97 protein-coding genes and 2 pseudogenes (2 of these 99 only partly in view) are annotated in these 115,343 nt (G+C 45.5%); 53 read left to right on the top strand and 46 right to left on the bottom strand.

Going from position 1 to position 115,343, the window contains the following annotated elements; translation table 11 throughout:
* Positions 1–1,707 carry the 5' portion of an efflux RND transporter permease subunit gene (locus tag DLM76_RS04055; RefSeq protein ID WP_241548171.1) on the bottom strand. Its footprint begins 1,524 nt before the window's first position, so 1,707 of the gene's 3,231 nt are visible here — the first part of the coding sequence; its start codon is at positions 1,705–1,707; its stop codon lies off the left edge, out of view.
* A gap of 460 nt (positions 1,708–2,167) precedes the next feature.
* Here DLM76_RS04055 and DLM76_RS04060 point away from each other — a divergent pair, with 460 nt between their 5' ends.
* Positions 2,168–4,540: an ATP-binding protein gene (locus DLM76_RS04060; RefSeq protein WP_118964412.1), complete on the top strand. Its 2,373-nt coding sequence runs from the start codon at positions 2,168–2,170 to the stop codon at positions 4,538–4,540.
* Between the two features lie 138 nt (positions 4,541–4,678).
* On the opposite strand, the gene DLM76_RS04065 is transcribed toward DLM76_RS04060, so the two are convergent.
* From DLM76_RS04065 to DLM76_RS04080, 4 genes are all read right to left on the bottom strand, one after another.
* Positions 4,679–4,882 (bottom strand): cysteine-rich CWC family protein, encoded by a 204-nt coding sequence (locus DLM76_RS04065; protein WP_118964413.1) that lies wholly within the window; start codon positions 4,880–4,882, stop codon positions 4,679–4,681.
* Between the two features lie 22 nt (positions 4,883–4,904).
* Entirely contained in the window at positions 4,905–5,345 is a 441-nt protein-coding gene (locus DLM76_RS04070; protein ID WP_118964414.1) for a GNAT family N-acetyltransferase, read from the bottom strand.
* 77 nt (positions 5,346–5,422) lie between these two features.
* A complete protein-coding gene (locus DLM76_RS04075) occupies positions 5,423–6,715 on the bottom strand; it encodes an alanine racemase (RefSeq protein ID WP_118964415.1) in 1,293 nt (430 codons plus the stop codon).
* 4 nt (positions 6,716–6,719) lie between these two features.
* Positions 6,720–7,373, bottom strand: coding sequence for a TetR/AcrR family transcriptional regulator (locus DLM76_RS04080; RefSeq protein ID WP_118964416.1), 654 nt, complete (start codon positions 7,371–7,373; stop codon positions 6,720–6,722).
* Between the two features lie 105 nt (positions 7,374–7,478).
* Here DLM76_RS04080 and DLM76_RS04085 point away from each other — a divergent pair, with 105 nt between their 5' ends.
* Both DLM76_RS04085 and DLM76_RS04090 read left to right on the top strand, forming a co-directional pair.
* Positions 7,479–8,426, top strand: a complete 948-nt coding sequence (locus DLM76_RS04085; protein WP_118954829.1) for a hypothetical protein — start codon at positions 7,479–7,481, stop codon at positions 8,424–8,426.
* A 1-nt stretch (position 8,427) separates the two neighbouring features.
* Positions 8,428–8,868, top strand: coding sequence for an ABA4-like family protein (locus tag DLM76_RS04090; protein WP_118954828.1), 441 nt, complete (start codon positions 8,428–8,430; stop codon positions 8,866–8,868).
* A 195-nt stretch (positions 8,869–9,063) separates the two neighbouring features.
* On the opposite strand, the gene DLM76_RS04095 is transcribed toward DLM76_RS04090, so the two are convergent.
* Entirely contained in the window at positions 9,064–10,326 is a 1,263-nt protein-coding gene (locus DLM76_RS04095; RefSeq protein ID WP_118954827.1) for an esterase/lipase family protein, read from the bottom strand.
* 134 nt (positions 10,327–10,460) lie between these two features.
* Between DLM76_RS04095 and DLM76_RS04100 the strand changes: the two genes are divergently transcribed.
* On the top strand, positions 10,461–12,164 hold the full coding sequence (locus tag DLM76_RS04100; RefSeq protein WP_118964417.1) for a B12-binding domain-containing radical SAM protein: 1,704 nt from the start codon (positions 10,461–10,463) through the stop codon (positions 12,162–12,164).
* 68 nt (positions 12,165–12,232) lie between these two features.
* Complete coding sequence (locus tag DLM76_RS04105; RefSeq protein ID WP_118964418.1) at positions 12,233–13,273, top strand: fatty acid desaturase; 1,041 nt, start codon at positions 12,233–12,235, stop codon at positions 13,271–13,273.
* Here the strand turns inward: DLM76_RS04105 and DLM76_RS04110 are convergent.
* The 4 genes from DLM76_RS04110 to rsgA all read right to left on the bottom strand — a co-directional run bounded on the left by DLM76_RS04110 (position 13,258) and on the right by rsgA (position 18,221).
* Positions 13,258–15,726 (bottom strand): hybrid sensor histidine kinase/response regulator, encoded by a 2,469-nt coding sequence (locus DLM76_RS04110; protein WP_118964419.1) that lies wholly within the window; start codon positions 15,724–15,726, stop codon positions 13,258–13,260. The genes DLM76_RS04105 and DLM76_RS04110 overlap by 16 nt on opposite strands.
* Positions 15,727–15,857: 131 nt before the next feature.
* Entirely contained in the window at positions 15,858–16,418 is a 561-nt protein-coding gene (locus tag DLM76_RS04115) for a ClpP family protease (protein ID WP_118964420.1), read from the bottom strand.
* Positions 16,419–16,427: 9 nt separating this feature from the next.
* Positions 16,428–17,006, bottom strand: coding sequence for an RNA polymerase sigma factor (locus tag DLM76_RS04120; protein ID WP_118964421.1), 579 nt, complete (start codon positions 17,004–17,006; stop codon positions 16,428–16,430).
* A gap of 135 nt (positions 17,007–17,141) precedes the next feature.
* Positions 17,142–18,221, bottom strand: a complete 1,080-nt coding sequence (gene rsgA, locus DLM76_RS04125) for a ribosome small subunit-dependent GTPase A (protein ID WP_118954821.1) — start codon at positions 18,219–18,221, stop codon at positions 17,142–17,144.
* A 254-nt stretch (positions 18,222–18,475) separates the two neighbouring features.
* On the opposite strand from rsgA, the gene DLM76_RS04130 reads away from it, so the two are divergent.
* The 4 genes from DLM76_RS04130 to DLM76_RS04145 all read left to right on the top strand — a co-directional run bounded on the left by DLM76_RS04130 (position 18,476) and on the right by DLM76_RS04145 (position 25,109).
* Positions 18,476–21,889, top strand: a complete 3,414-nt coding sequence (locus DLM76_RS04130; RefSeq protein WP_118964422.1) for an alpha/beta fold hydrolase — start codon at positions 18,476–18,478, stop codon at positions 21,887–21,889.
* A 48-nt stretch (positions 21,890–21,937) separates the two neighbouring features.
* Complete coding sequence (locus DLM76_RS04135; protein WP_118954819.1) at positions 21,938–23,506, top strand: GMC oxidoreductase; 1,569 nt, start codon at positions 21,938–21,940, stop codon at positions 23,504–23,506.
* A gap of 158 nt (positions 23,507–23,664) precedes the next feature.
* A complete protein-coding gene (locus tag DLM76_RS04140; protein WP_118954818.1) occupies positions 23,665–24,375 on the top strand; it encodes a class I SAM-dependent methyltransferase in 711 nt (236 codons plus the stop codon).
* A gap of 86 nt (positions 24,376–24,461) precedes the next feature.
* Positions 24,462–25,109: a hypothetical protein gene (locus DLM76_RS04145; protein ID WP_118964423.1), complete on the top strand. Its 648-nt coding sequence runs from the start codon at positions 24,462–24,464 to the stop codon at positions 25,107–25,109.
* A gap of 153 nt (positions 25,110–25,262) precedes the next feature.
* Here the strand turns inward: DLM76_RS04145 and DLM76_RS04150 are convergent, their stop codons facing one another.
* The 4 genes from DLM76_RS04150 to DLM76_RS04165 all read right to left on the bottom strand — a co-directional run bounded on the left by DLM76_RS04150 (position 25,263) and on the right by DLM76_RS04165 (position 32,761).
* Complete coding sequence (locus DLM76_RS04150) at positions 25,263–29,453, bottom strand: adenylate/guanylate cyclase domain-containing protein (protein WP_118964424.1); 4,191 nt, start codon at positions 29,451–29,453, stop codon at positions 25,263–25,265.
* 119 nt (positions 29,454–29,572) lie between these two features.
* Positions 29,573–31,300 (bottom strand): GMC oxidoreductase, encoded by a 1,728-nt coding sequence (locus DLM76_RS04155; protein WP_118964425.1) that lies wholly within the window; start codon positions 31,298–31,300, stop codon positions 29,573–29,575.
* A 31-nt stretch (positions 31,301–31,331) separates the two neighbouring features.
* Positions 31,332–31,766, bottom strand: coding sequence for a hypothetical protein (locus tag DLM76_RS04160; protein WP_118954814.1), 435 nt, complete (start codon positions 31,764–31,766; stop codon positions 31,332–31,334).
* Positions 31,751–32,761: a hypothetical protein gene (locus DLM76_RS04165; protein ID WP_118954813.1), complete on the bottom strand. Its 1,011-nt coding sequence runs from the start codon at positions 32,759–32,761 to the stop codon at positions 31,751–31,753. The genes DLM76_RS04160 and DLM76_RS04165 overlap by 16 nt, the downstream gene beginning before the upstream one ends.
* A gap of 299 nt (positions 32,762–33,060) precedes the next feature.
* Here DLM76_RS04165 and DLM76_RS04170 point away from each other — a divergent pair, with 299 nt between their 5' ends.
* Both DLM76_RS04170 and DLM76_RS04175 read left to right on the top strand, forming a co-directional pair.
* Positions 33,061–35,580, top strand: coding sequence for a SpoIIE family protein phosphatase (locus tag DLM76_RS04170; RefSeq protein WP_118964426.1), 2,520 nt, complete (start codon positions 33,061–33,063; stop codon positions 35,578–35,580).
* Between the two features lie 172 nt (positions 35,581–35,752).
* Positions 35,753–36,700: a cation diffusion facilitator family transporter gene (locus DLM76_RS04175; protein ID WP_118954811.1), complete on the top strand. Its 948-nt coding sequence runs from the start codon at positions 35,753–35,755 to the stop codon at positions 36,698–36,700.
* A gap of 15 nt (positions 36,701–36,715) precedes the next feature.
* Here DLM76_RS04175 and DLM76_RS04180 read toward each other — a convergent pair whose 3' ends face one another.
* The gene (locus DLM76_RS04180; protein ID WP_118954810.1) at positions 36,716–37,222 is read right to left on the bottom strand and encodes a PaaI family thioesterase; all 507 of its coding nucleotides are present in this window, start codon (positions 37,220–37,222) and stop codon (positions 36,716–36,718) included.
* Positions 37,209–37,802, bottom strand: coding sequence for a TetR/AcrR family transcriptional regulator (locus DLM76_RS04185; RefSeq protein WP_118954809.1), 594 nt, complete (start codon positions 37,800–37,802; stop codon positions 37,209–37,211). Before DLM76_RS04185 ends, DLM76_RS04180 begins: the two co-directional genes overlap by 14 nt.
* Before the next feature lie 455 nt (positions 37,803–38,257).
* On the opposite strand from DLM76_RS04185, the gene DLM76_RS04195 reads away from it, so the two are divergent.
* From DLM76_RS04195 to amt, 3 genes are all read left to right on the top strand, one after another.
* Positions 38,258–39,874 (top strand): 7TM diverse intracellular signaling domain-containing protein, encoded by a 1,617-nt coding sequence (locus DLM76_RS04195; protein WP_118964428.1) that lies wholly within the window; start codon positions 38,258–38,260, stop codon positions 39,872–39,874.
* 2 nt (positions 39,875–39,876) lie between these two features.
* Positions 39,877–40,971, top strand: coding sequence for an MltA domain-containing protein (locus DLM76_RS04200; protein ID WP_118954806.1), 1,095 nt, complete (start codon positions 39,877–39,879; stop codon positions 40,969–40,971).
* Between the two features lie 278 nt (positions 40,972–41,249).
* Positions 41,250–43,349 (top strand): ammonium transporter, encoded by a 2,100-nt coding sequence (amt, locus tag DLM76_RS04205; RefSeq protein WP_118964429.1) that lies wholly within the window; start codon positions 41,250–41,252, stop codon positions 43,347–43,349.
* 19 nt (positions 43,350–43,368) lie between these two features.
* Here amt and DLM76_RS04210 read toward each other — a convergent pair whose 3' ends face one another.
* The gene (locus tag DLM76_RS04210) at positions 43,369–44,391 is read right to left on the bottom strand and encodes a cyclic nucleotide-binding domain-containing protein (protein ID WP_118964430.1); all 1,023 of its coding nucleotides are present in this window, start codon (positions 44,389–44,391) and stop codon (positions 43,369–43,371) included.
* A 220-nt stretch (positions 44,392–44,611) separates the two neighbouring features.
* Between DLM76_RS04210 and map the strand changes: the two genes are divergently transcribed.
* Positions 44,612–45,370 (top strand): type I methionyl aminopeptidase, encoded by a 759-nt coding sequence (gene map / locus DLM76_RS04215; protein WP_118954803.1) that lies wholly within the window; start codon positions 44,612–44,614, stop codon positions 45,368–45,370.
* Between the two features lie 17 nt (positions 45,371–45,387).
* Here the strand turns inward: map and DLM76_RS04220 are convergent, their stop codons facing one another.
* Positions 45,388–46,182 (bottom strand): SDR family NAD(P)-dependent oxidoreductase, encoded by a 795-nt coding sequence (locus DLM76_RS04220; RefSeq protein WP_118964431.1) that lies wholly within the window; start codon positions 46,180–46,182, stop codon positions 45,388–45,390.
* 254 nt (positions 46,183–46,436) lie between these two features.
* On the opposite strand from DLM76_RS04220, the gene DLM76_RS21655 reads away from it, so the two are divergent.
* Positions 46,437–46,793: a hypothetical protein gene (locus DLM76_RS21655; RefSeq protein WP_167450706.1), complete on the top strand. Its 357-nt coding sequence runs from the start codon at positions 46,437–46,439 to the stop codon at positions 46,791–46,793.
* Positions 46,794–46,893: 100 nt separating this feature from the next.
* Here the strand turns inward: DLM76_RS21655 and DLM76_RS04230 are convergent, their stop codons facing one another.
* From DLM76_RS04230 to DLM76_RS04245, 3 genes are all read right to left on the bottom strand, one after another.
* Complete coding sequence (locus DLM76_RS04230; protein WP_118955173.1) at positions 46,894–47,550, bottom strand: CatB-related O-acetyltransferase; 657 nt, start codon at positions 47,548–47,550, stop codon at positions 46,894–46,896.
* A gap of 311 nt (positions 47,551–47,861) precedes the next feature.
* A complete protein-coding gene (locus DLM76_RS04235; protein WP_118964432.1) occupies positions 47,862–49,574 on the bottom strand; it encodes an acyl-CoA dehydrogenase family protein in 1,713 nt (570 codons plus the stop codon).
* Positions 49,575–49,941: 367 nt separating this feature from the next.
* Entirely contained in the window at positions 49,942–53,388 is a 3,447-nt protein-coding gene (locus DLM76_RS04245) for a hypothetical protein (protein WP_118964433.1), read from the bottom strand.
* A gap of 122 nt (positions 53,389–53,510) precedes the next feature.
* Between DLM76_RS04245 and DLM76_RS04250 the strand changes: the two genes are divergently transcribed.
* The 7 genes from DLM76_RS04250 (at position 53,511) to DLM76_RS04280 (ending at position 60,288) form a co-directional block, all read left to right on the top strand.
* On the top strand, positions 53,511–53,924 hold the full coding sequence (locus tag DLM76_RS04250; RefSeq protein WP_118954797.1) for a MerR family transcriptional regulator: 414 nt from the start codon (positions 53,511–53,513) through the stop codon (positions 53,922–53,924).
* A gap of 1 nt (position 53,925) precedes the next feature.
* The gene (locus DLM76_RS04255; RefSeq protein ID WP_118964434.1) at positions 53,926–54,852 is read left to right on the top strand and encodes a DMT family transporter; all 927 of its coding nucleotides are present in this window, start codon (positions 53,926–53,928) and stop codon (positions 54,850–54,852) included.
* Between the two features lie 12 nt (positions 54,853–54,864).
* Entirely contained in the window at positions 54,865–56,013 is a 1,149-nt protein-coding gene (locus DLM76_RS04260) for a hypothetical protein (RefSeq protein WP_118964435.1), read from the top strand.
* Positions 56,014–56,187: 174 nt separating this feature from the next.
* Positions 56,188–57,561 (top strand): porin, encoded by a 1,374-nt coding sequence (locus tag DLM76_RS04265; protein WP_118964436.1) that lies wholly within the window; start codon positions 56,188–56,190, stop codon positions 57,559–57,561.
* Between the two features lie 46 nt (positions 57,562–57,607).
* Complete coding sequence (msrA, locus tag DLM76_RS04270; RefSeq protein WP_118964437.1) at positions 57,608–58,138, top strand: peptide-methionine (S)-S-oxide reductase MsrA; 531 nt, start codon at positions 57,608–57,610, stop codon at positions 58,136–58,138.
* A 93-nt stretch (positions 58,139–58,231) separates the two neighbouring features.
* Positions 58,232–59,305 (top strand): alpha/beta fold hydrolase, encoded by a 1,074-nt coding sequence (locus DLM76_RS04275; RefSeq protein WP_118964438.1) that lies wholly within the window; start codon positions 58,232–58,234, stop codon positions 59,303–59,305.
* A 17-nt stretch (positions 59,306–59,322) separates the two neighbouring features.
* On the top strand, positions 59,323–60,288 hold the full coding sequence (locus tag DLM76_RS04280; RefSeq protein ID WP_241548172.1) for an alpha/beta hydrolase family protein: 966 nt from the start codon (positions 59,323–59,325) through the stop codon (positions 60,286–60,288).
* On the opposite strand, the gene DLM76_RS04285 is transcribed toward DLM76_RS04280, so the two are convergent.
* Complete coding sequence (locus DLM76_RS04285) at positions 60,254–60,865, bottom strand: uracil-DNA glycosylase (protein WP_118964439.1); 612 nt, start codon at positions 60,863–60,865, stop codon at positions 60,254–60,256. The two genes, DLM76_RS04280 and DLM76_RS04285, sit on opposite strands and share 35 nt — an antisense overlap.
* A gap of 52 nt (positions 60,866–60,917) precedes the next feature.
* On the opposite strand from DLM76_RS04285, the gene DLM76_RS04290 reads away from it, so the two are divergent.
* Positions 60,918–61,916, top strand: a complete 999-nt coding sequence (locus DLM76_RS04290) for a ligase-associated DNA damage response exonuclease (protein WP_158586368.1) — start codon at positions 60,918–60,920, stop codon at positions 61,914–61,916.
* Between the two features lie 276 nt (positions 61,917–62,192).
* Positions 62,193–63,497 carry an ankyrin repeat domain-containing protein gene (locus DLM76_RS04295; protein WP_118964441.1) on the top strand — a complete coding sequence of 435 codons (1,305 nt, stop codon included), beginning with the start codon at positions 62,193–62,195 and terminating at the stop codon, positions 63,495–63,497.
* Between the two features lie 54 nt (positions 63,498–63,551).
* Here DLM76_RS04295 and DLM76_RS04300 read toward each other — a convergent pair whose 3' ends face one another.
* Complete coding sequence (locus DLM76_RS04300; protein WP_118964442.1) at positions 63,552–66,071, bottom strand: penicillin acylase family protein; 2,520 nt, start codon at positions 66,069–66,071, stop codon at positions 63,552–63,554.
* Positions 66,072–66,240: 169 nt separating this feature from the next.
* On the opposite strand from DLM76_RS04300, the gene DLM76_RS04305 reads away from it, so the two are divergent.
* The 12 genes and pseudogenes from DLM76_RS04305 (at position 66,241) to DLM76_RS04360 (ending at position 76,286) form a co-directional block, all read left to right on the top strand.
* Complete coding sequence (locus DLM76_RS04305; RefSeq protein ID WP_118964443.1) at positions 66,241–68,040, top strand: hypothetical protein; 1,800 nt, start codon at positions 66,241–66,243, stop codon at positions 68,038–68,040.
* A 378-nt stretch (positions 68,041–68,418) separates the two neighbouring features.
* A complete protein-coding gene (locus DLM76_RS21660) occupies positions 68,419–68,565 on the top strand; it encodes a hypothetical protein (RefSeq protein ID WP_046690929.1) in 147 nt (48 codons plus the stop codon).
* A gap of 86 nt (positions 68,566–68,651) precedes the next feature.
* Positions 68,652–69,032, top strand: a complete 381-nt coding sequence (queD, locus tag DLM76_RS04315; protein ID WP_118954785.1) for a 6-carboxytetrahydropterin synthase QueD — start codon at positions 68,652–68,654, stop codon at positions 69,030–69,032.
* A 15-nt stretch (positions 69,033–69,047) separates the two neighbouring features.
* A complete protein-coding gene (queC, locus tag DLM76_RS04320) occupies positions 69,048–69,767 on the top strand; it encodes a 7-cyano-7-deazaguanine synthase QueC (protein WP_118954784.1) in 720 nt (239 codons plus the stop codon).
* Positions 69,768–69,834: 67 nt separating this feature from the next.
* Entirely contained in the window at positions 69,835–70,119 is a 285-nt protein-coding gene (locus DLM76_RS04325; protein WP_000434762.1) for an NAD(P) transhydrogenase subunit alpha part 2, read from the top strand.
* A gap of 4 nt (positions 70,120–70,123) precedes the next feature.
* Positions 70,124–71,524: an NAD(P)(+) transhydrogenase (Re/Si-specific) subunit beta gene (locus tag DLM76_RS04330; RefSeq protein ID WP_118954783.1), complete on the top strand. Its 1,401-nt coding sequence runs from the start codon at positions 70,124–70,126 to the stop codon at positions 71,522–71,524.
* 545 nt (positions 71,525–72,069) lie between these two features.
* On the top strand, positions 72,070–72,522 hold the full coding sequence (locus DLM76_RS04335) for a hypothetical protein (RefSeq protein WP_118954782.1): 453 nt from the start codon (positions 72,070–72,072) through the stop codon (positions 72,520–72,522).
* A 335-nt stretch (positions 72,523–72,857) separates the two neighbouring features.
* Positions 72,858–73,094 (top strand): annotated as a pseudogene (locus DLM76_RS21440) (hypothetical protein); the annotation flags it as partial.
* Positions 73,095–73,100: 6 nt separating this feature from the next.
* Entirely contained in the window at positions 73,101–74,138 is a 1,038-nt protein-coding gene (locus DLM76_RS04345; protein ID WP_118954780.1) for a dienelactone hydrolase family protein, read from the top strand.
* 96 nt (positions 74,139–74,234) lie between these two features.
* A complete protein-coding gene (locus tag DLM76_RS04350; protein WP_118954779.1) occupies positions 74,235–75,125 on the top strand; it encodes a WGR domain-containing protein in 891 nt (296 codons plus the stop codon).
* 41 nt (positions 75,126–75,166) lie between these two features.
* Complete coding sequence (locus tag DLM76_RS04355) at positions 75,167–75,775, top strand: hypothetical protein (protein WP_118954778.1); 609 nt, start codon at positions 75,167–75,169, stop codon at positions 75,773–75,775.
* 94 nt (positions 75,776–75,869) lie between these two features.
* Positions 75,870–76,286 carry a YbaN family protein gene (locus tag DLM76_RS04360; RefSeq protein WP_118955171.1) on the top strand — a complete coding sequence of 139 codons (417 nt, stop codon included), beginning with the start codon at positions 75,870–75,872 and terminating at the stop codon, positions 76,284–76,286.
* A gap of 177 nt (positions 76,287–76,463) precedes the next feature.
* On the opposite strand, the gene DLM76_RS04365 is transcribed toward DLM76_RS04360, so the two are convergent.
* The 3 genes from DLM76_RS04365 to DLM76_RS04375 all read right to left on the bottom strand — a co-directional run bounded on the left by DLM76_RS04365 (position 76,464) and on the right by DLM76_RS04375 (position 78,385).
* A complete protein-coding gene (locus DLM76_RS04365) occupies positions 76,464–77,525 on the bottom strand; it encodes a tetratricopeptide repeat protein (RefSeq protein WP_118954777.1) in 1,062 nt (353 codons plus the stop codon).
* A gap of 29 nt (positions 77,526–77,554) precedes the next feature.
* On the bottom strand, positions 77,555–77,902 hold the full coding sequence (locus DLM76_RS04370; RefSeq protein ID WP_118954776.1) for an LIC10301 family lipoprotein: 348 nt from the start codon (positions 77,900–77,902) through the stop codon (positions 77,555–77,557).
* Between the two features lie 192 nt (positions 77,903–78,094).
* Complete coding sequence (locus DLM76_RS04375; RefSeq protein WP_118954775.1) at positions 78,095–78,385, bottom strand: STAS domain-containing protein; 291 nt, start codon at positions 78,383–78,385, stop codon at positions 78,095–78,097.
* A 123-nt stretch (positions 78,386–78,508) separates the two neighbouring features.
* Here DLM76_RS04375 and flgB point away from each other — a divergent pair, with 123 nt between their 5' ends.
* From flgB to fliE, 3 genes are all read left to right on the top strand, one after another.
* On the top strand, positions 78,509–78,940 hold the full coding sequence (flgB, locus tag DLM76_RS04380) for a flagellar basal body rod protein FlgB (RefSeq protein WP_118954774.1): 432 nt from the start codon (positions 78,509–78,511) through the stop codon (positions 78,938–78,940).
* Between the two features lie 66 nt (positions 78,941–79,006).
* Positions 79,007–79,468: a flagellar basal body rod protein FlgC gene (gene flgC / locus DLM76_RS04385; protein WP_003001718.1), complete on the top strand. Its 462-nt coding sequence runs from the start codon at positions 79,007–79,009 to the stop codon at positions 79,466–79,468.
* A gap of 2 nt (positions 79,469–79,470) precedes the next feature.
* Entirely contained in the window at positions 79,471–79,854 is a 384-nt protein-coding gene (gene fliE / locus DLM76_RS04390; protein WP_118954773.1) for a flagellar hook-basal body complex protein FliE, read from the top strand.
* 204 nt (positions 79,855–80,058) lie between these two features.
* Here the strand turns inward: fliE and DLM76_RS04395 are convergent, their stop codons facing one another.
* A complete protein-coding gene (locus DLM76_RS04395) occupies positions 80,059–81,732 on the bottom strand; it encodes a P83/100 family protein (protein ID WP_118954772.1) in 1,674 nt (557 codons plus the stop codon).
* 125 nt (positions 81,733–81,857) lie between these two features.
* Between DLM76_RS04395 and serC the strand changes: the two are divergent.
* The 4 genes and pseudogenes from serC (at position 81,858) to DLM76_RS04415 (ending at position 86,068) form a co-directional block, all read left to right on the top strand.
* Positions 81,858–82,984, top strand: a pseudogene (gene serC, locus DLM76_RS04400) (3-phosphoserine/phosphohydroxythreonine transaminase).
* A complete protein-coding gene (locus DLM76_RS04405; protein ID WP_429946402.1) occupies positions 82,984–83,652 on the top strand; it encodes a hypothetical protein in 669 nt (222 codons plus the stop codon). The pseudogene serC and the gene DLM76_RS04405 overlap by 1 nt, the downstream one beginning before the upstream one ends.
* A gap of 138 nt (positions 83,653–83,790) precedes the next feature.
* Positions 83,791–84,228 carry a ribose 5-phosphate isomerase B gene (rpiB, locus tag DLM76_RS04410; RefSeq protein ID WP_118954770.1) on the top strand — a complete coding sequence of 146 codons (438 nt, stop codon included), beginning with the start codon at positions 83,791–83,793 and terminating at the stop codon, positions 84,226–84,228.
* Positions 84,229–84,355: 127 nt separating this feature from the next.
* On the top strand, positions 84,356–86,068 hold the full coding sequence (locus DLM76_RS04415) for a glucanase (protein WP_241548173.1): 1,713 nt from the start codon (positions 84,356–84,358) through the stop codon (positions 86,066–86,068).
* Here the strand turns inward: DLM76_RS04415 and DLM76_RS04420 are convergent.
* The 5 genes from DLM76_RS04420 to DLM76_RS04440 are packed head-to-tail and all read right to left on the bottom strand — an operon-like array spanning position 86,030 to position 90,318.
* Positions 86,030–86,446: a hypothetical protein gene (locus DLM76_RS04420; RefSeq protein WP_118964444.1), complete on the bottom strand. Its 417-nt coding sequence runs from the start codon at positions 86,444–86,446 to the stop codon at positions 86,030–86,032. The genes DLM76_RS04415 and DLM76_RS04420 overlap by 39 nt on opposite strands.
* The gene (locus DLM76_RS04425) at positions 86,443–86,637 is read right to left on the bottom strand and encodes a CopG family transcriptional regulator (protein WP_118954768.1); all 195 of its coding nucleotides are present in this window, start codon (positions 86,635–86,637) and stop codon (positions 86,443–86,445) included. Before DLM76_RS04425 ends, DLM76_RS04420 begins: the two co-directional genes overlap by 4 nt.
* A complete protein-coding gene (locus DLM76_RS04430; RefSeq protein ID WP_118964445.1) occupies positions 86,637–87,242 on the bottom strand; it encodes a tetratricopeptide repeat protein in 606 nt (201 codons plus the stop codon). Before DLM76_RS04430 ends, DLM76_RS04425 begins: the two co-directional genes overlap by 1 nt.
* A gap of 14 nt (positions 87,243–87,256) precedes the next feature.
* Positions 87,257–89,389 (bottom strand): hypothetical protein, encoded by a 2,133-nt coding sequence (locus DLM76_RS04435; protein ID WP_118964446.1) that lies wholly within the window; start codon positions 89,387–89,389, stop codon positions 87,257–87,259.
* Entirely contained in the window at positions 89,386–90,318 is a 933-nt protein-coding gene (locus DLM76_RS04440; protein ID WP_118954766.1) for a hypothetical protein, read from the bottom strand. The genes DLM76_RS04435 and DLM76_RS04440 overlap by 4 nt, the downstream gene beginning before the upstream one ends.
* A 63-nt stretch (positions 90,319–90,381) precedes the next feature.
* On the opposite strand from DLM76_RS04440, the gene DLM76_RS04445 reads away from it, so the two are divergent.
* Positions 90,382–91,350 carry an alkaline phosphatase family protein gene (locus DLM76_RS04445; RefSeq protein WP_118964447.1) on the top strand — a complete coding sequence of 323 codons (969 nt, stop codon included), beginning with the start codon at positions 90,382–90,384 and terminating at the stop codon, positions 91,348–91,350.
* A 25-nt stretch (positions 91,351–91,375) separates the two neighbouring features.
* On the opposite strand, the gene DLM76_RS04450 is transcribed toward DLM76_RS04445, so the two are convergent.
* Entirely contained in the window at positions 91,376–92,512 is a 1,137-nt protein-coding gene (locus DLM76_RS04450) for a tetratricopeptide repeat protein (RefSeq protein ID WP_118954764.1), read from the bottom strand.
* The gene (locus DLM76_RS04455; RefSeq protein WP_118954763.1) at positions 92,509–94,056 is read right to left on the bottom strand and encodes a tetratricopeptide repeat protein; all 1,548 of its coding nucleotides are present in this window, start codon (positions 94,054–94,056) and stop codon (positions 92,509–92,511) included. Before DLM76_RS04455 ends, DLM76_RS04450 begins: the two co-directional genes overlap by 4 nt.
* Positions 94,057–94,165: 109 nt before the next feature.
* Here DLM76_RS04455 and DLM76_RS04460 point away from each other — a divergent pair, with 109 nt between their 5' ends.
* Positions 94,166–94,828 (top strand): class I SAM-dependent methyltransferase, encoded by a 663-nt coding sequence (locus tag DLM76_RS04460; RefSeq protein WP_118954762.1) that lies wholly within the window; start codon positions 94,166–94,168, stop codon positions 94,826–94,828.
* 19 nt (positions 94,829–94,847) lie between these two features.
* Positions 94,848–95,186 carry a hypothetical protein gene (locus DLM76_RS04465; RefSeq protein WP_118954761.1) on the top strand — a complete coding sequence of 113 codons (339 nt, stop codon included), beginning with the start codon at positions 94,848–94,850 and terminating at the stop codon, positions 95,184–95,186.
* Here DLM76_RS04465 and DLM76_RS04470 read toward each other — a convergent pair.
* Positions 95,156–96,493 carry a sugar transferase gene (locus tag DLM76_RS04470; protein WP_118964448.1) on the bottom strand — a complete coding sequence of 446 codons (1,338 nt, stop codon included), beginning with the start codon at positions 96,491–96,493 and terminating at the stop codon, positions 95,156–95,158. The two genes, DLM76_RS04465 and DLM76_RS04470, sit on opposite strands and share 31 nt — an antisense overlap.
* A 78-nt stretch (positions 96,494–96,571) precedes the next feature.
* Between DLM76_RS04470 and DLM76_RS04475 the strand changes: the two genes are divergently transcribed.
* Together DLM76_RS04475 and DLM76_RS04480 are read left to right on the top strand one after the other, a co-directional pair.
* A complete protein-coding gene (locus DLM76_RS04475) occupies positions 96,572–97,321 on the top strand; it encodes a response regulator transcription factor (RefSeq protein WP_118954759.1) in 750 nt (249 codons plus the stop codon).
* Complete coding sequence (locus DLM76_RS04480) at positions 97,318–99,387, top strand: sensor histidine kinase (protein WP_118964565.1); 2,070 nt, start codon at positions 97,318–97,320, stop codon at positions 99,385–99,387. Before DLM76_RS04475 ends, DLM76_RS04480 begins: the two co-directional genes overlap by 4 nt.
* A gap of 105 nt (positions 99,388–99,492) precedes the next feature.
* On the opposite strand, the gene mtaB is transcribed toward DLM76_RS04480, so the two are convergent.
* From mtaB to DLM76_RS04515, 7 genes are all read right to left on the bottom strand, one after another.
* Positions 99,493–100,806 carry a tRNA (N(6)-L-threonylcarbamoyladenosine(37)-C(2))-methylthiotransferase MtaB gene (gene mtaB, locus DLM76_RS04485; protein ID WP_118964449.1) on the bottom strand — a complete coding sequence of 438 codons (1,314 nt, stop codon included), beginning with the start codon at positions 100,804–100,806 and terminating at the stop codon, positions 99,493–99,495.
* On the bottom strand, positions 100,787–101,572 hold the full coding sequence (locus DLM76_RS04490) for a tetratricopeptide repeat protein (protein ID WP_118964450.1): 786 nt from the start codon (positions 101,570–101,572) through the stop codon (positions 100,787–100,789). Before DLM76_RS04490 ends, mtaB begins: the two co-directional genes overlap by 20 nt.
* 32 nt (positions 101,573–101,604) lie before the next feature.
* On the bottom strand, positions 101,605–102,030 hold the full coding sequence (locus DLM76_RS04495; protein ID WP_118954756.1) for a hypothetical protein: 426 nt from the start codon (positions 102,028–102,030) through the stop codon (positions 101,605–101,607).
* A gap of 2 nt (positions 102,031–102,032) precedes the next feature.
* Complete coding sequence (locus DLM76_RS04500; RefSeq protein ID WP_118954755.1) at positions 102,033–104,579, bottom strand: ATP-dependent Clp protease ATP-binding subunit; 2,547 nt, start codon at positions 104,577–104,579, stop codon at positions 102,033–102,035.
* A gap of 139 nt (positions 104,580–104,718) precedes the next feature.
* A complete protein-coding gene (locus DLM76_RS04505; protein WP_118955166.1) occupies positions 104,719–105,519 on the bottom strand; it encodes an ATP--guanido phosphotransferase in 801 nt (266 codons plus the stop codon).
* Positions 105,520–105,701: 182 nt separating this feature from the next.
* Positions 105,702–106,379, bottom strand: a complete 678-nt coding sequence (locus tag DLM76_RS04510) for an ABC transporter ATP-binding protein (protein WP_118954754.1) — start codon at positions 106,377–106,379, stop codon at positions 105,702–105,704.
* Position 106,380: 1 nt separating this feature from the next.
* Positions 106,381–107,754 carry an ABC transporter permease gene (locus DLM76_RS04515; RefSeq protein ID WP_118954753.1) on the bottom strand — a complete coding sequence of 458 codons (1,374 nt, stop codon included), beginning with the start codon at positions 107,752–107,754 and terminating at the stop codon, positions 106,381–106,383.
* A 124-nt stretch (positions 107,755–107,878) separates the two neighbouring features.
* Here DLM76_RS04515 and DLM76_RS04520 point away from each other — a divergent pair, with 124 nt between their 5' ends.
* The 3 genes from DLM76_RS04520 to DLM76_RS04530 are packed head-to-tail and all read left to right on the top strand — an operon-like array spanning position 107,879 to position 111,065.
* The gene (locus DLM76_RS04520; protein WP_118954752.1) at positions 107,879–108,895 is read left to right on the top strand and encodes a hypothetical protein; all 1,017 of its coding nucleotides are present in this window, start codon (positions 107,879–107,881) and stop codon (positions 108,893–108,895) included.
* 7 nt (positions 108,896–108,902) lie between these two features.
* Positions 108,903–109,907: an LIC_10230 family protein gene (locus tag DLM76_RS04525; RefSeq protein ID WP_118964451.1), complete on the top strand. Its 1,005-nt coding sequence runs from the start codon at positions 108,903–108,905 to the stop codon at positions 109,905–109,907.
* A gap of 24 nt (positions 109,908–109,931) precedes the next feature.
* Positions 109,932–111,065 (top strand): tetratricopeptide repeat protein, encoded by a 1,134-nt coding sequence (locus tag DLM76_RS04530; protein WP_118954750.1) that lies wholly within the window; start codon positions 109,932–109,934, stop codon positions 111,063–111,065.
* Between the two features lie 20 nt (positions 111,066–111,085).
* On the opposite strand, the gene DLM76_RS04535 is transcribed toward DLM76_RS04530, so the two are convergent.
* Genes DLM76_RS04535 through DLM76_RS04550 form a run of 4 tightly spaced genes read right to left on the bottom strand, consistent with a single transcriptional unit; the run spans position 111,086 to position 113,772 of the window.
* On the bottom strand, positions 111,086–111,316 hold the full coding sequence (locus DLM76_RS04535; RefSeq protein ID WP_118954749.1) for a hypothetical protein: 231 nt from the start codon (positions 111,314–111,316) through the stop codon (positions 111,086–111,088).
* A 4-nt stretch (positions 111,317–111,320) separates the two neighbouring features.
* The gene (locus DLM76_RS04540; protein ID WP_118964452.1) at positions 111,321–112,109 is read right to left on the bottom strand and encodes a toxin-antitoxin system YwqK family antitoxin; all 789 of its coding nucleotides are present in this window, start codon (positions 112,107–112,109) and stop codon (positions 111,321–111,323) included.
* Positions 112,110–112,142: 33 nt separating this feature from the next.
* Positions 112,143–113,003, bottom strand: coding sequence for a hypothetical protein (locus DLM76_RS04545; protein ID WP_118964453.1), 861 nt, complete (start codon positions 113,001–113,003; stop codon positions 112,143–112,145).
* Positions 112,996–113,772 carry a ParA family protein gene (locus DLM76_RS04550; protein WP_118954747.1) on the bottom strand — a complete coding sequence of 259 codons (777 nt, stop codon included), beginning with the start codon at positions 113,770–113,772 and terminating at the stop codon, positions 112,996–112,998. Before DLM76_RS04550 ends, DLM76_RS04545 begins: the two co-directional genes overlap by 8 nt.
* A gap of 119 nt (positions 113,773–113,891) precedes the next feature.
* Between DLM76_RS04550 and gatB the strand changes: the two genes are divergently transcribed.
* Positions 113,892–115,343, top strand: the 5' portion of a protein-coding gene (gene gatB / locus DLM76_RS04555; RefSeq protein WP_118964454.1) for an Asp-tRNA(Asn)/Glu-tRNA(Gln) amidotransferase subunit GatB. 9 nt of this gene lie beyond the right edge of the window; the window shows 1,452 of its 1,461 coding nt (coding positions 1–1,452); it begins with the start codon at positions 113,892–113,894; its stop codon lies beyond the right edge, outside the window.

Genomic DNA, 115,343 nt, shown 5'->3' on the forward strand with positions numbered 1-115,343 from the left:
CGATACGAGAAACAACGCGGTCGTTCCGTACAAAATCGATTTAGGATATTTTAATACGAAATCGATCGAACGGGCGTATAAGTCCGTGCTGTAGTCGAGAAAGCGTTCGATCGTCGGGTCCATTCTTTTGAAAATCGAAACCCTTGAAATCCAACGATTCCAAGATTCGCGCGCGTCTGCGGAAAACACGGAGGAAAGATAGGATTTCCTTCCATTCTCCCGTTTGCCTTCGCTGTACAACGAGGCGCGCATCGGAGTAAAACTCAACGCTTCGAAAAGGGAAAGAAGCACCGCGACGGAAATCGTAACGCCGAATTCCAAAAAGTATCTTCCGATGATTCCCTTCATAAACGCGACGGGAAGAAAGATCGCAACGACGGCTAACGTGGCGGCCAACGCGGCGAAACGGATTTCGGAGGCGCCGTCCAATGCCGAGTCGAACCAGGACTTGCCCATCTCCCGATGTCGCGTAATATTTTCGAGAACCATGATCGCATCGTCGACAACGATCCCGGTTGCGAGGGACAAACCCAACATCGTGAACGTGTTGATCGTAAAACCCGCAAAGTATAAAAACAAAAACGTTCCGATCACCGAAGTCGGAATCGCAAGAAGCACGTTGCCCGTGCTTTTCCAATTTCCCAAAAACAAACGGCAGACGAATCCGGTAAGAATCGCGGAAAAGATCAGAGTGAATTCGAGTTCGTTTACGCTGTCTCGGATATAGCCCGTGTTATCGTTGGAAACGGTGAGATCGTATCCTTTCGGAAGTTTCGGTTTTAATTCCTTTACCTTCGCCTTAACAAGATCTCCGACTTGAACCGCGTTCGCGCCTTTGAGTTTTTTAATTCCGATCGCGACGGCTGAAATTCCGTTAAAGCGGGAAATTCTCCGAACTTCGCCTAACCCGTCTTCTACGATCGCGATGTCCTTCAGACGAATCGATCGGAATAAGGGAGAACCGCTTCTCGAATTCAAAAAGATATTTCCGAGCTGCTCCGCGGTCGGTACCTCTCCCACGGCGCGAAGACTGATCTCGCTCGTTTTATTTTCCAATCGACCGGAAGGAACTTCGAGATTCTGTTCCTTCAACGTGTTGACGATATCGTCGACGGCGATTTCGCTTCTTGAAAGTTTGATCGGATCCAGATAGACGTTGATCGTCCGATCCACGTAACCGCCGAGAATGATCTCGCCCACTCCGGAAATCTTCTGAAACTTATCCTTCAGAAAATCCTTCACAAAGAGCATCTTTTCTTTTTCCGTTTTATCGACCGCAGTCACCGAAACCCAGATGATCGGGGTGTCATCCGGATTGGATTTCGTAATCACGGCCGGATCCATTTCTTCGGGAAGTTTGTTGGAAACCTGCGCGAGTTTGGTTTGAATCTCCTGCACCGCGACGTCAACGTCACGGCTGAGTTCCAACTCGACGGTTACGGTCGCCGATCCGTCCGAAGAAGTAGAACGAACCTCGGTGACTCCTTCTACAGCCATCAGAACCTCTTCGATCGGGTCCACGACGTCGGTTTCCATCACCTGCGCGTTGGCTCCGACCAAGGTAAGAGAAACGTTGACCACGGGAAAGTCCACGTCGGGCATCTGAGAAACGCCCATTCTTGAGAATCCGACCGAGCCGAACAGAATGATCGCGGCCATCATCATCCAAGAAAAAATAGGATTGCGTATCGATACTGAGGAAAGCAAGAAAAACCCCTTAGATGAAATCAAACGAAGAAAGGAACGACCTTGAATACGCATTCGACCTGTTTTTCCGGTCGCAGGTCCGATTTTTTGCGGATCATTCCACTCTCATCCTATAATCTTGGACAATTTTCTAATTATTTCACAGGTTCGAAAATTATAATACACATTTGTGCTAAAAATGAGAAAACAACGCATTCGAAATTTTCCTTTTGTTTGAGAGCGCTCCGAGAATCGGAGAAGTTATGCGTCCTCATAGACTAAACGCCGTTAGCAAATCGAAACGCAACGTTAGGTTAATAATTTATAGAAAAGCTTCTTAGGGAGAAGGACCCGAAGTTTCTTCGTAAAAAAATCGAAATTTATTTTAAATCAAACGGGAAATTTCTTTCAATTTCGATCTTTTCGTCCAATACTTTGCAGCCGGCTTCTTCACTTAGATAGAAACACGACGCGCATCGTTATGAAAAAGAACGACATTCCTTCCACGAACCACGAAACGAACGGAAGCAACGAAGATTCCCGTCCAGGTTCCTTAAAAAAGAACCTGATCGGTAAAAAACGAAAACTCGGCATTCGCGCCCGTATCTCCATCATCCTCACCGCGTTATTGACCGTGGGCGCGCTTTTAGTGACGACGATCAATTCCATTGTCGCTTATCAAAGACTCAAACAGGAAGCCGAATCGGGAGCGAGACTCGCTTCCGAAAAATACACGAGAGAAATATCACAATTCTTGAATGTAGGACTCGGGGCCGTACGGAGTTTCAAGGCCGTTCTGGAAAAAACGAGGCCGAACCGCCCGATGTTCGTCGACGCCTTGGGACAATTTCTGCACATTCAACCCGACTACTTCGGAGTCTGGGCCGTGTTCGAACCGAACGCGTACGACCGATCTGATAACGCGTATAAAAACGCGAAAGGACACGACTCGTCCGGAAGATTCGTTCCTTATATCAACCGAGCCCTCGACGAAAACAAACTCGTATATGAGAATTGCGTAAACTACGAAGATCCCGGACCGAAAGGACTTTATTATTCCGTACCAAGACAGACACAAAAAGAATTTCTCACCGAACCCACGAGTTATCTCGTATCCGGAAAATCGATCCTCATGGTTTCCATCGTAGCCCCCGTATTCCGTGATTCGAAATTCGCGGGCGTGGTCGGAATGGACGTAACGATCGAAAGAATGCAGACGAGAATCGGATCGATCCGTCCTTTCCGCAACCAAGGGTATCTCGCTTTTTTATCACCGGACGGCTCTTTTGTCGCAAACGGAAAAAACCCGGAGACGGTGGGCAAGTTGATCGAGGATGAAAGCGAACGAAAAAGAATCACGAACGGAATCGCTTCCGGACAACCTTTTATAGAAGCCAAAGAAGGTTTCACGCACTATTATTATCCGGTTCTTTTGGGAGATTCCCCTCGCCCTTGGGCCGTAAGAGTATCCATTCCGGATTCATTATATTCAGGAGATCTAATTTATATTTGGGCAATCTCCCTGATTTCCACGTTTGCGATACTCGGATTGATTCTGATCACTCTTCGATTCTCCTTCGATCGATACGTTCTCAAAGGACTATCCAAAGCCATCGCATATTCCGAACAAATCGCAAAGGGAAATCTTTCCGCGAGAGCGCATTATCCGAGAGAGGACGAAATCGGCGAATTGTTGTCCGCGATGGATAAAATGCGGGAGGATCTTTCCATGTATCTCGAGGAAAGAATCGTAACGCAGGCCGCGTTGAGAGAAAGCGAGGAAATCCGCAAAAGAAACGAATTGATCGAAGCGCAGAAAAAACATCTGGAAGAAGCTCTTGAAAATTTACGTAAGGCGCAGAATCAATTGCTTCATTCCGTGCGAATGGCGACTCTCGGCCAACTCTCCGCGGGGATCAGTCACGAACTCAACAATCCTCTCGGCGCGATCAAGGCTTCCAATCAGACGCTTCTCGCGTCCGTTCCGAAAATGCGTTCGATGTTGCCCGAAGTTCATTCGATCTTATCGCTCGCTTCTCCGGAAGAAAGACAACTCTATATCGAATTTATCGACACTTGCAGAAAGGGCGATTCCGGAATCGCCGGTCTGGAAGTGAGAAAAAGAAGAAAGGATATCAGCGACACTCTCAAAAATTGGAATATTCCCAATCACGAAGCGTTAGCCGATACGATCGCCGACATGGGAATCGAAAGCATTCCCGAAACGTATAAACCTTTTTTTCAAATGTCCAATCGCGAAACGCTTTTGGAATACATTTATCTGGAGGAAATCTATTTCAGAAATTCGGATACGATCCGAGTTTCGGTGGATCGAGCTTCCAAGATTTTATTCGAGCTGAGAAATTATTCCGAAGCGGGCAACGAAAGTTCTACGAGAAACGTTCACCTCGAAGAAACTCTAGAAACCGTGTTTACCGTTTATCAACATTACATTCGCCGCGGAGTGAATCTGGTCCGATCCATCGAAGAAGTTCCTCCGGTTCACTGCGTTCGGGAAGAAATCGTTCAGATCTGGACGCATTTGATCTTTAACGCGTTGCAGGCGATGCAGTTCAAAGGAAACCTCACGGTCCGTTTGTATCAGCAAAACGGAGAGGCGGTCGTGGAAATCGAAGACGACGGCCCCGGAATTCCGGAAGAGATCGGCGAGAAAATTTTCGAACCGTTCTTCACCACCAAGGACGTGGGAGAAGGAAGCGGCTTAGGTTTGGATCTTGTCCGTAAACTTCTACTCAAAAACGAAGGAAGAATCGAATGGTTCAGCCAACCCGGACAAACGGTCTTCCGCGTTTTTTTACCGCTGGATTTGAACCCGCCGGAAGATTCCGCGTGAGCGGGCCGCAAGGCGCGAAGCGTCGTCGCAGACGACGAGCGGGACTCCGCGAGCCTGAAGGCGCGCGACTCGAAGCCGATTACGAAACTACATTCGTTTTTTTGAATATTCTGGCGAGAGGCACGCCCGAAAAGAACTTCAAGTCGTTCGATTGAGTTCTTCGAGACAGGCGATGCAAAGACAATCTTCGTATTCTTTCTTGAGCCGCGCCCGGACTTCCGGTGAAAGTTTCACGGAAAAACACTCGCAGAAGTTCGCTGCGGCGCCGCATCCAAAAACCTTGCCGCAGCGCTGACAAGGTTTTTGAACGATTCCGGTTTTTGAGAATTCAACTTCGGACATAAACTAAGTCGTTTCGAAACGATCAAACGTCCCAGGAATAATGAAAGAAGGTTTCGTCTTTCACGAATCCGATCGACTCGTATAATTTTTGCGCCTTGTGATTGTCGAACGCGGTGGAAAGCTGAAGATATTTCGCGTCCGTTCCTCTCGCGAGAACCGCGCTTTGTTCGATGAGCGCTCTTGCTCCGCCCTTCTTTCTATATTCGGGCCGAACGAAAAGATCGTTTAAAATCCAAGCGCGTTTCATGGACAAGGAAGTAAAGATCGGATACAACTGGGTAAATCCGCAGTATCGATCGTCCTCCGTATAAACGTAGATTTTGGATTCTTGGTTGCGGATTCTTTCTTCGATGAACTTTGTCGCTCCGGCGAGATCCGATTCCTTCTGATAGAACTGACGGTATTCGTCGAACAATTTCGCGAGTTCGGGCAGATCCTGTAGGGAAGCTTCTCTGATTTTCATTTTCAATTTTCCTAATATACCTATTTTTTACGGATCGAGGACTCTACAAGTTTAAAACGAAATCGAGTCGCTTCGCATTAATTTACGAAAGTTTTCCATTTACCGGAAAGTTTACCCTTGCGTATCAAATGAATCTCTCCCAGTTCGGCCATTACCTTCTCGCTTTGAGTCGGTCTGTAAAATACGAAATCGTTCGGGAACAGGGAAGTTTTCAGAGAACCGTTGAGAATTCCCTGATTCGTGCTCGCTCCATAAAGCGAATTGTCCTGAAGACCGGACGGAGATTCTTTCTTTGCGGAAAACGCGCCTCCGTACGTAAAATACGTCAGTTGTTGATTCGGATCCCAGAGCGAAAACAAAAACGAAATCGATTCCAAAAACGGAATGTTGGTTCCCTCCAAACGTTTCAAGATCGGAGCCGCTATAAAGACGGCGGGAGAATGTTCTTCCAAACTCACCGTATCGAAGTCCGTAGGTTTGACGAGCGCCGAACCGACCGATACGTCGTTGACGATTCCGTTTCCGAATTCCTGATAAAAACGATACGTCTTACTTCCGCCTCCGTTGAATACGAGTTCTCCCTGAAATTGTTCCGGAAACTTTTCTTTCGAATAGTTTATAAATTCCGAATATACTTGCAGGGACTTTTTCAAAGAATCCTCGATCGCACGGATTTTATCCCCGAAGATCACCGGAACCGAAGCGACATGCGGTTCGTATCCCATAAATCCGGAAAAGCGCAGATGTTGTTTGTTTTGACGAAGGAGCGTAAAGGAAGAATCCAGTTCTTCTTTTTTTCGAAAACCGCCTCTGTGCAACCCGATGTCGATCTCCAAGCATACGGACAACCTGAGATTTTCCTTTTGAGCGAAGGCAAGATACTCTTTGAGCCTTTCTTCGGTATCGACGAGCCACAGAACGTTTTGAAAGAATTTTGCGTCCGTTTTGGTATAAACGTACGCTACTGCGTTGATCGGCATGGGTTTTCCCAAAAGAATATTAAATTTTCTGAATTCTCCGTCCGACAAAAGCATCGCGACGTCTCCCGAATGAAACACCATCAAACGATCGCTACCCGTGGCGCGCACGATATATCGCAAAAGATCCAAGGAAGGAAGCGACTTTACGACGACGCGATATTGCAATGGGGACTTTAGTTTTTCCTTAAGAACCTTGAGATTCTCATCCAGACGATCCAGATCCAAAAGAACGATCGGTTTGCCGGGACCGTTCGTTTTCAATTCTTCGTTGAGGTTTTTAAAATAGGGAGAATACGGTTTTCCGTTATCGCCGGGTTTGATCGCGAAGATCAGAAGGAAAAGCAGGATCGGAATTCCGACCAAGATCGTCTTCTTGCGGATGAGCTTCATTCGTTTACTCCTTAGTTACACCGGTAAGAATGGAGTTCAAAGTCGAGTTCAAGATTTTTTCCAAAGTTCGTTCCTCTAAAATCGCCGGAGGAATTTGTCTTCCGTTGACAAGAACCGCAAAGCCGTGAACGAGACTCCAAAGCGTAAAAGAAAGACCGTACGGATCTTCCTCTTTGAAGATACCTCTTTTTTGACCGTCTTCCAAAATTCGAAACAAACCCATAAACGCTTCCCTTCCGATCGTTTCCAACTCTTCGGGCGCGCCCTCTTCGCATGCAAGCGCTCCGCCGAACATCAATTCGGTTCTTCGAGGATGTTTTAAGGCCAAAGACACATAACGTGTTCCCGACGAACGGAGTCTTTCCATCGGATCGTCGCTGCTTTCCCAAGCGAGACGCATTTCTTCCGCGAGATCCGTAAAACCGCGGGTCGCAAGTGTAAACAGAAGATCGGCCTTTCTGGGAAAGTGACGATACGGCGCGGCATGGCTGACTCCTAGATCCGCCGCGATGTCCCGTAAACTCAATCCTTCGACCCCTTTTTGTTCCAGAATTTCCTCGGATCTTTGGATAATCGCCTTTTTGAGATCCCCGTGATGATACGATTCGGGGGTTTGTTTTTTAGAAGATTTCTTTTTGGATGCGCCTTTTTTTTCCATAGAATGTTGTCGGTGACTACTTTTTTATGTTGACAGAGCCAACATTTATGTTTACAGTAGTAACATATTGTCCAAAAGGGTCAAGGCCCTTTTTCGGAGGAATTTATGAGAATTCTAAATAGGATCCTTCCCTTTTCCAAACTCAATCCGCCCCTATTTTGGAACGGATTCGTAAACGCTGCCAGCCTTTTGATTCTGATTCCAGCGCTTTTTCTCGACGAAAGAACCGTGACGAACGCGCCCGTTTGGCTCAAACCGATCAAGTTCGCCCTTTCGATCGGAATGTATTCGTTCACGTTGATCTGGATTCTTCAGTTTGTGGAAGGCCGGAAAAAAACGATCCGCGGTATTTCCTGGATCGTCACCGCGATGCTCACGGTGGAAACCGTCTCGATCGCGTTTCAGGCCTATCGAGGAATTCCGAGTCATTTTAATATTACGACTCCTCTCAACGGCTTCATCTTCAGCCTGATGGGAACTGCGATCGGTATATTATGGTTTTTTCATATCGTTTTGGCGATCTTTCTATTGCGTCAAAAATTGGAAAATAAGACTCTTATGGAATCCCTGCGCTGGGGAATGGGAATCGCCGCCCTGGGAATGATTCTCGGGTTTTTAATGACGATTCCGAGACCCGAACAAATCGAACAGATGAAAGCGGGAATTTTGGAAGCAAACGGGGGACATACGTTCGGCGCGCCGGAAGGAGGTCCCGGTCTTCCTTGGGTCGGTTGGAGTACGATCGCGGGCGATATGAGAATCCCGCACTTTCTCGGCATCCATGCGATGCAGCTGATTCCGATGATCGCTCTTCTATTCGGAAGTTTCAAAGTTTCGCAAACGGTTTCCGTTCTTGCCGTGAGAAACTTTTCGATCTTTTTTGCAGGTTTGATCGTAGTTCTGACGATACAAGCATTGAGCGGAGAAACGTTGTTTCGTCCTTCGACGGGAATTCAAATCGGATTTTTGATCTGCGGACTCGGGATGTTCGGAAGTCTGCTTTTTCCTTTTCTTTCCAAAAAAACGTTCAATACGGAAATCAACGGAGTTTAACATGGACCTTTCCCTTCTCTTTAAAATCGCAAACAATGTCGCATTGGCGGGTTGGATTCTTTTGATCGCGATTCCGCAATGGAAATACACAAGGCTCGTTACTACGGGTCTTTTAGGAACGCTCCTTTTCGGAGGAGTATATACGGTTTTACTTATATTCAGTTTCGGTAAAACACAAGGAGGTTTCGATTCGTTGGAGGGAGTTTCCCTTCTTTTCCAAAATCAAACCGTTTTGACGGCCGGCTGGGTCCACTATCTCGCATTCGATCTTTTTGTGGGAACCTGGGAAAGCGCAAACGCGGAGAAGCTGGGAATTTCGCGTTGGCTCGTGATCCCTTGTCAGATCGCGACATTCATGTTCGGTCCTTTGGGGTTACTCAGTTATCTCCTTTTGAGAGCGATCTTACGAAAGCCGATCCTGATCGATCAGCCGTTTTCATAAGCGTTTGCAACCAACCTACGACGCGAACCCGAACTCTAAAGATTGCGGCCTCGAATGAGGTCGCATCTTTCATAAGAAGGTGGATCGTAAAATGCGAAGCAGACGTCGTGACAATTCTAAATCGGTTCGTTTCGACAATCGGAATTCTTTAATTGTTCCGACAAACCTTCGATGAAAATAAAACTTGCAATCCTATCAAAATCGTTCGGTCAAAACTTTCCGAAGAATATTTCTCGTCTCCGGATGAGTTATCACCTGATAGTGGGAAGTCTCCAAAAGACGATAAACCCTCGATTCAGGATTCGATTTCTTCCGATACACTTTGTCGCTTAACAAAGTCAAACTCGGTTTTTCCACGATCCCGTCTCCGATCCAAGAAGACCATTTCGATTCCTCTTCGGTGACAAGACTATAGATCTGAGTCGCATTCAAGTCGTCCAATTCCCCGAAATACGCATCGTTGACGTATCGTTTGATTTGATCGTTTTTGATCCAATCCTCTTCCCGTATAATTCCGTGCGAAAGATCCTTGATCGCGTCGCTTCTCTGATTTCCGATAAATCCGATAATGCTCACTGGAAGAATCGGCAACGATTCCGCACCGAGCCCGAGCCAAAAACCGATCTTTTCGATATACGATCCTCCGTCCGGGGAATTGATGATCAGAGCGTGACGAATCTTTTTCGGAAAGGAAGAATTCTCCCGTTTGGCCTGATACAAAGCGCTCCTCAAAATCAAACCGCCTTGACTGTAGGCAATGACGTCTAACGTGTGATTTTTAAGTTCGGGAGAACCCAAAAGATTCTCCACAAGCTCCAGCATGTATTTTGCGTTCGTCGATAGATGGACGCCCGGATTAAAACGAAGATAAATCGGATAATAACCGCATTCCTTCATCGTATCGGAAAGCGGAACTTCGCCTTTGGCGTTCCAAAGTCCTTCGTCGCAGAAAAGTCCCGGAATACAAAGAATCAGCTTCTGAAGTTTGGAGTTCTTCCAATCCCCCAATACTTCGGCGACTCCGGCGTCCTTTCCGTTCAAACGAAATGATGCTTGAATGTGAGAAGTCGTCACAAGTCCTGCGAAAGATTCTCCCACGATGCTGGATACGGGAATGTTCTCAAAAAGAGTTCGCTTAACAACGACGTCGGCCGCATCAAGCGCGTCTAACGCTTGATGCATCGCCTTGGCTGTGGAAGTCAAAGCTTGAGTCAGACCTTGGTCCGTTTTTTCGCCGGCGTTCTTCAGCGATTCTCCCGATTTGGAAAGAAATTCCGCGAGATTCGTGTTTTGAATCAGAGGAGCGTCCGAAAGTTTGGATAATTGTTTCGAAGACCAGTCGAAGGATTCGGTCAAAATAGAACGCACTCCTTCCAAGGTCCCCACCGAAGTATCTTTCGCGAGTCGAACCAGCAATTTACTCAGATCCATACTCGGTTGAGTCGGTTTATAAGGCATTTTCGCTTCTCCTCTTGTGTGCCGCGAAGTATAACCCGAAAACGTGCTTCAGTCAACGGTTAAAATCCGATTCTCACTTTGAATTCAAGAACGAAGAGACTTGATCTTTCCATTCTTTCCGTTTCCATGACGACATGCGGCTCCTTCTCATTCAACCGCCCGTAGAAGATTTTTACGATACCGATATAAGATTGCAGCCGATCGGTCTTTGCTATCTGAAAGGGGCGATTCAAAAATTTTTACCGGACGTCGAAGTGATCATCCGAGATTTTCATAGAGGTCTCGGCAACAAACTTGCTGGAAGAAGAACGGTTCCGATTCCGCCCGAACTCAAATACTTAAAGGAGTATTATCCGGTCCCCGATAAAAGTCCGTTCTCCACATTTTTCGAATACTTTCATTTCGGAGCGTCGTATGAAGACATCGCGGAGGAAGTGAAATCGATACGACCCGATCTTGTGGGAATCTCGTCGCTTTTTTCTCCGTATTATCGGGAAGCTTTAAAGACCGCGGATGCGGTAAAACAAGTTTTGGACGTTCCCGTTTTAATGGGCGGCTCGCACGTCTCCGCTTGTCCCGAACTGATGCTTTCGCATAAGAGCGTTGATTTCATCATTCGAGGAGAAGGAGAAAAACCTCTCTGCGATTTTTTGAACGAATTTCAGACGAACAAACGTTATGCGCTCGTTGATTCTCTCGGCTGGAAAGAAAACGGAGAACTCCGACTGAATCCGATCGGAGAAAACTATCCGATCCACGAATTGCCACCGCCCGATCTTTCCTCGTTAAAAAAAGAACACTATCTTTTCGAAGGAAAGCCGATGCGTTTTATCATCACTTCGAGAAGTTGTCCGCATCGATGCAGTTTTTGTTCGGTCCACACCACGTTCGGAACCAAATATAGAAGAAACACCGTGGAGAACGTGTTAAACGAAATCAAGGATTCGTACGAACTGGGTTACCGTGTTTTCGATTTTGAAGACGACAATCTTACGTTCTTTCGGCCCGAGATGAAACAGCTCTGCGAAGAATTAATCGCGGCCTTTCCGAAAAAAGACGTTCAGTTCGTCGCAATGAACGGGATCTCCTACATCAGCCTGGACAGCGAGCTTCTTCATTTGATGAAAGAAGCCGGGTTTACGAATCTCAATCTTGCCTTGGTCAGTTCGGATAAACTCGTTCGGGAAACCACCAAACGACCGCATACGATCGAAAAATATCTTCAAATCGTGAACGAAGGTTTCGACCTAGGATTTCAAATCACTTCGTATCAAATTCTCGGTCTTCCGATGGAAAGTCTGGATTCCATGATTCAGACGCTTCGGTTCAACGCAGCTCAACCCGTCTTGATGGGCGCGTCTCTTTTTTATCTTACGCCGAATTCTCCGATCGCTTCCGGTTTTCCCGAAAGGAACGAATCCGATATCTTTCTTTCAAGACTGACTTCGATGGCGATTCCTTCCGAACATTTTGAAAGGGAAGATCTTTATTCTCTTTTTATCGTTACGAGGATTTTAAACTTTCTGAAAAGCGCTCCGATTCCCAAGGGAGAATCCGCGTCTATAAAGGAAGCCTTAGGAATCTTGGAAACATCGGGGATTCGTTCTTTAACCGGAGTGCGATTGTTCCGCAGACTAATCGAAGAACACGCGTTATACGCATCCGTAAATTCGGAATTCGTATCCTTGGATCGGTTTCGGTACGGAATTTTCGAAAGGGTTTTTTCCGGTTTGGAAATCGTCACGACCCTTTCCGGCGGAACGATCGACCTGCAGGAATGGAATCTAGGGCATTTGGAAAACGCGGTAAAATCGGGTTTCGATTCCACTTCGGATTAAAAAAAGATTCCGATTCCTTGATTCTAGGATAGAATTTCGAGTTAGGCGGAAACGCCGGGAATTCTCAAATGGAAACCCGTAACAAACCCTATGAACGTTTTTCCGAAAAGGAAAAAACGCGAAAGATCATCCAATGGATTCGCTTTCGGAACGATCGGATTCACAAAAATCATCCTTTCTTATCGTTGTATCAGGATCGGATCGGTTTGGGAATTACGCTTTTGTCCGCGGCCGGGATGATTCTATTTGCCTTTCTTTATCTATCCGATCGAATTCCGTTTTGGATTTGTATCGTGATCAATGCGATTCTCGCTTCTTTTTTACATGAGATAGAACACGACCTGATCCATAATCTTTACTTCAAAGGAAACGCAAAGATACAGAACTTTATGTTTTGGATCGTTTGGTTGTTTCGCGCAAACACGGTCAATCCCTGGTTTCGCAGAGAAATTCATCTTCTCCATCATAAAGTTTCCGGTAATAAAGAGGACGTCGAGGAAAGAATGATCGGCAACGGAATGCCTTTCGGTTTGCGAAGAATTCTAACGATGATCGACGGAAATTTTGCGCTGATTCTCCAGGGAAGAAAAGTCGCCAAAGACGCATACTCGCAACTCAGAAAAATCAAAGCCGCCAGAATCGTCGGACCGTATCGGGAAATCTTTTTTCTGCTTTGGTATTCCTTTCTTTTGTTAAACGCATTCCATTTTTTGAATCTACTTTTTCAAAACCCGATCGCGGAACCTGCGTTTCTCGAATCGGCAAGAACGTTTCTAAACGCGGCCGCGGTCGTTTTTCTGATTCCGAATTGGATTCGGCAAACCTCGATTCAGATCGTTTCCTCAAACATGCACTACTACGGAGATATTCCGAACGTTTACAATCAAACCCAAGTTTTGAATTCATGGATCGTTTTTCCGTTTCATCTTTTCTGTTTTAATTTCGGCGCGACGCACGGAATCCATCACTTCGTAGTCAATCAACCGTTTTATCTCAGACAATGGACCGCGTTTTACGTTCTTCCGGCGTTAAAAAGATACGGAGTTGCGTTCAACGATTTTAAAAGTATCTTCCGAGCGAACGCGAAGATCGTTTACAATCTCCAGTGAGACTCTTCCACCCGTTCCACCCAAAAGTCCAACGTCGTTTTCAAGCCCGCAAGATCCAGCGGTTTAACCAGACAGTCGTTCATTCCTTTGGAAACGTATTTTTCCTTGCTGCTTTCGATCGCGTCCGCGGTGAGAGCGATGATGATCGGAAGATCCGCGTTCTCCTTTCGGGAACGAATCCATCTAGTCGCCTCGATGCCGTCTACTTCGGGCATGTGAATGTCCATTAGAATTATATCAAATACTTCCAGCTGCATCCTTTCGATCACTTCCCGCCCGTTATGAACGACCGCAGGATCGTAACCTAATTTTTTGAGAGCCCTTTCGATCAAAAGACAATTCGTCTCGTTGTCTTCCGCGACGAGAATGCGGATCTTTTTCGGAACCGCCTCCCCATACAAGTTTTCAAGATCGCGCGTCGGATCCGGTCCGAGAATTTTTTCGATTTCGGATTCGGAAGGAATGTCATACTCGATCGAAAAGAAAAACTTGGAGCCCTTGCCTTCCTTGCTTTCCAAACCGAGAACCCCGCCTTGCAATTCCACCAATTGTTTCGTAATGCTCAAACCCAAACCGGAACCTCCGAACTTTCTCACAGTGGAAGTGTCGCTTTGCGAGAACGCATCGAAGACCTGTTTTTGTTTTTCCGGAGGGATTCCGATTCCCGTATCCGAAACGACGAACTCGATCGCCACCTTCGAATCGGAAATTTTTTTCTGAGAAACTTTTAGGACGACTTTCCCGTGATTCGTGAACTTGATTCCGTTTCCGCTCAAGTTCCAAAGAATCTGACGCAGCCTCAACTGATCTCCGGAAACGTATTCCGGAATTTCAAACTTACCTTCCAGTTGAAAGCCGATCTGTTTACGTTTTGCAAGAGGATATAAAAGATCGTGGATTTCATCCAGGACGGAACGGATCGAAAAGACTTCCTTATCGAGCGAAATTTTTCCGGCTTCGATTCTTGAAAAATCGAGAATATCGTTGATGATCTGAAGAAGCGATTTCGCGGAACCGGAAAGGATCTTCACATATTCCTTCTGTTCTTCGTTGAGTCTCGTCGTTCCCAAAAGCTGAACCATTCCCAAAACCCCGTTCATAGGCGTTCTGATTTCGTGACTCATATTCGCGAGAAAGCTGCTCTTAACTTTGGAAGCTTTTTCCGCGATCTCCTTCGCTTGAATCAATTCCCATTCCGTTTCTCTTCTTTGCTGGATTTCCTTTTTCAAAAGTACGATGTTCTTATGAATCTCGGACTGTAATCCGTCCTTGAGTCTGAATTCCAATTCCTTGATTCTCTGAACGAGCATGATCGAAAACAGAATCGACTGAGCGATAAACGCCAATTTAAGAATATGAAGCGAAAGATAATTCATCGAGATCACTCCCGAAGCGCTGAGGTTCGTGATTATACCGGCCGTCGGAAAGATCATGTGAATAAAAAGTAGAATTTTCGCGGTTCTAAAACCGTCCTGAATCCTCACAACGCAGAAGTAAACGATGATGAGGTTGTTGATCAAGATCCAATAATACGAAAACTGATTGAGTTGATTCGTAAACAGGATCGAAGCAGGAAACAGTAAAAGATTGCAAGTTACATAGATCCAAGTAGTGATTTCCGCCCGTTTGTCCTTTTTTTCCGGATATAAGAATTCAAGGGAGAATAAAAACAAAAACAAGGCCGACGCGTAAACCAGAACGAGCGTCACCGGAAGATAATACGTTCCATATGCCGGTTTAAACAACGACAAAGTCAATCCGTCCCAAGCGGTCAAATAAACCGTAAAGAAGGAAATCATAATAAAGTAATATAAATAGGATCTCGCCCGGAAAAAGAAATAAAGGGAAAGATTGTAAAGACTCATCGCTATTCCGAATCCGAGAGTCAAACCTACGATGATGGAACGGAATTGTTTCGTGATGCCGTATTTGCTTTCCGATTCCAAGACGAAGGGAAAACGAAGAGGGGTTCCGCTTTTGATCCTGCAAACGATTTGGATTTCTTCTCCCGGACGAAGATAAAAATCCAACGTGGGAAAATTCTCCCCATAGAAACGAGTGGAACCGGCGCGGATGTCGTGGATTTTTCCTTCGTGAGCGTATCGATAGTGAATGTCCACTTCCTCCAAAAACGGATTGTAGACTTCGAACTTTCCGTAGTAGTCGCGCGCCGTGTCGTTTTTTAGAGGAATATAAAACCAAGCCGTCGCTTTGGTAAAACCCAGGGAAAAGGACTCGGAAGGAATATGCTGAAACGCAATGAAAGAATCACCGGAAAAAATTCTCTCCTTCCAATCCGTTCCTTCCATGTCGCTGAAGTAATGAACAAAAGAACGGAACGATCTGCTTTTCTGAAGCTGCGAAATATTTCCTGAATCCGGAAGCGCACCTTCGCCAAATATGGGAAATGCGAGACCGCAGGAAAAAAGAATCGTTATAAAAAATCGATTCATAGGAACGGATGACTCGTGGATTTTGTTATAGTTTGCAACATCCGTTTTTAGAGTAAAAAAGGTTTTTATCGGTCCCGCATATTTAGGACCGATAGAATGATAAGACGAGCTTTTTTCCGCGATTCCGGCAACTATTTCAGAATGATCTTATCGATCATTCCGTATTCCAAAGCCTCCTTGGATGAAAACCAGGAATCCCGATCCGTATCTTGAATGATACGATCCAACGGCTGTCCCGTTGCCTTTGCCATGATTTCGTTCAATAGATCCTTTTCCCGTTTTACGGACTCTGCAAAAATTCGTATATCTTCCGCAGGGCCTTTGAATTCTCCCATTACGTGCGGTTGATGGATCAAAATCTTACTGTGCGGATACGCCGAACGATTTCCGCGAACGCCCGATAAAAGCAAAACCGCACCGAAAGACATCGCCATTCCCAAACAAGTCGTATAAACCGGAGGACTTACAGAATTCATCACGTCGAGAATCGCCAAACCCGCGTAAGTCGACCCTCCGGGAGAATGGATGTAAAGGGAAATCGGTCTCGTGGGATCCACCGCTTCCAAATACAAAAAACGATCTATCAAATAACGTGCGGAATTATCGTTCACTTCTCCCCAAAGAAAAACTTTTCTTTGTTCGAGATAAACGGATTCGATTTGAGAAGAAGGAGGAAGTAAGGTCGTTTCCAAAATTTCCTCCTAAGCGGCTAAGAACATTCTGAAATAAGCTTCGGGTCTGTAGACTTCCCCGATTCCGTCTCTCAGAATATTTTTGAGTTTCAAATGACGTTTTTTGATAAACGAAAGGGTTTTTCCCTGTGACTTCGATATTTCGTCTAACGTAAAATTTCGATAATAATGGAGTTCGATCAGGGTTCGATCCTCGGGTTTCAATCGATCGATGTTTTTGAGGATCGTTTCCGAACGTTCCTTTTCGAAAAAGTCGGAATGGGTATTGCCCGCGGTCTGATCGATTTGTCTCGGATCTTCGAAAACAAGCCGTCGGTTTTCTTTTTTACGGAGAATCCGATCGCTGTGTTTGACAATCGCCCGTTTGAGTAGAATCGGAAACGCTTCCGGCGTATTGATCTTGCCGCAATTTACGTATAAGTCCCAAAAGGCTTCCTGCACGACATCCTGGGAAAGATCCTCGTCTCGAAGAATCCGATTCGCATGCCGTAACGCAAAACGTGAGAATCGTTTTTGCAGAAGGGTCCAAGCCTGTGCATCGCCGGATTTCGCGTGTTCCAAAAGTTGAATGTAGGATTTGTCTTTCATACGATTTAAAGTCCCTCGGATTTCCGTTGCAGTTCTTAAAAAACGATCTTCTCCGGGGTTTTTTGCGGAAAAAAGTTCTTTTTCCGCGGTTCGGAACGCTTTTAACCTCCGTAACCCCGAAGAAAATCGTATCGGTTAGATTCTTCCCTTATCCTTGAGTCGCTTCTGCAAAGCTTTGGACATCTGTTTGTCCGCCTGCTTCTTCTTTCTCGCCTCCTCGGGATCGGTCATCACTTTGTAGGCTCGTAATTCTCTGTTTAATTTCAAATAAGAAGCGAACCGTTCTTCGCTGATTCTTCCGTCTTCCAAAGCGGCCGCGACTCCGCAGCCGGGCTCGCCGTTGTGAGAACAATCGTTAAAACGACATTCTTCCGCGGCGATGGCAATCTCCGGAAAAATAGATTCGAGTTCGTCCTCGTCGCCCCCCGCAAAAAGACCGACTTCCCGGATTCCAGGATTGTCCATAAGAACTCCTCCTTCCGAGAGAAGAAACAGTTCCCGATGCGTGGTCGTATGTCTTCCGGTTCCGTCCGAAGCCTTTACTTCGTTCGTCTTCTGCACTTCTTCGCCTAACAAAGAGTTGATGATCGTGGATTTTCCGGCCCCGGAAGAACCCAGAAACGCGATCGTATTTCCCGGTTTGATAAACGAAGCGATCTTTCCGATCTGCGAACCGTCCAAAGCGGAAATCATCTCGACCGGAATTTCTCCCGCGATCGATTTGATCTCCTCGAATCGTTCGTTCGGATTTTCGCAAAGATCCCGTTTGTTTAGAACGATCGCGACTTCCGCGCGGCTGACCTTTGCCAAGAACAAATAACGTTCGATTCTTCGCGGGCTGTAATCGTTGTCCATGCCCATGATCACGAGAAGCAGATCGATATTCGACGCGATGGCCTGCGATTGATTTCGTTTTCCCGGATTGCTTCTCCGTAAAAACGTTTTTCGAGGGAGAATTTGCTCTATGATGCAAAGATCTTCTCCTTCGATTTCACGCACGAGCGTCCAGTCTCCGGCCACTAAGAATTCTCCCGAAACGGATAATGCGCCCGAGGGAATTCCCCTGCGTTCACCAGAGTCCGTTAGAATTTTTGAATATTCTCCGTAGACGGAAACCACTCGGCCCGGCCTTAAATCGTCGAACAAAGGGATTTCCGAAAGAAAAAATTCCGGGTCCCAGCCATAGGATGTGAGGATTGAGTTTGATTGTGACATGTGATTCCTTCTGATTTTTTGGAATGAAGATACATAACGCCCTTTCCCCTTGGAGGGATTCGGAACGTTCAGCCTTTCAGAATGGAATCAAACAATCATATGCAGATTTGAACACAGGGTAAGGGGGTTTTGGTCTTTCGTCAATCAAAGAACGATCGGATTATTTCCAAGATTTCAAATCCTTCCACTTCGATTTTTCTTGCAATATTTTCCTTTTTTGGAAATATTTTGCCAATTTAACCCAGGCAAAAACATTGATTAAAAAAATTTCCCAACCCATAGAAAGAATCAAAAGTCAATATGAAACGGTTGTTATCGGTTCCGGTTACGGCGGTGGAATCGCTGCCTCCCGCCTTTCGCGCGCGGGAATCGAAGTCTGTCTTTTAGAAAGAGGCAAGGAAATCCGGCCGGGAGAATTTCCGAACAAGGAAATCCCCGCCATCGCGGAAGTCCAAGCGAACTACGAAGACAAACATATCGGTTCCAAAAGCGGTCTTTACGATTTTCACATCAACGAGGACATCAATGTTTTGGTCGGCTGCGGTTTGGGTGGGACTTCGCTTATCAATGCGAACGTAAGCCTCAGAGCCGTTCCCGAAGTTTTTCAAGATCCAGCCTGGCCTGCCTCGATTCGGGAAGAAGCGGGCAAACACGGAATGGATCCGTATTATTCACGCGCGGAAGAGATGTTAAGACCGAATATTCTTCCCGCAAAGTATCAAACATTAGCAAAACATAAAGCGCTCAAAAGCTCGGCGGAATATATCAAAAAGAAATTCTATCCGACTCCGATCAACGTTACGTTCGAATCCAAATTGAATCACGTCGGAGTGATGCAGGATGCGTGCACAAACTGCGGGGATTGCGTTACCGGCTGCAACGTTTCCTCCAAAAACACGACTCTGATGAATTATCTTCCCGACGCGGCCAACTTCGGAGCGCAGATTTTCACCGAAGTTAAAGTGAGTTATATCGAAAAGAAGGACGGCTATTGGCTGGTCCATTTTATTCCTCTGGGAATGGACCGCGAAAAATTCAGCAAAGACGAATTATTCATCCGTGCGAACAACGTGATTCTTGCGGCGGGCTCCCTAGGCTCGACCGAAATTCTTCTCCGTTCCAAAGAGAAAGGACTTAGCCTTTCGGACGCCGTCGGAGTTCGCTTTAGCGGCAACGGGGACATGCTCGGCTTTTCTTACAACGGAAACGCGAAGATCAACGGAATCGGCTTTGGAAGCAAAAAAACGAACGGAAACGCCGATGTGGGCCCTTGCATCACCGGCGTGATCGACACTCGAATCGGCGCTCCGTTGAACGAAGGAATGATCATCGAAGAAGGTTCGATTCCGGGCGCGATCCGCGCTCAATTACCCGCGGCCTTCGCAATCAGTTCCAAACTCACGGGAGTCAAAACAAAAAAAGGAATCATCCAGTGGATTGTTGAGAAATTTAGAATATTCTTAAGTTTTATATTGGGTCCGTATCGGGGCGCGGTCCGCAACACGCAGACCTATCTCGTTATGGCGCACGATGGAAACGACGGAACGATGTTTTTGAAGGACGATCGTTTGAGAATCTCCTGGCCGAACGTGGGTAAAAAACCGATCTTCGAAAAAATCAGCACGATCCTGAAGGAATCCACCGTTCCTCTCCAGGGAACGTATATTAAAAATCCCGTATGGAACAAATTGACCGATCAGGATCTGATTTCCGTTCATCCTCTCGGCGGTTGTCCGATGGGAGAAGACGCTTCTTCTTCCGTAGTCAACGAAAACTGCCAAGTGTATTCCGGCAAAAGCGGGAAAGCGACGCACGAAGGGTTGTATGTTATGGACGGTTCGGTGATTCCTAGATCCCTGGGAGTCAATCCGCTTTTGACGATCTGCGCGATCTCCGAAAGAGCCTGCGAAAAGTTAGTCGCGGGGAAAGGACTTCAGATCAATTACAGCCTTCCATCGTATCCGAAACATTCGGACGTCGTAGACGAGACTACGTTGGGAATCGAATTCACCGAATGTATGAGAGGATTCTTTTCCACTCAATCGAAAGAGGACACGGAACGCGGTTATCAGATCGGCAAGGACGAAGGTTCCCCCATCGAATTCTTATTAACGATCCGAAGCGAAAATCTCGAAGAGATGATCGATAACCCGGATCACAAGGCGACGCTATTCGGCACCGTACGCGCGCCCGTAATTTCCAAAGACATCATCACCGTTACCGGCGGAGAATTCCTTCTGTTCATCTCGAGAGAGGATCGTATCGAAACGAGAAACATGGTCTATCGTATGATTCTCAATACGGAAGAAGGTAAGAAATATCTTTTCGTGGGAGCGAAGTGGATTCAAAACGACGGCCTCACGAACATCTGGAGAGATACGAGTACGCTCTACACTACGATCTATGACGGCGAAACGGAGAATTCTCCCGTGTTTGGAAAAGGAATTCTTCACATTCTTCCCGAAGACTTTGCAAAACAGATGACCACGATGAAGGTCATCAATTCGAAATCGATTCTCGACGACGTAAAAGGAATGGCGAAGTTCGGTTCGTTCTTTGCGGGAGCGTTGTACGACGTTTACGGCGGAGTTGCAAGTTCCATCGTTCCTTGGGACAAGGACGCAAGACCCAGAACCAAAAGACCGTTGCGTGTTTCCGCGCCGGAAGTTCATTTTTTCAAAGCGGCGGACGGAGCCGATCTTCGATTGCTGCGTTACAAAGGCGGAAAAAAAGGCCCGGTTCTTTTATCACCTGGGCTCGGTGTTTCCAGTTTGATCTTCAGCATCGACACGATCGACACCAATCTTTTGGAATATCTTTTTGAAAATCAATACGACGTTTGGCTCTTCGATTATAGAACGTCGATCGCTCTTCCTTCCGCGCCTCTTCCGAATACGGGAGACGTGATCGCGGTTCAGGATTATCCGGCCGCCGTGAATAAGGTAAGGGAACTCACCAAAGTCGATAAGATCCAGGTCGTCGCGCATTGTTTCGGCGCCACGACGTTTACGATGGCCCTTCTCGCAGGTTTGGAAGGAGTTCGCTCCGTCGTTCTTTCACAGATTTCGGCTAACGTGGAAGTCCCCACCTCCATGGACATCAAAGTCGGCCTTCACACGGCGGAGATTTTGGACGCGCTCGGGGTCGAGGACATGACCGCTTATACGAGCGACAAGGACGGATGGCTAGATAAATTCTTCAATTCCGTTTTGGCTCTTCAACCTCAGTCGCTTTTCGCGCACGACGTAAATCCGGTCAGCAGAAGAATCACCTTTCTGTACGGAAGTCTCTATAAATTAGAAAACTTGAATGAAGAAACCTATCACTACGGCTTGGGAGAAATGTTCGGCGTGTCCAACATCAAGGCGTTCGAACATCTTTCCAAAATGATCCGCGCCCACAAGGTGGTAAACGCGGAAGGCAAAGACGTGTATGTTCCGAATCTGGACCGTCTGAATCTTCCGATCACGTTCATTCACGGAGCGGAGAATCAGTGTTATCTTCCGGAAAGCACCGAGATGACTTACAAATCGCTGATCGATCGTTTCAATCCGAACCAGTATAGACGTCACGTGATCCCGGACTACGGCCATATCGATTGTATGTTCGGTAAAAACGCGTATAAAGACGTGTATCCTCTGATTCTTCAGTCCTTAAACAGCTACTGAAGAATTCGGAAAATTATTAAATTCTAATATATTTTTAGGAAAAAAAGAATGCCACAAGACAATTCGTATTACGACGCTATCGTCATCGGTTCCGGTTTCGGAGGTTCCATCAGCGCTTTGAGACTTTCGGAAAAAGGACAGAAAGTTTTGGTTTTGGAACGCGGGAAAAAATACGCTCCCGGTTCTTTCCCGAGAGACGTGCGTCAAACGGACAATCTTCTTTGGCGTTATCCGAAAAAAAGAAAATCCCTGGGTTTATACGAACTGAATTTTTTCAGCGGGATCGGCACGGTGACCGCCTCCGGTTTGGGCGGCGGTTCGTTGATCTATGCGAACATTCACATTCGCCCCGATCAAAAAGTTTTTGAAGATCCTCGTTGGCCCGCTCCATTCAATCGCAAATTTTTGGACCCGTATTACGATAAGGTCGCTTCCAAACTCGACGTAAAACCCGTTCCGCCCGAATGGGATCTTCCGAAACGCAACAAGTTCAGAGCCGCAGCGGAGCTGAATCGCCACGCTTATTTCGATCCCGACGAGGCGGTAAGCTGGCTCAAACCTTCCAGACCGGGACAAGCCGTCTGCGAACGCTGCGCCGAATGCGAATTCGGATGCAATCACGGTGCGAAGAATACATTAGATTTTAATTATATTGCGGACGCTCAAAAAAACGGGGCGGTGTTTCAGACGGATTCTTTGGTTTCGCATATCGCTCCCGATCCCAAAAACGGTTACGTCGTTTATTACGAAAATACGGAAACCGGAGAGAAACGTTCCGTTTACGCGAAACGAGTCGTCCTTTCCGCCGGAACCTTGGGAACCAATCGGATTCTTTTCAACAGCAGAGACAGATACAAAACGCTTCCGAACCTCAGCAAACATCTCGGAAAAGGATATTCCGGAAACGGGGATTTTCTGGGTGGAATCGAATCGAGCAAAACGGATCTGAAACCTTGGGACGGACCGGACGTGACGACCGTGATCAATTATTTTCCGCAGGGATTTCAATTCACGATGGCGGCCCCCACGTTCAACCAACCCGTGATGTCCGTGTTGGCTTCCTTGGGAATCAATAAACCGAATTGGTTTTTGAGACTGATCGGTCCTCTTTTTTGGAAAAGTCTGGAATGGATTCTTCCGTTTATATTTAAAAAAGGACTTCTTTCCAAACCGCTTCCTCCGGGCATACCGGGCGCGGGAGATCCGAAATACATGACCAATCTTTTCGCGATCGGAAGAGACAACGCAAACGGCAAAATCGTCCGTTGCGGAAAAAACATAGACATCAAGTGGAATTACTCCCAAGAGAACCGCAAACTCATCCAAGACATGACGGCTTCGATGCAGCAAGTCGGCGACGCATACGGCGGCCAATTCGGACCGTTGGCAACGTTCCTGTTGTTCAACCGGATTCTTTCGGTGCATTCTCTCGGAGGTTGCATTCTTGCTGCAACACCGGATAAGGGCGTCGTTTCCGAAACGGGAGAAGTCTTCGGTTATAAGAATCTTTTTATCGCGGACGGATCGGTGATTCCTTCTTCGATCGGATTTCATCCGGTGATGACGATTTCAGCTGTAGCGGAACATACGGCCGCTTCGATTTGTGCCGGGTTATAATCCGGCACTTCGATTCCGTCCATAAACTTACTGTAATCCCCATTTCCTAAGTACAAGAATATCTTAATTTAAGAATATACTTGAAGAATTCTCCATGAAAAAAACCATTTCTGAACCAAGCGAATGAGAGAACGAAACATTAAGAAAAAGGGTTCCTAATGCAGCAGAATCAACTCTATACCGATCTCGGTCTTTCGGAAAATCAATACAGCCGAGAAGTCATCGAGGGACAACAAGTTTACACGACGAGCTTTCTGAAATTCTACGATCTGATCGTTTTACACATTATCAGCCGATGGTTGTGGCGTTGCCCGCCGCAGAACATGGTCGATCTTTACGACCGATATTTAACCGGAAATCATTTGGATATCGGAGTCGGCACCGGATATCTTTTGCAGAAAGCGAAGTTTCCGGTCGAAAAGCCGACGATCTCCGTGATGGATTTAAACGCAAACAGCCTGATCGAAGCGAGAAGGAGACTTTCCCATCTCGCGGGAACGTTCAACGCGTATCGCGCGAATATTCTCGAGCCGATCAACACGAAAGAAAAATTCGATTCGATCGGAATGAGCTTTTTATTTCACTGCGTTCCCGGAGCGATCCGAACCAAGGCCTCCACCGCTTTCAAAAATCTTTTAAAGATCCGCAAACCCGACGGAGTGATCTTCGGTGCGACCGGTTTACACGATCTCGGACAAACACATCTTTTATCCAGAAGAGGAATGAAAAATTTAAACCGAAAAGGCGTGTTTCATAATACGGAGGATACTCTTCCGGATTTGGAAGCCGCTCTCAAAGAAAACTTCAAAGACTACGAACTGTATGTGATCGGAGCGATCGCATTCTTTGCGGGGAAAAAAGCGAAGTAGGAATTTCGTTGCAATCGAATACAAAATAAAGCCAAATAGAGGAACGGTTCCCTTCTACACATTCAAATCGAATCAGGAACGTTCCGATGAAAAAACAAACCTTAGTTGCAAGTTGCTTGCTGATAATCGCCGCCGTCACCTTTTGGATCAGTTGGTTTTTGATGCCCGATCCGGGTACGACGGATACGAATCACATCTTAAGAATCGTAAAATCGGTCCGGGAATTCGTGTGGATTTCCGCGATCACACAAATCGTTTCCTCCGCTTGTTATACGATCGCGCTGTTTCTCATCGCGGATCTTTTTTCTCCGCAAAAGAAAACGACTTTGATCGGACTCGCGCTCTTCGGAATCGGAGCCATGGGAATGTGCGCGGACGCGTTTTTCCATCTGCTCGCGTATTACATGACGGACGACTCCGTACTCCTTCAGGAAAACGTGGTCATCGTAATGACCTTCATGCAGACGAAAGGAGTCGTGATTTTGATTCCACTCATGCTTCCCTTTTTCATCGGAAGCATTCTCTTGGGAATCGGTTTAAGATCGCAAAACGCGGTTTCTAAACTTCCGATGTCGTTATTTTTAACCGCGACGTTCGTCGGGATCGGGACGGCAATCGTTGCGAAACAGGTTTTCGGTTACAGCGGAAGAATCGTCTCTTTGTCGATCTTGGGCGCGTTCGCGTTCGGACAAGCGTGGATCGGGTCGGAATTGCTCCGGTTCAAAAAAGATTAAGCGACATCGATCCGAAATTTAAACGGAAACTCAACCGATCAGATGGAGAGAAGATCGAGATTTATTCGAGTTCATAGCGAAAATTCTTCCCGAATCAAACCTTAGAATTTCAAGTTTTACGCGATGATAAAATCCGAACTTTCCCGGATTTTATCATCCCAAACTCTCTTCCAGTTTTTTGAGATCCGCCTTGGCTTCGAGCTTCTGAAGAATTTTCTTTGCGGTCGAAATTCGATCCTGATCCTTTAAAAGAACGCCCGCTTCATACAACGCGGTCGCGTATTCCCATTGATTCAAAGTGTTTGATAAGAAGGATTCCGCTTCCTTAAAGATGGCTTCCGCCTTCTTAACGTCGCCTGCGTAGAATTTCAGTTTTCCTTTGAGCATCAGCGCGGGACCGTACAAATACGGAAGCGACTTACCTAGCTTCAAACCGTTCTTCAATCCATAGCTGATGATCTTGTTCAAACTCTTATCGCCGGTTTCACGCTGGGCGTAAAGAGCGGCTTCCGCGAGGTAAACGTTCCCGATCTGAAGCTGAGGGAACTTCACTTCGCACTTCAAAAATCCAGCGTAACTCCGTTTGGACCAATGAGCCGCTTTTTCCGGCCAACCCTCCAAAATCGCGAGTTTGAGAAGTTTATTGATCGTGGAAAGCTCGTTCATCACGTCGTTTTCCAGAGCCGCCCTTTCAACTTCGACTAACAGACGTTTTTCGAGTTCGAGCGGATCGACTTCCCCGAGAAGATAACCGAAATACGGGGACCAGATTCTCGTCCAGCGAAGCTGCAATTGCGCGCCTAGATCCGCCGCGATCTCGCCGATATCGTCGAAGTATTTTTTAGCGGTTCTGAAATCGGATTGGAAGTAATACAAAAACCCGCCGGACGAAAGTGCGGAAAGAAGATCCCACTTCTCGCCGACCTGACGATAGATCGCGATCGAATCGTGAAGATACGGAAGACCTTGATCAGGACGGTTTAGCATCATGTAATATAAGCCTTGAACCAAAAGACTGATCGCCTTTGCATAGGGATCCCCCGTTTTTTCGGCGAGTTCTCTTCCCTTAATCAAGAAATGTTTGGACGGTCCGAAAAGGTTCATTCCCACAAAAACCTGACCGAGGGCGCATTCCGCCAAAGACTGACGGACCGGATCGTCGAAACGTTGCGTCGCGTTGTATTGCGTAAAAACGGACCATCCGAATTTCTTAATGTCCTTCATGATATACATCTTTGCGAGAATGACTAAGATCAAACATCTCAATCGAAGACGTTCCGCCTTGCCCGCAGAAGTATAAGAAGAACCGAATATGGAAAAACGAAGAACGAACGGAAGCTGCAAAACGATTTTGAAAATCGTATCCGGTCTGCTTCCCGGCGGACGAATCCCCGTGATTCGAAGCGCCTTCTCCAGGGTTTCCATCGCTCGCGGAATATCGTCCTGTTCCTGGTATACTTGGCCGAGTCCGGTATAGGTGCGGATCAGATTGAGCGTGGATTTATTTTCCAGACATTCCTTAAACAAAGACTCCGCGTGCGCGTATTCTCCGAGCTGACGATGAACGTGCGCCAATTCCTGTTTGATTTCGTAATACGTCTCACCGTTTACTTTCGTAAACTGCGACATCGATTCGAGGGCTTGACCGTAGTGATAGATCGCGTCCCGGTTCGCATAACGGCTTCTCGCCTTACGCGCGGCCATCAAAGAATACCGGGAAGCCTTTTCGAAATCGGAACATTGACGATAGTGAAACGCCAAAATATCCGCCATCTCGATTACGTTGCTTTCGTTTTCCTTTTCGATAAAGGAAGCGATTCGCTTATGAAGATCCTCTCTCGTCGAATGAAGAAGAGTGTTGTAGACGATATCGCGGATCACGATGTGTTTGAAGATATACGTTAAAGGATCGGTGATTTCCAAAGGAGTCAGATCCAAACCTTCCAAACTCTGAAGAATATTCTGAATCTCGGAGCGGAACTCCACGGGAAGAAGATGATTGAGAGTTTCGACGTTGATCAAACGCCCGATCACGGAAGCCGTTTTTAATACGATCTTTTCCCGTTCCGCCAAACGATCCACGCGTGCGAGCAATACGTCGTTCAACGTGTTCGGAATTTGGATATCCCGCGTTTTATCCGAAGGAGAAAGCGTACCGTCCTCCAGTTTTTTGAGAGTCCCTTCCTCGATCAGGTTATGAACGATGGACTCGAGAAAAAACGGATTCCCGCTGGATCGGTTGAGAATCTGATCCAAGAATTCTTCCTGGCTCGTATCCATGTGAAACTTATGAATGAGAAAATCCTTCGCTTCTTCCGGTTTGAATTCCTTCAAGCGGATCAGCTCTTCGTTCGGTGAGACCGCTTCTTCCGCGAATTGACCTTCCGGCCGCGACACGAGAATCAGCATGGCCTTCATCGAAGGTAAACGGGACGCGAGTTTTTCCAAAAGGCGACTGGAAAGTTCGTCGATCCAGTGGACGTCCTCGAAAATCAGCATCAAAGGTTTTTTCAAAGCGCGTTCTTGAAGAAGGGAAATGATGATCTCGAACAATCTTTCGTTCTTTTGTTTCCGGTCGATTTCTCTCGTAAGAGGGTCTTCCTCCACGGGAACACCCATCAACGCGACGAGCGCCTTGGCCCAGGCGATGTCAAACGCATTCAGATTCTCTAATGCTTTTTCCGCCTTAGAAACGCGGGCTTCCACCGAATCGTCCTCGAAAATTCCCAAGAACAGACTCAACAATTCCTTCCAAGGATAAAAGGGAGTGAATTTTTCGTAAGGATAACAATACCCGATGAGAATTTCTACGTTTCGATCGTAAGCCTGATCGATAAACGTATTGGTCAATCTGGATTTACCGAGTCCCGCGTCGGCGATGATCCGGCAAACGACGCCGCCTTTGTCGATGGAAGCGTCCAACATCTTATGAAGACGATCGATCTCTTCCTTTCTTCCGATCATCGTATCCCTGTATTGGATCAGAAGTCCCGGAATATTCTTCTGTTCGGACGTTAGCTGAAAAACCTTCTTGGATCCGGAAACACCTTTGAGTTCCACGTCCCCGATCTCGTGAAATACGAAATTCTTTCCCAACTTATTCTTTGTTTGAGAATCGATCAGAATTCCATCCTGACCGTTCAAAGTCGCGAGTCGAGCGGCGATGTTCATCATCTCACCGATCGCGGTAAAATCCTTTCGGAAAGGCGCGCCTAAATCTCCGCAATACGCCATTCCAGTCGATATTCCGATCTGAATGTTCTTTGCAGCGGAATAGGAGGAAGCCCCCTCCATCAATCGAATCGCGAAACGCGCCGCAAGAGCTTCCTTATTCTCAAGGGCCGCAGGGGCTCCAAAAAGAATGCTGAAAATTCCTCCCTTGTCCGAAAGATCCGTAAGAACAAAGGTCCCGGAACAAGCGGCCGCAACCCCTTGCACATATGTAAAGAAATCGTTGAAGTTTCTGGAATCGGTATTGGATTCCAAAGGAGCGTCGATGCGTACGAAAACCGATGCGACTTCGCGATAATCTCCCGAGAATGCGCTATGAACGTTCGTAACTCTTTGATACAACTCGGGAACGATAAAACGTTTGCATCGTTTGAAAAATCGTTCGGTGGAAATTCGATCGTCCGCAGTCGAGCGGGAAGGAGGAACGTGCGTATTTTCCACACGTTCACAATCGGTTAAACGATAGAAGTTTTCACCGAGCGCTTCTCCCGTCTTGGATGCGGGTAAAAGATCCCAAATCGAAGAACTCAAAACGATATCACCGGCTAACGCGTGTTTTTCGGCGGAGATGGATTGATCCACGGGCGTTCCGGCGATCACCGCTCTGAGAAAACGATCCTGTTCCCCCAATATGAATTCCTGATATTCTCCATAAGCCAAGCCGACTCTCGCGGGCAGGTTTACCGTTTCTCCCAAGAGTTCGTTGGAGCTGAACTCCGAAATCGAATGAAAGATTCCTAATGCACAATTCGCGACGCGAAGCGCCGCTTCCGCGTCCGTTTCATCCGTTTTTTTTTCGAAACTCACCAACACGGAATCGCCCGCGAACTGATACACCGCGCCTCCCCATTGATTCAAATGTTTCAACAAAGCGGTGTAGTAATTGGAAAGAACGGTTTGCAACGCGTCGATGCCTCGCGTGCCTTTGGCGGCTAACGCGAGTGTGGTGGGAGTAAACCCGACAACGTCGAAGAATAGAACGGCGCCTTCGAAGGACTGCGATCTCTGCAGCTTCGATTCGTTGGAATCCCCCAGTCTCCGAACGATCGCGGAGGGAAGATAGGGTCTGATCAGTTCCAGTGTGTCTTTGATGGATTCCGTTGCGCTATTCATAATAATCCTAAAAGCGAATGTTATTTTTGTGTATTTAATTCTGCAAGCCTGTTAGACGAATATTTTTGGCTAAAAAATCCCTATATTGTGTCCTTAAGTGCAGAATTATAATTTTTTACTCAAAGTTTTGCGGTCGGCTTGATTCCCGTAATTCCTTCGGCGACTCGCTCCGAAAGAGCGGCGATCGTCATCGATGGATTGGCCCCGATCGCAGTCGGAGACAAACTTCCGTCGGCCACATACAATCCTTGATACGAAAAAACCTGACCGAATGTCTTGGAATCCGCCGAAGTCACGGCGTTCGTTTTCGCGTTTCCAAGAATACAACCGCCTAACGGATGTACGGAAACGTTGTTGCGAATCGGCCAAGCCCAGGTCGGAAGCGGGAAATAAGATTTTGCATTGATAAACGAAGCGAAATCCTTCATCACTCCGAGAATCGCCTCGTAAAGAGACATACTGTTCTTTTGCGGCCATTGAACTTGAAATCCTTTCTTACGATCGAGGACCATCGTTCCGTCGGCGCGATCGATTCCCATACAAAGCAATACGGCCGAAGTATAAGATAAGTCGCCTTTCATAAGTTCGCTCAACAAGTAACCGACCTTGCCGAAAATCTTTCCGCTCCAGAATCGTTTGAAGAGTTCGCCTAACATGTGAAAGAAAAATCCGATCCGTAAGAACCAAGGGATCGCTGCTTCCGCAAAATACGCCGCAAAGACCGGATAACTCGCGTCCTGCAAAACGAAGGCCCGTTGGCTATCGTAGCTTTTGAATAAATTATAATCCGTGTATTGAGTGATAACCGGACCGTAATTCGGGTTCGCTTCTTTCTTTCCGTTCACAGCAAAGGATAAGAAGTCCCCGTTTCCGGAAAACTGTTTGCCGAGATGATCCGAGATGTCCGGCAAAGTTTTGAATTCTTCTTTGCACCGGAGAAGAAGTTCGGTGCTGCCTAACGTGCCCGCGGAAACGACCACGCGTTTCGTAACGACGGAGACGAGTTCTCCCCTTTTTTCTCCCGAAAGATCGCGGAAATAAATTCTATAACCGTTTTCTCCGTGCGCGGAAGGATTGTCGTTCCCGTCCGTTCCGATCGGAACGATCTTATGAACGAGATGTTCGGTGCGAACGTCCGCTCTGTATTTGTTTTCCGCTACGAAAAGATAATTCAGATCCAGAGTGTTTTTGGAATGCGTGTTGCATCCGATATCGCATTCGGCGCAATACGTGCAGGAAGTCTGAACCGCACCGTAACGGTTTTTTTCCTGAAGTCCGATCGGAGTGGGCTTTTTAAAATCGTTCCCGAAGAATACGTTGATGTCCGCGAGTTTGGATTCCCGTCCCGCCGACTTTGCGAATTTCTGATAAAGTTCGGTGCGGACGATTTTTCTTCTCGGATCGTCGTTCAAAGGAATCGGTCTCGAACCCAGAACTTCCTTTACGATTTTGTAATACGGAGTAAGACTTTTCTTCTTTACGTTCGCGGGCCAGCGTTCGTCGAAGATATGATCCGGCGGTTCCAAAAAGACGTTCGCGTAGATCAAAGATCCCCCGCCTAACCCGGCGGAGATGACCACGTCCATGTGTTTGTAGTTCCGAATATCGAACAATCCGGTCTGATTGAGTTTGGAAAGTTTTTTCGGACGGATTTTGGAACTGTTCTCCTCGGGAACGTTCCAAAAGTTCTTGGACATATCGTGAGGAGAACGTGGAAAAGAACCCTTCGGATACCGTTTGCCTCGTTCCAGGATCAAAACCTGACCCGGCCATTTTTTACTCAATCTACATCCGGTCACGGCTCCGCCGAAACCGGTTCCAATCACAACCGCTTCATATTTTTTCATAAACAACCCTAAGACTAAATCAATCTGTATATTAAAATAAGCTAAATTCGAAATGATTCCAAAGATAGATGCCGATGATCAACGCTCCCAAAAAGGAAACGAAGGAAAAAAGGAAATGGAACTTATCCCATTTTTCCAGGGAACGAAATCCTTTGTAGATCCGTTTCGACGACCATTTCGGAAGATCCTCGAGTTCGTCCCCGAGTTTGTGAAGATCCACAAAGGTCAAAAGAAGAAGCACCAAAGTAAGAACCAACAGCAAAGGATTGACGACTCCGGAAACGGTGCAGAAAACCTCGCTCGTATAACTCACGTTTCCCCAGCAAAAGAACGTACGAAACGAAATCCACGCGATTAAAATCGGAAATCCAGCGAATACGATCAGAACTTCTCCCCAGATCGATTTTCTCTTAACCTTCTTCTTTCTTTTTTTTCTAGGGTTTTCTTCGCTTAACGATTCTGCCATAAGTCGTCTCCGCCGTAGAGTTCGATTTGTTTGCGCGAGCCTTCATCCTGAAAATAACCGAGACGTTTCCAAACGCTCAATGAAGTCTGTTTGTATATCTTCCAGGTTTTGCCGCAATCCGGAGTAAACGGAATATCCTTCTGCTCGACAACCTTCTGCACGTATTCCTGACAAGTCGCGGCCGGATAACGTCCTTTCTGAAGAGGATTGTATTTCGGAGAAGAATCGGATTCCCGCAAACGATTCAATAAAATCTTTCTCAAACGATCCTCGCATTTCGTTCCGAAGATACAATGCCAGGGATTGCTGCTCGCGAGTTCTTTCGCTTTCGGAAAGTCGTCTTTGATGACGACTTCTTTCAAATTGGATTGGAATAAATTCGGAATTCCTTTCGCATAATTCTCCCAATCGACAACGCGCGAATCGCTGTGGACCGGATGATCGGGTAACGTCATATCGGAAGCGTGACCTCTTCCGGTGGGATACATTTTTTTATCGTTCCGTAATTTACGATGCGCGAACGAATCTCCCAAAAGATGAAACGCAAAACCCAGCGCGCAAAGTTCTTCCGAAGATCTTTGTTTTTTAGAAGTGAGATCGGTGCGAAGCTGATTCAAGGTAACGATCGCGACGCTGCGAAGATGATCGCTGCTTCCTCCGGTCAAACCGTGGAGCAACTGTTGCACTTCCGCCATTCTTCCTAAAACGTCCGGCGAACCGTGATCGGTAAAGACCCAAAGAAGAAAATCGAACGGATGCTGAAAGGCTAACTTCTGATAAACGGAAATCGCATCCAGTTCGGGAACCTCGTCCGGAAGTTGCGTGCAAAACGCAACGAGGGCGATTTCGTCTTTTGTTAGAGGAGAAGAACTGTGAAAGTTATTCAGAACGGTTTGAACCGTATAAAAATGTCCGTCCTCTTGATACGCATTCAGGCTGTGACATAACAGCAAAAGGAGAATGGAAAAGAATTTAGTCAATTTCTTCCAAAACATAAATCGACAATAAATACTTTTTTAAACAACAATTGCAACAATAGTTTCCTTCTATGTCAATTTTCCCGACATTTTTTACCAAAAGTTTGCAACAAAAGGAGACAAGGAACCGTGTTCGGAATTCGAAAAATATGCTTGTAAAACAAGCGTACCGATCCATTCTCCCCTGGGTCTTTTTACAAATTGAAAATCGATTTTTAAAATCGACACTTTCGTCGATTTCACCGCCCGGTTCCGCCAATTGGAGAAAAACGGACTGCGGTTTCCGAACGGAGAGTTTCGGGTCCTGATAGAATCAGATGAATCATCAATTTAGAATTTTTGCATATACATTCGTCCTCCTCCAGCTAGTTTCGTTTTCCTTACGGGCCGAAAATTCCTCGGTCAACCTGGTAAAAACCTGCGACGCGAATGACGTCTGCAAGGGAAACGTCTGGAACATTCTCGATCGATTCGAGGAACGTTTTCTAACGGAAGAATTCTCCCCCGATGGGGAATGGAAACGTGTCGATTCGTTCCCGATCTGGACCAACAAACTCTATCCGTACAAATCGAAACTTCATACGTTCACTTTTTTTACCGAGTTCGATCTTCCTCCGGGATTCTTGGAAAGTCCTTTAGAACCCGGAATCCGTTTCGGAGAAATCGGAGAGGTTTTTGAAATCCATATCAACGGACAACGCATCGCGAAAGAAGGGGAAATCTCGGAAACCGACGTCGTCTATCATCGAACCGTCCGCGGACAAGTCTATGAAATCGATCGGAAAGTCCTAAAACAAAAAAACAACCGATTGACGATCAAGCTCTCGGGCGACCCGAAATACGATCACACCGGATTTTATCTGACGTCCGGTTACGAAATCGGATATTATAAAGAACTCATATACAAGGAACAGGACCGGATCGTTCTGATTCTGATCGGGATCTACATCACGACCGGGTTGTATCATCTTTTCCTTTTTATTAAACGAAGAAGGGAAAGACACAACCTCACGTTCGGTCTGTTTGCGTTGCTGCTCGGACTTTATATCTACACCCGATCGGCGGCGGTTTTTGAAAACGAAATCGATTCCACGATCATACAAAGAGTCGAACTGATCGCACTTTACTTTTGTATTTCGTGCTACTTCTGCTTTATGAGCCAGCTCTTTTACCGTAAAACGATTCCGATGATCTTTTATTATTCGATCTTCAACGTTCTTCTCGCGGTCCCGACGCTCGTAATTCCGATGTATATGAGCGAATACTTATTGCGAATCTGGCAGATCGGAGCGATTTGTTTTGCGGTTCCGGTGAATTTTTACATTCTCATCCGAGGAATTCAACACAGGCTTCCCGCGGCTAAACGGCTCTTTTTAGGAACCGTAATTATCACAGGAACGGCGATCTTCGACGTTTTGGATTCGATGATCTTCAACACGGGAATCGCGTTCAGCAAATACGGATTCTTTTTTTACGTGATGGGAATCGCTACGATTCTCGCGGAACGTTTCAGCGAACTTCACGAAAAGACCCAACAACTCAACGCAAAGCTCGAACAAAGAGTGGAAGAACGAACCAAAGAACTTTCCGAAACCCTCGACAACCTGAGCAAACTTAAGGATCAACAGGACGGAGATTACTTTCTCACTTCTCTGCTCATCAATCCTCTCGGAAGAAACGCCGCGGAAAGCAGAAGCGTAAAGATAGAATTCTTCCTAAAACAAAAAAAGGAATTCAACTTCAAGAACAGAAACAACGAGATCGGAGGAGATCTTTGTAAGACGGAAAGTATTCTTCTTCGAGGAAGAAGGGTCACGGTTTTTTTCAACGCCGACGCGATGGGCAAGTCCATGCAGGGAGCGGGAGGCGCGCTCGTACTGGGAGCTGTGTTCAAATCAATCATCGAAAGGACGAGATTCAGTTCGTTTATGAAGGATCTTTATCCGGAACGATGGCTCAAAAACGCATTCATAGAATTGCATAGAGTTTTCGAAAGTTTCGAAGGTTCCATGCTCGTATCCATCGTGTTAGGCGTGATCGAGGACGACACGGGTTTTACGTATTACATGAACGCGGAACATCCGTATTCGATTCTTTACAGAGACGGGGTCGCTTCGTTTTTAGGGGAGAATCTTTTTTATAGAAAACTCGGTTCTCAGCTCGTGGAAGGAACCTTGTCCGTACAGACGTTTCAGTTTATGCCAGGCGACATTCTGTTCAACGGATCGGACGGAAGGGACGATATTCTTTTGGACGTGGACGGAAAGAAAAACATGAACCACGACGAAACGAGAATTCTCAGAATCGTGGAAGAATCGAAGGGAGATTTGGAAAAAATAAATTCTCAACTCAATCGGGAAGGAGTTCTTACGGACGATCTTTCCATGATGAGAATCGAATGGAACGGTCAAGTCCCTAAAAACGTAAAGATCAATCTTTCTCGGAAGGATAAGAATTCTTTGGATCAGTTTCTTGCCGATCTGCGAAACGGAAAACAAACTCATCCCGCCGCGTATCGCGAACTCAGCCTTTCCTACTTTCGATTGAGAGAATACGATAAAGCTACATTCTGCGCCAACGAATATCTGACCGCAGTTCCTTCGGATGAAATCATGTTGGGTTATACGGCGAGAATGCTTCGCAAGGCCGGAGATATGAATCAAGCGGTGGACGTGGGAGAAAGACTTCGTACCCGAAATCCGAAACACATACGCAATCTGAAGAACTTGATCCGCGCTTACAAAGGTTTAAAGAATTCCGATCGGATCGCGAAGCTCGAAGAAATCCTTCATTCCTTAAACGGAAAAAAAACGTTCCATCACAAACCGGGTCCGTAAAAACCATTCTCTTGTTTAGAAAAGTCTAATAAAAAGCGGATCGATCTTTTTCCAAAAACGGCAGGACCTCTTTTAAGAGAACCGGTTCTCAACAACGGACGCTTTTTTCTGTTTACACTCTCAAGGGTCCGCTATTCTGGGAAATGTATCATCCAAAAACTCGGAAGCATTCATGGGACATCACCATCATCACTCGCACGGACATTCTCACGATCATTCGCATCATTCCCACGATCATCATCACGTAGCGGGAAGTTCGAGCAGAACTCTCGTAATCGCGATCTTTCTGAATCTGTTCTATGCGGCGATCGAAGCGGGAATCGGTCTTTGGTCCGGATCTCTCGCATTGATCTCGGACGCGGGCCACAATCTGATGGACGTGAGTTCTTTGCTTCTCGCGTGGATCGCGATCAAACTTCAGGAAAAAGGCCCTTCTCCCGGATTTACGTACGGATGGAAGAAGTCCACGATCTTGGTCAGTCTTCTCAATTCGATTTTGATTTTCAGCACGGTCGGCTTTATCGTCTACGAATCGATCGAAAAGTTATCCAGACCGACTCCCGTTCCCGGAGGAACGATCGCAATCGTCGCTTTAATCGGAGTTATAGTAAATTTCTCTTCTTCGTTTTTATTCCATAAGAGCAAGGACGAAGACCTGAACATGAAAGGCGCTTATCTGCATCTTCTCGCCGACGGTTTGGTATCGCTCGGCGTCATCGTTTCGGGTTTATTGATCCATTGGCTCGGTTATTTGTGGATCGATCCGGTCGTGGGTCTTTTGGTCGGTTTCGTAATTCTTTACGGCAACGTTCCCTTGTTTAAGGAAAGCCTTCGATTGAGTATGGATTCCACGCCGGACGCGATTCAATCCGAAGCCGTCGAACGCGGGCTCAAGTCGATCGAAGGAGTATTAAATATTCATCATGTTCACATTTGGTCGCTGAGTACGACCGAGAACGCCCTTACGGCGCATCTCGTTCTGAAAAACGATCTTTCTTCGGAACGTCAGAGGATCATCAAATCGAAGGCGAGGGAAATTTTAAAGGAATTGAGAATCGCGCACGTAACTTTGGAGACGGAAGAGGAACGGGAAAACTGCGGCCAAATCGATTGCAACTGACCGCAGGGAAGAATTCTAATCTTCCTGTTCCTGTTTGCTCGTCATTCTTTTGAGCATGGATTCCTGAAGAATCAAAACGCTCGAAGTCGCGATTGCAATCAGTTTGTTTTTCGGGTTTCTGACTTCCGCCTGCATCGTCATCATCGCGGGAGATTTGGAAACGACTTTCGCTTCGATCAGAACGTATTCGTCTTTCGGAAAGAAGGTTCTAAAGAACTGAGTCGATAAGTCCGTAGTCACGCAAGGTCTCCTCGCGGCGAGATAGGAAAGAGGACCGAACGTATTGTCGAGCGCAGTACATAACATTCCTCCCTGAAAGATTCCCATCGGATTCGCAAAACGATCGTCATACGGAATCTTGACGACGATCTTTTTACCTCCCTCGAACTCGACGAACTCGGCCCTCATCTCTTTAAAGGATTTCGGAGGAAGTTCGAGACTTAGTCCGTATTCTTTGGCCATTTTATCGGCCATCTTATTCATTTCTTCCCATGCTTTAGTTGCGGATTCAGAAACCGGCATTTTTATGCTCCTTGATTTGTATCATCGATTTAAGACTTTTGATCATCTTCGGAAAATATTCCTTGTCCTTGCGGATTCTAGAGATCTGCATCGAGCCCTGAATCGCGGACATAAACAGATCCGCGGTTTCCTTAACGTTTAAGGGAAGAATGAAAGAGCCGTCCTTCATTCCGTCCTGCAGCGTCTGTATTAGAAAATCGCGATGTTGATTGTGCAGAACGAGAGTTTTTTCCCGAATCGCGGGTGAAAGAACGTGATATTCCGTGCCTACGACTCCGAACGGACAGATCTTTCCGTTCTCTCCCGTATAACCTTCGTAAAGTTTGAAAAGACCGAACAACCGGACGCGCGGCGGTCTTTCCTTCAAGGTTTGAGTATACTCCTCAAAGTTTTTATAATATACTTCGAGAACCTCCAAACCTAATTCTTCCTTCGAAGGATAGTGATAATGAATGCTCGCCTTACGGATTCCCAAGTCGTCCGCAATATTCTGAAAACTGAACGATTGAAAGCCTACGCTTTGAAAATAATGTCTGGCAAGAGTTACGATCTTTTCCTTTGTATCCCCTTCGAGTTTCATAAATCAAACTTACCTACCAGTAGGTAGATAAGTCAATTCTTATTTAGCCGGTTTTTATCACAGAATGTCTAAAAAAGCGACATAAGGATTTTCCCGATGGAATTGAAATCGATTGGAACTATCGTTCTAATCCGGACAAAATCACTCAAAGACGGTAAGATCACGGAAAGGAAAAAAGATTTTTCCCGCTGGATCGGGCGTTCAAGACGCATCGCGAAGTTTAAAGCGCGGTGTTCGAAAAAAAATAAGCCGAACGAACTACGAGAACGATTCGTCTTCGCATAACAAAACGAAATTCTAAAATATCCCTTAATTTATTTTGAAATGTTGACTATACGATAAGCTCTGATAGTATTATCTGACTTAGGTCGGGCGTGTAAGAAAATAAAAATAGAATTCCGTCAAATCGTTGCAAATAGCATTCAATTTTCCGATATTAAAAAATATTGATTCAGATGTCTCTTCGCTTAACAAAATTCAGATCCTTAACGGGGAATCGTATTCTCGTATTCGCCGCGTTACTCCTTTGCGTAGTTTTTCCGAAAACGGCGCATACGACGCCTAACGTCGAAGCGTGTGCGTTCGATCGTCTGGAAATCGCATTCGATTCCGCAGCCGCAAAGGAAATTCCGAAAGAACCCAATCGAACTCTTGAATATTCCTCCAAACAGGATTCTTTTTTGAAATTGGGTTTTATCAATGAATCCGTTTGGCTTCGCTTTAACATAAAAGAACATCCTAGATCGAGATGTTTTCTCCGGATTCCTCAAGTAACGTTGGACGCAGCGGTTTTGTTTTCCAAATCTTCCGTTCAGATTTCGGGGGACAGATTTCAATATTCGGACAGATCGATCGACGATTATTATCCCGTGTTTCATCTCGAACCTTCGGAAGTTCGGAACGAAAACGACGAATACTATCTTTGGATCAAAACCTCGTCCATCATCAATTTTCCGATTCTTTTGGAATCGGGTTTGGAATATCAAAAAGGAAATTATTATAGAAACCTTCTGATCCTATTCACATTGGTGCTGAGTTTGTTCATCACGCTTCTCACAGGTTTTATCTATCGACAAACCTTGGATCCGATTTATCTGAGCATCGTCGGATTTTTGATTTTCGTTTCCTTGGAAGGTTGGGCTTGTTACGCGAACGGATATAAATATCTCTGGCCGAACGCGCCCGAATTTCAAAACATCACCCCTCCCCTCTTCGCATTCTTAGCTCTCGCTTGTTCGACCTATTTTATGGTTCAGTTTTTATCCCCTTCTTCGCTTCACAAAATCTTCCGCTCGCTTTTATCGGGAGCGGCGATCGGGATCGTTTGTGTGGCCGTGTTTACTTCCTTTATCGCGGATCGACCTTTTGTGGTGAAGACGTTCTCTTGGACCTTCGTCGGCGTTTCATTTTTGATCATACTTTCTACTCTGAGCGTAATCCGCAGTTTCGGGCCCGCACGAAAGATCGCGCTTTGTATGATTCCGATCGCGGGAAGCGTGTTGATTTCCGTTTTGTATTATTTGGGCTTCATTCAATATCATGAATATTTCGTTCATGCGTATGTGCTGTCGCTTCCTTCCGTTTACGTCGTCGTTATGGTCAGCATCGTGGACCGGGAAAAATTCGTTCGAAGAAAAAATCTCAGCCGGGCGTACGACATCCAGCAAATGCAGGAAAAACTAAAATCTCCTCCCCGCATATCGGGACCGGAACTTCCGAACAAAACGCCGTCGATCCAATTCAGCTTGGATCATCTTTTGAAAGTGGAAAGAATATTTAAGAATCCCGAATTGAGCAAGGAAGACCTCGCAAGCATCCTTAAGATCACCCCTCTCGATTTGGAAAAGTATGTTCAGGATGTTTCGAAGGCGCAATCGTTCGAAATTTACGTCAATCAATTCAGAGTCGAAGAGGCAAAACATCTCTTGAAAACCAGAACGGATCTGAAACAATCGGAAATCGCGCACAGGGCGGGCTTTGTTTCGGGAAGAGAAATGGAAAAATCGTTTAAGACTTTGACCGGAATGACTCCCTCCGAATATAAACTGATGCTCTTTCCCGAATCCATCTAAGAATGCGGTTCCGTTCGATCGTAATCCTTTTTCTCGCCGCTCAATCTTATTCTTCTTTCGCAAAAGGTTTGGAAGAATCCGGTTTTACCGGTGTGACCGAAACTCCTTCGTTGCATCATCACGACGATCTACAATCTCTTCATCGTGCCTTAAAAGAATCAGAATCGTATTATGAACGCCTTCCTTCCGATTGGAAGATCGAATTTCGGAAAACGTCCTACGATAAAAAGGAAATGCTGAAGTCCATCGGACAATTAAGGAGAATTTTCCAGAAAAGGAATCCTAAGCAAAGAAAGAAGGAACTTCAAGAATCCTTCGAGTTTTTGGAAACCGCCGATCTTCAAAACGGAAAGATCACAGGATATTACGAAGTCATAATAAACGGAAGGCTTCATCCCGAAGGAGAATTTCAGTATCCGATCCTGGAAACTCCTTCCGACTTGATCGTTAAAAAGGAAACGGACGGAAGACGAATCGGTAAAATCGTGAACGGAAACTTTGTATCTTATGAAACCAGAGCGGAATTATCCGATTCCTCCGTTTGGAAAAGCAAAACGAAGGCCATCGCATTCGTGAAGATCACCGATCTTCATCTCGCTCAGCTCGAAGGTTCCGCAGTGCTTCAAATTCGCCAACGAAATCCGTTTCGCATAACGTATGCTTCGGATAACGGAAAAGAATATCGAAGCCCCGCAGAATCCTTACAAGGAATCTGCAAAAGTCTGATCCCTTCGGATCTCAAATACTGTATACAAGAATATCCTAAAGAAGTAAAAGACGCGATTCTCCAAAACCCGAGATACGTTTTTTTTAAACGCGAATCGTCCGCACCTCGGGGAAGCGGAGGAATCGAATTGATTCCGAAACGATCCGTCGCGATGGACCCGAACATTCCTTTAGGAATTCCCGCTTTGCTTACGTTCGATTCACCTTTGCTCGCAGAATCGAACCGAATCGTGTTCGTTCACGATCGGGGTTCTAAGATTACGGGGCACGGACGCTTGGATTATTTCTTAGGCACCGGAAAACACGCGGAAGAGCAGGCCGGAAGGATTCAAACCCAAGGAAGGATCCTTTTAATATTGCCGAAGAAATAAACAAATTTCCGAAAGAATCCGCAGCTTGCCTCCATCTCGATCCAATCCTTAAAAAACGTATTCAATTTTAATCATAATGTTCGGTTCTTAATATAACGATTCGAATCTTAACGCGAATTCTAAGAAATCGTTTTACAACGTTATGAACTTCTGTTTTTGATTCATCTAACAAGATTCAAAAAGCGATCCGCGTTATTCTTTCAAAGACTAACGTTCGTTTGCCGATTTTATAAACAAAGAGATAGAGACTACGGGATTCAATTCTACAGGAAGTATGCATGCATTTGATGTTTATGGGCGCGACTGAAAAAACACTAACGGACGTTTTGTGGATCTTACTCTGCTCGGGTTTGGTTCTATTGATGCAGGGCGGATTTTTAATCTTAGAATCCGGTCTCACTCGGGCAAAGAATTCGATCAACGTCGCGATCAAAAACATCGCCGACTTCGGAATCGCAACGGTCCTCTTTTGGTTCGTAGGATTCGGTCTGATGTTCGGAAATTCCTGGAAAGGAATCGTGGGAACATCCTGGTATCTTCCGGTATTTCCTCCCGACGACGTTTGGAGCCCGGCATTCTTTCTGTTTCAATTGGTCTTCTGCGGAACCGCGGCGACAATCGTTTCCGGTGCGATCGCCGAACGATTGAAATTCGTTTCCTATGTTATATCCACCATACTTATCTCCGGTTTTATCTATCCGGTTGCGGGGCATTGGGTTTGGGCGGGATTGTATCAATCCGAAACCCACGGATGGTTGTCCGTATTAGGGTTTCGTGATTTTGCGGGATCGTCCGTCGTACACAGCGTCGGCGGTTGGGTCGCTCTCGCGTTTCTGCTCGTGGTCGGTCCGCGCGCCGGAAGATTCGTGGAGGGAGAAGCTCCGCGCAAGGTTACAGGAAGCAATCTCCCCTTAGCGATGTTAGGCGGAATCATCCTTTGGGTCGGCTGGTTCGGATTCAACGGAGGAAGCACACTCGCCTTCGACCGTCACGTCCCTACCGTTTTATTGAATACGGTTCTCGCTTCTGGAGCCGCGATGTTTTCGGGTTTGTTTATCGGATGGTTCCGCAAAGGATATCCGGACGCCGTTCTCCCGTTAAACGGATCTCTCGGCGGACTCGTGGCGATCACCGCCTGTGCGAACGTGGTCAACGCGGTGGAAGCGGGAGTCATTGGACTTTTTGCGGGGATGCTCGTTTCCCCCATCGAGGATATATTAGAAAAACTGAAAATTGACGACGCGGTCGGCGCGGTCCCGGTTCACTTGGGAATGGGAATTTTCGGGACGCTCTGTGTGGGAGTTTTCGGAAATCTCCAGATCCTCAATTCGGGTCTGACTCGCTGGGGACAAATTCAGATTCAATTGGTGGGAATCGTATCGATCGGAGCGTTCGCATTCGGAACTTCTTATATTCTTTTTTCGATCATCAATCGATTCTTTAAACTCAGAGTGGATCTGGAGGAAGAATACCAGGGACTCAATATCTCCGAACACAAGGCTACCACCGAGCTTATCGATCTATTTTTGGTGATGGAACATCAGAAACGAACCGGAGATTTGAGTTACGACGTTCCGGTGGAACCGTTCACCGAAGTCGGCCAGATCGCGAACCGTTACAATCAGGTTCTCGGAACCGTCCGAAACACTTTGGAAGAAAACGAAAGAGCCAGAAAAGAATTGGCAAAGGCTTACGCGAAAGTTCAGAAAGAACAGGAAAGAGCCGAGAAGTTATTGTTAAACGTATTGCCGAAACCGATCGCCGATAAACTCAAAAAAGACAGTTCCGTAATCGCACAGAGTTTCAACGAAGCGACGATCCTTTTCGCGGACATCGTAGGTTTTACCGAAATCGCGGGAAAATTCCATCCGGAAAAAGTGGTGCGGATACTAAACAAGGTCTTTTCCGCCTTCGATTTGATGGCGGAAAAATACGGATTGGAAAAGATCAAAACGATCGGAGACGCCTACATGGTCGTGGGCGGACTTCCTCAGCCGAGACAAAATCATACATTAGCGATTGCTCATATGGCTTGGGAAATGATGGATTTATTGAAACGATTCCGAATCCGAGAAGGAAATCTCAAATTGGATATGAGGATCGGAATCAACACCGGGCCGGTCGTAGCGGGAGTGATCGGAACCAAAAAGTTCATCTATGACATTTGGGGAGACGCGGTCAACGTAGCGAGCAGAATGGAATCGCACGGACTCAGCGGACAAATCCAAGTCACTCCGTCCACAGCGAATCTGATCTCGGAAGAATTCGCGATGGAGAAAAGAGAAGACGTGGAAATCAAAGGGAAAGGAAAAGTCGATACGTTCATTCTAACCGAAAGAATAAAATCCCCGTCCGAGGAATTATTCTTCGGATTTTGAACGTAAGAAATTTATAATATTAGGAATTTGCGGTTTCCGGTTCCGGATCGGAAGCCGCGGTCTGTAACTCCGCTTCGCTCGCGTTTGATGCCTGTTCCGCTAATTTGTCCAAACCTTCTCCATTGACTTCTTCCCTTACCGTTTCTTGCACTGCGGCGGTCGCGGCTTCGACTGCTCCGTTTCCAAGATTCGATTCCGCTTCTTTACTGAGTTTGAAACAGTGATTCAAAATCGTAAAGTCATAGACGATCGTCTTAAAGACGTTGAAGAAGAGTTTTGAGTTTAATGTAAGAACTCGGTACAGAAGGTTTCGATCGATCGAAGTGATTACGGCGACGTCGTCCACCGCTTTTACGGAAAAAACTCTCGGGTTGGAACCGATCAAAGACGAAAGATCGAGAAGATCTCCGGGATGATAGTCGCGGATTTCGGATTCGGTTCCGTCCTTTGCTACCTTGCTTAACACCAGCTTTCCTTGCAAAACGAACCAAAGTTTTTCGGACGCGGGTTCTCCAGAATGAAAAACGTATTTTCCGGGAGAATAATAATTACTGAGATGTCCGTAGATTTTCGTAATGACGGCTAAATTATGAATTCTGCATGTTTCGTAATCGTCCGCAAATTCCAAATCCGACGGATCGATCTTAATGAAAGAACTAAGTTTCGTGAAATTCAATTCCTCCCTATAATGTCTGCTTGCCGCGGTTAGCAAAAGCCGAAACATGAACTTTGGATTTTTATGAATCATATTCTCGATGATGCTGCTGTCCAAGGAAATCAAACGAGTTCCGTCGGTTGCGGCGATCGCTGAGGCGGTTCTTTTTCCTCCGGTCAATAGCGCCATTTCTCCGAAAAAGTTATTCTCGTAAATGCGGCAAATCGCGCGCTCCTTATGATCCACCGTTTCGGAAAGAACGACGGAACCTTTGGAAATAAAAAACATTTGATCCTTGGATTGATCTCCTTGACGAAAGATAATCTGACCTTTGGAATAATCGATCGGTTGAATGTGATTGAGTAAGTTCGGTGATTCAGGTGGCATCGTTACGAATTCTTATATTAAATTTTAAAGAAGAGACGAATCAATTGGTGGGATTCTTAAACTATTTTGAAAAAAAGGAGCCGCATTCTCCCGATTCATTCGAAAAGATTATCGGTTGTCTTATGATAACGGTGGTTATATCATTTTTTAAATGGAGAATTCGATTTAGAATCCATTGACGTTAAATCAACGCGGGAAAAGCTTGGGACGGAGAAATCGTATGTCTATTGAAACGGAAAAAGATCTGATCGGACTCAAAAAAATCGGCAAAATCGTCGGACTCGTGCTGAAAGAAATGAAATCCTTCGCCAAGTCGGGAATGTCCACGAAAGAACTGGACGAATTCGGACTAAAACTTTTGAAACAATACGGCGCTCGATCCGCGCCCGCGATTACATACAACTTTCCCGGTGCGACTTGCATCAGCGTGAACCGCGAGATCGCGCACGGAGTTCCGTCCTCCAAAAAAATTCTGAAAGAGGGGGATCTCATCAACATCGACGTGTCGGCTGAGTTAGACGGTTATTTCGGAGACAACGGGAGTTCCTTTATTTTAGGACAAGGTCATCCCGTTTTGAATTCCTTGGTGGATTGTTCCAGAACCTCGCTTTACAAGGGTTTATCGGCCGCAAAGACCGGAAATAAAATCAGCGATATCGGAAGAGCGATTCACGAAGAAGCGAAGTCTTACGGATTCACTGTCATCAAAAATCTCATGGGACATGGAACCGGTTCGAGCCTGCATGAAGCCCCGAAATATATTCCTTGTTACGAAGACAAACGTTATTCTCAACAATTAAAATCGGGTATGGTCCTTGCGATCGAAACGTTCATCTCAACCAAATCCGAAATCGCTTTGGAGACTTCGGACGGTTGGACGCTGGTTACTCGCGACGGAAGCTACGTTGCACAGCAGGAACACACGATCGTCGTTACGGACGACAAGCCGATCCTTTTGACGGCAAGCAACGGAGTTTAAAAGGACATTCAAAAATTCTAATTCTTTCTGCCCTTTCCGACGGAAAACAACAAAGAACCCAGCCAGGCGGCAAATCCGATCGGCACGAGCGAGGCTAAGAATTTTTGAATTTTATTGACCAAGCCTACAACGATTATCGTTCTATTCTTGTCCATTCCCGTAAGAGCGGTTCTTACGACATTTTCGGGCGTAAGCCATATAAACTCCGGAGTTCGAAACCCAGCCGGAAAGGCTTTAGAAAAAAAAGGAGTTCGAATTGGCCCCGGACAAACAGCATGTACCGTGACTCCGCTCCCGATAAGTTCACGACTTAACCCTTCCGTGAAATACACGACGAACACTTTGGACGCGGCGTAAATCGTAAAATACGGAACGGGTTGAAACGAGGCGCTCGAGGCCAAGTTCAGAATTCTTCCCTTACCCTGTTCCAAAAACAAAGGAAGAATTTTCCGCGTAAGATGAACGAGTCCTTCTATATTCACTCGAATCGTAGTCAAAAAGCTCGACTCCGGTTCGGTTGCAAAGTCTCCGATATATCCGAGTCCCGCGTTATTTACGAGAAGGTCCGGTTTTATTTTTTTGCGGGCAAGGTAGGAAACGATCTTTTCTCTTCCTTCCTCGCTGAAAAGATCAGCGGCTACGGTTTCCACTTTGATCTTGTATTTTTTCTCCAATTCACTCTGTAGCGTTTTGAGTGAACTGGCGGAAATATCGGTTAGAATCAGATTCGTTCCCTGTTCTGCGAGCTGTTTTGAAAACTCCCTTCCGAGTCCGCCGGAGGCACCCGTAATTAAAGCGACTTCGTATTTCATATTCTTTTCCTTCCATTCAAATCTTCAGAATTATCATTTCGATGAATTCCGATTCATGTTAAACAAATTAGGAAATTCTATCGACCGATCTTATAATTTCTCCGTACGTTTAGCAAAATGCTTCCTAAGGGATATGTTTTGAATAAAATACGGTCATGCATTCGAAATTTCAAAATCTTAGAATCGTCTTTATCTCACTTATCTTTGTTTGTTTCCACTCCGTTTTTGCGCATAAAGGAAAACCAAGTTTCGTTTTGGAGGAATTTTCGAAACTCACCGATCGGATCGATCTTGAAAATTCGGGACCGACCTCGGTGGAAGCCCTTGAAACACTGCTTCGACAAGGCGGAGAAAAAGAAAAAGATTCGGAAATTTTCCGAAAGGCACTTCCGATCTTGATCGAACTCGGAAAAACTTCCGATCCTTCTGCAAAACGAAAGCTCTACTCGGAACTCGTTTCCCTTTTGAAGGAAGTGATCGGTTATCACGATCGATCCGGCGCCATTCTCTATCAATGTTCTAAAACCGGCAAACAATGGATTACGAACGCTTCCAAAGTGGAAAATCCTTTCGATCGAAAAAACCGTTCCTGCATTCAAAAAATGGAATAGAGCGGTTTTTTGCCGGCGAGATTGGGTTGGCAGTTACGATGCAGAATAGAACGACTTACTTTGTTAAACGAAATCAAAAAATAAGCCGAAATCATTTTTGTTAAGCGAATTCTTCCAGTTTTTGGAAATCGAGATTCGTCAAGAACTCCAAAGAAGTTGTGATCTTTTCGGGAGGCCAATCCCACCACTGTAGCTTTAGGAGTTTCTCTTGAACGTCTTGAGGAAATCGTTCTCGAATCACCCGAGCGGGGTTTCCTCCGACAATCGCATAATCCGGAACGTCTCGCGCTACGACCGAATACGCACCGATGATCGCTCCATTCCCGATTTTTATGCCGGGAAGAATCACCGCGTTGGTTCCGATCCAAACGTCGTTGCCGACGATCGTATTTCCTTTGTTCGGAAATTCTTCCGGTCGGGGCATGGTCTTTTCCCATCCGTTTCCGAAGATCGCAAACGGATAGGTAGAGAACGCATCCATCTTGTGATTCGCACCGTTCATGATGAACTTCACGTCCGTCGCGATCGCACAAAACTTTCCGATCACGAGTTTGTCGCCTCGAAAGTCGTAATGATACAGAACATTCTTCGTTTCAAAATGTTCGGCCCCATCGGGATCGTCGTAATAGGTATAATCTCCCACTTCGATCAAAGGAGATCGAATGAAGTTTTTTAAGAATCCGATTCTCGGAAATTGAGGAAACGGATGTGGTGTGGACGGATCGGGTCCGTACGAATTTGAATTTGCATCTTGCATGGATAAACCTCCCATCGCAGAAGGGAACTCGGGTTAATGATTGGGAATCGCTCGTCGCCAACGCAAACGACCTCGCTCCTTTTAGGAAGCGCAAGTATGAATTCGGAAAACGGGTTTGCCGATAAAAATTCGGTCCCGTTTCCTCAGAAACGAAGCGGCGATTCTACTTTTATTTAAATTGAAAAGCAAAGAAGAATATTCAGAAAACAGAATATTCCCGAAATTGAGGCGGGTTTTACAGGCTCATGATGGATCCAAATTGGATCCATCCTATTTCCAAGTCAATTCCGAAATCGAACGACCAAAGAAGTTTACGCGGGAACCCCGCTCACCTCTTTGAGTTTTGCAAGATTTCCTTCCAACACGGAAAGTGTATCAAGATGATAATCTTTCGCGTGTTTAAGACGGATTTGTTTGCGGTCTTCGGGAATTCTTCTACAGGAAAGTTCGAGAAGCATCCCCGCTAAAAGTCTCGAACAAGTAAAAACGATTTCTTCCGCATACGTATCCTTGTCCTCCCTTCCCGGAAGGTCTTTGTATAGCCCGACCAGCTCCTGAAACCCGTGGAACAATTTGTGAGTGAGGGATGAATCCGACTGATTTACGAGTTCGGATAAATATTCTCCGAAGGTATGAGTCATACCGGAAGTGATTCCTCCGATGCTCGCGTTGATCTGAATCTGAGAAGTTCCGTCGTAGATCGTGGTGATTCTTGCATCGCGATAAATTCTCGCGATATCGTAGTCTTCGGTATAACCCGATCCTCCGTGAATTTGAAGCGCATCGCTGACGACCTTCAAACAGGATTCGGAACAATAGAATTTGCTGATCGGAGTGAGCACGTTCGCGATTTTCTCCCAGTAGCGAACCACCGTATCGTTCTTCGCTTCTTTTTCGCTCGCTCCTTGTTTTTCCAAACGCATCGCTCTCCAGTAATAACGATCCATTACGCGGGAACCTTCCAGAGTGAGACAACGCATCGCGATCGTTTCCCTTTCGATTCGGTCGATGATTTTTTTGACAGCGGGAATTTCGATCAACGGTCGGCCGAACTGAATTCTTTCCTTTGCGTATTTTAGAGCTTCATAATACGCCGCGGTCGCGAGTCCGGTGGATTGCTGCGCGATTCCCATTCTTGCCCCGTTCAACATGCCCATCGTGTATTTTACGAGTCCGTATCCTTCTTCCCCGATCAAAAGTCCGGGAGAATTTTCGAATACTACTTCGCAAGTCGGAGAACAATGAAGTCCGAGTTTGTGTTCGATTCCGGCGATCTGAACGTCCGTGCTTTGAACTAAGAAGAAGGAAAGCCCTCTCGCACCGGAACCGACTTCTCCCGAACGCGCAAGAGTTAAAAGAATCGCGGGTGTGTCTCCGAATCCGCATCCGTGCGTGATGAATCGTTTCGTTCCGTTTAAGACCCAGTTCCCGTTCGAATCCTTGGTCGCTTTGGTTCGAAGGTTCGGTAAGTCCGATCCGTGATCGGGCTCGGTCAACCCCATCGCGCAGACGAATTCTCCTGCGGCGAGACGGGGAATCCATTCGTCCTTCATGGCTTGACTCGCGTGACGTTCCACGATTTCGGCGAGGTTCACGCAACCGATGGCAATGGCGAGTGACGCGTCCACTCTATAAAAGATTTCTGAAATGAATGATTTCACTGACCAGGGAATTCCGAGTCCGCCGTATTTTCTGGAAAATCCGTAGGCTTGCACTCCGGCTTCGACCACCTTTGCGACGAGTTCGAGCATCTTCGGCGGAAACTCGACTTTACCGTCCTTGAATTTGAGTCCTTCGCGATCGAGTTCCGCCACGTGCGGTGAAAGAATGTTTCCGGCAAGATCGCCCACCGTCTCCAACACGGTTTTATAATATTCTTTCGCTTCGGACGGGTTGGTCGGACCTCCGTCGGAGTTGTCGGAAAAATCGCCTTCGTAATCGAGTATGATTTCGGTCCAGGGGAGAATGTGTTCGAAATGATCCTGAATGTCCTGCGTGTCCGAAAAGTAATTGTTCTGAATCATGGAACCTCCGTGGATTCCACCAGTGTAAGCGATCGGAAAGGGGGAGAAAAGGAAAAATGTGGGAGTTCCCACATTTTAAAATGAGATAAAGGGACGTTTTACCGACGCCGAGCGTTTGTTTCGTGAAACTTCTCTACGATTTTGTGGGAACTCCAACGTGAAGCGCAGGAAAGGCCCAGTAAATTCCGGGAAAGTTGCCGGACTTCCGACCAATTTCCAAGAACAAACCGCGACCTTCAGAGAATCGCGCGGGTTTTCGACGAGACTTCCGCATCTTTCGTCCTTCCGTGACGCGTTTCAGCGGCGTCTTTGTCATCGAGTCGGCCCTCGCTTGAAAGGACCGACAAACGACGACTCGACCGAATTCTCAGCGCTTTTTCTTCGCCTTCTTTTTCACGACCGTATAACCGAGAATTTGCGCCATCTTCCAAATATCCGACAAGGTCTTTGCGGAATCTTTTTTAAGCAGAGAAGAATCCAATTTCGATTCCGTCTTGGAATTTTCCAAAATGCTGTGCAGATGAAATTCTTCGATTCCGAATCGAACTTCTTTCGAACTCAAAGAAATCCAAGCGCGAGGACCGTATTCTCCCCCGTTGATTCTCTGTTCGAGTTCGATTCCTTCTTCGGAAATTTCGGGAAGTTCCTTCAGTTCCAAATCGGGACTTTTCCGAGCGGCGGTATCGAGAATATAACGAGCCTCGGAATCTTTTTTGGATTCCTGCCACAAACGTTCCAGAGTTTGATCCCCTTCCTTTCCGAACCAAGGGAGAATTCTCGGCAACCTCGAAGCCAGCGCTTCTTCGGTCGAAGAGGAAGTATAACTGTGAGGGTTGGTGAAACCGAGTCTTCGTTTGAGCAGAGAAAAAAAGTTTTCGAAGGATTCGTTCCCTTTGAGAAGAAACAACTTCGCACTCAACAAATCTCCCCAAGCGGCCCATTCGGAAGGGTTGGTCTGAAGAATTTTGACGATCGTATTTTCGTCCATCGTCAGAACCTGAGACCATTTGTTCGCCTCCGGTTCGATGAATCGCAGAAATTGAAGACAATACAATTTCCAATCCGAACCTGCATGAGGAAGTTCTAATATTTTAGCGTAAACGGGAATTGCGGCTTCTCCTTGGATAAAAAGCGCTTTCATCGCCTCCCATCGATCGTAATTTCCTCCGTATCGATATTCGTCGCAGGAATAACGAAGCGATTCCTCCAGCCAAGGTCCGCCGATCTTAACGACGTCCGCGTCCTTATATTTCTTTTCTTTAATATTTTGAAACACGTGTTGAATGCTGTATTTCTCCGGTTTTAAAATTCCTCCGGGAAGATCCTTTGGATTTTTTGCGAGCCGGTTCGCGTATTCGTCATCGTCGTCGAAAGGAGGCAATTCCTTATCGGTCAGTTGAGACCAGGAATGGCGCGCAACGTGTTCTATGTATGTCCAAGTATAATCCACCATCGGATTCGGATCGGCGTACACGTGATAATACAAATGCTGCTTCAACTCTTGAATCTTCGCCTTACCGACGGCGCGAATCGGACCGTAAGCTCGATATTCTTCTCCTCTGTTTCCGAGAATTCTATGTCCTAACTGAATCCATTCTTCCCGGTTCGGTTCCAAAAGAAGAAGACCGGAAAGGTAACAAGCCTGAAGATCGATCGCGATTCCAGGGCTCGAATTCTTTTCCGCCTTTTCCAAAAGTTCTTTGAGTCCCGTTTTTGCGGAAGCCGGATCCAGAACCGTCCAAGCCATCGCGCCTTCGGAAAGATTGACCAACTGATTGAATTCCAGATAAGAATCGCGTCCTCCGCTTCCCTTAATCTGCGAACCCATTTCCAAATAGGTGCGGATGTATTCCAGATTTTCTTTAAAACCGAGCTTTGCGGAAACGGCGAAAGAATATCCCAATGCGATTCCGAAAATGCTGAGTTGGTTGCGGTAGGTGAGAACCTTGTTCGCAAGTTTTCCCGATTCCTCGTCCCCGGTGAGAAGACGCTCGTTCAAGGCGCGTTGCAGATAACTGAAAACGGTGAATATATTGTTGAGGTTCGGCCCTTCGTCTTGCACCTTCTTCTTCTTTTCCAAGGCCGCGTCCATCGTTTCGAAAAATTTCCAAGCCGCTTCGGTAAGAATCGAAAGCGCCTCTTCCCGTTCGCTGTCCAGAACGCATTCGATCACTTCTTCCAGACGTTTGTCGTCTTGTTTCAATTTTTGAATCGCGTCCCGAAACGCGTTCATCGCGTTTGCATCATCAAATTTTCCTAATGTTTTGATGATTCCCGCGTACGCTTTTTTGTTTTCGGAATCGTAATGCAATCCCTGACGGAACGCAGCGGACACGGGAAGAGAGAGCCGCGGATCCAAATCCTCTTTTTTATAAGGCCATTCGTTATAACTCGAATCCGTTCTTTCTTTGAAGTATTGCTCTACGAGTTTACCGAACTTAGTATCCTTCTTACCGATCTCCTTTAAGAGAAAGTCGTGCGTTTCCACGTCTTCCGGAAATTCTTCCAGGATCGACAAAGGATCGGCTCCGTTTTGAATTCTTTTTTTGAGATCGGCGGTTGCGATCTTTTTCTTTCCCGCAAGTCCCGTCGCTTCTTCTAAACGTTTTCGATTGGCCGGTTCGATCTGCTTCGAGTCGCAGTTGCGGAATGTTTGTTCGCGTAATTCCTGAAGTTTTTTCGCATTCAATTTTCCGATCGAATCGCTTTTACCGTCGAGAAGAGCAAGAATCGTCTTCGCGAGCGCGGGAAGAATTTCACCCGAAAGTTTTTTGGAAAGTTCGCAGGCCTCGCGGCAAGCGCTTTCGTTTTTCATAAAGTAGTGTGCGAGCATCCAATACGCGGCAAGAGAATGGGATTTGCCGAGCAGCTTTTTTTCTTCTTCCCAATCCTTAAAGTTCGGAGCGGAAGCGAGTTTTTCCGCATACGCATAAGCCGGATCTCCATAAGTATGCCCGAGCAACCAGGACGTTCTTTCAAAAAGATCCAAGGATTTTGTGTAAAACGGTCTTTGATCGTATTTCTTCTGCGCTTCTTTTTCGTATTGTTTGATAACTTTCGAATCCATCACGGATTCCACTCTTATATCGGGAACGGATTCTTCTCCGTCCTCCTCATCGTCTTCGTCATCATCCTCGTCGTAGTCGTCGTCTTCATTCGACCAATTGGCCGCGATAAAATGGCTGATGGAAAAAAACGGTTCGTCTTCGAGTTCTCCGATTTCGTGATTGTAACGATGCACTTCGGCGGAACCTTCCGCGTGCGGAAGGAGATTGACCCAGCAACTGTCCCCTCCTCCGTCCGATCCGAAATGCGCGACTCCGGTAAATAAAAACATCAGACCTTGATACGATCCGATCAGTGCGTTCACTTTTTCTTCGATCGTGTTCGATTGACTCAGCAAAAATTTTTGGAACGAGACCGCTCTGTAATCGGGATAATAATCTCCGTCGTCGTCTTCGTCCTGTTCGTCGAGATCCTCTTCTTCATAATCCTCTTCATAATCTTCCTCGTCCTGAAGTCCGCTTCCGTGATCGATCATATTCCAAATATCGCTCACGTTGTACATGATTTCCTGATAAGCGATGCGGACGTTTTCCCATTCCAGAATTTCTTCGGGAGGACGAAACCCGTGCAGTTTTTCGAATTGATCCAAGAATGCGGAGGTAAGTTTTTTCTTTTTTTTGGATTCGAACGCTTTCCAAAAAGAATCGCGATACGACTGTTTCACCAACATCCGATCGGCCATGATTTCGGCCAACTTCCCTGAGGAAAGATCGGTTTTTGTAAAGGAGGGAATCGATTTCTGTGTCATAAAAACATAACAAAAACGGAATCTTTTTTTGATTCTTTTTTGAAATCGAATTTTTTTGAACCTTTACTCACCTAGAGCCGACTCTAGGTTCGTCCAACTTTTAGATTTAAGGAGAATCCCGCTTGAACCAGCCGCTCGCCCTCAGTATCTCCAAAATTTCAGAGTTGACGAATTTCAGTCAGCATACTCTGCGCTATTACGAAAAAATGGGAATTCTTCCCAAGCCGGAAAGAAATCACGGAAAGGACCGGAAGTATTCTCAAAGGGATCTGAATTATCTAAAATATATTAAGACTCTTAAAGAACTCAACATGCCTCTGAAGGATATTAAGGAATTCCTAAAGGAAGGATGTCTTTTGGAAAAGATTTCCAGAGGTGAAAATCTGAAACCTCCTTTGAACAAAAGAATCCGAATTCTTTCCTCTCATCTCGCGACCCTGGAGCAAAAAAAGAAGGATCTAGAAATTACGATCAAACTCACAAAAAACAAAATCAAGGAATTCGAAACCCGTCTTTACCAGGAGGAACAGAGTTAAGATGAAATCATTCAAACCGTATCTTTTTCTGATATTTTTCGCGCTGATTACCGGTACGACTTTCGAAGTCGCCAAACAGGCGTTACATCACTTTACGCCCGCGCAGACCGGAGCCGTTCGTTTCGCGATCGCTTCCGTGTTGTTGTTCGCCTTCGTATTCTTTACGGATAAAAAACTTCTCAAAGTCGACAGAGAACATCTCAAAAGTCTGCTTCTTCTCGGAGTCGCGGGAGTTTTCGGATTCAACTCGTTTTTCTTTTTGGGAATGAAAAGCGCTTCTCCGGTAAACGCGGCGATCGTAATCGCACTCGGCCCCGCAATCACCGCGTTTCTTTCCTACTTTCTCCTGAAAACGAAGATCACTTGGATCCAATGTTTCGGAACGTTAGTCTCCTTTGCGGGAGTTCTTCTTGTCATCTCCGACGGCAACTCGGCCGCGCTCGGAAATATTCTGGAAGGAAAAGGAATCGTTTACATCTTTCTCGCGACGATCTGTTGGGCGTTTTATTCGGTAGGAATGAAAAAATATCTCAAAGGAGTTTCCACGATCCAGATTACCACTTTCACTTCTTTTTTCGGAATGATCGCCTTGGTCTTATTTCTTCTCTTTTCGGGAGAATCGAATTTAAACTGGTCCGTTCTTCCGAGCAACGCTTGGTTTGCGATTCTTTATATGGCCGTGTTCACTACGTTTTTCGGTTATCTCTTTTGGAATTACGGAATTCAAAAGGTGGGTCCCGATAAGGCGGCCATATTCGGAAACTTGGTCCCGGTTGTCGCAATGTTGACGACTTGGTTTTTGGGAGAATCTCTGAACTACTTCGATATTCTCGGAGCCATTCTCGTGATTGCCGGAATTTTCGTGGTCAACTCAAGCGCGAAAAAAATACAAACGAGCCCGGAGATAAAAACGTCCGCGGCGAATTAACGGAACAAAAAAATGAAACATATAATTAGAGTTCTTCTTCCACTTCTTCTTATCGCAACTTCGTTATCCGCTCAAGACAAACAAAGTCCGGATATCAACTCCGGGATTCCGGAAGATAATGCGCAAAATCTCCCAAAGGCGACGGATAAAAAACCAGAGTTCGGTTTCAGTCAGTCCCTTTCCAACGACGTCTTCGTTTTTGGAAACAGTTTATTCGGCGAAAGACTCAGCCGCAGAAACAACGAATCGTATACCGATGTTTCTCCGGGTTTGATTTTGGGAACGTTCGTGAACTTCCTTACTCCCATCCCCGGCTTCCGTTTAAATTTGATTTCGGCAAACCCTTTGATCGGAAGAAGCAATACGGACAACGACTTTTTTTACCAATCCAGTCCCGGTGGTCCGGATGAAACGAACAAAGTGGTTCAATCTTTGCAATCCGGTCAGCTCGGTTATGATCCGAATCAAGTTCGTCCACGAAAAGAAAACAACGGCGTCCGGGATTATTTTATCGGTCAGATCGTTTTCGAATGGAATACTTCGATCGGTCAGTTCTTTACCGGATTTTTAACGGTGAACAGCGCGAACTACCCTTCGAACGCGAGTCTTTTTAATTACACTCTCGGTTGGAAACCTTCCTACCTAAGTTATCTCAAACCGGAACTCGTTTCCAACTTCCGCTTGTCTTCGGAAACGAACGGACTCAATCAGGGAAACAGTCATCACAGAGCCGCGATCAGTCATGAATACGAGCTAACAAAGGATTGGAAGCTCACGCCGGGAATGCAAGTCGGTTATCAATATTTCAACAACAACACCGATCGAAGATCGGGAGTCACGGATATTACAGCAAAAGTTCAGCTGAACTTCAAGGACGTGAACGTAAGCGTGAGCGATGTTTACAGACCGGATCAATATCTTTTTGACAACGACCGCGTCTACGCGAAACCTACGGGAGTCGCTTCCGACTCGAACGCAAACGACGGAAAAGAAACGGACCCTTCCAAAATTCACGGAACTTACAATCAGACGATGGCTTCCGCAATCCAATCCCTCGCTTTGGATACGGCTTCCAAAAACCATCTGCTGAATTCCTATCAGCAGCAACACCTTCCCAAACATCACTTTATCGTGAGTCTGGGTTACGTCGCAAAATTTTAGAATGATTTGTCGAGACCGATCCTCCGATTTTAGGATCGGTCTTTCTTTTTAGCTGGATTTTTAAAGCATCGCGCGCAGAATCTTAATTCTTTCTTAACTTAAAAGAGACGCTTCCTTATGGGAGATTCGAGGTCGGCCTCTTGTATTTTGAGATCGATTCATTAAGATTCAATCATGAACCAAAAACGGAATCTTACAAAGTCAGAACACTTTCAAAAAAGAAAGCGGACGATTCCCGCAGCGATTTTTAAACGAAGAATTTCGATCTCGATCTATTTCTTAGGGGCTGTTCTTTGTTTCGCTTCGCTCGACGCTCAAGAAAAAAATTCCACTGTATCGATTCAAACGGAATCCCGGCCCGATGTGAAAACGCAAACCAAGAATCCCAATTCTTCCCAACAATCGGAACCCAAACCGCTGAACCCCGCCTCGGCGCAAAACTCGGAGTCCATTCAAGGACAAACTCAAATCCAATCACAGCCGCAGGAAGAAATTCCGAAAAAGGAAGACGAAGAACCGAAAACGAAAAATCAAGGACCGAAGTTCGGATTCTTTGTGGATTCGTATTACGCGCACAATCCGTATCGCCCGACTTCGAGAGACAACAAATATCTGACGCAGCCAGCGCGTTGGGACGAAATCAACATCAACTTAGCGCATATCGACGGAAAAATCGAAACCGATCAATATAGAGGAAGACTCGCGTTTCAATTCGGAAACTCCGTGAACGCAAACTACAAAAACGAAGTAAGCTCCGAAAAAAATTCCAATCAGGTTTCCGTTCGCAACATTCAAGAAGCGTATGCGGGGATCAAACTCGCAAAAAATCTCTGGTTGGACGCGGGAATTTATTTCGGGAATATCGGGCTCGAAAGCTGGATCTCGCATTCGAACTGGAATTATACCCGCGCCCTCGCTCTCGACTACGTTCCGTATTATTCAAGCGGCTTTCGTCTTTCGTATCAATATTCCGAAAAACTTTCCTTTCAACTCCATCTGATGAACGGATGGTCCAATATCACCGAAACCAACCGAGACAAAGCGATCGGAACGCAGATCGAATACAAATTCACGGATAAGTTCAAGATCGTCCACAACACCTTCGTGGGGAACGAAGCGCCGGACAATCAGCCCCGTCAGACAAGATATTATAACAACCTAATATTCCAATATCATTTTACGAAATTTTTCATCGTCGCCGCATCGGGGGACGTCGGGATTCAGCGCGTTCCCGATCCGGGAGTCAACGCATATCGGCAGTGGTATCACGGAACGTTTTGGATCACTTATAGACCGATCGAAGTCTTCCGAACCTCGGTACGCCTCGAAAGAATGTACGATCCCGAACAAACGATTATACAAACCGGAACCAGAAACGGTTTTTTGACCTCGGGAGCGACCTTGACCTTGGATTATATCCCGAACGAAAACGCGATGGTCCGTCTCGAAGGAAGATATTTCCGTTCGTATGACGCGGTGTTCGACCGGGACAAATCGAATTCCAAGGAGGAAAAATTCGTGGTCTTTGCGGTCACCGTAAAGATTTAACGGAAACTTCTTGAAACCTTTTGCATCGCGGTTCGAATCGTAAGGTATGGAACAAGCAACATTAGGCGGCGGCTGTTTTTGGTGTCTCGAAGGAGTGTATCAAATGGTGGATGGAGTGGAAACCATCGTATCTGGTTACTCTGCGGGACATACGAACAACCCCGATTATCGTTCCGTATGTTCGGGAACGACCGGACACGCGGAAGTCGTTCAAATCACGTTCGATCCGAAGGTAATCTCTTATCCCGAAATTTTGGAGATCTTCTGGATCTGTCACGATCCTACTACGTTAAACCGACAAGGAAACGACGTGGGAACGCAGTATCGTTCCATCATTCTCTATCATTCTCCCGAACAAAAGCGACAAGCGGAAGAATCGATTCAAAAAGCGGGCTCGCATTTTTCGGATCCGATCGTAACGCAGGTGGAACCTCTGAAAGAATTTTTTCCCGCGGAGAATTATCATCAGAATTATTTTCGATCCAACCCGGGACAACCGTATTGCCACTACGTTGTTAAACCGAAGATCGATAAATATTTGAAGACCGGCTTTAAGGTCAAAAAGGTAAATTCCTAATATTCGCTTCGAGTTTTCGCGGAAGAAGAGGAACAAGTTTCGATCTTAAATTCTACTTGATCCTCTTGTAACGAACGATAAACTGTTTCTTCAATGAACGCGAAAATTCGAAGAACATTCTGGATTCTTTTTCTGGGAATTTTTCTTTCCCAGTGTAAGGCGAGCATTCAGCTTCAAGGCGAAATGCATCATCCCAAAACGGAAGACGGTTGGGATTTAACTCTCGAACACTTTCCTCCTTTAGCGGGTCATCCGCCAAAAAAATATCCCGTGATCCTTTGTCACGGATTGATCGCAAACAGAACCTATCTTAAGATCAACGAGAAAAGTTCCATCGTGGGAAGACTTCAAAAAGAAGGATACGACGTTTGGTTGTTGGATCTGAGAGGAAGAAGGGACGCGGGTTATCCTTCCTTATTCTTCGGAGATAAGACATTTTCATACAGCATGGACGATTACATCCGATACGATGTGGACGCGGCCATTAAACACGTGTTAAACGCGACCGGAAAAGATAAGGTAAACTGGGTCGGTCACAGCATGGGCGGGATGATCATCTATTCGAGAATCGGAAGCCTCGGCGAAAAACGAATCGCGAACTTCGTGGCGATCGGCTCCCCCGCGATCATGGATCCACCGAATTCCGCGCTCAAACGCTGGACTTCCTTAACTTGGCTGATGAATCTTTGGCCGGTCGTTCCCGCCGAAACCTGGGCCGGAATCCAAGGAGGAACGGGAATTCCGTTTCTTCCTCAAAAATCGTTCGAAGAACTTTTCTGGCACAAACCGAACATCGAATCTTCGATTCTTTCCGACGTAAAAACGACGTCGATCAACCCCGGCGCGAAGAACGAAATTCTTCAGTTCAAAGATCTGGCCGAAAGCGGGGAAATCCGCAGTTTAGATCACAAGATCTCGTATTCGAACGGACTCAAAAACATCAAGATTCCGACCTTGTTGATCGCCGGAAGAAGGGATAAATTAGGAATGTCCTATTCTCTTCGTTACGCATACGACAACATCGGTTCCGAAGATAAAACGTTGTTCATCGCGTCTAGATCGAACAATCATTCCGACGACTACGGTCACACCGATTTGATCGTCGGGAAGAATGCGGACAGGGACGTTTTCGTTCCTCTCGTCGCTTGGCTGGACAAAAGAAACTAATCGAATTGGACTCAAGAATGAAATTTATACAATTAAAAACCGCAGCGGTCGCGTCGTTGCTGATCGCGCTTCTTTTCGGATGCACGCGTTATGTGGTCATTACCGAACAGAAATTCACTTCTCAAACGGCGAACATAGGACCGAATCTTTTTTTGACGACCTTCTCCTATGAGAATTCCAATTATCCACCGGTACTTCTCGTCGATCCCGTGTTCATCAATAAAAAAGCTTTGTATCTCGGGGATAAATCCGGTTTGATCGGAGTTTTAAACGGAAATGGATTTTCGGTTTGGCTTCTTCATTTCGAAGATCATAAATCGGTGAACCTCAAAGAGATCGGAGAAAATCTGATTCCCGACGTGATCGCGAGAATCCAGAAAGTCACCGGTAAAAAAGAATACATCCTCGGAGGAGTTTCGCTCGGAGGACAAGCCGTATTACATTCTTTTAAAGCGAAGAAGATCCCCGATATTTCCAAAGCGTTTTTTCTTGGAACGGGAATGGATTACAAATACAACGATAGCTTTATCGAACAGATGAAGGCGGAAAAAAGATTCGGAACCGATCTGACCAATTCCTGCAAAAACAAGGACAGTTTCTGCAAACGGTTCATTTCCTTCGACGAGGACGACCCTACGACTCTATTCGTATATCAGAATCTTTTTAACTACTTGCCCACGCTTGAAGAGAATCCGAAAACCTGGGAGTCGTTCGAGTCTACCACGTTTCCTTCCCTTTTTATCGGAGGAAGAATCGACAACGTATCCCCTACGGAAAGCATTCATCCCGTTTACAAACGGAAAAAAGGCAAGAAGGAATATCTGGAAGCGGGAAGAGACAACGGAATGTCGATCGACTACGATCACTTAGGATTGTTCGCATACGAAGACGCGCCCGGAGACATCTATCAGAAAATCGCCGATTGGTTGAAGGAAAAAGAACCGGAAACTACGAAGACCGCTTCCATCCCAGCAAATCCATAACCTTCTTAATGTCCTCCCAAACCTCGCGTTTGAGAGGACTATTCTCCCCGCCGTTGCGGATCACAAAACTAGGGTGATACGTAGGCATCACCGGAATTCCGAAAAACGATCCCCAGGTTCCTCTGAGTTTGGTAATTCCTTCCTTGGTATTTAAGATAAATCTTGTGGAAGGATTGCCGAGCGTAACCAACACTTTCGGCTGAATGATTTCCAACTGTCTCAAAAGATACGGAGCGCAAGCTCTCGTTTCCTCTTCTTCGGGAGGACGGTCCTTTTCGAATTTCATATCCAAGGTGGGCCTGCACTTTACGATGTTCGCGATGTAAACGGATTCTCTCGGAACCCCCATTCCTTTTTCGATGATTCTTGTCAGCAGTTCACCGGCTCGACCCACGAACGGACGGCCGGTGAGGTCCTCTTGTTTGCCCGGCCCCTCCCCGATAAAAACGACTTCCGCATCCGGATTGCCTTCCCCGAAAACGGTTTGGGTTCGAGTCGTGTGAAGCTTGCAGAGTTTGCAGGCGGAAACCTCGGATTGAACGAGGGCGAGTCTTCTGAGTTTTTCTTCTTTGCTCATCGAAAATACGTTCCATCCAAATTGAAAAAGAATTTCTCTGGAGTCAATGGAAATGATCGTTCTAACGGAAGCGGGATTGTATGTTCCCCAAGCGGACGTGTATGTCGATCCGTGGAAAGGAGTTTCCCGAGCCATTCTCACGCATGCACATTCCGATCATACTCGTAGAGGTTCTCGTCATTATCTTTGTGCGGAACCCGGTCTTTCTCTCACGCAGGAACGGCTCGGACCGAAAGCGAACGTGGAAACTCTTCGTTATGGACAAGCCGTTTATCGCAACGGAGTTAAGATCAGTCTTCATTCCGCCGGTCATATTTTGGGATCGGCTCAGGTTCGGATCGAATATAAGGGAAGAATCACGGTCATCAGCGGAGATTACAAAACGGTTCCCGATCCTACCTGCGAACCGATCGAAATTTTACGATGCGATACTTTTCTATCCGAAGCCACCTTTGCAAAACCATATTATCTTTGGGAAAAATCGGAATTCGTATTTCAGAATATTCTAAACTACATTTTGGAAAATCACGAACTGGGAGAAATCACCGTTTTATACGGATATTCATTGGGAAAAGCGCAGAGAATTCTCAAGGGACTTTCGATCGCGGCGGAGTCGGCCGGAACTCCGTTGGATTTTTACGTCCACGATTCGATTCTTTCCATGAACAAACGGTACGAGGAATCGGGTGTTTCCCTTCCACAAGCAAAGGCCCTCGATCAGTTTACGGAGAATGTCAAACATCCCTCCGTTTTCATCGCGCCTCCCGGTGTTCCGATCCCGAATCCGCGATCGCAAAAAATTCGAAGCGCGTTTTGTTCGGGATGGATGCAGCTTTCCAAAAACAGAAAGGCCGGAAGTTTTCACAAGGGGTTCGTATTATCGGATCACGCGGATTGGAACGAATTGATCGGAACGATTCATGCGACAGAAGCGGAAGAAATTCTTCTCACGCACGGAGATACAAAAGACATAGTGCGTTATTTGAAAGAAACAGGAAAGAACGCAAAAACGCTCAAAACGAAGTTTCATTCGGAAGAATTCGAATCTTGAAGGAGTTCCCACATTTTCCGTTCAAAGGATTTCTTCGCGGATTTTTCGGAACGTATGGAGCTCCCGCAGATTCCGACTTGAAACAAGTCCTCAATAGTTCAAAATTATAATATTCTTTTCTTTAGTTCCCTTGAAAAAATACGATTCACTTCTAATTATAAAGCGATAGGATTTTTGGAAAAAAATTATTTATGATTGAATCTCCGATTCCGGATTCGTTTTAATTTTCATTACAAAAATTGAATCGATCCCGGTTATCAAACGGGGAGCCAATCTATGAACGAAACCGAACAACCCAAGCTGAAGAAGGCGAGAACGGAACATCGTTACGCTTTGATACAATGGATTCAAAAGAACGAGGTCCGGAAAATCAAAGAGGAACTCGAATCCAGAGGAACGGAATTCTACGGAAATTCTCCGCTTTTCTTTGCCGCCAGCGAGAACAGCCCCGCCGTTTTGGAACTATTGGAAACCTTCGGGTTTTCGTTAGATACGCGCGATTCCAATCAAAACTCGCTTCACTTTTATGCCTGCAGGGATCGAGGTAAAACGGAAGTCGCCGAATATCTTCTTCAAAAAAAGATTCTGCCCGATCCCGCCGACGTCGTTGAAGCCGCCAACGCCGGAAAAATCGACATTCTAAAATTATATCAGAAACAGGGAATCGATCTGAAAGATCCGAACCTGAAAAATTCCAGTTATACTCTTCTTGAAGTCGCCGCGTTCAGCGGATTGGAATGCGTGAAATTTCTTTTTGACCAAGGAGTAAAACTGGAGGATTCCATTCTTCCCAAAGCCGCCAATCTCGGAAAACTCGACTTGGTTCGTTACCTGCTCGAAGAACAAGGGGCAAATCCGAACGTCAAGATCCACGAAAGAAACGCGGTTCACGAAGCATGTTTAGGACCGTTCAGTCACGATCCTTCGGATCATTTGGAAATTCTAAAGTTGTTACACAAACACGGAGGAGATTTGAACGCGGCCTCCGATTGGATTCCGAATTCGTACGCATATACCCCGCTTCATTTTGCCTGTCGCCCCGGCCCTCAAGACAAAACTGCGATCATTAAATATCTTTTGGAAAACGGAGCCAATCCCGATTTGGAAAATCCGAATTCCGCTTTGAGCATCGCCGATACGAAAACCAGAAAAGAAATTCTTGCATTTCTCGAAACGAAAAAAGGAATTCAACTTTCCAAGGACCCGTTCGAAAGATCGTTTCAGGTCGAGAAGATGATCGATTTTGCGGAAAACGCGATCCGCGGTTTTGCAAAGGAGAATCCGAACGCGCTCGTCTTTCAGTTCGTCATCGAAGGCGCGACGATGAGCATGAGCGATCTTTTCGATCCAGACTACTACGTAGGAGATTGGAAATACGAAGGCTTTGCTTCCTTCGAACAGGAGCACGGTTTCGATTTTCAACTTTGGCGCGAACACTACGATTCGATGGGAGAAGAGGAAAATTCTCCGTATGCGGCCGCGATGACCAAGCTGTTCGAAGGCCTCCGGAAACGAAAGGCCTTCGATTGTCTCAAACGATCCAAAAATTTCGAAGCGAGAATGATCGATCACATGTATTAGAAAGATCGCATGTAATTTCCGCATCGACCGATAGACGATCGAAGCGGAGAATTCTTACGGAACGAATTTCAATACGTATTTGGAATCCTTTTCGATCTGCGACTGAGTAAATCGGATCGAACGATGTTCTCCGTTTAAAAACATACGAATCTGATCCCCGTAAAACGGAGAACCCATATTTCCCGAGTTTCCGGTCGGCAACACGGACCAGGAATTTTCAGGATGAGAAAGATCGATGATTCTTCGTTTGGACGGACCGACTTTCGGAGTCATCTTCGGATTGATTTCCTTATGATTCATCAGATTGACCACGGATTCGCCCGAAACGACGGGGAACGGCCCTTGATTGAAAATCCCCGCAAGCAAGGGCACCTTTCCCATCGGATGTTCAAACGTGATCTTATGCGCGTCTCCCCATTTCCAAGAAGAAGGAGAACCTCCGTGTTCTTTAGCAAGGTAACGGACCGTTTGCGAAAAAGAACGGATCAGAATATCCCTTCTCGTTTCTTTGCGCTCGATGGTCGCAAGATCGTCCCAAAAATCGGATTTCGGATTCGCAAGAAGCGATTTATACGCGTTCCATCTTTCCGCGGTTTCCCCGAACACGCTCAGATCGGATTCCCCGAACTCGTCCGTCCATAGATTCAACATTACGAATTGATTGAGCGTATGATAGATCGTCGCCCCTGCGGAATCCAACGTGTTTTCACCGTTGAATTGACGGTATATATCCAAGGCCTCGCGAAACACTCCGACCCAATTCTTATCCTCTTCCAATTCCAGAGAGATCAAAGGCACGATCGTTCTTGCTGAAAAAGAATGAACGTCGGTTTGGATCTTTTTCATATCGTCCACGGACCATTCTTTCTTTTGAGAAAGAAGTTCGTAGATCCTTCTTGCCCGATCCGATTCCTGCCAATATCCTTCCGGTTTTCCGTATCCTTTGATGTCCTGCGTGGGAACGTGATTCGCGGTAAGAATGATTCCTTCCGGCGGATTGATGAGCTTCGGATTCTGCGCAAACGGAACATAACCGATCACGTCGTCTTCTCCCGTCGCTCCGTTTAAGATTCTTCGCGTATTCGTTTTCTTTTTGCGAATCGGAAATCTTCCCACGCCCCACCATGCGATGTTACCGCTCGCATCCGCATACGAAACGTTGAGTCCCGGCGCCGGTAAACCTGCGGCAACGGTGGAACATTCCTGCAAGGAAGCACAACGTCCCAAAGAATAAATCGTTTCCAATATGGGCACGGAAAGATGATGAAAGATCCAATAGATCGAAACGACCGGACCGGTATAACCGTGAATCGGTTTGGAAACGATCGGACCGTGAGACGTGACTTGAACCTGAATTGAAACCGGGTCTTGCCCTTTTACGGAAATCGTTTCCGTAAAAACCTGAACGGGAACCCAGTTTCCTTTTTCTTTTACCAAGTTCGGTTTCGCAGGATGCAGTTCTTCCTCGTAAAAATCCATGTCGTCGTTTTCCAACATGGTCAAAGCCCACGCCTTTTTCGCGTTATGCGCAATCAAAGGAAACGGAAAGATCGGAAGATGATATCCGTACGTTTCGTGATCTCCCGCGACAAGATGAACCTCATACCAAGTTCCTGGATTCCCGTAACCGATATGAGGATCGTTCGCGAGAATCGCGCCGCCGGTGGAAGAACGGGAAGGTCCGATCACCCAGGAGTTGCTCCCTAAAAACAACGGAAGATCCGAAAGAATCTTGTTCGTTCTTTGAATCACCTGACCGAATTCGGAAAGTTCATTCGATGTCGCTTTAGCAAATTTCGATTCGGAAGCGAGTGGCAGGAATCCCTTTGTGCGTTCCGCCAATTTTTTAGGAGAATAGGAAGGCTGATTCTCCTGAATCGAAAACGGATCTTCCGTATCGTGTCTCGGAAACGCTTCGGCGACGTTTCGATTCGGAAGTCTTCGCTCCAGGATCGTATAAAGAGAATCGGTTCGTAACGCTTCCGCGAACGAAAAAGATAACAGCGATAAGGCGCTCAAAACGTCGAGCCGATCGAACGGCTTAGGCTGATAACCCAGAATCGTAAACTCGATCGGGAGCGGTTCCGTTTTTAAAAAGAAATTGATCCCTTCCAAAAAAGAATCCAGCTCTTTCAAAATCTGCGGGTTTCCTTTGGTCGCTTCCTGCAACATCTTCTCCGCCGTTCTCCGTAAAAGAATCTGTCTTAAAAAAATATCCGCGGGAATCAGATCGGCCCCGAGAACTTCGGATAATTCTCCCTTGCCGGCTCTTCGGAGAATTTCCATTTGGAACAAACGATCGCTCGCGCTTACATAACCTAACGCAAAGTAGGCGGACGAAGAATCTTCCGATCGGATATGCGGAACCCCGTACGAATCTCGAATCACGGAAACGGGCTTTGCAAGTCCGGGGGCCTTCAATTCTCCCGAAAGACGAGGAGCCTTCCAAAAGATCAAAAGTGAAAAAACGACTTTTACAAGAACGATGAGAACGAGAATGGTAACCGAGGATCTGCGGATCCAGACGGGAGTTCGATTCCAAAAATCGAAGAAACGATCGATCAAATTTTTCATAGCCTAACCAATTTTTTTATAATTTCTCAGCGAAAGGAGCTTACTCAAAACGGTTCGAATAGCAAGAAAAGTTTTAGTCGGATTTCCTTTTTCGAAATCCTTTTTGATAAAATGTGTATCGATTAAAAATTATAATTTCCTACATTCTGTTTCGGAGATAATTTTCGCGGTGATTCCCTTTTTTCAACTCGTTCCAGAACTCAAAGAAGAATCGGACCCCGCGCGGAAACGACGTCTTCTCACGAATTATTTTTGTTCTTGCGATCCGGAAGAAATCGATCCCGCACTTGCCTATCTAAGCGGAAAAAAAGAAAAACCGATTTTTTCCTCTGAGGAATTGGCGGCCTTCGCTTCCGAATATTTACAACAACCGATTTGGATGATCGAAACTTCGATCAAAGAAGTCGGAGATGTTTCGGAGGCAATCGCGCTTTTGACGGGAAATCTTCAAGAAGGCCTGAAGAAAAACGGGGACGATCGGAAGCGCAACGGAAAGGAAGTCGGTTTAACGCAATCGGAGAACGTTCCCGACGGTTCGCCCCATAACGAAATCCGCTTCCTCATCTCAATTGTGGAAGAAATCCGCTCCCATCCGCAATCCCAACGATCCAAGGATCTTTTATTCTCTCTTTGGAACTCGGCTTCCGTTCCGGAAAAAATCTTTCTGCATCTGATCCTTTTAGGAAAAAGAATTCTGAAAGTTCAAGATTCCGTTTTGCTCTTTGTTCTGGCCGATTGTTTCAATTTGGAAACGGGAGTTCTTTTGGAAAAAGCGGCTGCGGAAGGCAACCCTTGGAAATCGACTTCGGTTTTGAAAACATTGTCCCTCTGGTTTCCCGATCGAAATTTAAATCGACTTTCTCTTCGTGAAGTCGTCAAACGAATCGATCCATCCTTGCCTCAAACTTGGAACGAACCGCTTCCGTTTCCGGACGACAAAAATGCGGAGGGACTTTCGTTCTTTTTAATTCCGCGGAATGCGGTCCTCACGCAGATCGTTTTCGATTCTTTCGGAATTGCGGCTTGGACGAAAGATGGATATTTATACCGGAACCAAATTCCGCAAATAATCGAAGAACTTTCTCAAATTCAAGAACCGGCCGTTTTTATCGGCTGGGTATCCGCAAAACAATCGAAATCTACATTCGAAATTTATGATATTTTGAACCATGACCAAAAGGATCTTTCAAATCAGACGATTGCGGAACGAAGAAATAGTTTGGATTCGATTTTCAAACAAGAGTTTCGATTTGTTTCTTTGGTAAAATGGAATCTTGTTCCTCCTAAATCCGCGATGAGACGAAACGAAATTCCGTCTCAATCAGCGACGCGAAAGCCCACGCTTTTCTCCGAGCAAAAACAGGAATCCGCGATGCAAAAAATCACAATTTCGTCGGATCATTCTAAATCTTATGCCGAACCGGAAAATCCTTCGCCCAATTTCGGAGAAGATAAAACCGGAATATTCAATTTTTCAAATGCACCTGCGTTCGTTTTTCATCCGGGCGAATCGCAATTCTTTCTTTTAAAGCCTCCCGTAAAAACGATCAAAGCGGCTTTACTTTACGGTAGGAAATCGATCAACGCAGAGGGTTCTTCGTTTTGGGAGTTGAGTTTTGGTATTCGGAATTCTACCGACCGATCGGAAGGCACGGTTGCAGTGCGTGATCTCGATTCTTCTTCCGTCGATTCGGATCTTCCGTTGGTGACGATCGCAAGGATCGTCGTCGATTCCGGTCAGGATTTGTTTGCGGAATTCGATTCTTTTTTTAAGGAGAATACGATCGAACGAAAAGGTCCGATCCGCGGAGTTCCAACAACTTGGAAGGCGGTACTTTCGTTTCAAAATCTTGTTCGATCAAAGAGACATAAGATCGGTTTCTTTCTCGAAGACGTTCGAATTCAAGGGAGAATTTCATCGGATCAAGAGCTGGACGACCTTCAAGCCTTGATCGATGTTCTGGTTTGAAAAATGTGGGAACTCCTTCAGAAGACTTATAAACGGTAAATGCCCTTTTGGAAACGTATGTGGGAACTCTTACAAATCGCGATCTTTCGGCAAAATCCCGCGCCAGAGATCAAAGCGATGCATTAACGAACGACCCATAGGAAGTGAGTTTGAGTTAATGCAGTCCGCAGGACCGAAACGAAGTGGAGTCGCGGCGAGCTCGGTCTTTCTGATTGCAAATCAGAAAGAGGCGCCCGAATCGATTTCAAACTGTAGGAACTCATACGAATCTCCTTGAACGGAGTATGGTCGGAAGTCCGGCAATGAATTTTAATCAAGAACGGAACATCCCAAACTGAGTTGCTTGACAGAGAGTCGATTCCCGGTTTTTTGGTCGATATGAACCAGAAAACTGCAAAACTTCTCAACAAATACGCAGAACTTAAGGGTGTAAGCTCGAAACAAATCAAAAGAGAATGGTTGGTTTTGAACGAACATCAGAAAGATCAAAAAAGACAGGAAATTTTGAAAGAGCTGGTAAAATAAACCGGCTTTTTCTCAGTCTCTTCAACCTGATCCCGGTCCTCTTTTAGATCTTCCGAATTTATTGATACAAAACCGGGCAGGAACCCATGGAAGAAATCGAACTCACCAAAGAATTCCGCTTCGACGCCGCTCATCTCCTTCCGAACGTACCCGACGGCCACAAATGCAAACGTCTTCACGGCCACAGCTTTCGGTTTAAACTTCATCTGAAAGGAAAGATCGATTCTAAAACGGGTTGGCTCATCGATTACGCGGAAGTTAGCAAGATCGTCAAACCTTTGATCGAAAATCATCTGGATCATTATTATCTCAACGATGTTCCCGGTTTGGAAAATCCGACCTCGGAAAACATTTCGATCTGGCTCTGGAATCATCTCAAACCTTTATTGCCTCTTCTTTATAAAATCACTCTGAACGAAACCTGCACGAGTGCGTGCATTTACGAAGGTCCGAAAGGTTCCGCTTAACAAGAGGATTCGAATTTGGATTCCGCTAAAAAGAAGAATGTAAATCGCAAACGTTCCGATTTCCAAACGACGCCTTCGAACAATAAGGCGGTCGTTCTTTTATCGGGCGGTCTCGATTCCACGACTTGTTTGTATCAGGCGATCGCCGACGGAAAAGAAGTCCAAGCCCTCTCCTTCGATTACGGGCAAAGACATAGAATCGAATTATCCTACGCGAAAAAAATCACCCGCAAATTAGGAATTCCTCACACGATTCAAAAGTTAAAACCCGAGCTGTTTCTGGGTTCTTCCCTCACGCAAAAATCGATCAAGGTTCCGAAGAATTCTCTCGGAAAGGACGAGATTCCGAACACGTACGTTCCCGGACGAAACATACTCTTTCTTTCCTTTGCGGTTTCTCTCGCGGAAGGAACCGGTTCCGATTCGATCTACATCGGCGTGAACGCTATGGATTATTCCGGTTATCCGGATTGCAGACCCGAGTTCATCAAAATGTATGAAATGGCGATTCAACTCGGAACCAAAAAAGGAAGCCAAGGTTCTCCGATTAAAATCGTAACCCCACTTCAAAATCTTTCTAAGAAAGAAATCGTCCTTTTAGGGAATCGTTTACAGGTTCCGTTTCATCTTACATTCTCCTGTTACGATCCGAAGGGCGGCAAAGCCTGCGGAAAATGCGACGCCTGTCTCTTGAGAAAAAAAGGTTTTCAGGAGACAGGAGTTTCTGAAAAGTGATCCCATCGGTTTACCCGGCCTTCCTCAGCTCTCCAAAGGAAGGAATCTCTGATTAGGAAAAGTTATTATGGAACAGTTCGTAGGCTACCTGACGATCTTCTTATTAGCCGTATTCGTAGGTTTCGAGGTTATCACTAGAATTCCTCCTCTTTTACATACTCCTCTTATGTCAGGTTCCAATGCTATTTCCGGAATCACGATCATCGGAGCGATTCTCTCTCTTCATTCCGTGAACGGTCCGTTGATCAACATTATCGGATTTATCGCGATGGTCGCTGCAACGATCAACGTCGTCGGAGGGTTCTTAGTAACCCATAGAATGTTAGGAATGTTCAAGAAGAAAGAAAAGTAAGAATATGGAAAAATCGATCATCAATTTAGTTTATCTTCTCTCCTCCGTTCTTTTTATCGTAGGATTGAAACTTCTTTCTCACCCTAAGACTGCGGTGCGAGGAAACTTTGTGGGCGCAGTCGGTATGTTCTTTGCAGTGGCCGCCGCTCTTGTGGAAAAAGGCCTCGCTTACGAATATATCTTAGCGGGATTCATCGTAGGAACCGCAATCGGAGTTTATCTCTCCGTAAAAGTGGAAATGACTTCCATGCCTCAGCTCGTTGCGGCATTGAACGGTTTCGGCGGTCTTGCTTCCTTCCTCGTTGCAGGCGCGGCGGTAATGGAAGTTCTTCACCAAGGTACCAATCTTGAAGTATTAAAATCGTATCAGTTTACGATTTCAACCGCAGCATCCGGAATCATCGGAGCGGTAACTCTTACGGGAAGTTTTGTGGCTTACGGAAAACTCCAAGGACTTCTTTCCGAAAAAGCGGTTCGTTATCCGGGCGATCAAATCGTAAAAGTTCTTTTCTTTATCGGCTCGATCGTTCTGAGCTACTTCGTAGTCATCGAACCTGAAAAGATCGAATGGTATTGGTATGTTGTTGTAGTAGGTTCCATTTTAGGAATTCTTCTCGTTATGCCGATCGGTGGTGCGGATATGCCGGTGGTAATCGCGCTTCTGAACTCTTATTCCGGTATCGCTGCATCCGCAACCGGATTCGTTCTCGGAAACAACGTTCTTATCATCGCGGGATCTCTCGTGGGAGCTTCCGGAATCATTCTTACACAAATCATGTGTAAAGCGATGAACCGTTCTCTTCCAAACGTTCTCTTCGGCGGACTCGGCGCTGCCGTGGATAACTCTAAAGGCGGAGAAGACATCTATACCGGAAAAACGAAAAGCACTTCCGCGGAAGAAGTCGCAATGCTTCTTGATATGGCTCAAAGAGTCGTAATCGTTCCCGGTTACGGTATGGCGGTTGCACAGGCTCAGCACGCAGTAAGAGATCTTTATAATATTCTTACGGATAGAGGAATCGACGTCGAATTCGCGATTCACCCGGTTGCGGGAAGAATGCCCGGTCACATGAACGTTCTTCTTGCGGAAGCGGATATCCCTTACGATAAAATGAAGGAAATGGACGAAATCAATCCTTCCTTCGAACAAGTCGACGTTGTGATCATCAACGGTGCGAACGACGTGGTTAACCCGCTCGCGAAAACCGACCCAAGCAGCCCGATCGCCGGAATGCCGATCTTGGATGTGGACAAAGCGAAGACCGTAATCGTAATCAAACGAAGCTTGAGCCCTGGATTCGCGGGTGTTCCTAACCCGTTGTTCATTCAAGACAACACTCTCATGTATTTCCAAGACGGAAAGAAAGCGACTCAAGAAATCGTTACGGCGCTCAAAGAAACCTAAACATTTCCCGTTCTTTTTTAAGAACGCGCTGAAAGCCGGACTATTAAGTCCGGCTTTTTTATTTTAGAGCAAGTCTGCGAAGCCTTAGGTTCCGATCACGAATCTTTGCCGATTTTGAACAATTACGTTTCCGTTTTGAACCAACTCCGCATTGAAATTTTACCAAACAAATCCCTCGAAACAAATAACGTACCATTCAGGTAAAAACAACTTTGGATAAACAACCCCATAGTCATAGTCAGCTCACTAAAGAATAGCGCATAACGTGGTTTGCTAAAAAGAACTCCGTTTCGTTTCAAATTTGTCAAAATATCCAAAATGGAAGGTCATTTATTAGTCACATTTGGCTACCACACTTTAGAATCTCTGGTTTTTTGAATATGAGTTTACTCTCCCAGAACATTTTAAAAATTTAGAATTAAGCGAAACATCAAATGGCCGCCCTTCCGTAGTTTTAGGATATTTTCTTTTAGAATTCGGTTCGTCCAATCCATCAATAACCCAAGCTAAAACGATCGCAGTATTCATTTACGGGAAGAAAGACTTTGTCCGATTTACGAAAAGATTCTCAAGAATCCGTTGATTCCATATCCAAAAAACAAACGGAATTCTATTCCAATAATCCGACACAAGCGGATATAGAAAAGAAAATCGAAGAACTAGAAATTGCGATTTATAGAATCCCCGAATTAGATTCGTTTTTGAAAAAGCTTCTCTCTTTACCTTGGAACGAATATGAAGAGAGACTTTCCCTGGATTACTACAATCGATTTCCTTTCGGAAAGGACGATTCAAACGAACCGCAAATCCCTTCCGCTCAAAAGAATTCGAATCCATTCTCCGTTCAAGAACCCGGTTCGATTTTAGAGCAAGCGCGCGAAGCCTTAGGTTCCGATCACGAATCTTTGCCGATTTTGAACAATTACGTTTCCAATCTAATCGCACGAACGATGGCTCGCTCCGTCTCGATCGCCGTAAAAAAACATCTAAAAATCTAATCCGACTTTAATCCGCCCTAGCTCCTAATCTTTTCTTACGGGCGAATATCGAATTGATAAATAGGAAAATTCGATATTCGATCGGCTCGATTTTCGGTTGAAAATCCGGCACGCGACCCATTGTTACAGACAAAATCGAAAACGCGATTCCGTTAGTTTCCGATAGATCGAAACGCCCTCGATAAGAAAGGCGAAACCATCCTATAACGTGGTGAGAACGAAAATCCTCATTCTGATACGATATTCGAGGGTTTTAGAAAGAAGAAATCGTTTTGAAAAACGAAACCGGATTCTTCCTCTTCAATCGAAACTTCAGACCGAGAAAGGACCGCACGATGAAGCGACTCTCAGACAACTTTCGTACCCGAAAAATAGAACATTCATTTTTATTAATGTTATTTCTATTTTTCTTGATCGCTGCATTCAACGTAGATTCTCAGAAAAAAGGAAATAAAATACACTCCACGAAAAACATCGATATCACCGTAAAGTACAAGGACGGGTACAATCATTTTCCCGTGTTCACAAAGATCATGACTCCGAACAAATCCTACATCGCCTATACCGTAGAATAAACCATGAAGTTTTTATCCATCGGATCGTTCCGTTTCTTCTTCTTAGTTTCCCTTCTTTCCTTGAGCGCTTTCATACAGTGTCAACTCGGAGAGAATTTGGAAGCTTTGGAATTCTGGAAGAAGAACAAAAAAGGCGATTCTTCCCTCCTAAACGACTTAGCTCTCGCGGCAGCATCCGCTCAAGCACTGGAAATCATTCAGTTAACTTCAGGGCCGGTCGTAATCGATCAAAGCGCGGAACTCACCGATTACAAATTCCGAATCTATAATCCTACGCAAGGATTCATCTTAGAAGCCTATTTTTCCAAGCCGCAAGGAACGGGACCGTTTCCGTTGATCGTTATGATGCACGGTTGTGCGGGTGCGCACTCCAACAGTGATCCGAGCAGAGGAGTTTCTTCGCTTTATACGGAATGGGCCGGACGCGGGAAAAACTTAGGATATGCGACTCTTCTCATAGATAGTTTCAGCACGAGACTTGCTCCGCAAAATCAATGTAGCAACGGAGCCGGTGTCGGAACATCGGAAGTAACCGACCGTCCCACCGACGCGTATGCAGCCCTCGCTTATGTAAAACGATCCAAGATCATCAATAACAATCGAATCGTTTTATTGGGATGGTCGCATGGAGGAAGCAGTGTGATTTCCACGGTCGATACGAATTCAACGACTCAATTTCGAACCGAAGATTCCAGGCCGTTTAAAGCGGTGATTTCGTTTTATCCGGGATGCGGTTTAAACAACGCGTTCGGAGGAATTTCAGGAAGCCAATATCTTCCCTACACGCATTTGAAAATTCTCGCAGCGGGAGCCGATCCGCTTTACACGGGCGGTTATTGCGACACGAGAATCGCGAGAGCGCAGACTCTCGGTGCTAGCGCGGCAACGAACAATTCGATTGCGATGACCGTTTATCCGAACACACATCACAGTTTCGACGAAGCCAAAGCCGTGTCTTCTAAATTCGACGCAAACGATGTCGCGGCAAAACCAAACGCGGATCAAGAAGCGGTCAACTTCTTTCAATTGTATAATCCGTAAAACATGCAGAATTTATAATTTTCAAACGAAAACGAATCAAGCGGCATACATACGAAATTTTAAAATCAACCGAACAAAATCAAAAGGAATCAGAGCGTGAAACACCAACTCATCTTTCAAGACGAATCTTCGGATAAATTCTGGAACATAGAATCTTCCGGGAACTCGTTTACGGTAACCTACGGTAAATCGGGAACCGCGGGTCAGACCCAAACGAAAACCTTCGACTCGGAGGAAATCTGCTTAAAAGAAGCGGAGAAACTTCTCAAAGAAAAATTAAAGAAAGGGTATCGGGAGAATTCTTCCGCAAATTATCTCGATGTATGGAAAGAAGTTTGCGAAAGTAAAAACATCAAGGAAGGGTTTTATAAGCATTTTTCCTTTTTAGTCTCGACGAACGAAGACAAGGAAATTCTCGCAAAACTTGCGGCCCAGGTTTCCAAGATTTACATCGACCCCAAAGAAACGGCGCTTGTCGCCGAATTGCGATACAGCGATCCGGACTTCAAAGATTCCACGCCTGCTACAATCCGTTCTTATCCTCCGTTTACGGATTCTCCCGCCAAAGGCTTGCCGAAGAGTTACGTAAAAACGGCGCAGGTTCACAACGGAATTTATTTCGAAGATCTCGGCGGAGGATCAATCGGTTTTTTCGGCATGAGTGCAAACGGAACGATCAACGAGGGCGGCTGGGAAGCGGAGGCTCTCGAAGAAGGAGATAACGAAGAATATCTCGAATCTCTGGAAAACAAAGAACTTTCCATCGACGACGTTCCTTGCATCCTCGAGTTCGGCCAAAACTGGATTTTAAGCGATCCCCTCCGAAAAACGGATCATAAAGAGCCGGCCTATTTGTTCATCTCTCACGAAGATTGCGAAGTGGTCAAAATCCAAGCGGCGGATCGGCTTTTATTCGGACAAATTCTAATCCGGATTTTCGCACAAAGAATTCTGGATATAGATTTCTTCGAAGAAGTATACTCTTAAATCAAAACCATTAGAATATTATAAAATACAGGATTAACTACATGAGACTGAAATTCGCAATCAAGACCGTGGAGATGGATGAGGAAGTCGGATTTACCGGAAACCTCGTTCTAATCCCCGTGGAAAATCTTACTTCTGCGGCGCTCGTAAAGGCCGTAGATGCTTGGACCGAAATTCTCAAAAATGCGGAGAACTTAGTTCTTTCCAATCCGATCTTCGAGGAATCCGATCCTTGGTTCGGCTTCGGAGTTTCGGTTGAAGGACGAGTTCTGAGCGAACGGGATCTATTCTCCGAAATCGAATCCTTGGACCCGGTTTTGGAAACATCTTTGGTGCGTTATATGGACACGCTGATTCGATACAATCAGGATAAAACAAACGGAGAAGGTCTGCCAACCCACGAAGAACTCGAGACGGGAACGTTTACCATTCTTCGCTTGCTGCAGAAAAATCTAAGCTACCTTCCTCTTTATCTGAGATACTTAGGCTCCTTGGATTTGGAACACACAGTCGCACAATTGGATGTGTTATTCAGTCTTGCGAAACAGTATTCTTCTTCGCAGCTTGCGCCTTTGAAAAAATTCGCAAAAGATTCCAATGCGGAGACGTTGCAGCACTGGCTCGAAAACGATCGGGCTTGGAAAAATTAAGGCGCGATGCCGTAGACGAATTATGACGATTTGAAATCGACCCAAACGACGAAAAGAATTGAACTGTCCTCGGGCGATTTCAATTCTATGTTATATGGAAAAAAAAGATTATAGCGACGAAGTTCGTCTGCATCGATCCAAGATCATTCGTTTCCTTCTTTTTGTCGCCGGTTCCGTGTCCTTGGCCTTGGGAATCATAGGAATCTTTACGCCGATCCTACCAACCACCCCTTTTCTGCTTTTATCCGCGGCTTGTTATGCAAGAGCCTCTCATCGATTTTACAATTGGCTGATGAACAACCGCTACTTCGGTTCATATATCCGTGACTGGAGAATCCACAAGATGATTCCTCTCCGTGCGAAGATCATCGCGATTTCGATGATCTTTATCACGATCGGAACGACCGTGTTCTTTTTTATTCCGATCTTAGCCGTTAAGATCCTCGTTTCGTTGATCGGCGTTCTGGTCGTGATTTACTTGATTCGGATTCCTACGAAACCGAAATCGTGAGAATTGTCGGAGTTCCGACAAACAGCACGTAGGAAATTTATCGTTGCAGAAAGTGTGATTTCGTGATAAGGAGAATTTTCGGGATTCCTTCCCACCACCTCACCCCCCACCCAAAGTCTGGGCGGGGCGCTCAAAAGTCTCACAGTAAAATGTCGTAACTCCGACAAATCCCCTAATCTAATACGGCGATCGGGAAGGAAACATGTGAAAGGTTTTCGGTTCGTTTTCCTTCAGGAGTTCTGCGATATCCAAAGCCTCTTGCACCTTTCTGCGCTTATCCGGTTCTTCCTGAAGCCAAGCGGTTACGAAAGATTCCAATCTTCTATAATCCTTGATAAACGAAAGAGAACGGATGTATTCGATCTTATCCTCCTCTTCCGCGATTCTAAACTGAATCACTTGTTGATACGTAGCGGCCGCCGCTCGATAGTTCGCGGTGTTGTAATACGCATGGGCTAAAAATCGTTTTTCCTGAAACGGAAGTTCTCCGTATTGATTGTAGATCTTGATCGCCTTCCGATAATTCTGATGAATGTCCATTACAAGTCTTGCATGGATCAACATATATTCGCGGGATATGAAACCTTCTTTCACGAAATCGACGCACTGCGCGTAAGCGTCCGCTTTGTTACCCAGAAGGAAATTGGATTTTAACAACAACAGTTTTGCTGCGCGGAAGTTCGGTTTCAATTCGATCGCGCGTTCCGCTTCCGCTTTAGCGCGCAGATAATTCCCCGTTTCAAAATAAGCGAGCGCAAGATTGATTCTATAAAACGGATTGTAATTGGAAAGCTCGACCGCTTTTTGAAAGTATTCCAGAGATCTTGCCCATTTGTTTCTTTGAACGAAAATCATTCCCAACTGATAATAGGAAGGGTCATGACCGGGATGAATTTGAATCGCCCTTAAGAGGGAATTCTTCGCTTGCGGATATCTGCCTTGCGCGTAAAGATAAGAACCTTTCAGATAATGATATTCGACCGTATTCTCATCGAGCTTTTTGATCTTGTCGATATTGATGATCGCTCTCGCCAAGTTATTGGCTCGGATCAAATTCACCGTCTCCGTGTTTAAAGCGGTGATCTGAACTCTTCTACGCGCAGCGTCCGCGGGATTTCCGGAATCAAAATTCGGAGCGGGAGAAGAATTCCCAGGAAGATTCTCATCCTCATCGTCCGCGAAAATTCCGCCCGCAAAGAGAAGAATCAAAATCGATAATAAGGAAAAGAAACGGTTCATAGGGAATTCTTTATCTTAAAAAGACCGAATCACTTCTTTTCAAAGTATTCAATGCGATCTTCTTTCTTGTTGAGAAGTTGTAATTCCTTTTCGTCCACTTTCAGAATTCTGTATTCCAAATCGAACGCGAGATCCGCAAGATTGAAATGAATGTCGTCGTCTTTCATCTTATAAGTAAGATGGAACGTATCGTATTTCGCAAGACCTTCGGGAAGAATCAAAAGATGGCTTCCTTTGTCCTTATCGGGATTCGGACATTCTCCTTTTGCCGGACAATTTTTGACTTTGATCCAATCTCCCAAAATCAGCTCTTCCTTTTTTTTACAAGCCGAGAAAAGAAGAAGAATCAAAGTAGAAATAAGAACGATTTTTTTCATAGATTCAAGCATAGAGATTCGGCTTCCGGTGTCCAATGAAAATCACCGGAACAACGACGCGGAAATACGGAAGAATTTACAGCGCGTCCCAAAACCCCGGTTTACTTTATCGGAAAAATCAAGCTGCAAGGTTCTGTCCCGAGCGAAGGGCTTATACGGAACGAGATGCCGAGTTTCTTTTGGGACAGATTCTTATTGAGCGTCCAAGTATTCTTTTAGGTTCAGCACTTCGAACGTATTGAGAAGATCGGGATGAATCGCGCTGATCGTACAGGAAATTCCCTCGGAACGGGCATTCTTTAAAAACCAAACGAGAGAACTGATCGAAATAGAATTCATAACGGGAATATCCCCGAGGTTCAAAACGATGTTTTTCGGTTTTTTGGCGATCGCATCCATCAACATTGTACGGAACGCATAGTAATCGTTAAAGAGGATCGTAAGGTCCGGGGTGATCTCGATTGTTTCGGGGTTTTCTGACATGGTCATTCGCTTGGAAGGTATTCCGTATACTCTTGTAAGTTTCGGATAAAAAAAACTTCTTCCCTAAAAAAATCTCTCCTGGAAATCGCAAATTCAACCGATTTTTTGGAGGGGAGAAAAATAATGTTTGAGAAAACCCATTTCATGAAAACCCAGGACCTCCTGGAAAGAGGAATGAATAATTCCGTTTTTAAGAGAAAAGTGATCTCCGACAATATCGCCAATGCGGACGTTCCGCATTTCAAACGTTCCGAAGTGATTTTCGAATCGATGATCAAACGCGCGATCAACTCAGAAAAAATCGAAGCGATGAAAGAAGTTCCGACTCAAATTTCGGACGATCGGCACATTCAATTTTTCAAACCCTTGGATTACCGCGAAGTGCAGCCGAAAGCGAATATAGATTACTTAACGACTATGAGAGCCGACGGGAACAACGTAGACGTGGAAAAAGAAGTGGTCGAAGCCTCCAATTCCCAAATGCAATACATGATGATGTCCGAAAGAATCAACCAGAACTACCGCGACTTGAAACAAGTCATGAGAATGGCTTAAAAATTCGGATTTATTTACTTGAATTCATTATAATGAGACATAATTTTACGCTTTAGGAAGTTAGCCATGGGACTTTTTTCATCGATCAACATCTCCGCAACCGGCTTATCCGCACAACGTCTGAGAATGGATGTGATCTCGAACAACATCGCAAACTCGACTACGACTCGAAATACGAATGGGGACGGTCCTTTCCGAAGAGATCGGGTCGTGATGACTCCGATCAATCTGAGAACCAGATGGAATAGCCCGGTATATCCGTTCGGAGTTTCTCCCGGAGAAGGAAAAGGCGTGAAGGTGATGAAAATCGAAAAGGATATGACCCCTCTTCGATTGGTCTATGATCCGACTCACCCCGATTCGATTCAGATCGGTCCCAAGAAAGGATATGTCGAAATGCCGAACGTGAATATCGTTACAGAGATGACGGATATGATTTCGGCTTCACGATCCTACGAGGCTAACGTACAGATGATCAACGGTTCCAAAGCGATGTTCAACAAAGCGCTGGAAATAGGTAGGGCTTAATCATGGAAATCAATTCTAATTCTTCTCTTTGGTATACGTATAATTCCGGTTATACGGGAAACAAACCGCATCCTCTCAGTCCGAAGGGAGACAACGTAAAAGTTTCCACTACGGAAGATAGACATTATAAAGACGTAAAACAACCGGTTTCCCCTGACTACGTCGCCGAAAGTTTTTCGGAAGCGATGAAGAATGCTCTGACTTCGGTGAACGATCTTCAGGTGGAAGCGGATGAACTGACCCAGAAAATGGTCTTTGATCCAAACTCCGTCGACGCACACGAAGTGATGATCACTTCCGAAAAAGCGAGAGTGGCTCTCACGTTCACAAAGACGATCGCAGACGGCGTTGTTCGCGCTTACAGAGAATTGACTTCTTTAAGATAAGAATCGATTCTTTAAATCCGCTTCTGGGTTTTGCGAACACTCAGGAAAACATAAAAAAACCCGCTTTTCTATGAGCGGGTTTTTTATGGAAGCCGGGATATCAAGTCCCGTTAATTTACAGATTGAATAGCACGCGATGAACTCAGCAGAACGCTCTCTACGGATCGCGAAGAACTCAGCAGAACGCTTTCTACGGATCGCGTTCTAAGGCTTAATCTTCTTAATCAATTTCAGATCCGCTTTGTTAAAGACGGTGATCTGAATGCTTCCGGAAGATTCTTCCTTGCCGGTCACATAGATCTTTTCTCCGTAGAAAGTAACGTTTGAGTTCGGGCTGATCTCTTCGGAAGATTTCGCTTGTTTCTTCAAGTCTTTGCCGAAACGAGAAAGATAATACTTTTCTTGAACTTCCTCGAACGCGTAGATCTCGTCTCCCTTTACAATCATAGGAGATCTCCAGAAAATATTGTCTTCGGCGGAAAGAGTAGGTTTCAACGTTTCCTGATCGATTAGGATCAACTTGTGACTGGATGAGTGACCGTCTTCAAACCCGATCACAAGAGCCTTTCCGTCCACGATCTCGAACGTTCTACCGCAGATCTTATTAAAATCGCCGCGGAAAATCGTATCGTCTTTAGTCGGATCGAGAACTTGAAGTTCGTTGTTATAATGTCCTTTGTCCAAATACTTTAAGGTTTTTAAGAAAAGAATCTTACCGCCTACCACGTTCTTATCGAATTCTTCCTTCTTCTTTTCCTCTTCCTTTTTGGTTTCTAATTCTTTCTTGGTTTCGGCGAGTTCCTTTTTCAACTCGGCTTCGGTCTTTTTATCGTCCGAAGAAGACTTGCCGTCGCTTCCGGATTTGCTCCCCGAATCGCTCTTGGAATCGGATTTAGAAGAACTGGAAGAGCTGGATGAACTCGAAGAACTGCTGTTGGACTTTCGATCCTCGTCCTTCTTAACGACTTCCTTTTCCTTCTCTTTTAATTTCTGTTCCTCTTTTTTAACGGCTTCTTTCTCTTTTTGAATCTGCTCTTTTTCTTTTTTCTTTTCGGCGATTTGAGTCTTATTTTTTACGGGGTCTTTATTGAGATCCTGAAGTTCCTTATCGGTTCTCGTTTCCTTATCGGAAATTTCCTTTTGTTTGTTTTGATTCTCTTCTTTTCTGCGTTTAAGTTCTTCTAAGTCCTTTTTATTCTTCTCGTTTTGGAGATCGGAGAATTTATCCTTTTCGGATTGTCCTTCCTTCTTCTTATCGAATTCCTTGTTCACCTCGTCTTCCAATTCGTCCGTGTGAACGTCCTTCCCGAGAATGTCCTCTACGAGAGGAATCACGATCTGCGTTTTTCCGGGCCATTCCGTATAACGTTTCGAAATCCCGATGTTGTTCGCGTTCAGAGACTTCATTACGGAATTGGAATATTTCTTCCCGATGTAAGCCTTATCCTTTCTATGAATCGCGTTGTAGAATAGAATGTATGTGGCGAGAATTTCGGAATTCTTATCGTCGTAGCCGAATGTGGATTTTACGAACCCGGTAAGAATCCTTTGAATCGAGTTGATATGTCCGTAATCCGCGTCTTCGGAAATGTAAAGAATGTCCGCTCCGAATTTCTTTTCTTCGGGAGGAATTCTACTCGCGCTGATTCCGCCTTGCGTATGGGATTTGTCCGGTTCCTTCTTCAGAATTTCCGCAAGTCCCGATCCGACTTTCTCGTTCGTTCCTCGAACTTCCTCACCGGCGCGGGCGGAAGATCGGTTGATAAACTGAACTCTTTGAGAGGAGCGGACTTCTTTTTCTCCGAGTTTGGAATTATCCTGAGAAAATAAAGAGAAGGAAAAACCGAAGCATATAATCGCTATCAAAATCCTGAACATTCTAAATTACTCCTTTTGATCTCCCGAAGAGAAAGCGGCCTTTTGACCAGGAGATATCCTATCCTCAAGCATTCTATTGAGACAAGGATTTTTCCCGATCGGCAGTCTTCTTTATTGTAAGAAAGTTGATCCCCAGCCTCCCCTCTGCAACCCTAGCCGTATGTATCAGTTCCAGGAAAGAATCTACAATTTCGGCGCCGGTCCCGCGATGCTCCCCAACGAAGTGATGGAAAAAGCAGCGGCGGAGTTCTTAAACTATAAGGGTTCCGGAATGTCGATCATGGAAGTCAGCCACCGGGAACCTCTTTTCGAAGACGTTCTCAAAGAGGCGGAAGTCTTATTACGCAAATTGCTGAACATCGGCAGCGACTATTCGATCGCCTTCTTTTCCGGAGGAGCGACTCTGCACTTCTCCGCTCTCCCTCTCAATCTTCTCAAGGAAGGAGAAAGTTTCGATATCGCTCACACAGGAATCTGGACAAAGAAAGCTTGGGAAGAAGGTCTCAAGTTCAACGGGGTCAACGTTATCTACGATGCCACCGAAAATCATTTCACGGATACTCCCGTTTTAACGGACGCGAGTCTTTCCGGAAAAGGGAAGTATCTTCATATCACCTCCAACAACACGATCTACGGATCTCAATATCCGGAGATCCCTAAGATCAAAAGTATTCCTCTTGTCGCGGACATGACGAGCGAACTCTTGTCCCGCAAAATCGACGTTAAGGATTTCGGAGTGATCTTTGCTGGCGCTCAGAAAAACATCGGACCCTCGGGCCTCAGTTTGATCATCATTCGAAACGATCTGCTCGGAATTTCCGGAAGAAAGATCCCGATTCTTTTGGATTATGCGACGATGGTAAAGAATCAGTCCCTTTACAACACTCCTTCCACGTATTCCATTTATATCGCCAAACTCGTGTTCGAATGGCTCGTGAAACTGGGCGGAGTGGAAACGATCGAAAAAATCAACGAGCAAAAGGCGAAGCTGATCTACGACTTCATCGATTCTTCCTCTCTTTATACTTGCCCGGTTCAAAAGAGATCCCGTTCCAAGATGAACGCCGTGTTTCTACTGAAGGATAAGAATCTCGACGCGAAGTTTTTGGACGAGGCGGAAAAGAACGGTCTGCACGGACTCGGAGGACATAGATTGGTCGGCGGATTCCGCGCTTCCATTTACAACTCGATGCCTCTTGCAGGAGTGGAAAAACTCGTGTCCTTTATGAAGGAATTCGAATCCAAGGCTTGATGAAATCTATTCCGTTTAAAAAGATTCTTGTTACGGCGTGTCGAAAAATTCATTTTCGCATTAGTAAAGAAATTAAGCCGCAAGGTTCTGGCCGAGTTTTCGGCCAGGTTCTTATTTCGACCTGGATCGGAATTTGTTTCGGTAACCTTTCCGCGTCCGGATTGAACTTTCATACGCAGGTCGGAGTGCAGGATTGTTTTACGAACGAGGCTTCGTCCTCCGAGCTTTCCAACCTGTTCAAGTCTTCGATTCCTTTGGATGAAAAGAAAAGGATCGCGGAGACGATCGCATACAAGGAAGGAAAATCCAGATTTCAATCCGTCTCCTGCATCCAAGGAAAGAAATTAACCGATGAGGATCTTTCCAAACTTCTTTTGGATTGGGGCAATCATCTTTCCCTTTACGCCGAATTGAATTCTTATTATGAGAATTACGTTCTTTCGGACGATAAGACGAGATCCTTGAACTCGATCGAATGGGAACTTCTCACGACGCATCTCAAACAAAAGAAAGAACTCTTAACCCGCCTGAACGACGCGACCGGCTTCGCGCTGAAAGGCGAAAGAATCTCCGAGGAAAACTTCTCAATGATCTATCTCTCGTTATTTCTGCTTCAGATCGAATTCTGGGACGCGATGCCCAAAACATACAGAGATTCCGTTCTTTAAATCCATTTCTTCGAACGTGAAACGGCCGATTCAATCGAAGTTCGTTTTGTATCTTCGCACCTCCCGAATGTTTTAGATGCCGGGAGAATTATTTGCTTGAAACCTGAAGAAAGTCGGGACATAACCAAAATATAGATCATGAAAAAAATCGGAATCGCCTCGGATCACGGAGGCTTTGAGCTTAAGGAATTTCTCCGCAACTCGCTCGCGGGAGAATTAGAAATCGTAGATTACGGAACCAAGGACGAAACGTCCGTAGATTATCCGATCGTCATTTCGGACGCTTGTAAAAAAGTTCTTTCCAAGGACGTAGAAGGGTTGATCGCCCTTTGCGGAACCGGAATCGGCGCGTCCATCGCGGCAAACCGTTTGCCCGGAATCAGAGCCGCGCTCTGTCACGATCAGTTCACCGCAGAAATGTCCAAACGCCACAACAACGCGAACGTTCTCGTTTTGGGCGGAAGAATCATCGGCAAAGAACTGGCTCTCAACATCGTTCGCACTTGGGTCAACACTCAATTCGAAGGCGGACGTCACGAAAGAAGAGTCAACCAACTCGAAACCTTAAATTCCTAACACCAACCGGATGGGATCGATTTCAAATTCTAAAATCGGAAGCGCATTCCCTCCGGCCTTTTCATCTCGTATCCTCGTTACGTTTTTCCGTTTTTCCGTTTTCGCCGTTTTTCTTCTTCCGGGAGCGATGTCGATTTTCGCGGAAACCAAGATTCTTTCTTTGGCGGAATTGCAAAAGAACGGATTGGAACTTTCCGGAAAAGACGATCAAAGAAGTCTGAAACTCCAAACGCGAAACCGAAGCGCCGGGTCCGATTTGTATCTGAGTTTCGAATCGGGAGATCCGTCCAGTCTCAAAGATCTATCAGGAAATTATAAAGTTCTAACGTCTTCGTATTTGCCCGATTCCGAAAACGTGTTTCATTCCAAACGAAGCGCCCGGTTTTCCGGAAAACGAACCGGAATCAAAATCGCGCATTCCAATTCGGGTCTTCTGACATCCAAGGATCTCACGGAGGATTTTTATATCGGCTTTAACTTTCTTCCGGGAACCGTTGAGAAAGATGCAACCCTCCTTTCGAGACTCTATGAAACTTCCGGAAGCACGTACGGCTGGGATTTAAAAATTTCGGACGATCGTCTCAAGGCGGGATTCTATTCCTTTTTTGAAACGGAAGAAAAACGTTTTCTTTCCCTGCAGCTTACCTCGAACGCGACTTTAAAAAAGAATCAATGGAACCGCGTTCTTCTTTATTTCAATCCGTCCGATCGAGAAATCGTATTGTATCTCAACGGAAAAGAAACGGCGCGGGGAAACATTCCCGCAAACAAGAATTTGACTCGGATCGGATTTCATCCGGACGATACGACATCGTTTCGGATCGCCGGTTCGTATTACGGATGGATGGAGAATTTCGCCGTATTCAAAGGAAAACCCAATCCGAGTTCGGAAGATTCCTCCTTTCCGGGTCAGGATTTCGATCCTGAGACGCATACGACCGAAACCAAGTTCGGGACCGGAGTTTCTCCCGTTTACAAAAGCAAATATTCCAGCTCCTTCTTGGAAGAAGTTCAATTCAAGGCGGTGATTCCTTCCTCCACCGCGATGGAACTTTATTTTCGAGTTTCTCCGACTCCGTTTACTCCGACTTCCGAATCGCTCGCATGGATCGCGCTCGACTTAAGAAAATTAGAAACTTATAAAGTAGATTCTCTCGAACCGGATTTATATAAGATTTCCCTTAAGAATTCCATCCGAAAGTTTTTGGGAATTTCCGAAAACAAAGAGGACCTTCTTCCGTTTCGATACTACCAATGGAGAGTCAAATTCAAGGCCGATCCGAGCGGAATGCAAACGCCGGAACTCAAAAACCTGGCCTTGACTTTCCGCGAAACCAATCCTCCCGTGCGGCCGATCAGCCTGAAAGTCGCGGAAAATTCAGTGGATGACGGAGGTCCGAGCGTTTGCCTAACTTGGAAATCCAATCCTGAAAGGGACGTGATCAACGGCGGCGGATATTTCATCCATTACGGAATTCATCCGGATCGAATGGTGGGAATCATACGCGGAACCTTTTCCGAATCGGCGGAAGCCCCGAATAAAAAAACGCGTCCGAAACATCCGGCGAGCGATTATCTGGACCCGATCACCGGACTTCCTCCCGGAAAAACTTCCGCAAATATACAAGAATATTATAATAAACTGTCGGCTTGCGTGGACAACCGAACGGTGTCCTTAAACTCGGAAATTCTTTTGGAAAAGAATCAGCTTTTTTTAAAGAAAGGAACGACGTATTTTTTCAGAATCAGCGCTTACAATAAGTTCTATCACTTTCAAACCGGAAAGGATCAGGTTTCTCCTTTAAGCGATCCGGTCGAAGTCTATTTCCTGAGCGAGTAAAACCTTAATCATCTTTTGATCGGGAAGTTTTTTATCCACGGTGATAAAACCGTCCAAATCCTTTTCCACCGCGATCGCGATCTCGTTCCAAATCCATTCGGCGTTTCCGAATTCCTTGGAAAGTTTTTGAGCGAGGGAAAGATTCTCCTGTCTAAAATCCAAAACGTCCAGACAAAGACGTTTGGTTTGGCTCCAGAGAATGTCCCGTTTGATCGGATCCTTCTCCTGTTCCAGCAAAGGGAGAATCGAAACCGTTCCCGTATAAAAAAGATGCTGCTGTTTGATCAGCTTTTCGATCGATTCGACGACGATCGTTTTTAAATCGGAAGGACCGCCGACCAGGGTTTCCAACAAGGACTTGGAGAGATAATATTTCATTCTTCTTTTAAGCGGGAAAGGATGTTCAAAGCTTCGAGTCTTTCGTAAGAATCGGATCGATAGACTTCGTTTCGTAAGGACAAGCGAAGCATTTCTCCGGCGGATAGATTTCTTTTTTCGGCTTCGTTTTTCAGAAGTTCGAGTTCTTCTTCCGTCATCAAAAGCTGAAACCGTTTATCCACTCTCGCCATCAGTTCTCTTCTCTCATTTCCTTATCGTTTTTAAGATACAATCGAAAATAAATATCCGCGTCCTTCATCTGACCCAAGGCTTGGTAGATGCTCGCGATATTGTAGTTCGCTTCGTTGAGTCTGAAATCGTATTTAAACGCCTTTTTAAAAATCTGAATCGCTCTGTCTTCTCTTCCGGCGTACCACTCGCACATGGCCCAAAGAAAATGCCACTTGCCGAGATCGGGATCTCTCGGAGTCGCCTGAGCGAGATATTCCAAAACTTCCTCGAACGTCTTTGCGGCAAGAAGATAGTTTTCCTTGATCTTCTTGAGCTTTTCCATTCTGGAAAAAATATCCTCAGCGTGTCCAGGGATTTCCAGATCCTTGCGATAGAATAAGGCCCTCGCATACCAAAGTTTTACGGTGAGATCGGACGGATTTTTTTCTACGAACTTTTCAAGATACGGAATCGACTCGGTCTCTTCCTGGGCCGCGTTCATCTTAAGAATTCTTTCTTTGACCGCACGGTTCCATTCTTTGCGGTTTTCCTCGTTGGCGTTCGAAGGAGAAATAAAAATCGAAAGGAAACTCCAAACGATCACAAGTCGAATGTAAGGGTTCATAAAAAACCGAAAGCTCAGAGATACGTGAAGAGATTCTTACCGTTTTCGGGATAAACGTCCACGATAAAATCGTACTCGTTTCCGGTTTGATCCATCAAAGAACGAACCTGTTCTTCCAAATCCTTTCTCGTATATAAACCGAACGCGCCGACTCCCGTTCCGAAACACATATCTTCCGGTCCGATGATTTCCGAAATCTGAGTCATCACTTTTCTACGCAGCGATTCGAGTTTCTTAAAATCCTTTCCGTGAAATTCCACGCGGAACGATTTCGTGATCCCTCGTTCACCGTCGGTTGCAATTCTCATAAGGTGAATGCGGGAGGAAACTACGTCCCTCTTGTCGCGGAACAGTTCTCCCAAAATCTTACGATCGTATTCTTCAAACGCGGGAACAACCGGCTCCAAAGAATGAAAGATCAAGTTCTCGATTTCCTGTGCGTTCTCTTCCGTCGGCGGGTCCTTAAAGAACAAAAAGAATCGGAACGGAATTCCGAAGTTGGACAGCGGTATGGTAAGAATGGTGATGCAGGATTCCAAATCGATCGGATCGAACTTCTTCCGAAAAAAGCGATCCGCCTTTCGTTCTTCCGTGATTCCGATCATGGAATACGTTCCGGATTCTTTTCCGATGTATTGATCGTCGTAAAGAAAGATCATGTTCTCGGAGGTTCGGGGTTTAAGTCCGTAGGTTACGAAGGGGCTGTAACTTCCGTTGCGCCGGTCGTAGTAATGGATCGCAAATCCGGAAAGTTTCAAGGATGAAAAAACGGACATATAGTATTTTAGAATAAATGAATATTCGGATTCCAATCCGTAACCGAGTTCGTCCAATACTTCGAGAATTTTTCTTCGATCCCGGATCGGAAGCGACGCAAGCCATTTCATATAACCGGGCCCGAGTTCTAGATAATGAGTGCGACCCGATTCTTCCTCCGATTTGTGCGCGGCTTGTCCGCCGTGAGCAACGGCTTCGGCGGAAGCGGAAGTTTTCGGTATTTCCTCAATCGGTTCGTTGACCTTGGAAATCAGACTTTGCAGCTCCGGGTTGAAAATCTCGGAACGTTTCTTTTCGATTTCCGGCGGAATTCCGGGATGAGCTTTGAATTTATCGGGATCGCGTAAAAAAGCGGGAGAAATATATCCTTCTCCCTTTAACTCGAACGGCAATACGAAGATGGACGGTCCGTTTTCGCGTTTTACTTCCTTCAGATTGATCGGCAGACTTTTTAAATCGAAGTCGACTTCCTCCGAAGTCAAGGTTTGAATTTCTTCCACCTTGTCCTTTTCCGCAAGTTCCAAAGCTTTTTGTTTGGCGAGCTGAAGTCCGTTGACTCGTTTGGAAATCTGTCCTACGATTTCCTGAATTTCCTTACCTTCGTGATCGGAAAAGAGGTCCTTTTTGATTCTTAAAATTCGAATCATCAAATCGATGAGAAAAAGAAGAGCGAGAAAGCCGGAGAGAAATAAGAACGAAATCCCGTCGCTTCCCGGCTTTAAGATGAGAATTCCTTTGAGCAATCCGTACGAGTTTTCCGGTGTCGCATAATAATATCCGATAAACGGAACCGATCCGATTTGAATCCGATTCACCGCACTTTGCGAGCGGTTGATTCCTCCGATCAGCAAGGAGGAAATCTGATCGCCGCTCAAACCTTGCACTTGTTTTCCCGGTTCGACATAACCTCCGAATTTTAGATCGGGGATCAGAATCGATTCGGTTCCCGAAAAGGAAACGCGCAGCAAATCCTCTCTAAGCTGCGCGAGAATCAAACGTTTGTTTTCCACGTCGGGAAGACAAAACACGAGCGACGGTTTTAAAAAGAATAAACGGCTCGCGCCTTCCTTTAAGGTTTCCGCAAGTAGTTTTCCTTCCGGGTCCTTGCGTGCGGACAATTCGGTTTCGGTGACGAATTTTAAACCGGAAACGATCGGAAATTCCAACTGAAGACTTTCCAAATCCGCGGGAGATTCCGCGTTACTGAGTCCCGATTCGAGTCTGTGAAATTCTTCGTTTAAATTTATGAAGACTGAGTTGATTCTATCTTTGTAATATACGCCTTCCGGAAAATACGGAACGAGCATGTAATAAAAAAAGCAGAGAATCGAAAGAATCAAAATCGAGATTCTGAGTTTGAGTCCGGTCATGGGGCCTCCCGTTTCAGAAGCAGTAAAATTCTTAGAAAGACGTCCCTGACTCTGAGAATCTTTTCTTTTTGATCGAATTCCTTTTCGACGACGATGGAATGCACTAAACTGGAAGCGATGATTCCCAATCCGCAAGTTCCCAACAAAAAGGAAAGAAACACGAGAATCTGAAACAACTGTTTCATGCGCGAACCCTTATCGTATGACAGAAAGACTACGTGGTTGGCGATCTTATTCTTTTCCCAAAGTGGGCGATCCTTCCATTCGGAGGGACGTTTATTAAATTCCGCTAATATTTCTTCCAAGTTGTCCGGATAATTCAAGGAACGAAGATCGTTCGAACCGATCAAGGAATCGTTTCCGATTCTGCCGGATTCGAAAATCCAATAAACCTGTTTGTCCCTTATATTAAACGGAAGTGAAAGTTGTTTGCCCAACGCAAAACCTTTCATCCAAAGAAACCATTCTCCGTCCTTGCTTCTGTAAATCGGAATTCCTGCGCTGTCGAAATTGATTTCGGACGGAAGAATTTTCAAATCTCCCAATCGAAGATCTCCGTTGAAGATCTCCTTCGTTTCTTCGCTCGAGTAAACGATATGAAAGGAAGAATCGTAGATTTTGATCGATTTCAGTTCTAGATTTTTTTGAAGGCTTTCCGCGAGTTCCTTCGCTTGTGCTGGAAGACGGAAATTTCTGATTCCGTATTCTATCTTGGAACCGGCTTCGAATAAGGGCGCCTTTTTCGCTTCGGTCCAAACTTTCAGAAACCTCTCCCGTTTTAAAAATCCTTCATTGCCCGCCGGATTTAGGGGAAACGCCATGGAAGCCTCTTTCCATTCTTCTATGAAAAAAGGGATGGAAAGGGGAATCAGCCCTAATAGAATCAGTGTTAGGGCTAAGGCGATTTTTCTGTAAAGGTTGGACGTCACTGTTCTTAATATCGGCCCGTTTGGTCTAACCTGAAAGAAGAAAACCGCGCGGAATTATCTGATATGATCTTTTATATGTTCATCGATGGAATCGGCTTCGGACCGGACGATCCGGCAACCAACCCGTTTTCCAGATATGCGAAGTCGTTTTTTCTTCCGCTCGCCGGAAAACCGATTCCGGAAGAAGCGCCGGAGACTTTGAAAAAGGCGGTTTTTTTAAAAACGGACGCAAGCTTGGGAATCAAGGGCCTTCCGCAAAGCGCGACCGGACAAACCTCACTTTGGACTGGAATCAACGCTTGCAAAGTGCTTCAAAGGCATCTCAGCGGATTTCCGACCTTCACTCTCAAAAAGATCATCAGCAAGTATTCCATCATTCGCGTTTTGGAAGAACACGGATTTAAGGCCGATCTTCTGAATTGTTATACGCCTGCGTTTACGGATTACGTTAAGAAAAATCCGCGTCACGTTTCCGCATCGACTCTGATTCAAATGGCGAGCGACAAACCTCTGAAAAATATGGACGATCTTCGGCAGGGCAAGGGTCTTTATATGGATATCACCCACGAATATCTGAAAGAATTCTCCAGAGGCTATTTGGACGATTCGGACGATCTGTTTCGAGTGCGCGATCCGTATGAAACCGGAACGTCCATCATCCGCAATTGCAAAGAAGACGGTTATACTCTTTGTATTTATGAGTTTTTTCTCACGGATAAGGTCGGTCACAAGATGCACTGGGAAGCCGCCGAAAAATACATAGGCGAACTCGAATCTTTTTTTAAAGGCGTGTTGGAAACGCTGAATCCCGAAGAGGATCAACTGATCGTCACTTCCGATCACGGAAATTTAGAGGATTTGAGTGTGGACGTTCATACGGTCAATCCCGTGCCTACGATCCTTTACGGAAAACATACGGAAGCTCTAAAGAGTAAGATCAAAGCGATCGTGGACATTCCAACGGCGATCTACGACATTCTCGGAATCAAAATCGAACTCAAGGACGAAGAATTCATCAAGACGGAAGCCTGATGAATTTTAGAAAATTCTAATTCGATCAATCGAATCGTTCCTGTTCCAAATCCTCTTTGCTCTTTTCCTTATCGCTGTTTTTATAATGGAGATTGTCCTCGACTTGATCCAAGGATTCTTTTTTCCAAGCGCTCGCTTTTCGTCCAACGGGAGAATCCGGATATTTATCCGTGGCTTCCTGAAATAAGGCCGCAGCCTTTTCATACTTTCCGTTTTTAAAATAGATCGTCCCTTTGCGGAAGAGCGCGGTTTGATCCAAGGAGCCGTCTTGGTTTCCGAGAACGCGATTCAAGAATTGAAGAGAAGAATCCGATTTGCCGATCGCCTCGTAACTTTCCGCGATATAAAACAAAGCCTGTTCTTCCGCTTTCGGACTGACGCCCATTTCGAGAGCCTTTTTGAACGCATCGATCGCGCCGTAATATTGTTTACGAACGTAGAGTTGTCTCGCTTTTTCCAATATGCCGCTTCTAAACTCGGAACTGACCTTCTCCTTTTCGGGATCAAAGTAGAATCCGGCCTGCGCGTAGTCGTCATACACGTCGTAGGCGGACCAATCCTTGCCCATTCTACGCAATGATTTTCCCCAACGAACGCGGGCCTTTACGTTTTCGGGATCTTCCTGTAACGCGAGAACGTAGTTTTTCCGGGAAAGATCGTAATTTCCCTTCTTCATATAATAATCGGCAATGGCGGATAACGCGTTGGAACGAAGTTTGGAATCCGCCGAAATCCGCAGAACCTCTTCGAGATGTCCCTTTCCTTCCTCGTCGCGGTTGAGCTGTAATAAAAGATTTCCCATCGAATACGCGACTTTGGAACGTTCGTCTCTTCCCAATCCTTCTTTTTGATTGAGTTCGCGATAAATTCCGAGTGCGAGAAGACTGTCTTGGTTTCTTTCCAAGGCCCTTCCCATATCGTATTTCACGCGGAAGGAATGTTCTTCCGGAATCTCTCTTGCGGAGAGTTCGGAGAAAATATCCACCGCCTTTTCGGCTGCCTTCGCGTTCGTTTGTTTGAGATATTCCTCGCCTTCTTTGATTCTTTCGAGAACGTTCTTCCGTTTGGAGTCCTCGTCCTGAACCGTTGTTTGATAGACGCCCGTCAAAAGACCGGCGCAGATGAATAAGAATCCAGTAATTAAGATGATGGAGCGGTTCATGGATTTCCTCCGGAGATCCGAGACAGACAACGTTTCGACCAGAATTCCGAACGTTCTGCATTGTAAAATTTACTATCTTTATTGATGAAATACTTCAGAGCTTCTTTATATTTCCCTTGTTTGTAATGGGAGAGTCCAGTGAAAAACTTCGCCTTTCCTCTGACGTCAGCGGAATTACCGTTGCCCGTATACGGTTTCAATTCGTAAATCGCTTCCGAATATTCCTTTTTCCAGAAGGTCTTTCTTAAAATCTTATCCAGATCGTCGTCCGTACCGGAAAAGTCGTCCTCTTCGTTTCGCGGAGGGTCCTTGTTTTCATCCTGAACTTTTTGATCCTTATTGTTTTCGGAAGAATTATCGGCGACCTCGTTCTTGTCTCCGTTGACCGCAACGAAGGATTCGTTTTCGACGAGATTGAATCCTTCCTTGTCCTGATGTTTAACGGTGACTCCGAAATAAATCTTGGAATCCAACGACTTCATCTTAATCTGCGCGGCCGTATCGGGGTGATTGACCTCGCCTAATTTCCGCACGTTACCTCCGAGAAAGGTCGCGGTTCCGCCGCTCAAAGGTTTCAGCGCCTGATAAATCGTATAAACCGTGTTTTCGTCCGCTTTTTCCGGGGCCTTCCATTCGAGTTTGACGTTGAGATCGTCTAAGGTCGCGGTCAAATCGGTGACGTGCATTTGATCTTCGGAATATTCAGGAGTTGTAACATTCTCTCCGTTTCCGTTGTCCTTATTCGGACCGCCGATGTAAAAGAATCTCGTAAACGATTGTCCGTTCACTAAGGGAAGAATTTCCTTTGCGCCGGAGCGAACACTGACTCCATAGTAAATCGTCTTTGACTTGCTCAAGTCCTGATCCAAAAACGTGGATTCGGGATGACTCAACTCGGTCAACTTCTCCGCTTTTCTCATCAAGGATAAGGAGGACATCGGCTCCGAGGAACGATAAACGGTATAAACCGTCGCGTTTGGAATCGCCTTCTCATACGGAGACCAATTCAAACGGAGATGTTTTCCCTCTTTTTTTACGGTAAGATCCGTGATTCTCGCATCGTCCGGCAATTCGGGAGTTTTATTTTCGGTACTCGTAGTTCCGGGAGTTAACGCGTGTTCGATGACGACGGGAATCGTCGTAAAGTTTCTTCCAGGAATGAGTTTGATCGTATTCTTCTTAACGTGATGTGCGAGAATCACCGCATAATAATACGTTCCCGGTTTGAGATTGTAATCGTAAATTTGAGTCACTCCGCCGGCGATCCCGCTCGGATATTTACCGAGAGAATCGGCGACCATACATTTCTCGGCAGTATCGATCATGCTCGAAGAACGGGCCACGATGATCTCGCCCGTTTCGCGGGGAGCTTCCCAGGAAATGCGGATGGAATTCTCATCCTTCTTTAAAATCTCGGCGTTGATCAGATTTGCGACGCTGTAATTTTCCACCTGATTCTGATTCATTACGTTGTCCTGAGCCCCCACAAAGGACGTCAACGTGATGAATGATAAAATGAATAGAATCCGGGTACGACTTTTCATAAAAGGAATGTCTTGGTTATACTATCGACAGTCCAAACCTCGTTATTTAACACCAATTCGGATTTGACATTTGTAAAACGATCGATTAGACATAATCCAAGTACGAATTATGGGCGACCTGGATTATTACGAAAACCCCGAGTATCAGCATTTTCTGATCTCCAGCAAACGCCGCGAGTTAACGCCTCCCGAAACGGTCTTCAAACATTTTAGCTTCAAAGAAGTGAATCACTTAGTAGATTTCGGAATGGGACTCGGTTATTTTACCTTGGAACTCAAAAAGCAACTTCCCAGGGAAGCTTGGATCTGGGGCGGAGAATGCCAACAGGATCTGATCGACGAAGTTCTCCATTGGAAGAATCGAGAGGAGATTACGAATTTTACTCCGTTCTTTATCGAAAAATCCGATCATCCTTTGCTGCCGGAATGGATTCCGGCCCCCGATGCGGTTTTCGCGTCCTTGGTCTTATCGACCTTTCCCGATCCGGGCCTTGCGATGGACGGGTTGATTCGATCCATGCGTCGAGGCGGTAAACTGATCGTCTTAGATTGGGTGAAGAACGAATATTCGATCGGTCCGAAAATCAACGATAAGATCTCCTTGGACAAGATGAAATTTTTGGCGGAGTTGTATCATCTCGACATCGTAAAGAACGTGAGAATTTCCGAACACGTTTACGGACTGGAAGTCGTTGCGGGCAAGGACTTTGAATACGGCTTTTACGATCTTAGAGAAGAAGAAGACACTCCGGAAGAATTCATTCGTTCATAACAAGGCGAAGCGGCAATCCTTGATCAAGTCAAAGTTTATTCAGTTTTTTGCAAGTATTTCCGCCCTTTGTTTCAATCATTGTTCTTTGTTGTATGACAAAGGCCCTCATTATTTCCTTCCGCCGATCGCGGTCGAATACTATCAATGCGACAAATGTAAAAGTTATATCGGGGGAATTTTCGGGAAAGGACCTCTATTCCGATATAAATCGGAGCAAGCCAAAAGATGCATTCATTCTTGGGAAGAAATCGACGCGGACCTTTTTCAACAAAAGATTCACGTCGATCATCAAGTGGATCTTTCCAAGAACGATCAGTTTCAAAGGATTCAGAAAACGACCTTAAATCGAAAACCGTGATTTAACTTCAAACTCAATCCTTCGAGAATACAATCCTCGGTGTTTCTTGCGATCTCTTGAAACTTCAGAAACGTTTTCCAGTTCGAAATTCCCAATACACGAAACGTTTTTCTGTGATCCAGAATTACCGTGATACAAGCGGCAAACGCGATCGTTCTCCACAACCATCGGAAAACGAATTTCGTAAAAAAGTTTCTGACTCTGATTCGAAAAAAGTCGCTGTGAAATTTAAGATGTTTCTCCTCGTCCTTCACGATGTCGAGCAAAGCGGTTTTGACGAAACCGTTCGGAATCTTATCCGCAAGCCTGTGATAAAAACAGATTCCCACCACTTCCGCAGCGAGAAGAACCATCAGCTTCAAACGAACTCCGAGAAGCCTTCTTCCGAAATAAAACAATCTTTCCGTCCAATTGGATTCAATCAATTCCCCTTTTAAAGCGCGGATACATTCGCCCAGAATTCTTGCGTGTCTGCCTTCCTCCTTTACGAAAAGTTTCAGAGCTTCTTTGTAAAAATCGTCGATTCCGAAAAGAATAGTCTTATCGATTTCCTTCGCGATTCTCCCTTCTCCCGCTTCGCCTAACTGAAATATGGCGAGCGAGTATGCGATCGACCGCATTTCATTCGGACGAAGATCCAACGTTTCCGAGTCGATCTTGGGAAGAGGACGAACTTCGTTTCCTTTAAAATGTTCCCTCCATTGTTTCCAGCGAACGCCTATCTTTCTGTCTTTTAATGAGGTTTTGAGTTTATTACGAATTCTTTGTTTACCGAATACGTTCATCGCAAAGGTCGCGAAAACGATTTTCATGTCGAGACTCGGAGTATTCGAATTCAGATAAGAACGATCAAAACGAAACGAAGCACGCGCGCCCATTCCGGAGTACAATTGGGAAAGTCCGGTGATACCGGGACGCATCGACCATCGAATGTCATAAAACGGACGATTCCATCCGAGACGATTCACGTCGAACTGCGTCAAGGGTCTCGGACCGACTACGCTCATATCCCCGATCAAAACGTTCCAGATTTGCGGAAGTTCGTCGATGCCTGTTCTTCTCAGCCAATAACCGAGATTCGTAACTTCTCCGTCCTTCATCGTTCTGAATTTTAGAATTCGAAACGGTCTTTTCAGAAGACCGAGTCTTTCCTGACAAAAGAAAATCGGACGACCGTCTATGAGGAGGATCAACAAAGCGACTCCGATTAGAACGGGAGAAAAGATCGCCAAAGCGATCGCGGATAAAGCGGTTTCGATGATTCGTTTCATGGAAAAGAATCTAACAAAATTCAGTGCGTCATTCATCCTCTCGAGTGCGGATTCGTGCGCACTCAAGTGCTTGACAGTGAGGGTTGTAAAAACTTAAAATCGGGTCGTTCGTGTATGAAAGACAAACCTTTGAATCTGCTGATCGTGGAAGACAACGAAAAACTGAGAAAGTCCCTCGTGGCGGGTCTGAAGGATTCGGGTAAGTTCAACGTTCTCCACGATTGTGCAAACGGAGAAGAAGCGATCGAATTCTCCCTAAAAAAGGAATACGACGTCTGTCTCATGGATGTCCGATTAGCGGGAACGTTAAACGGAATCGAAACGATCGTCGCGATCCGCAAAGAGTTTCCTAGAAAACCCGTCGTTATCTATTCCATACAGGACAGCGACGAATATTTCCGCACCTTCCGCAAAGCGGGAATTCTCAGTCATTATGCGTATGTCAGAAAATCGAATTATCTTTTGCCCCAGATGATCGTTCCTTTGCTCGAACTCGCGTACGAAGGTAAAAGTTTTATCGATCCGGAAATCGAATCCAGAATCGTAGAAGTAAAAAATCAGGATGAAAACTCCCCGATGGCGATCCTCGAACCGAACGAAAGGATCGTAGCAAAGATGTTAGCCGAAGGTCAAAGCAACGAACAGATCGCCGCTCGGCTCGGGTTTAAAGATAAAAGGACGATCAGCAGAATCAACGGACAAATTTACGCGGCCTGGGATTTAAACGAATCGAACGCGGACGAAAAAGTCGCTCGAACCAGAGCCGCGTTGATCGTACGAGAAAACCGATTTCTTCAATGGGAAGAAGACGGAAGCGCCTATTACAAAAACGGAACCGAATGGGTTCGCTGGGAACTCACTTGAATCCGAATCCGGAAATTTTTATCTGTTCCGTTTTTCTTTTTTTATCCTCGATTCTGTTTTGGCTGGCTTCGACGACGATCGTCAACTTGGAACGAAGAGACAGATCGGCGACGTTTACTATCGTCATTCTGTTATCCGTATCGGCTTTGTTCGGGTTTTTTTCCTGGATCGGAGAATCGGGTCTGATCCGAGTTTCCAATTACTCCGCGGTTTATTTTTTTCCGGGAATCTTCGGATTGATTCTGATTCCGTTCGGATGGTTTTTTATCGTAGTTTGGTTTCTCGGTTTTTTGCGGGAAAAACGGATCTATAGAATTTTCTTTTGGCTTTTGTTAAGCGCACAAGCGTTTGCCGTCGTTTTCTTTTATTCTTGGAGCCGCAAATTTTCCGCGAACGTATCTCTATTCCATTTTTGGAATGTAGTTCCGTTTGCGTTTCGACTTTCCTATCTCGTTTACATTCTGTTCTGCATCGTGATTCCGATCTTCGCATTATTTTCGTTTCGAATTTCAAAACGGATTCTGCCCGAAGTGGCTCGCAACAAAGCGGTTCCCTATCTCAAAGCAGTCTCCCTTTTGCTCTTTGGAGTTTTGGTTCTCGTCTTTTTTTTATTTTTAGGCGGAGGAATAGGAATCATTCGAGACCCCGTTTCCCGATCGGACAACGACCCGAGATCGTTTTACGGTTTTTTAATCGGAATTCAACTGCTTGTCACGATCGCAATTTTGATTTTAGGACAGGCTCTGATCTCTTATGAAATTTTTACCGGGAGAATTCTTCCCAAGATCAGTTTACGTCAGGAATGGAGAAACGCGAATTTCGGTTTTTTTGCGCTCGCCTTGTTCTACTTAATTACCGCTTTGTTCGGCGTTTCTAAAATCGAACTCTTCCTTACGGCCTCGTCCGTTTATTGTATTTCCAGAACGTTCTTATTGAAAAAAAGCAAAGATCTTCGTTTGGAAAAGAACGCGGTCCTCGGTTCGATTTTATCCGCGGAAGAATATTCCGATACTACCGAATCCAAAGGAAAAAATCTCGAAGAGAAGTTCCGAAAATCGTTCGAAATTTTGTGCTCCGATATTCTGGAGACTTCTTCCGCGTTGTTCGTCAACGAAAGCAGAATTCCTTTTATCGCCGATATGATTCTGGCTTATCCGGATCGAACGAAAGTCAAAGACGCTATTATATTCAAAAATTTGCATTTAGATTTCGGAAAGGAGAATATCGCCTATCTGGAAGACGAAAACCGTTTCGATTACGCTCTTTGTTTGAAAGTTGAAAGCGATCATTCGGGAGACGGTCTTTTATTTTTGGGTCAAAAAATAAACGGCGGTTTGTACGCGGAAGAAGAGATTGAAACCGCAAAAGCCGCCGTGACCTGGATTCTATCCTCGCTTTTTACCGAAAGCAATTCGCTTGTTTTGAGTTCCTTGCAGAGAAAACATATGGAAGAACAGAGAATCTCGGATTACAAAACGAGACAGATTCTTCACGATGAGATTCTTCCCGAAATTCATTCTTCGATTCTAATTCTTTCGCAAATGAAAAACGAAAACGAGGTCTCCGAACAAATCCGATTGTTGACCGATTTGCACAAACGAGTTTCCAGTTTCTTAAGAGAACTTCCCGATACGAGTTTGGAAATCGAAAGACTCGGATTGATCGAAGCGTTGATGCGAAGAATCGGTTCCGAATTCGAAGCGGCTTGGTTTGATTGGAAATATGCGCCCGAACTCAAGGATCGATTTCCGATTTCCAAACCGGAAGCTTTGGAAATTCTTTTTTACGCTTGTAGAGAATCGATTCGAAACGCAGTGAAATATTCGGGCGAATCAGCGGATAAAAAAATTTCAGTCGCGTTCTTAAAGAATGCGGAAGGTAAAAATGGAATTCTCATCCGAATCAAAAATAAGATCGATACGAACGGAACGCAAGTTTTGGAATCGGCGGGACAAGGACTTAGAATTCATAGCGCCTTGTTGAAAATTTTCGGAGGCTATCTTACTTTAGAATTTTTGAATTTGAACGAAGCTTTTGTGGAAATTTTTCTTCCGGGAGAAAATTGAAGGAGTTCCCACATCGATCCCGATCGTATCCGTTCACGACACAATCTTACCGAAAGGATAAATTTCAGAAATATTTTCTGACGAGAAAAAAATGGAATTGAATGTTTATCTCGAAACTTTGCCGACGAATGTCCCTTCTTTGTCCGCCTCGGGTTCGTATTGCAGGAGTTCCACATTCAAGAATTGGCCGACTTGGAGCGGTTTCAGTTCGGTTTCGCTCAGTTTCACTTTGAGATAATTATCCGTAACCGCAATTCCTCCCTGTTCCAGAATCGCTTCCCGAACCTTTCCGGTTTCGGAAACCGCGTATTTCCGATGCAATTCCCTGGATAAAGCGTTGAGAGTGTGAACTCGTTCCTTCTTCGTTTCTTTACTTACGGAATCGGGAAACGTTTCGGCCAACGTGTTTCTTCTTACGGAAAAAGGAAACGCGTGAATCTTGGCAAATCCGAGATCGCGAACCATCCTCACGCTGTCTTGAAACATTTCTTCGGTTTCGCCGGGAAAACCCACGATTACGTCCGTTCCCAGAAACAAACCGGGAACCTTTTCCTTTGCTGTTTCCACGCGTTTGCGGAACGTTTCGGAAGTATAAGTGCGTTTCATTCGTTTGAGAATTTCGGCGCTTCCGCTCTGAAGAGGAATGTGCAAAAACGGAGTAAAACGAGGATGGCTCATCAAGTCCGCGAGTTCGTTTCCTACGTCCGGAGGTTCGATCGAAGAGATTCGAATTCTTGAATATTCTAAAATGTTTAAAATATCGCCGAGGATTTTATTGAAGGCCTTTTTGTTTTCTCCGTCGCGAAACCACCCGAGATTGACGCCGGTTAAAACGATTTCACCCACTCCGTTGTCCTGTAAAAAGCGGACTTGATCCAGAACGTCCTGATACTTTCGGCTGACTCCGAGACCGCGCGCCTGAGGAATCTTGCAATAGGAACATTTACGGTTGCATCCGTCTTGAATTTTCAGATAAGCGCGCGTATGTCCGTTCGGCAAAACGTCCGAATAGGAAAAACGATCGTAGATTTTTCCCGCAAGTTCGCTTTCCTCGATCAAACCTTTCTTTTCGAGAATCATCGAGGGAAGTTTGGACTTTTCCGTATTTCCGACAACGCCCGCAACACCCGGAATCGCTTCGATGGATTCTCGATCGGTTTCCGCGTAACAACCGGTCACCCAGATTTGTGAACCCGGAAACTTTTTGATCGCGTTGCGAATCGTATTTCGATTTCTCGAATCGGCCTTATTCGTTACGGTGCAAGTATTGATGATGACGACTTCCGGATGTTCTTCCGCTTCTGCGGAGCGATATCCGTGTTTGGTCAAAGACGCAAACAAACCGTCCGACTCGAAAAAATTCAGTCTACAGCCGAGAGTGTTGAATAGAACCGTTTGTTCAGCTATTGGAGAGAGCATTGAGTTTGGCTTCGATTCTTCTTAAGTTATCTTTGAAGTGAGAATTTTCAGGTTCGAGTTTGAGCGCCGATTCGATCTGTTCCTTTGCGGAGTTCAGATAATTCTTCGCATTCGAATATTTGCCCTTTTTATTTTCCTGATTGGAAGCCTTCTCGTAAACAAGCGCAAGATTGTTCAATACGTTTGCGTTGTTCGGAACGAGAGAGTTCGCCCATTTCAAACTGACTTCGGCTTTCTCGATGCTTCCGAGATAGTAATAGATCTGTCCTTCCAACACGAGCGGGCGATAATCGTTGGAATCTTCCGCCTTCAATTTTTCGGTGATGCTGAGAGCGTCTCTCGCCTTTCCGTTATAAAGAAGCGCGGTTCCGAAAAGAAGACGAACGTCTTTGTTGCGAGGATTGAGCTCGTAAGCGCGTGCGATGATTTGTAAACCGTCGTCTTCTCTTCCGTTGTTTAAAAGATATCTCGCGTAATCCAAGCTGACCGCCGCATCTCCTGGTTTGATCGAAAGAGCTTCGGACCAATGAGAAGCGGCCGATTTGCTTCTTCCCAAAGCGAAATGACAATGTCCCGCCAAGTAATGCGATTCGTAGGTGCGTCCGCCTTTTTCATGCAGAACTCGAATGATTTCCAAAGACTTTTCGTAGTTCCGACCTTCGAATTCTTTCAAAGCCTGGGAATACTCTTCTCCGGTTTGCGCAAATGTCTGGGAGAAGTTCGCCGAAATCGCGAAACACAATACGAGAATGAAGGATCGAAACATACGCTTCTGCATTACTGATACTCTCTAAAAATTTATGCGGTCATACTCATGGACTTTGCGTTGATGCAGTCGATGAGAGAATGAAAGGGTTCCACCGGATCGATATAAACGATGATGCTCGGATACTTCTGCATGAGAAAGTGTTCGATCTGTTCTTCGGAAAGAACCGACTGATCTTCCATTTCAAGGACAGGAAGTCCGTCGCCGTTTCGGTAGATGGAATATTCTTCCTGGCCGAGGAAATCGGTCAAAAGCATGTATCCGGAGCCGTAGTAAACCCCGCCCTGAAAGTAATACTTGTAGAAGACCCGTACCTCGGGAAGAAATAAATCGGGATGGAAAACGCAGAGAGAGATTTTCTCGATCCCTGCAATGGTTCTGATTTTCCTAAGGTGAAACCAAATCTTCCGGATGAGAAGATAGGAAATCAGAATCAATACAGGGATGAGTATCGGCATCCTTACACTAAGGCAATCTCTTCCGACCTTTCGGGATTGCCGGAAGAATTGTCGTCTCCTCCGGCTTTCGCTGCCGGTTTATAGTCCGTCCAAGCAGATTCAACGAAATCAAGTTTACCTTCTTTGAAATCGATTTCGATTTTAGTAGGTTCCTTGTAAGCCCCTTTGAGTGTTTGAACCGCCATGTGATCTTCCAGTTCTCTTTGGAAAACCCTACGCAGCGGTCTCGCACCGAACTTCTCGTCGTAACCGATATCCATGATATGGTCTTTTGCGGCTTGGGTGATGGAAACCTCGATCGCTTTTTCACGGAAACGTTTGTTCGTATCGATCACCATGATATCGATGATCGCCATGATGTTTTCTTTCGTGAGAGATCCGAAGTAGATCACTTCATCCACACGGTTCAAGAATTCAGGGTTGAAGTATTTCTTCAGCTGATCGCGAGTCTGATCGGACTTGTATTTCAGCGCTTCGTCCTTACGATCTTCGAATCCCAGTCTTCCTCCGGCTTGAATTTCCTTCGCGCCGATGTTGGAAGTCATGATGATGATCGTGTCTCGGAAGTTGACTTTGCGTCCTTTCGTATCGGTCAAGTTTCCTTCTTCCATAATCTGAAGGAGAATGTTGAAAATGTCGTGATGCGCTTTTTCAATCTCATCCAAAAGAATGATGGAGTAAGGTCTCTTTCTGACGAACTCGGTCAATTGACCTCCGTCATCGTAACCAACATAACCCGGAGGCGCTCCGATCAAACGGCTGACCGCGTGCGGTTCCATGTATTCGGACATATCCACACGAAGCATCGCGTCGTCGTTTCCGAAGAGGAAGTTCGCAAGCGCTTTTGCAAGCTCGGTCTTACCGACTCCAGTCGGTCCCAAGAAGATGAAAGATCCGGTAGGACGTCTTTCGCTCTTGAATCCCGTTCTCGCACGGCGCACCGCTTTCGCGATTTTTTCGATCGCTTCTCCCTGACCAACGACGCGTTTTTTCAGTTCGTCTTCCAAGCGGAGAAGTTTGTCGGATTCGGATTCTTCCATTTTTTCCAGCGGAATTCCGGTCCACAAAGAGATCACGGAAAGAATATCGTCTTCTTCGATGTTGACCGCGAAGTCTTCCATCTTCTCTTGCCAAGAACGGATCTTTTCTTCCATAGCCTGTTTTTTCCGGTTCACTTCGTCGCGAACTCCGGCGGCCTTTTCGTATTCTTGAGCGCGAACCAATTCTTCTTTTTTAGTCGCAAGAGATTTGATTTCCTCTTCCAGATCCTTGATCGTTTGAGGACGCGCGCAGTTCGCTAAACGCGCTTTCGCTCCGGCCTCGTCGATGATATCGATCGCCTTGTCAGGTAGATAACGATCGTTGATATATCTGTGAGAAAGTTTTACGGATTGCTCCAAAGCCTTATCCGAGTATCTCACTTTGTGGTGAGCCTCGTAGGCTTTTTTGAGTCCTTGGAGAATCTGAATCGCGTCGTCCACCGAAGGTTCCGCCACTTTCACAACTTGGAATCTTCTTTCCAATGCGGAATCCTTTTCGATATACTTACGGTATTCCGCGCTGGTTGTCGCGCCGATGCACTGGAGTTCTCCCCTTGCTAATGCGGGCTTGAGAATATTCGCAGCATCCACCGCACCTTCCGCGGCTCCGGCTCCGATCAGAGTATGAAGCTCGTCGATAAAGATGATGATGTTCGTGGAGGAAGTGATTTCCTTCATGATCTTTTTCAGACGCTCTTCGAATTCTCCTCTGTATTTGGTTCCGGCGATCAGAGACGCAAGATCCAAGGAAAGAACTCTCTTTTCGAACAACAGATCGGGAACGCTCTTCTCGACGATCGCAAGAGCAAGTCCTTCCACGATCGCGGTTTTACCGACTCCGGATTCTCCCACGAGAACCGGGTTGTTCTTCGTCTTTCTGGAAAGAATTTGAATGACTCTTTGAATCTCGGTCGCTCTTCCCACAACCGGATCCAACTTCTTATCTCTCGCAAGCTGAGTAAGATCGCGTGCGAACTCGTCCAAGATCGGAGTTTTGGTTTTCTCCTGACGAGGCTGAGTTCCCTGCGGTCCCGATTGAGCCGCGGAGCTTACGCCTACGGAGCTCGTAGGAGGAGCGCCGAGCAAACGCAAGATTTCGCTCTTTATAACATTATAATTTACGCTAAAAGAATACAACGCGCCGCCCGCGATGTTGTTGTTGTCTCTTAACAACGCAAGAAGGATATGTTCCGTTCCGACGTAATTGTGTTTGAGACGTTTGGCTTCTTCTTTGGAAAGCTCGATAATTTTTTGATATCGATCCTGACCGCCGGCGACGTCCATGAGCAAGGCTCCGGAAGCTTCGCGCGTTCTTCGTTCCACCTCTTTACGAAGTTCGTTGAGGTTAATGTTCAGATTGTTCAGGATTTTGATAGCGACCGAATCTTCTTCTTTAAGAAGTCCGAGCAGAATATGCTCCGGTCCGATATAGTCGCTACCAAGACGCTTGGCCTCATCCTGAGCGATCTCGTTGATGACTCTTTTGGCTCTTTTAGTAAATTCCAGCATAACAGCGCCTTTGATTTTTATTTGTAATGATTAGACTGAATTCGCTTCGAAATTCCCACCCGAGAGTGGATAACTCTGTCTTTATTTCAGTATCGGAACGTTTTCGAAAAAGGATCGGAAGTTCGAGTAAATTCCGGGCTTACAACGCCGGTTCCACCTGTAAGGCTAAATAATAAACTAATTTTAAAAAGGAATTTTTTTGAGAAAAAGTAAAATTTTTTAGATAAAAAACTGCGAATTCGGAAGAATTCTCAAGGTAAAACTCTAAAAAGCCGGGAACTTTGAACGAGGAAGAATTTCGATTTTTCCAAGAACGCATGGAAAGTTTTAAACTAATTTTCGTCCCCGAACCCGCGTTTGTCGGGCAAGAAGTGACATAACCGAAATCAGGATCATAATCAAAAACTTTTTGATCTTCTAATTTTTTCAGGGGGGAAGTTTCGATTTGTCGGAATAATTCAGAGACGGTCGGGGCAAAAATCTCCCAACGCAGATGCTCTTCATCTCCGAAAAATAAAGTCCCTTCCCCCCAAGGAAGGCGGGTCGGTAATTCTTTACCCTCGAGCAGAGCCGGATCGACTTCTAACGTGTTTATCAGGAAGTCCCGTAGGATTTGGGTCGGAACTCCGGCCGATCCGCCTTGGGTCGGGTAGATTCTCCCTTGGAGATTGCGGCCGATTCTCAACCGATACGTAAACGGCGGCGCCATTTGGTCCAACTGGAGAATCTTTTGGGATTCCGAGAGGGATTCAAACCGAAGAAAATTCTCGAGTTCCGTTCCCTGTAAAAATCGGGAAGAAAGTTCAAAGTCCCGTTCTCGAAGATGCGCTCGATATTCTTTTCGAAAGAGTTTGAGGCAATGGACGCAACCGATCTTTCCCCGTCCCTTCCAAATCGTCGAGTTAGTTCCGCAGTATAAACAGGTTTCGGAGGAAGACATCGATTCTTTTATTTTGGAGAATGTGGGAACTCCCACGCAACTCCGAATTTTACGAAATATCGATGTATGAGTTCCTACATTTTCTAATTTTTACAACGACATTGTGGGAGTTCCCACACAAGCGGGATTTCACACTGACGTTTTGTCGGACCAAATATCAAAACGACAATTCTTACTTTACTTTAAGAAATCGGCTGCAGCTTCCCGCCCGCCATTTGGTTTCTTCTATGAGCCAGCGACGCAAGTTCCATATCGTGTGTTACGATCACCATGGAAAAACGAAGCTCTTTCTGAAGTTCCAAAATCAAAGCCATCAAGTTTCTTGAATTCTCGCGATCCAAATTTCCCGTAGGTTCGTCCGCAAGCACGAGTTTCTTTCCCGCAACGAGCGCCCGTGCAACCCCTACCCTCGCGCTTTCGCCGCCCGAAAGCTGTGAAGGAAAGTTGTCGTGACGATCCTTGAGTCCAACGCGATCCAACATATCGATGGAGAGTTGTCGCGCCTTTCCCGGTTGAACTCCGTTGATCAACAGAGGAATGCTGACATTCTCCAGAGCCGTAAAATCCGGAAGCAGAAGATGATGTTGAAAGATAAACGAAACTTTCTCCGCGCGAAACTTTTCCTTTCCGGTTTCGGAAATTTGATCGAGCGCGACTCCGCAAACGTTCACTTCTCCGCTATCGGAGGAATCCATCGAACCTAAGATGTTCAACAGAGTCGACTTCCCGATTCCGGACTTTCCTTCCACGGAAACGATCTCGCCTTCTTCGACGTCGAGATCGAGATGATCGAGAATTTTAAATTCCTTATCGAGAATATGATAATTCTTTACTAGACTTCTTACTTTGATCAGACTCACGTTAGTCGTTCCTTATCGTATCAACAGGATTCAAACCGGCGGCCCATCGCGCTGGGAAATAACCGGCGATTCCCGAAAGAATCGTGGCCGCCGTCGTCACCATAAAGATAAATGAAATATCGATATCGACCGGGATATGATCGAAGTAATACACGTCCTTCGGAACCAACTCCACGTTCGTCCATTCGGAATGATAAAAATAAAATCCCACCATGTTGATGAGTTCCGAAAGCCCGTTTACGATCGTTTCCAAATTGCCCGCGATAAAAATGCCGGAAACTCCTCCGACAAGGGAAGCAAGAACTCCCACGACCATCGCATTCAACGTGAAGATCAAAAGGATTCCGGAGGAAGGCAACCCGAGAGCCTTCAAGACTCCGATCGACTTCCGTTTTGCCCGCACTAAACTGTAAACGCTCGCGACCATTCCCAACGCCGCAAGAATGATGAATAAGAAGACGATAATGGAGATGATCGTTTTTTCGAGTTTCAACGCGGTGAAGAAATTCTCCTGCTCTTCCGCGATCGTTCTTACGCTGAAAGAAGCGGAATAACCGATCTCGTTTTCGAATTCCGGGTCCCTGAATTCCTTTAAGATTTCGCGTTTGCAGTTTTGCAGATCGTCGAGCGACTTCACTTTGATCGCGATCTGATTCACAGAGTTCTTCAAGTTGAAGAATTTTTGCGCCACTGGAAGCGAAAGAAAAACGTAATGCGTATCGTAGTTATAATATCCGGTTTTAAAGAATCCAACGGTTCGAAACGTTTTGATCGAAACATCCACGCCTTTTCCGAGAGAAAATCTTCCGCCCGGTACAGCCATAGTGAGATTCGCGCCTAAGTCGAAATTATATAGACCGGCCATTTCTTTTCCGATCAGAACCTGATTGTCCGTGTTGTATCTCGCGATCTCTTCCCGATTGTGATGAACGATGCGCGGAAAGTTCGGAAGACGATTTCCGATTAAATCCTGAATATTCTCGACGGGAAGAGCACGCACCATAATCGGAATGAAAGAGTTGCTATTCTGAATCAAACCGTGACTCGTGATGCTTCCACCGATGGAAACGATTCTGTCTTTGAGATAAGGATTCTTACTGAGCCAAGCTACGATCTTTTCGTAGTTTTGAATATCACCGGAATCGAAATTGTTTTCGATCGTAATGTGAGGTCCGCCTTGCCATAGCGATTCTTTCACCTGTCTTTGAAAGCCGTTGAAGATCGATAAGACGACGATCAAAAGAGAAACGCCGACCGTCATCACGATGAACGATAGTCTCGATTTTAAAGAGAGGAGACCTGCGACCCGGGACCCCCGAATATAACGGGAGGTTACCAGAAATATCAACGAACCCCGGAACAAATTTGACTTCATCAAAAAACTCTTAAAATTAGAAGGCGAAATCCTTCCTTAGTTTGACAATTCTCTGAATCCGAACCAGAATGTCAAAAATAAAGAAGAAAGTTTCCCAAACGGAGCCTTCTTAAGTTAAAAATACATGAGCTCCAATCAGGTTTACTCGTTTCAATTCATCTCTAGAGATCCTTCCTCATCCATTCATATTTTATTTACCAGCGTGATCGATATCCAACAAGCGAAGATGGATAAGATCGAAGTAGTGGCGGTCGGCCAATCCGAGAACATCGGCTCCGTTCAACTCTCCGTTTCCACTCACAAAGACGTCGTAAACGTTTGCCAAAAACTGAAATACGAAGGCAAACAACTTAAGAATCTTACGAACAAGTTGATGGAACTGTTTCAAGCAAACGGAAAGTCGGACGACTTTATGGAACAGTTGATGCATTACTTTAAGAGCAAGGATAACGATAAGATTTCCTATATCCTGAATCAAGTCATCAATCAAGCGGCCGGCAATTCCAAGCCGGACATTCAGATTTTTTACGTCATCGTCGACCGTTCCAAACTCGAAGAAGAAAATCAAAGCACCGGCTTCGAAGATTCTTCCATCGAAACGGACGAAGATCTTCCTTCCTTAGAAACTTCTTCTCCTGCGGAAATCAGCAGACCCGTCGAAACGCCCGAACAGTTCATTCCGCCCGGTTCGCGCGTGATTCCGATGAAGTATGTTCTTTCTCCCGTTTCCGGGATTCAGATCAATACGTTGAAGCCAGGCGACAAAATCATGATCCAACTTTTAAAGTCGGATACTTCTTCTCAAAGCATTATCGAAGCGATGAAACTCGAAACACCCGAAGGACAAATTCGTCCGGTTCCGGGAACGGTCGTTTCCTCCAAGAACAACGGAGTTGAAAACGAAACCGTGGTTCAGATCGGTTCGGATATATTCGGAAAAATTTATGAAGAAGAGAATTCGATCAAGGTTCGTCCTTACACGGGTGAAAAACCGATCGCTGCGACTTCCGGCAAATCATCCCCCAGCAAAGGCTCTTCGCAAAGTTCTTCCTCGGAAGACTCGGGACTGTTGATTACGATCCTGATCGCTCTCGGAGTTTTGGGAATCGCAATGACCGCAATCTTCGTATTTCTTTTTTAACAAAACCATGAAAACAAAACTCGCTCAAGTCATACCGTTTCTCATCTTATTTTTCTGCCTCGTGAATATCTCTTTCGAACCTGTCTTCTACGATCCGAGAGATATGGATTCCATGGAAGCTCTGTTAGAAGGATCGGGAAGAGAACTCGAACCGCAATGGGGAATCGAACGAGGTTTGATCTCCAAGATCCGTCTTACTTCCAAGGTTTTGGAGGAACTGAACGAGAAAACGATTCCTACCGACGCTCAACTCGAAGCCACGGTGGATCGGATGAATCGGATTCTTCTCGGACAAAAGATCATGCTCTTTATTTACGGATTTCTAATATTCTTATCCGTAACTTCCTTTTTGAGTCTTCATTATAAGGCTTGGTTTTACGTTTTTTTAAACCGAAGTCTCTATTTGATATCCATTCTTCCGGTTCTGATGTCCATGCAGCATCCTATGAGAAGCATTCCGCAAACACCCGTGATCGGAGCGGTTTCTTCCCTGTTTTTGTTTTCTCTTTTCGTGCTTCTGATTTATATGATCTTTGCGATTTCCAAAGTCTACGGCAAAAAAGCGGATCGTTTCGGCGTTTTGAAAACGGCTCAAAACGGCGAGGAAGGAGAAATCCAATCGGCTTCTTCCTCCAAAATTTCGTGGATTCCGATGCTCTTTCACTTTGCTGCGATCATGGCCGCGGGAATTCTTTTGGGAAATCTGATCTACATTCCGATCTTCCTCTTACAGAAACACTATTCTTTCGAATTCGGAATTCTTTTGATCGTACTTCTCGTCTTTATGATGCTGTTTTACATCCGCAATTATTTCAGAATGGGAAAGAGCGACGAGCTTACCCCGACCGGTAACGTTACATTATCCGTAAGTTATCTTCAGTTTCGCGTTATCCGAAACACGATCTTTATCACGTTCGCGATTTTAGGCGTGATTTTGTTTGTGGTTCTTTTGTTTTCGATCTTATCGATGAACACTTGGGTTCTCGATTTCGCGTCGAGCAGAGGATTGTAAAATTTTCCCGACTGAGGAATTTTTATGAAAAGAAAGCAGATTCTTATCCTTATCCTATTATTTCAGTGTTCTTTCCAAAAAAGAACGGATGAAATGCTCTCCAAATCGTATGAAACTTCAAACATACAGAATTTGTATGCTCAAACAATTGATTACGAAAAAATAAGTGGTCCGGGAATTGGAGTCTATTTTGACCGCATTAAGTTAAGCATTAAAATACCAGAATCGATAACGGAAATATCAAGCTTCAATAAAAATTTCTTAACGGATTCTTATACCAAGATTCGAACCTTACCTATTTTTTACACCGCGCAATTTACGCACGAATTAGAATATCAAAAAGATTCTCAAAAAATTAAGATATTTTTTTCAAAAGAATTTCTTTCCAAGATTCGTAGCTACGCAGGAAAGAATGAAGAGGTTTCGGTAGACGCAATTTTCGCTTTTTATAACACGTTTGATAAAACGAATTACTTATTACTGGATGGGATCAACGACGAGTTTAGCGAAGAATCGTATAAATATCAATTCTACAACACTTATATGATAAAGGGTATAGAAAATAATAAGGTAGGGAAATACACAGAGGCGATCCAAAATTTTAATAAAGTTATCAGTTTACAATCCGATACCGTATATCCTTATTACAATCGCGGAAATTCCTACAACTTTCTAAAAGACTTTGATAAAGCAATTGAAAGTTATTCAAAAGCGATTTCTATCGATCCAACATTTTATCTCGCATACATGAACCGGGCACTTGCATATAGGGACGTGCAAAAACACGATCTTGGAATAGCCGATATCAACAAAGTTATAGAATTGGAGCCGGACTTTCACGACGGATATTATAATAAAGGCTTAATATTAGAATCGATAAAAAAACATGACGAAAGTAATGAGAATTTTAAGAAAGCCTACTCTCTCAACAAATCCAACCATGACGCGCTGATTATGATTGCCTGGTCCGCTTATAAAAAACGAGACATTAAAGAAGCGATCCTCCGCTCAAATCAATATTTAAAGTTATATCCGAAAAGCGGGTTAGGGCTATATATTCGCGGATTATCGACAATCGCGGACGGCGATAAAGTAAAAGGTTGCGTGGACCTTTCAAAAGCTAAAAGCGTAGGATACGATGGCGATGTTTGTAAATGATATTTTTCATCTTCTACTCGTTAAATCGCCGGTTGCCTAAAATACAAATTCAAACACAAAACGGCGATTAGGTGAACAGCAGAAAGGATAAGATAAACCTTTCGATTGAGCCGTTCACGAAATGTCTGAAACAAGCCGGTATGAACCGCTGCAAACGTGGAAAGCAAAATCCAGAGATTAAAAACGGTCAGTGAAAAATAAACGCTGAGATAGACGACAAGAAGAAAGAAGATTCCGAAGATCGTCTTCACGATTTTATTTTTTAACGGAAGTCAAGGACTGACAAACTGTATCCGAACCTTTTTTGATTTCACAGTTGATCGTTCCGTCGGGAAGATACGTCGTTCTTGAAAGAAAGCCGCCGTTATCGTCGAAGACTTCGATCGCCTCGGTTTTATGAGTCGGATAATAATAAAACCAGGTCCTGACCTTTCTGCCGTTTTTATAATAACCGGTGTATTCGAGTTCGCCGTCCGGAAAGTATTTCTGCCAAAGATTATTTCGATAACCTTCCGTATAACTTCCTTTGAGTTCGACTTGTCCGTTCTCGTAGAATCTTTCGTAGAGACCGTCCTCGTTTCCTTCGTCTCCGCTCATCATCACTTCGGGTTTACGCTGGCCTTTTCCGTAGTTTTGACGGATATACAAGTTGCCGTTGTCGAAGTTCCAAGTCCATTCTCCTCTGCGAACCCCGTTTTCAAAATTCCCTTTTGCTAATATACGATCCTCGTATTTGGAATAGAAGCGGCAGAGTCCATTTTCCAATCCGAGTTCGTTGATGGAGCAGTCTTGGTAAATCTTTCCGTTATCGTAGTAAATGCGTCTTCTTCCGGGCTCGGTAAGAACGTATGCGTTGAATTCTTTTTGAAACTTAGCGCCCGCGGGAATGTTGGCTGGAATCGGTTCCTTTACGCAGGAAACAAACAAGGAAAGCGCACAGATAAACCAAACGAATCCTTTCAAAAACGAAGGAGCTCTTTCGAGCGAAGTTTTCAAAACGGATGCGGGCGCACTTTTCAAGGAGAATTCAGATTCTAAGTTCATTCTATTTTTATAATATACTAATCGACTCGAAATTCAATCGATGGTAAACTTCTTATTTACGAGCAATTCTCCGTCTTCGTCCCGAATCTCCACTTCGTAAGATCCCTGCTGATCGAAAAAAGTATCGTCGTAATAGGTCTGAAATTTTTCAAAACTCTTGCGGAAGTCCTTTTCTTGAACGGAGAATTCTTCCTTTCCGCCGTCGGTGCGGTAAATCGTTAAACGAACTCGTTTCGGAGTGGACCAGCCTTTTTTATAATAGATGAAGAAGTCTTGTCCATGAGAAAAATGATATTCTTTTTGGGAACTCATTCCGGAAACTTTTTCGGGAGTCATCTTATCGATGTCCATATAGATTTCGTGTTTCGCGGGCCAGAAAAACCAAACGGCGAGCGCCAGAAGAATCACCCCGGCAATCTTTAAAAATCGCGAGGAACCTTCTCTTTCGGAGGATTCCGGTCTTGTATAGTCTTCCAATCTCATGACACTGCTTATCCTGTGGAGGTGGTTCTTTTTGGGCAAATGTTTTTCCTCTCTTGCCTCGGAAGAGGATAAATTCCGAACGGGAGAATTCTCCCGTGGATCGGTCGCTGCGGAAGATTCGTCCGCTTTCGTTTCGGAAGAATCAGATTCTTTGTTATAAGATCGGTTTTGAGTTTGCTCGACGTGAGAAGTTTCACTTCCCGACGTAACGAATTCTTTTGCGGAAGCTGCTTCTTCCCGAATGGATCGCAGACTTTCCGTTTGCGGCGTTTGCGATTCGGCAACGGGAGAATTCTTCGGCTCCGTAGAAGAAGTCGTTCCTGAAAGCGCGGGCTCGCTCGATGATTCTCCGCCTAAGGTTTTGCGAACGTGCGCGCCCGCGGCTTGTTTTAATAAATCCTTTTTAGCCAAGGGCCAAAACCTCTTCCACAAAACCTTGATAGGATTTAGTCGCCTTTCCTTTCGGTTGATATTCGAAAAGAGTCTGCTTTAACATATGCGCTTCTTCCACGCTGACGGAAGGAGGAATTCTAGAGGAAAATAATTTCAAGTAAGGTTCGATCATAGGTTCGAGAGTTTGGGAAAGAGTGGTTCTCGGGTTGAACATCGTCAACAACGCACCCAAAACTTTTAAGGAAGGATTGAACCGTTTTACGGTATTCTTATGCGCTTCCAAGATCGCTTCGATTCCGTCCAAGGAAAACTTGGAAACCTGCAACGGCACAAGCAAGCCGGTGGATGCGACGAAAGCGTTGAGCGTTATCATGGAAAGACTCGGAGGACAATCGATGATCGCGTAATCGAATTCGTCTTTGATCGTTTCCAACGAATCCCTAAGGTGAAAAAAACCGTCGATCTTTCCGGAAAGCATCACGTCCACTTCGGCAAGAGAAGAATGAGAAGGCCCGATCTTGAGTCCTTCGATTCGAGTCGGCTTCAAAACGTCGTTTGGATTTCCGCCGTCTCTAAAAATTCGATACAGACTTTTTTCTCTTCCCTCATCGGTATTGAGAGAGGGAGAATCTCCTTCGATAAAAACGGAAGTCGCGTTTCCCTGCGCGTCCAGATCCAAAAGAACGACTCGTTCTCCCTTAAGCGCAAGGCCGAAAGCGAGATGAACCGCGGTCGTCGTTTTGCCGACTCCGCCTTTCTGGTTTGCTATACAGAGGATCTGTTTCATAAAAAATCCGTTGCCCGTAGATTCCGCTTTCCCGAGACTACATTTAGAGATCGTTCTCCAAGGATTAGGGATAGAATCCTCAATCGGTTTTGGATGACAATCCGGAAAAGGAGATACAGTTGGCAGAATTTGAAACGATCATCGGGCTGGAAGTTCACGCACAGCTCAACACGGAATCGAAAATATTCTCTACAAGCGCGACCAAATTCGGCGCTCCTCCGAACTCTCAGACCAATCCCGTTTGTTTAGGCTTACCGGGTGCGCTTCCCGTGCTGAACGAATCGGTGCTGGAAAAAGCGATCATGGCCGGACTCGCGTTCGGATGCGACATCACTCTGTTTACGAAATTCGATCGTAAGAATTATTTTTATCCCGATCTTCCCAAAGGGTATCAGATCTCCCAGTTCGACAAACCGATCTGCACCGGAGGCGGGGTCACCTACACAATCAAAGGGGAAGAATCACCCCGCTTCGTTCGTCTCACTCGAATCCACATGGAGGAAGACGCGGGAAAGCTGATTCATTCCGCCGATCCGAACGTTCCCCAATCCTATGTCGATTTAAACCGAGCGGGAACTCCATTGATCGAGATCGTTTCGGAACCGGACATGCGTTCTTCGGATGAAGCGTATTATTATCTCAACTCCTTAAAAGCCGTTTTGAAATACATCCGCGTTTCCGATTGCAACATGGAAGAAGGTTCTCTTCGTTGCGACGCGAACGTTTCGATCCGTCCCAAAGGTTCGGATAAATATGGAACCAGAGTGGAGATCAAAAACCTTAACTCGTTTAAAGCGGTAAAGGCGGCGATCGATTACGAGGTCGAATGGCAAACCGAAATGGCGCTGGAAGGAAAAACCTTTCAACAACAGACCAAACTCTGGGATTCCGTCGCAAACAAAACTGTGACGATGAGAACCAAAGAGATGAGCCACGACTATCGTTACTTTCCCGATCCGGATCTTCCGGTAATCATTCTTCAAAAAGAAACGGTGGAAGCGGTTCGCACAAGATTGCCCGAACTTCCGAACGAAAGAAAGAATCGTTTCGTGGAAAAACTCGGACTTCCGAAATACGACGCCGAAGTTTTAACCGCGGAACGGGAAATCGCGGACTACTTCGAAGACGCCTTGAAAGTTTCGGGCGATGCGAAGAAAACCTCCAACTGGGTCAAAGACGAAGTTCTCGGAATCGTAAACAAAGAAAGCATTACAATATCAGAATTTGCTGTTTCTGCGGAGCGCATCGGCGGACTCGTTAAATTGATCGCGGACGGAAAAATTTCCGGTAAGATCGCGAAAACCGTTTTCGAAGAACTTCTTACTTCGAACAAAGACGCGGAAACGATCGTCACCGAAAAAAATCTGATCGTAGTTCGGGACGATAAGGAAATCGAAAGAATCGTAGACGAAGCGATCGCGAACAATCAGGACGCTGTGACCAAATACAAGAGCGGAAAAGATCGTGCGTTAGGCGCCATCGTAGGTTATGTGATGAAGGTTTCCAAAGGAAAAGCCGATCCCGAACTCGTCAATCAGATGCTTTTGGATAAACTCGGACCGCTTCCGCCG

The organism is Leptospira yasudae (assembly GCF_003545925.1).
Lineage (GTDB): Bacteria > Spirochaetota > Leptospiria > Leptospirales > Leptospiraceae > Leptospira > Leptospira yasudae.

Coding starts and splice junctions, on each gene's coding strand:
- DLM76_RS04085 (WP_118954829.1), top strand. CDS start 7,479: ATGAGAATTCTAAATAGGATCCTTCCCTTTTCCAAACTCAATCCGCCC.
- DLM76_RS04460 (WP_118954762.1), top strand. CDS start 94,166: ATGGGCGACCTGGATTATTACGAAAACCCCGAGTATCAGCATTTTCTG.
- DLM76_RS04285 (WP_118964439.1), bottom strand. CDS start 60,865: ATGAGCAAAGAAGAAAAACTCAGAAGACTCGCCCTCGTTCAATCCGAG.
- DLM76_RS04425 (WP_118954768.1), bottom strand. CDS start 86,637: ATGGCGAGAGTGGATAAACGGTTTCAGCTTTTGATGACGGAAGAAGAA.
- DLM76_RS04490 (WP_118964450.1), bottom strand. CDS start 101,572: ATGTTTCGATCCTTCATTCTCGTATTGTGTTTCGCGATTTCGGCGAAC.
- DLM76_RS04065 (WP_118964413.1), bottom strand. CDS start 4,882: ATGTCCGAAGTTGAATTCTCAAAAACCGGAATCGTTCAAAAACCTTGT.
- DLM76_RS04165 (WP_118954813.1), bottom strand. CDS start 32,761: ATGTTTTGGAAGAAATTGACTAAATTCTTTTCCATTCTCCTTTTGCTG.
- DLM76_RS04375 (WP_118954775.1), bottom strand. CDS start 78,385: ATGTCAGAAAACCCCGAAACAATCGAGATCACCCCGGACCTTACGATC.
- DLM76_RS04405 (WP_429946402.1), top strand. CDS start 82,984: ATGAAATCTATTCCGTTTAAAAAGATTCTTGTTACGGCGTGTCGAAAA.
- DLM76_RS04195 (WP_118964428.1), top strand. CDS start 38,258: ATGTCTCTTCGCTTAACAAAATTCAGATCCTTAACGGGGAATCGTATT.
- DLM76_RS04160 (WP_118954814.1), bottom strand. CDS start 31,766: ATGGCAGAATCGTTAAGCGAAGAAAACCCTAGAAAAAAAAGAAAGAAG.
- msrA (WP_118964437.1), top strand. CDS start 57,608: ATGGAACAAGCAACATTAGGCGGCGGCTGTTTTTGGTGTCTCGAAGGA.
- DLM76_RS04430 (WP_118964445.1), bottom strand. CDS start 87,242: ATGAACCCTTACATTCGACTTGTGATCGTTTGGAGTTTCCTTTCGATT.
- DLM76_RS21660 (WP_046690929.1), top strand. CDS start 68,419: ATGAACCAGAAAACTGCAAAACTTCTCAACAAATACGCAGAACTTAAG.
- DLM76_RS04080 (WP_118964416.1), bottom strand. CDS start 7,373: ATGGAAAAAAAAGGCGCATCCAAAAAGAAATCTTCTAAAAAACAAACC.
- DLM76_RS04540 (WP_118964452.1), bottom strand. CDS start 112,109: ATGAACTTAGAATCTGAATTCTCCTTGAAAAGTGCGCCCGCATCCGTT.
- DLM76_RS04500 (WP_118954755.1), bottom strand. CDS start 104,579: ATGCTGGAATTTACTAAAAGAGCCAAAAGAGTCATCAACGAGATCGCT.
- DLM76_RS04140 (WP_118954818.1), top strand. CDS start 23,665: ATGCAGCAGAATCAACTCTATACCGATCTCGGTCTTTCGGAAAATCAA.
- DLM76_RS04520 (WP_118954752.1), top strand. CDS start 107,879: ATGAGCTCCAATCAGGTTTACTCGTTTCAATTCATCTCTAGAGATCCT.
- DLM76_RS04245 (WP_118964433.1), bottom strand. CDS start 53,388: ATGACACAGAAATCGATTCCCTCCTTTACAAAAACCGATCTTTCCTCA.
- DLM76_RS04495 (WP_118954756.1), bottom strand. CDS start 102,030: ATGCCGATACTCATCCCTGTATTGATTCTGATTTCCTATCTTCTCATC.
- DLM76_RS04095 (WP_118954827.1), bottom strand. CDS start 10,326: ATGCCTTATAAACCGACTCAACCGAGTATGGATCTGAGTAAATTGCTG.
- DLM76_RS04180 (WP_118954810.1), bottom strand. CDS start 37,222: ATGCCGGTTTCTGAATCCGCAACTAAAGCATGGGAAGAAATGAATAAG.
- DLM76_RS04090 (WP_118954828.1), top strand. CDS start 8,428: ATGGACCTTTCCCTTCTCTTTAAAATCGCAAACAATGTCGCATTGGCG.
- DLM76_RS04275 (WP_118964438.1), top strand. CDS start 58,232: ATGAACGCGAAAATTCGAAGAACATTCTGGATTCTTTTTCTGGGAATT.
- flgB (WP_118954774.1), top strand. CDS start 78,509: ATGTTTGAGAAAACCCATTTCATGAAAACCCAGGACCTCCTGGAAAGA.
- DLM76_RS04435 (WP_118964446.1), bottom strand. CDS start 89,389: ATGACCGGACTCAAACTCAGAATCTCGATTTTGATTCTTTCGATTCTC.
- DLM76_RS04525 (WP_118964451.1), top strand. CDS start 108,903: ATGAAAACAAAACTCGCTCAAGTCATACCGTTTCTCATCTTATTTTTC.
- DLM76_RS04470 (WP_118964448.1), bottom strand. CDS start 96,493: ATGAATGACGCACTGAATTTTGTTAGATTCTTTTCCATGAAACGAATC.
- amt (WP_118964429.1), top strand. CDS start 41,250: ATGCATTTGATGTTTATGGGCGCGACTGAAAAAACACTAACGGACGTT.
- DLM76_RS04230 (WP_118955173.1), bottom strand. CDS start 47,550: ATGCAAGATGCAAATTCAAATTCGTACGGACCCGATCCGTCCACACCA.
- DLM76_RS04450 (WP_118954764.1), bottom strand. CDS start 92,512: ATGAACCGCTCCATCATCTTAATTACTGGATTCTTATTCATCTGCGCC.
- DLM76_RS04280 (WP_241548172.1), top strand. CDS start 59,323: ATGAAATTTATACAATTAAAAACCGCAGCGGTCGCGTCGTTGCTGATC.
- DLM76_RS04100 (WP_118964417.1), top strand. CDS start 10,461: ATGCGGCTCCTTCTCATTCAACCGCCCGTAGAAGATTTTTACGATACC.
- DLM76_RS04370 (WP_118954776.1), bottom strand. CDS start 77,902: ATGAAAAAAATCGTTCTTATTTCTACTTTGATTCTTCTTCTTTTCTCG.
- DLM76_RS04110 (WP_118964419.1), bottom strand. CDS start 15,726: ATGAATCGATTTTTTATAACGATTCTTTTTTCCTGCGGTCTCGCATTT.
- DLM76_RS04175 (WP_118954811.1), top strand. CDS start 35,753: ATGGGACATCACCATCATCACTCGCACGGACATTCTCACGATCATTCG.
- DLM76_RS04420 (WP_118964444.1), bottom strand. CDS start 86,446: ATGAAATATTATCTCTCCAAGTCCTTGTTGGAAACCCTGGTCGGCGGT.
- DLM76_RS04395 (WP_118954772.1), bottom strand. CDS start 81,732: ATGTTCAGGATTTTGATAGCGATTATATGCTTCGGTTTTTCCTTCTCT.
- mtaB (WP_118964449.1), bottom strand. CDS start 100,806: ATGCTCTCTCCAATAGCTGAACAAACGGTTCTATTCAACACTCTCGGC.
- queD (WP_118954785.1), top strand. CDS start 68,652: ATGGAAGAAATCGAACTCACCAAAGAATTCCGCTTCGACGCCGCTCAT.
- fliE (WP_118954773.1), top strand. CDS start 79,471: ATGGAAATCAATTCTAATTCTTCTCTTTGGTATACGTATAATTCCGGT.
- DLM76_RS04145 (WP_118964423.1), top strand. CDS start 24,462: ATGAAAAAACAAACCTTAGTTGCAAGTTGCTTGCTGATAATCGCCGCC.
- DLM76_RS04060 (WP_118964412.1), top strand. CDS start 2,168: ATGAAAAAGAACGACATTCCTTCCACGAACCACGAAACGAACGGAAGC.
- DLM76_RS04210 (WP_118964430.1), bottom strand. CDS start 44,391: ATGCCACCTGAATCACCGAACTTACTCAATCACATTCAACCGATCGAT.
- DLM76_RS04445 (WP_118964447.1), top strand. CDS start 90,382: ATGATCTTTTATATGTTCATCGATGGAATCGGCTTCGGACCGGACGAT.
- map (WP_118954803.1), top strand. CDS start 44,612: ATGTCTATTGAAACGGAAAAAGATCTGATCGGACTCAAAAAAATCGGC.
- DLM76_RS04290 (WP_158586368.1), top strand. CDS start 60,918: ATGATCGTTCTAACGGAAGCGGGATTGTATGTTCCCCAAGCGGACGTG.
- DLM76_RS04200 (WP_118954806.1), top strand. CDS start 39,877: ATGCGGTTCCGTTCGATCGTAATCCTTTTTCTCGCCGCTCAATCTTAT.
- flgC (WP_003001718.1), top strand. CDS start 79,007: ATGGGACTTTTTTCATCGATCAACATCTCCGCAACCGGCTTATCCGCA.
- DLM76_RS04265 (WP_118964436.1), top strand. CDS start 56,188: ATGAACCAAAAACGGAATCTTACAAAGTCAGAACACTTTCAAAAAAGA.
- DLM76_RS04345 (WP_118954780.1), top strand. CDS start 73,101: ATGAAGTTTTTATCCATCGGATCGTTCCGTTTCTTCTTCTTAGTTTCC.
- DLM76_RS04120 (WP_118964421.1), bottom strand. CDS start 17,006: ATGAAAGACAAATCCTACATTCAACTTTTGGAACACGCGAAATCCGGC.
- DLM76_RS04255 (WP_118964434.1), top strand. CDS start 53,926: ATGAAATCATTCAAACCGTATCTTTTTCTGATATTTTTCGCGCTGATT.
- DLM76_RS04325 (WP_000434762.1), top strand. CDS start 69,835: ATGGAACAGTTCGTAGGCTACCTGACGATCTTCTTATTAGCCGTATTC.
- DLM76_RS04260 (WP_118964435.1), top strand. CDS start 54,865: ATGAAACATATAATTAGAGTTCTTCTTCCACTTCTTCTTATCGCAACT.
- DLM76_RS04455 (WP_118954763.1), bottom strand. CDS start 94,056: ATGAAAAGTCGTACCCGGATTCTATTCATTTTATCATTCATCACGTTG.
- DLM76_RS04150 (WP_118964424.1), bottom strand. CDS start 29,453: ATGAATAGCGCAACGGAATCCATCAAAGACACACTGGAACTGATCAGA.
- DLM76_RS04170 (WP_118964426.1), top strand. CDS start 33,061: ATGAATCATCAATTTAGAATTTTTGCATATACATTCGTCCTCCTCCAG.
- DLM76_RS04365 (WP_118954777.1), bottom strand. CDS start 77,525: ATGAACCGTTTCTTTTCCTTATTATCGATTTTGATTCTTCTCTTTGCG.
- DLM76_RS04360 (WP_118955171.1), top strand. CDS start 75,870: ATGGAAAAAAAAGATTATAGCGACGAAGTTCGTCTGCATCGATCCAAG.
- DLM76_RS04355 (WP_118954778.1), top strand. CDS start 75,167: ATGAGACTGAAATTCGCAATCAAGACCGTGGAGATGGATGAGGAAGTC.
- DLM76_RS04220 (WP_118964431.1), bottom strand. CDS start 46,182: ATGAAATACGAAGTCGCTTTAATTACGGGTGCCTCCGGCGGACTCGGA.
- DLM76_RS04185 (WP_118954809.1), bottom strand. CDS start 37,802: ATGAAACTCGAAGGGGATACAAAGGAAAAGATCGTAACTCTTGCCAGA.
- DLM76_RS04415 (WP_241548173.1), top strand. CDS start 84,356: ATGTCGATTTTCGCGGAAACCAAGATTCTTTCTTTGGCGGAATTGCAA.
- DLM76_RS04235 (WP_118964432.1), bottom strand. CDS start 49,574: ATGATTCAGAACAATTACTTTTCGGACACGCAGGACATTCAGGATCAT.
- DLM76_RS04515 (WP_118954753.1), bottom strand. CDS start 107,754: ATGAAGTCAAATTTGTTCCGGGGTTCGTTGATATTTCTGGTAACCTCC.
- rpiB (WP_118954770.1), top strand. CDS start 83,791: ATGAAAAAAATCGGAATCGCCTCGGATCACGGAGGCTTTGAGCTTAAG.
- DLM76_RS04135 (WP_118954819.1), top strand. CDS start 21,938: ATGCCACAAGACAATTCGTATTACGACGCTATCGTCATCGGTTCCGGT.
- DLM76_RS04530 (WP_118954750.1), top strand. CDS start 109,932: ATGAAAAGAAAGCAGATTCTTATCCTTATCCTATTATTTCAGTGTTCT.
- DLM76_RS04075 (WP_118964415.1), bottom strand. CDS start 6,715: ATGAAGCTCATCCGCAAGAAGACGATCTTGGTCGGAATTCCGATCCTG.
- DLM76_RS04105 (WP_118964418.1), top strand. CDS start 12,233: ATGGAAACCCGTAACAAACCCTATGAACGTTTTTCCGAAAAGGAAAAA.
- DLM76_RS04550 (WP_118954747.1), bottom strand. CDS start 113,772: ATGAAACAGATCCTCTGTATAGCAAACCAGAAAGGCGGAGTCGGCAAA.
- DLM76_RS04505 (WP_118955166.1), bottom strand. CDS start 105,519: ATGTCTTCCTCCGAAACCTGTTTATACTGCGGAACTAACTCGACGATT.
- DLM76_RS04155 (WP_118964425.1), bottom strand. CDS start 31,300: ATGAAAAAATATGAAGCGGTTGTGATTGGAACCGGTTTCGGCGGAGCC.
- DLM76_RS04300 (WP_118964442.1), bottom strand. CDS start 66,071: ATGAAAAATTTGATCGATCGTTTCTTCGATTTTTGGAATCGAACTCCC.
- DLM76_RS04070 (WP_118964414.1), bottom strand. CDS start 5,345: ATGAAAATCAGAGAAGCTTCCCTACAGGATCTGCCCGAACTCGCGAAA.
- rsgA (WP_118954821.1), bottom strand. CDS start 18,221: ATGTCACAATCAAACTCAATCCTCACATCCTATGGCTGGGACCCGGAA.
- DLM76_RS04330 (WP_118954783.1), top strand. CDS start 70,124: ATGGAAAAATCGATCATCAATTTAGTTTATCTTCTCTCCTCCGTTCTT.
- DLM76_RS04475 (WP_118954759.1), top strand. CDS start 96,572: ATGAAAGACAAACCTTTGAATCTGCTGATCGTGGAAGACAACGAAAAA.
- DLM76_RS04295 (WP_118964441.1), top strand. CDS start 62,193: ATGAACGAAACCGAACAACCCAAGCTGAAGAAGGCGAGAACGGAACAT.